This is a genomic window from Litoribrevibacter albus, assembly GCF_030159995.1.
In the GTDB taxonomy this organism is placed as follows: Bacteria; Pseudomonadota; Gammaproteobacteria; order Pseudomonadales; family Litoribrevibacteraceae; genus Litoribrevibacter; species Litoribrevibacter albus.
On sequence record NZ_BSNM01000015.1, the window covers coordinates 115,343 to 230,685 of the forward strand.

Here is a 115,343-nt window from a genome sequence, read left to right on the forward strand (position 1 = left end):
TCCGTATTCAAGGTTGTAGCTTTCTGAAATAACTGGTGGTGGCAGTTTGTCTTTCTTACGAACAAGGATCAGTGGTTTATTGAGGTTATAAGCCAGTACGGAACCGATTAGGAAACCACGACTGTCGATCGCTGCGATACGATCAATTTCATGATTAATGTAACGCTGAGTCAAAGCATCAATGACCATTCGAAATGGCTTAGGTTGCTGTAGTAATGGAGTGATATCTCGAAAGGTAACGCCTTCTTTCGGCCAGTTATGAACCGCTCGGATATTAGCTTTCAGGTAGATTTCGTCAAACGACATAGTGGAATCCTTGCTGAGAAATTGCGGCCAGTACGGTCAATTACCGCCCGACATCCTTACGTTAATTGAATACCAGAATTGTAAAGCTTGCCAGTGAAAAGTGAAGGGGATAGGTGCTACTTATTGTTTTGTATCAGGTTTTTGGATTCAGTTTGGTAAGAACGAAAGTCAGCGCGTATTTGATGAAAGAAAGTTTTTAAGAATACGTGCTTAGTGGTGTTGAGGGGGAGGGTCTCCCCGGAAAGCCACAGCGTTGGCGCATTTCCGGAGTATCCTTTTACATAGGGACTCTACGTCGCTTACTGTCCTTGTTTGGACTCAGGAGGCGGTGGCGGCGTTCTGATCACCTCCCGTTTGATGGTCAGTTCGTTGCCATCATTATCAATCGCATGAACGGTGATGTTGTTTTCTCCAAACTCCAAAGGCACCACAATCGCGAAGGCTGAATGATAAAAGAATTTACCATCGTAGCTGCCGGAAACGCGATCGCTGGTGGCGTAGACTTTGTCGATACCGACACCAATGTCATAGGCTTGCCCGCGTAGTCTGATCTCGGTCACGTCGGTGGCGACTTCTTCGCCGTCACTGCCGGACAATTCCAGCGCCGGTTTCAGATCATCCGGGAAGCTGTTCGGATCGTTCGGGTCGGAATCGAACATTTCTTCCACATCGTTAGCGAATAGATCTCCGTCGCGGTCGATGTCTTTGTTATCGCCAATGCCATCGGTATCGATGTCCGACCATTCCGTCGGATCATTCGGGAAGAGGTCTGTACCATTGTCATAGCCATCGCCATCACGGTCAGGATCGAGGCTGTCAGGAATGCCATCGTCGTCCATATCCGGTGGCACACTGTTCGGATCATTCGGATCGGTGCCTACTTGAACTTCATAGTGGTTGTCGATTTTATCGCCGTCACGATCGGCGTCAGAATTATCGCCAATACCATCCGCATCAAGATCTGACCATTCTTTGGGATCTCGTGGGAACACGTCGATTTCATTGTTGTAACCGTCGCCATCCATGTCCGGGTCTAGGCTGTCGGGAATACCATCGCCATCAATGTCTGATGGAACGGATTTAGGATCATTAGGGTCGGTTCCAACCAGTTCTTCGTAGTGGTTAGAAATACCATCGCCATCACGATCTTTGTCCGAGTTATCCCCAATCCCGTCGTTATCCAAATCCGACCACTCTTTGGCATTACGCGGGAAGGCGTCTTTCTCGTTCAGATAGCCATCGTTATCCATGTCTGGATCAAGGGCGTCGGGAATGCCATCAAAGTCAAAATCCGGTGGCACACTTTCAGGGTTATTAGGATCGGTGCCTAACTGCAATTCGTATGCATTGCTGATGTTGTCACCGTCACGCTCAAGGTCAGCGTTGTCACCAATGCCATCTTTATCGATGTCTGACCATTCTTTCGGATCAAACGGGAAGGCATCATTAGCATTTAAGTAGCCGTCGTTGTCGATGTCCGGGTCCGAGTTGTCGCCAATGCCATCACCGTCGGTGTCTTTCCATTCTTTCGGATCGAGTGGAAACGCATCGACATCATTGTTGTAGCCATCGCCGTCCTGATCTTTATCGTTTTGATCGGGGATGCCATCGCCATCGGCGTCTTTGCAATATTTAGGATCATCAGGGAAGGCATCTTCGGTATTCAGGCAGCCGTCACCGTCCCGGTCATCATCGATGGCGTCCGGGATACCGTCGCCATCACTGTCTAGAGGGACACTGCTTGCGTCGTTTGGATCAGTCCCGACCTGTTCTTCGTAGTCGTTACGAATGCCATCGTTGTCGCGATCAGGGTCGGAATTATCACCGATGCCATCGCCGTCCAGGTCAGCCCATTCTTTGGGATCGGTTGGGAAGACATCCTTATCGTTGGCGTAGCCGTCGTTATCGATGTCATCATCCAGTACATCGGGAATGCCATCGCCATCCGTGTCTTTGGGATAATCGTTTGGATCGTAGGGGTTTGTCCCCAGTTGTATTTCAACCTTGTCGGAAAAGCCGTCGCCGTCCTTTTCTGTGTCTGCGTTATCCCCGATACCATCGCCGTCGAGGTCACCCCACTCACGGTTATTGTCGGGAAACTTATCCAGCAGGTTATTAACCCGATCGCCGTCTCTGTCTACATCAATTTCATCGGGCAGGCCGTCTTTATCCAAGTCGGGAGGTGTACTGTTAGCACGTCGAGGATCATAGCCCGTTTGCAATTCGTAATGATTGTCGATGCCATCACCATCCATATCGATGTCTCGGTGATCCGGAATACCGTCGTTATCCATATCCGGCCCAACGTTGGCGGCTAACTGAAGGTGGCTTCCTTCCGTAAGCTTACGGAACAGCTCAGATTTCATTACCGCAGGTGCCGCCAGGACGATACTCACCGAGGAAACCGCAACAATGGCAATCTGTTTAAAATGACGTTTCTTTAATGTGAATGGCAAGTTAGGCATACGTTCATTATTTATTGTTGTTATCAACCACGATCCAGTTTGTGATTGAGCATGAGTAATTCTGTGATTCTAACTGATGACAGTCCCGGAAAGAAACGTACGGTGTATCAGTTTGTGTAAAACGTCTCTAAATCAATTTATGGAGCTTAAACCTATGGTTTATTTAACAAAGGTTTCATGAACATTTAATCTATGGGGAACTAAAAGCAATTGTTAAATCTCTAAGGGCGGTTTACGATGGTTTGCTTTATACATTCATTTGATGACTCACATTGAGAATTAATATGTTCAAAAAGAATAAAATTGCGGCAGTACTAGGAAGTGCTGCATTGGTTTCAACGGTTATTTTGAGCGGTTGTGGCGAAAAAGAAGTCGAGTTAAAGACCAACAGCGACAAAGTTAGTTATGGCATTGGCTACAACGTTGGCTCTGGCATGCGTCAAGAAGGGCTGGAAGAAATGAATGTAGCGGCCATTGCAATGGGTTTACAAGATGCGTTGGCTGATAAAGAGCGTCGATTGTCGATGGAAGAGCTAACAGCTGCATTCAATGAAGTACGTGCTATCCAAGACGACAAAATGAAAGCCTTGAACGATGAGAACCTTCGTTTGGGTCAAGAATTCCTGAAGAAAAACGGTGAGCGTGAAGGCGTTACGGTTCTTGAAAGTGGTCTTCAGTACGAAGTGCTTAAGAGCGGTGAAGAAGGCGCAGCTCAGCCAGAAGTTTCTGACATGGTAACTACTCATTATCATGGTACTTTGGTTGATGGCACTGTATTCGATAGCTCGGTAGATCGTGGTCAGCCAGCTACTTTCCCTGTAGGCGGCGTGATCAAAGGTTGGATCGAAGCGCTACAAATGATGAAAGTAGGTGATAAGTGGAAACTGTACGTTCCTGCGAATCTGGCGTATGGCACTCAAAGCCCAAGCCCTAAAATTCCTGCTAACTCAGCATTGATCTTTGAAGTTGAGTTGTTGAGTATTAAAGGCAAAGAATCTTAATCGGTTTGATTTAAGATCGAAAAACCTCCTTCGGGAGGTTTTTTTATGTGTAAAAAAAATCCCCGGTCGAAAGAAGTAGACGTTTGACCGGGGGGAGGAAGACTTCGTTTAAGCAGTGATGGGCTAAACGAAGTATGTTGGAAGAGGTTTAGCTGCAGGAGTAATTTTTACTCGGAGGCAGCAATCAAACTCGCATTTCCACCCGCAGCCGTGGTGTCGATGCAAAGGTGGCGTTCAATAACAAAACGCTCAGGTTGATCAAGTTCGGTGATGATAGGCAATAACGCGCCCTCACGTTGCGCCAGTGCCTGACGTAGATTACGCAGATCTGTTGTCGATGAATTACAGCTGATGGCCGCAAACCCGTCAGCACTCGATACGGCATCTAACGACAGTTGTCCAACCATACCTTGTACTGGTAGCCCGAGCTTGTGACATTGTTTCAGCATATCGTCAATGCCTTGAGCTACTACCACGACGGCGTTACCTTGGAGCAGGGCAACTGCGGCTTGTTGGCGTGCGCTATTGGCATCCGGCCCTAAGCAGAGAACCACCCCTCGTCCCAGCTGGGAGAGTAAATTCAATTCACCAGTGGGGCCTGGCATCTCTTCGGCTTCGTGTGAAACCTCCTGCAATGAGGCGAGTTGCTCAGAGAATACCGGCAGTAGTTGTTGGAATCGGTTTGTTTCATTCCTCCAGGCTGCTACATCCAGCTGCGAAATCATCTTATGGAGTTTGTCACCATCGATAATCTGACCAGAAAAGCCTTCTTGATGAGGTTCTGTACGGCTACGGGTAAAGCGCTTCACATAATGCGGTCCACCTGCTTTAGGTCCTGTTCCAGACAAGCCTTCTCCGCCAAAGGGCTGGGAGCCAACAATTGCCCCGATCTGGTTGCGGTTAACATAGATATTGCCGACAGCAACCTGGTTAACGATACGATCAACACGGCTGTTGACGCGGGTGTGCAGACCAAAAGTGAGACCGTAGCCTTTACGGTTGATGGATGCGACTACGTTATCCAGGTTTTTGGCTGAGAAAGTTGCCACATGCAGTACTGGGCCAAATATCTCTTCTTCAAGCTCTTCAATGCCAGAAACTTTCAACACCGTTGGCGCAACAAACGTGCCTCCTTCAGGCGTAGGCAGCTGCTTCAGTAGCTTACCTTCAGCTTCAAGGGCCGCACAGTGCTGTTGAATGCGTGCCTGTGCCGTAGAGTCAATTACCGGGCCAACGTCGGTACTCAGCAACCAGGGATTACCGATGCTGAGTTCATCCATTGCGCCATACAGCATCTGTAATAGATGCTCGGCGATATCTTCTTGCAGATAGAGCATTCGTAATGCGGAACAACGTTGCCCGGCACTCTGAAACGCTGACATAATGACATCTCTGACCACTTGCTCGGGGAGTGCCGTTGAGTCAACGATCATCGCATTCATACCGCCAGTTTCTGCGACCAGAGGGGCATTCGGTGCCATCGTATTCGCCATATTGCGGTTGATGTTCTGAGCTGTCAGGGTCGAGCCGGTAAAGCAAACGGCTGCGATACGTGCATCTGATGTTAATGGTGCACCTACAGCGATACCGGAACCGGGCAATAGTTGCAGCGCTTCTTCAGGAATGCCTGCTTCATGCATCAGTTCTACCGCACGGCAGGCGATCAGCGGTGTCTGATCGGCCGGCTTTGCCAACACGGCGTTACCTGATGCCAGTGCAGCCAATACTTGCCCTGAGAAAATCGCCAATGGGAAGTTCCAGGGGGAAATACAGGTGACAATGCCACGTGCTTCGGTAGCCTCTAATTGCTCCGCCTGATTGGCGTAGTAGCGGGCAAAATCCACAGCTTCTCGTACTTCGCCTACCGCATCCAGCAGGCTTTTACCCGCTTCACGGCAAGCTAAAGCAAAGAATTCAGCTGCATTTGCTTCAAACAGATCCGCCACACGTCGTAAACAGGCGGCGCGTTCCAACGCAGGTACTTTGGACCAGCGCTGGAAACCCGCTTCTGCGGACTGAATTGCGGTTTCTATGTCTTGTGGGTTCGACTCCGTTACTGTACCTACCAGATCAGTAGGATCGGCGGGGTTACGAATCTCGACTCTGGCGCTATTACTGACGCTATCAGAGGCGCTATTAGAGGCGGCACTACCTGCGATGATCGGTTGAGCCTGCCATCTAACATGTTGAAATACTTTACGTTGCGGTTCCAATTCGGCCAACGTTTGCTTATCTGTAATATCCCAGCCTTTGGCATTTAACCGTCGCGCGCCAAAGATTGAGGCGGGTTTTGCAATCACTTTATTTGACAGATCCCCCTCGGTTTCAAGAATCTGTGAGAAGGGATCTCTAGCAATTTCTTCCGGGGTAATGCGGGTATCTACAATCTGATTTACAAAGGAACTGTTGGCGCCATTTTCAAGCAGGCGGCGCACAAGGTAGGCCAGCAGATCGCGGTGAGCTCCGACCGGCGCATAGATACGACAACGTGTATTGTTGAGTTTCAGCACCGTATCGTGCAGGGCTTCACCCATGCCATGAAGTCGCTGGAACTCAAAATTATCAACCCCGGCTTTCTGCGCCATAGTCAGAATCGCCGCTGCGGAATGGGCATTGTGGGTTGCAAACTGCGGGTAAATGCGATCGGTCATTGTCAGTAGCTTTTCAGCACAACACATATAGGACAGATCAGAGTGTATTTTACGGGTAAACACCGGAAAACCGTTCAGTCCGAGTACCTGTGCACGCTTGATTTCAGCATCCCAGTAGGCCCCTTTAACCAGACGTACCATAATACGTCGATCTAACCGTTGTGCCGTTGCGTAGAGCCAATCCAATACATAGCTGGCACGAGGACCAAAGGCCTGAACAACAATGCCAAAGCCATCCCATCCCGAGAGACCTTTATCTTCCAGTACGGCTTCGATCACATCCAAAGAGAGATCCAGTCTGTCCGCTTCCTCCGCATCAATGTTGAACCCCATATTGGCCTTTCGTGCTTGCGTAGCCAGGGATAACACCCGTGGTACAAGCTCTGTCATGACCCGGTCTTTCTGACCTACTTCATAACGAGCGTGTAATGCGGACAGTTTGACAGAGATTCCCGGATTCGTTCGAATATCATCGCTATGGCAGCTCGCAGCCAGTTCTGAGATCGCTTTGGCATAGGCTTCGTAGTAACGCACTGCATCATGATCCGTACGCGCGGCCTCACCCAACATGTCATAGGAGTAGCTGTAACCTTTCTGCTCAAGCTTGGCTGCACGTTTGGTCGCCTCGCCAATGGTGCGTCCTAAAACAAACTGACGCCCCAGTTCTTTCATCGCTTGACCTACAGCGGCTCTAACCACCGGTTCACCCAGGCGTTTGATGATGCCCTTTACCGTTGAGCCAATGCTCTTATCTTCATCTTCTTTGAGTAGCTTTCCGGTAATTAGAAGCCCCCAGGTTGCACTGTTCACTAAAGATGAGGCCGATTGACCGAGATGACTTTCCCAATTACCGGTTGCCACTTTGTCTTCAATGAGTGCATCAATCGTAATGCTGTCGGGTACACGCAACAACGCTTCAGCCAGACACATCAGGGCAACCCCTTCCTTCGTGGTCAGACCGTATTGAGCTAAAAACTTTTCCATAATTGAGGGCGCGCTTTCTGCACGTACCTTGCGTACTAACTCCGCAGCATTGGAGGATATGGTGTGACGATCCTGCTCACTCAAGCCTGAATCATTGATTAAATGATTGATTACTTCTGTCTCATCTGCCAAATAGTGGCTACAGATCGCTTGGCGGTAATGTTCGATTGTTAAGCTCATTCTTTCTCACCTCATATTATGTTTGGTATTCTAAATGTGGTAAAAAAGAGAATTCGACTGTATTTGTTTATTTTGTAGGTTTAATGACTTTAATGCTTGAATAAATTAAATAAATATCTTGTTTTTAAGTTATTTTTTAGTCTTTATTGGTTGTGTGTTGTTGGCATAAAAAAGCCCTGGCTAGCTACATTAACCAGGGCTTTTAGGTTTAAGCGATTGACGTTTGGTTTTAACTCTTAATCTCAGCCTCTACCTCTTCAAAGCGAGCCTGGATAGTCGCGGATGGTGCAGCAGTGAGTTTGGACGCGACAATAATTGCTATAAATGCAAACACAATACCCGGAATAATCTCGTACAGATCAAACCATCCACCGGTTAGTTGCTTCCACAACACCACCGTTACGCCACCAGTAATAATACCGGCCAAAGCGCCAACCTTAGTCATATCTTTCCAATACAAAGACATGATCAAAGCCGGGCCAAACGCAGCACCGAAGCCTGCCCAGGCATAGGACACCAGTTCCAGTACCTTGGAATCTTTATCCATTGCGAGGAAGGTCGCAATAACGGCAATGACAATCACAGCTATGCGGCCTACGTTGACCAACTGCTCTTGCGTTGCATTCTTATTAAACAGTGCTTTATAGAAGTCTTCTGCCAAAGCTGATGACGATACCAGCAGTTGAGAGTCGGCGGTACTCATCACCGCTGCAAGAATGGCTGCTAACAGTACCCCGGCAATAGCAGGGTGGAAGAGGGCATCAACCATTACCATGAATACTGTTTCATTATCTCCCAGTCCCTCAGGTAAATACCCAATTGCCGCCAGACCGATCAAGCAGGCACCGGCCATTGATGCGGCACTCCACAACACCGCAATACGACGTGCAGCAGGAACATGATCTTTACTTTTAATGCCTTTGAAACGCGCAAGAATATGCGGCTGTCCGAAATAGCCCAAGCCCCAGCCGAGCAAAGACAAGGTGCCGATCAGCGTTATTGTTTCCCCTTTTGCATCGGTAAACATATTCAAGAGCTCAGGGTTTTTCGCTTCAACCGCTGCCAGCGTACCGCTCAGACCACCAATTTCACCTATGGCAAATAGCGGCACCAGCATTAAGGCTCCAACCATCAACAAGCCTTGCACAACGTCGGTCCAGGACACCGCCAGAAAACCACCAAACAGGGTATAGGAAATCACAGCTGCCGCACCTACGAGTACAGCGACGGTGTAGTCAAAACCAAATACGGTTTCAAACAGTTTACCTCCAGCAACTAGGCCGGAGCTGGTGTAAAACAAGAAGAAAACCAGTACAAAAACAGCTGAGATGATACGCAGACTGTGACTTTTATCTTCAAAGCGTTTTTCAAAGAATGCGGGCAAAGTTAGTGCATCATCGGCTTTTTGCGAGTAAACCCGCAACCGTTGTGCCACCAGTAACCAGTTCAGCCAAGTGCCAATCAGAAGCCCACCTGCGAGCCAGAAGGAACCGAAACCGGCTGCCATCGCGTAGCCAGGTAGGCCCATCAGAAGCCAACCACTCATATCTGATGCGCCAGCGCTTAATGCGCTTGGAATTGGCCCTAAGTTACGTCCCCCCAGAACGTAGTCGGACAGATCCTGAGTGCGACGATAAGCAATAATGCCGATTGCCAGCATCAGAGCCAAGTAAATAACAAAGGTCAGGGTTATCATATGAAACCTCTTTGTAATGCTCTATGTTTATTATTGTATTCGGAGGCCGCTTTTCACTTCACAGCTTCCTTGATCATACCTATTACAACTCGTTCACTTCAGTGACTGGAGCTCGCTCAAACAAGTCAGAACGCCTTCGTTGTTTTTCGCTAGTACAATTATTTAAAAGCTTACCCTCAAGCCTCTAGTCAATTACCCTGTATTTGTTTATTTCCCAGGTAATTATTTTTTTTTATTTAAAACTAGCAGTTCTTTTTCCTTTTCGACGTTGACTTGGCTTCAGGAATCAATGCCTTTCTCACTAACAAAAAGTACAGAACGTACACTTTTCTTGTTTGTTGTAGACGTATTCACTATCTTAATAATGAAACTTAGCCTTTTAGTGTATTAAACAGATATGAGACGTTACTGGCTGAGCTAGAGCGGACTTGTTCAGATGTACCCTAGGAAGCGTTACAGCGGAGTGAAAATATGGAAAACCTGGATAAGCTGGATATGTCTATCCTGCGTGAGTTGCAAAAAAACGGTCGTATTACCGTTACCGAATTAGCATCTCGGGTTGGTTTATCAAAAACGCCTTGCCAGGTTCGGGTAAAGCGGCTGGAGGAACTGGGTTATATCCTTGGTTATACCGCCATCATTGATCAGAAAAAATTAGGCTCCAGGCACGTAGCTTTTGTACAGGTCACCATGATCGATACCAAAACAAACGCGCTTCAGGCGTTTAATGATGCGGTACGTGAGATTCCTGAAATTGAGCAATGCCACATGATAGCCGGTAACTTTGATTACCTGTTGAAAGTGCGGACTTCTGACATTGAAAACTACCGGCTGGTGCTAGGCGAGAAAATATCTAACCTGCCTTTTGTGAAACAGACCAGTACCTTTGTTGTGATGGAAGACGTTAAGGATGTCGCATCGAAGGTTATTTAATTGCTGGTTAAACAAGAGGGAAGGAAACACTAGCGAATGGCACTGCCATGATGCGTTATTAAATTAAATTTTGGGAGATGACATCCCGGGCGGAGTTTGATGATCCACCCGGTTTTGGTTTTACTGAAGAATATAATGCCTTAACTTACGCAAACAACGCCTGGGGTTTGAATTTAAACATCCAGGTGAAAAGAATATCCGGGAAGGTTTCTAACCGTTCGTTGTAGAGGGTAACCGAATCGTTGTAGCCGTTTTTCAGCAGTGCCAGTTCGGTATCCAGCCGAGTCAGTTCATCCATCAATTTAGAGACCAACTCCTGGCTCTTTAAATCAGGGTAATTTTCTACCACAGCATTTACGGATCGTCTCATCTGGTGAGTGGCTTCCATGCATTCTTCGAGTGACGCCTTATCATCGTGCACATCTTTAACGGCCGATCGAAATGACGCCATGTCTGTCATGATTTTCTTTTCATGGGCCATGAATTCTTTAACCACGGTTTCTAACGAAGGAATGAGATTTTTCCGTTTGCGAATGGTGACGCCCATGTTGACCCAGTTTCGCTCCGCACGTTGTCGCAGGAAGATGAGATCGTTGTAATGCAGCATCATGGTAAATAAAAACATGTATACCGGGCCGATCAATGCGGCTAATAGGAAATCGCTGGGTGAGAAACTGCCACTCTGAGCAAACCACAATAAGCCGCTGCTAAACACACCAGTGAATGCCAGGTTGAGCAGCAGTAAACCAATCCAGGCTTTGCGGAACATGACTTTCGATTCAGACAGGTTACTCAGAATAAACGGCATCTTCGAACCGGCTTCTGTCAGATGAAGTTTGTCTTGTTGAGCCGGGTCTGGCTTTGCTTCACCAATGGCGTACAGTGGATCATCCAGTTTCAGCACGTATTCGGTATAAGTACGATTACCCGAGCTACGAGAGGTGGAGTGGCTGGTGATGAACTCTGCACCGGTTGGGTCAATCTTAATCGTACCTTCATCGTCTTCGCAGAGAAAATCTATGCTTTTCTGATCATCAACAATGGTTACCCAGTTGGCGTCTTTACCTGTGCCTCGTTTTTCTTTGACCAGATAGTGATACCAGCAACATTGGCTGTAGGTCATCGGGCTTTCAAGGGCGTTGATTTTCTCTGGCAGTTTTATCTGTCCAGTGACTTCAGACATACCGGGCACAATGCCCAGCGTCTTTTGAGTCGGGATGTTTTCAATCAGCCGCTTGAACTTAATTCGTCTGAAGCCTAAGTAGCTGAACAACACCATCATGCTGAGGCCAAAGAAAAAGAAGAAATAGTGCCAACCGCTGGTGAGCTTGGAGTCTGCCAGGTTGTTCAGACGCTGATTTAGGTGACTTTGAAGAATGCCATTCAGGTGAACTTGTTCGGCTCCGTCGAGTGTATAGCCCCAAATCGGTGCAAACAGCCATTCAGGAAAACGATGTAGCTGCTGATCAACCAAATATTGCGAGAGGGCGAGATTGATTTTGTATTCGGCTAGTTGATTGTTTAAGTATTCGTCTTCAAAACTGGCGTTGGCTTGTGATAGTAACTGTTTGGAGATTTCTCGGTCTCCACGGTTGATTTTACTGAGTTGATCGAGAGTGTATTGCCATTGTTGTTGATAGCGTTCTATGGCCTGTTTTAAGTCGTTGTTCATCATCAACAAACTGAAGTGCACTAAGACAATACTGACACAAGTGATGAGCAGGGTTTGGTACTTCCAGACTTTATGAACACGAATGAGTACCGCTAGGGCATAGATAGACATCGCGATTAATGCCAAACCGCCCCAGAGGTAAAATACCCCTGCGCTGCCCATACGCTGTTGTTCATAGCTTTTATCGTAGGTTGAAATGATCGGGGTGTAGGTATCCGAGGGTGGGAACTCAAGTTGCATCGATTCTTCTTCGAACTCTCTCGTTCCTTCTTCAACCGCACTTGGTCGTGCCTGACCAAAAATGAACAGCTTATCATCGACTTCGATACGGTATTCCGTGTATCTGTGGTCTCCGGTGACGGTACGAAAACTTTGTTCCACTGACCAGTCTATCCAGTTGCTGTAGGTTCTGTTATCAACAAGCACGGACTTGCTGTGATCCTTGATAAGAAAGTTAATACCTTCGGTTTTTGAATCTACTAAGCTCCAACTGGTGTTGCCATCCGAATCGCGCTTTTCTATCTCATGTGTGTAGTGGTAATACACTGAAGGGGTACCGGTGTGATAGCTTTTAACGAGCTTTGTGTTCGTAGCCTGTTCGACAAATCCACTTACCGCGTTGGGGCCTGGAACTAAGCTATTTAAAGAGACAATGGGGGTTCGTTCTAATTGTCTGAGAGATTGTATTTCATCAAAGCCGAAGTGCATCAGGTGCCAGCCACCCCAAAACGCCAGACTACCTAGAATCAGAGGAAGCAGTTGAGTGAGTAGTCTTTCCTTGAAGGTCACTTTAAAATCCTTTTGAAGTCTGATGATCTGAGATTCGCTGTTGATGCTGTACCAGAGATCTGTTCCCTAGAGTCTATGCAGTTTAGAAGTTTTTAAAAATTATGTCGAAGCACGATCCCGCCTTTGAGGCATCCATCAAACAACAACGCATAGTCCTGACGGACTTACTATCTGAAGTCAGGGCTTGTCGCATCTGTCAGGCCGTGCTGGAACCCAACCCAGTAGTCAGAGCCAGTGTCGATGCCGAGTTATTGATCATTGGTCAGGCGCCGGGAACCCGTGTTCATGCCACCGGCATACCCTGGAATGATCCCAGTGGCGATCGTTTGAGATCCTGGCTGTCGATGGATAAATCGGATTTTTATGACGAAGCCAAAGTGGCCATTATTCCGATGGGCTTCTGTTACCCTGGCAAGGGCAAGAGTGGTGATTTACCGCCCAGACCTGAATGTGCAGAAGCGTGGCACGCGCGTTTGTTGGCCTTATTGCCTAAGGTTCGACTGACACTCTTGGTTGGAAGTTATGCTCAGAATTACTATCTGGGGAGGAGTAAAAAGAAAACGCTGACTGAGACAGTTAAAAATTATCGAGAGTATTTGGAAAAAGGATTCCTTCCGATTCCTCATCCTTCACCAAGAAATACCTTGTGGTTAAAGAAAAATCCCTGGTTTGAGGATGAGGTGGTAACGGAGATGAGGCGTCATCTCAGAGGAATAGGGTATTAAGCGGTTTTGATGGCACCGATGTCTTTCTTCTGAACGTAAACATCATCCACCCAACAGCGAATAGCAGGTGCGATCCCTAAACATTGGATTTTCAGGCTTTCCAAATCGCCTTGAATATCCAGAACTGCATTGCCAGATAGCATCACTGACTTAGTGCCACGGGCGTCTGTTTTATCGACCACGACATGTTGCTCGCCGTACGCATCTTCGAATGTAAGCAGTAAACTGATACTGCCGGATACTTCTACATCAAAGCTTAACCATGCGGCAGCACTGAAGCTTTTTTGAGAGCTTACGGCTGCGGTTGCCGTCGGTGCGTGGTTTTTACGGCGTAGCATTTTAAAGAAGCTTTTGCGACTCTTCTCATTCAATGGATCCTTGCAGACCGGCGCATCCATGTACTGGCTACGTGGGATTTGTTTTAAGGTCATTGGCTGATCAATGGCTTCAGAAAAAACAACGAATTTCATATTCAGGTGCTGGCTTATTGTTATTTAAGTTGGAGGACAGAGGGGGATAGAGCACAAGAGTGTGATTAAGTTCCCTAGGTGTGTCCTGTTTTCACATAAATTGGTTGGCAGGCATTCTATCAGTCTTAATTATTAAAATGTGAACCTGCATCAATATTTGACCAATCATTCGATAATCTGATGGTTAACCTTCCTAAAAAGGTACTTGAACATACTTTTTGGCCTTTTAGGCCATGTAGTTTCCGGATGTAAGAATTTAAGGAACCAGCAAACGATTTGAGCGATTAGATATGGCAAATGTTCATGCGGCCCGATTACAATGTGCCCGCTTCGTAGCATTTAATAATATCAAGTACTCATGTATCAATTACCTACGATTACGATATAAAAGTACACTTCGAACATACTTAGTTTTAATTAATTGGCAGAAGGAATCAGCCCATGACTTCAATTGGTTTTGGTATTGCAGGCGTTGCCCTGATAATCGCCATTTTTCTTCAATTCGGTATCAGAGATAAAGAACGAATCCCTAAAGGTGCCATGCGTCTTATCCTGACCATTGCGGCCATCGGGTTTGGTTTAGGGTTTACCGGTTCCGGTATTTTCTATGCAGAGCCAGGGTATGTCTATCACGTGCGTACTGTGATGGGTGATGAAGAAGTGGTGTCTGAACCAGGCTACAAATTTTATCCGTTCGGTCGTTATAACGCCTGGAAGCGTGCAATGACGGTACAGGCCGCTGCAGGATCAACCGACTCTCTATATGCAGAGCGTGATACCTCCGAAGCCAGTGCTGGGTTACCTCCGCTTAATATTATGTTTTTGGATCAGGTAGATGCGGATGCCGAAGCAACCGTACGTTTCTCAATCCCGAGTGACGAAGAATCATTTTTACAACTAACACACGAATATCGTACGCCGGAAAACCTGTTGCGTACTGCACTGATTCCGGCATTCAAAGAAACGCTACAAGCGACGGCTTCTTTGTTCAGTGCTGAAAATTATTACTCTGGTGCTCGTTCCGAGTTCAACTCTGAGTTCGAACAGCAAATGACCAGTGGTATCTATATCGTTCGTCGTGAAGAAGTAACCAGACGATCAGAGCGCAAAATAAAAAGTACCGCCAATGCTGCACTGGGCCAGAATCAGGAATCCTACGGTGATGAAGCGAAAGTTGAATTCGTAGTTAACAAAGTTTTGGACGAAAATGGCCAGCCAAGGAAGAAGCTTCAGAAGTTTGTTAATTTTGGAATTTCAGTAGTGGATGCTCGTGTCACCAATATGCGTCCAAACAGTAAGTTTGTTGAGCGCATGCAGTTGAAGCAAAAAGCCTCTGCGGATCGCGCCATTGCCCGTGAACAACGTATTCAGGAAGAAGAACAACGCTTATTGGCTATCGCTAAAGGTGAGCGTGAAGTTGCACAGCGTCAAGCCAAGGCAAAAGTAGAGCAAATCCAGCGTACCACTGAAGCCGAGACGGAAAAGCAACTGGCATTGACCAAGGCCTTGAAGTTGAAAGAGCAGGCGACAATCGAAAAAGAAACCGCCGAAATTAATCTTGAAAAAGCCAAGGTAGAAGCGCAGACCGTTAAAACACTGGCAGATGCGGAAGCTTATAAGAAGCGAGAAATCCTAAGTGCGGATAACGCCTTGGCTCAGAAGCTGGAAGCCGAAGTTAAAATCCAACAGCTGTGGGCTGACGCATACTCTAAACGTGCTGTTCCTACCAATGTTTTTGGTTCGGGTGGTGATACTCCGGTGGGTGGTGACTCCGAAACCCGTGCCTTTATGCAAATGCTGACACTAGATGCGGCTCAGCGTCTTAGTTATGACCGTGACATCTCAAAAACAAAATCACGATAAGTGATGTGCTCTCAGCCAGACTTGTTCATTGTTGAATGAGTTTGGCTAGGGTGTTTTCTACGTTTTTCCCCATAGATAAAACTTCTCAAAGCTCAGATTTTTGAGTCACCTGTCAGTCTTTTTCGGCCATATCAGCGCCGATGATATTAGCCTAACTAGTGCTTGGTTATCGTCTATTTTGATTGACCTAAGCAAACTATTTTGTATGTCTTACATTACCCTTCTTTTTGTTGAGATTTAGCCGTTTTTGAATTGCTGTAAATGCGACATTTGGAAAATTCGTCATCTATATTTATCGGTATTCAGTGAGATAAACAGCCGTGTTGGTAAGGCTTGAACGTGTATTAGGTGAATTGCTTAGGATGAATGATTCCCTAAGGACCGAGAGTACTACTTTTTTAGTAATTCCTGTCTCTACTTTGTCTTTCAATACCCTACCTAAAATTATCGTCTATCGTTACAGCAAGTGCCCTTGTTAAAGAATTTCTGAGTGAATTACTCAGGGATGTAATCTCGTGTAATCGATAGTTTTAGGATTTAAGTCCAAGATTCTACTTGGTGTCTTGTGATTTCACTTGATTGCAAATGTAAAAACAATGGCAAAGCCCTCGTTTGTGGTTTGGTTGTTTTGTTCCGTTTTCGGCAAATGACTTTAACTATTGATAAATTACATGGATTGTATGCAGAAAGTTCATTTTATCTCAGGTTTACCCCGTTCCGGTTCTACCTTACTGGCAGGAATATTACGCCAGAATCCCAGTTTTCATGCGGCTATGTCGAGTCCAGTTGCTTCCTTGATGAATGGTTGCCTTGAGCAAATGGGAGCAGGTGGTGAGTTCTTCACTTTTTTCAATGAAAGAAAACGAAAAGACATCTGTCGCGCACTCTTCAATACCTACTATCAAGAACAAGCAGACAAGCAGATTATTTTTGATACCAATCGTATTTGGACCGCCCGTTTACATCAGCTGACTGAGCTTTATGACGATTTCAAAGTGATCTGTTGTGTTCGCAATCCAGCTTGGGTGATGGACAGTTTTGAAGTGATCTATCGCAAAAATCCTTTCGATTACAGCCGTATGTACAACCCTCAATCCCGGCAAACCGTTTACTCCCGTTGTGAGAGCATGATCAGTGCGTCCGGCACGGTGGGCAGTGCGTGGACTGCGCTAAAAGAGGCGTATTACGGTGAGTATTCTGATCGTTTATTACTGATTGATTATGACTTGTTAACGCAACATCCCGTGAAGACGCTTGAGTTGCTCTATCAGTTTATTGGTGAGCCGATGTACGACCACGATTTTAATAGTGTGGACTATGAGGCTAATGAGTTTGATCGAAACCTGGGGGCAAAAGGGCTGCATCAAGTGAAGAAAAAAGTCGAGTTTAAGACTCGTCGCAGCATTTTACCGCCGGAGTTATTTCAGAAGTACAGTGACATGGCGTTTTGGCAAGACACTGCTGGTACCTCAGCAAGCATCATTAGTTCTAAATAAGAGCGTCCAAATGAGTGCTTCCGCGAAAGGTGATTTAGGTAACAAGCGGTTAACTAATAAGCAGTGAAGTACCAAGCAGTGAACTAACAAGTAGCTAAGTATTAAAAAGCATACGCAACAAAAAATATTAACGAAGGTTGGATTATGAATAAGCATGTTTTAAAAGGCATTACATCGGCAATGATGTCTTTAGGGGTCTGCAATGTTGCGCCTGCACAAGCTTACAGTGCTTATACGCCAGGTGCTGTTCAAACGTATGCCAGGCAAAACAGAGTAGGTGCGGCTCCCATGCCTTTGGGACATCCTTCTCTGAATAATTCACCTTCGAGTCGAACTGAGAAACAGTTGCTTACACAGAGGCAGAGAAATCAGCCTGTCTCTTTAATTCAACAAGTGACCTCTGCCAATGAAGTGTATCTGAACTCGGCGGCTCATCGTGATCTCGACCTTCAAGATGCTACTTCTACAAAAACCACATCTACAAAAACCACATCTACTGAAACCCGTGTAAGTGAAATACCTACTGACTTAGTGATAGAGACTCGCCATGCTATTTCCGAGCTGATTATTATTGATCAGGCGGTTGCCGATAAGCATTTGATATACCGCCAGCTTAAACCCGGTATGGAAATCAGAGAAATCAATGCGTTTGACGATGGTTTGGTTCAGCTATCCACTATTTTGTCTGATTATCATGATCTTGATGCCTTACATATTTTTTCTCACGGCCGCGATGGGGCAATTCTTCTTGGTAATTCTCAGATTAATGAGGCCAAGTTAAACCACGAAATCAATGCACTTTCAGATATCGACGGGGCGTTGAAAGACGGTGCGGACTTACTGCTCTACGGATGTGAACTGGCTAAAACCGAACAGGGTGAGCAACTGTTGGAATTGATTGCCAGCCAGGCTAACGTGGATGTGGCGGCGTCCAATGACTTAACCGGGAACTCGCAGTTAGGCGGTGACTGGGATCTGGAAATCCAGACGGGCGATATTGAAACCGAGTTGCTGGCAAACTCTATTGCCATGCAAGACTTTTCGACGGTGTTATTGGATAGCACTCTTTCAGGCAGTGAGTTCTCTAGTTCTGGTTATACTGATCCTAAAACGACTACTGTTGGGTCTTATACGGCTCGATTGTCTTCAAACAGCTCAGGCATGGGTGATTATTCATTTAAATGTGCTAACGTTGCCAATTATTGTATTGAGGACTACGGCAGCAACGGCAACGGGGTAGGTACAAAGATTTACCTGGATTTCACGGGTGGGCAGGAATTTGATATTACCAGTCTGTATATTTATAGCACTACAGCACAAGATTTTACTTTTGAGTCGAATAATGGTGACAGCAGCACCTTAAGTTTAGGCGCTGGTGGCAGTAGCTCTCCAACTCTTAACTGGACCGGTATTACCAAACTGACCATTCGCCGAACCGATAATGGCACGTTTGGACGATTAAAAATCGGTACGTTTGTTTTAACTAATATCCAGAACCCGACAACCCCAACCATCAGTGGTGTAACCTATGATTCCAGCTCAGGTAATCTAGTCGTCACAGGGACCAACTTCGAAGCCAAAACCGGCGCTGCCAATGATATTACCGTTAATAAACTGACCATCACTGGTGAAGGTGGCGGTGGATCGGCTTACACGCTCACTTCAAGTACAAATGTTGAAATAGATTCCGCCACTCAGTTTACTGTACCCATCAGTGGTACCGATAAATTACGGGTTGATGCCTTACTTAACAAAAACAGCACATCGGCAGACGATGGCACCAGCTACAATCTAGCTGCAGCGGATGACTATGTTGCTAATGTTACTACTGGCGATACCTCCAGCTCGACCAATGGCATTACTGTTAGTAATTATGCGAATCCAAACATTACGTCTTCAACCTACGATGCCAGTACCGGGGCATTGGTTGTTACTGGTAGTGGCTTTTCCAGCGTCAGTGGTGCCAATAATGACGTCATTGCTAATACATTCACATTCACCGGAGACGGTGGCGATACCTATACATTGACCGACAGCAGTAATGTCGATGTCACTTCTGCCACCTCGTTTACCATTACGCTCAGTGCCACGGATAAGCAGCATGTGAATGGTATTCTGAACAAGAATTTAACCAGTGCCGAAAGCGGCCAGACATATAACCTGGAAGCTGCTGATAATTGGATGGCGGGCGGTGCATCGAATTCCAATATTGCTGATAGCACAGCAACTATCAATGTCAGTAACGTGACGGCGCCTGCCGTCACGTCTGCTACTTACAACCAAGGAACGGGTGTATTGACCGTCACCGGCACCAACTTTGTCAATAAAGTGGGGGCCACCAATGACGTTGATGTGAGTAAACTGACCCTGACGGGTGAGGGTGGAAATACCTATACCTTAACCACCAGTAACGTGGAAATTACCAGTGCGACTTCCTTTTCAGTTACGCTCAATGCCACTGATAAATTGGTGGTTAACGGGCTTCTTAATAAAAACGGCACTCAGGCCGATGATGGTGCGACGAACTACAACTTGAATTTGGCCGATGATTATATGCCGGCGGTGGCAACATCGACCAATATCGCAGATGCAACGAACGCCGTAACCGTCAGTAATGTGCAAGTTCCGACGATTACCAGCGCAACCTATGATGCAAACAGTAAAGCGTTGGTGGTGACCGGTACCGGGTTTGCCAGAAAATATGGCGCCGCAAATGACATTGATACCACCAAACTGTCACTGACCGGTGAGAGTGGTAATAGTTATACGCTCACGGGCAGCGCAGTTGAAATCAGTTCGGAAACCGCATTTACCGTGACACTCAGTGATACCGATAAACTTAATGTCAACGGTTTACTGAACAAAGACGGCACCACATCTGACGGCGGCACTACCTATAATCTGGTTGGAGCGGAAGATTGGCAACAAGGTGCAGCCGCGAGTGCGACAATTGCGGATACAACAGGAAACAGCATTACGGTCAGTAGCTCGGCTGACCCAACCATTACCTCTGCAACTTACGACTATTCCAGTGGTGTGTTGGCTGTTACCGGCACCCGGTTTGTTAAAAAGCCAGGGTTAACGAATGATGTGGATTTGACCAAGCTGGCGCTTCTTGGTGAAGCCAGTGGCACCCGAACGTTAACCACCACTAACGTCGAAATTACCGATGAAACCGGTTTTAGTGTCTCATTAAACAGTGCCGATAAAACAGCCGTGAATGCATTACTTAATACCAATGGCACTCAATCGGCAGATTCAACCACTTACAACCTGAATGCGTCCGATAATTGGATGGCGGGTGCTGCAACTAATAATGATATTTCGGATGCGAGCGGAAACGGAATTACGGTCAGTAACGTTCCTGTACCGGCCATTACTTCTGCGACGTACAACTATGGCACGGGTGTCCTGGTGGTGACCGGGACGGACTTTGTCAGTAAATCCGGTGCTTTAAACGACATTGATGTGACCAAACTGACGATCAATGGTGAAGGCAATAATACTTATACGTTAACGAGTAGCAACGTCGAGATTTCCAGTGCGACGTCCTTCAGCGTAACTTTGAATGCGACAGATCAAATCAACATCAATGTCCTACTTAATAAAAATGGTACGACGGCTGATGGCGGCGCGACCTACAACTTAGCGGCTGCGGAAGATTGGATGGCAGGCACGGCGGCCAGTACCATAATTGCAGATTTAACTTTAAACGGCATTACAGTAAGCGGTGTAACTACACCAACTATTACGTCTGCTACCTATGATGCAACCAGTGGTGCTTTGGTTGTGACGGGCACCAATCTTGTCGGTTACCCGGGTGCAACAAACGATGTGGATGTATCTTTACTGACCTTGACCGGTGATAACGGTAATTTTTATACACTTACCAGTGCCAGTGATGTTGAAATTACTTCATCTACTAGCTTTACCATCACGTTGACAGGTGCAGATAAAACGAACGTTGATGGCTTGTTGAATAAAAACGGCACCACTTCGGACGTCAGCGGCACAACATACAATATTGCCGGAGCAGATAACTGGATGCCGGGCGCTCCTCCATCCGTCGATATTTCCGACACAACCGGTAACGGCATTACGGTAAGTAATGTGACCGTTCCGACCATCACTTCTGCCACTTACGATGCAACGTCTGGCGTAGTCGTTGTCACCGGTACCAACCTGCGTAACTACAGTGGCGCAAGTAATGATGTGGATGTTTCTCTATTGACGTTCACTGGTGATTCCGGTGCAACCTATACCTTAACCAGCGCAACGGATGTTGAGATTACGTCAGCAACACAATTTACGCTCACTTTGTCCGGGGCTGATAAAACGAATGTTGATGGTTTGCTGAATAAAAACGGTACCACCTCAGACAGCGGTACTACCTATAACCTGGCGGTGGCGGATAACTGGATGCCGTCGACACTTAACTCGGCAAGTTCCGGTGATCTGACTGGCAACGGGATTACTGTCAGTAATGTTACGACGCCAACCATCACGTCATCTACGTATGACTTTACATCCGGTGTGTTATCCGTTACGGGTACTAACTTCCGTAATTTGTCCGGTTCAAGCAATGATGTGGATACCACCAAGTTATCGCTCAAAGGGGAAGGAACCAACAGCTACACATTAACCGGCGCGAGTGTCGAAATTACCTCTGCAACTGCTTTTAGTCTGACGTTAAGTGACACCGATAAAATCAATGTAAATGGCTTGCTGAATAAAGACGGTACGTCCGCTGATGACGCCACAACTTATAACTTGGCAGCTGCAGATGACTGGCTGCCTTCGGCATTGAGTGCTACTGACATCAGTGATGCAACCAACTCCGTAACCGTCAGTAATGTGGTTACGCCAACCATCACCTCCATAACGTATGACTATGCCACAGGTGTGGTAACTGTAACCGGTACTAACTTTGTGAAGACGGTCGGTGCAGCCAATGATGTTGATATCTCACTATTTACTTTCACCGGTGAAAATGGCGCATCCTATACTCTCGCAAGCTCCACTGATATTGAAATTACTTCTTCGACCAGCTTTACCTTTACGCTGACCGGAGCGGATCTGACAGGAGTGAACGCTCTGATGACCGCCAATGGAACGACAGCGGGAAGTGGTACAACCTACAATGTTTCTGCTGCGGATAATTGGATGAGAGGTGCGGCTGGTAGCGCCAATATCGCAGATACCACGGGTAACAGCATCACGGTAAGCAATGCACCTACACCAGCGATAACCTCTGCAACGTATGATGCAACTACCGGTATTTTGGTAGTGACAGGCAGTAATTTTGCGGCCAAGTCCGGTGCTCTGAATGACGTGTCTGTGTCTAAGTTGACGTTGACTGGTGAAGCATCAGCTACGTATACCTTGACCAGCAGTGACGTTGAAATTGACTCTGCAACGCAGTTTACAGTGACCTTGAATGCCACAGATAAGCTCACTGTGAATGGGTTACTTAACACCAACGGTACTCAGTCTGATGACAGTACCGCCTATAATCTGGCTGCTGCCGATGACTTTATTGCGGAAACAACGGCGGGGAACAGCAGTGATACCACGGGCAATGCCATCACCGTAAGCAATGTGGTTAGTCCTCAGATCACCAGTGCAACTTATGATGCGTCTGCGGGATCACTGGTGGTTACTGGTACTAACTTTGTCCATGCTTCAGGCAGCTCTAACGATGTGGATATCTCACTGTTAACCTTCACGGGTGAGGGTGGAAGTACTTATACCATTGCCAGCGCTTCAGACGTTGAGGTTACCTCTGCAACCCAATTCACCGTTACTTTGACAGGGCAGGATCAAACCAACATCAATGGTCTGCTAAATAAAAACGGTACCGTTTCAGACGATGCGACTACGTTTAATTTAGCTGCGGCTGATAATTGGATGACAGGGGCTGCGGCGGCAGATAATGTGGCCGATGGCACTAATGGCGTTACCGTTAGCAATGTTGCCGCCCCAACCATAACATCAGCCACTTACGATGCAACAAGCGGGATCTTGGTCATTACTGGTACTAACTTCAGCAGTGTTCCAGGAGCAGCAAACGATGCTGATATCTCCGCGCTGACTTTGGTGGGTGAAGCGAGCAATAGTTACACCATTAGCAGCTCCACGGATGTGGAGGTCAGTTCAACCACTGAACTCTCTGTAACCTTGACGGGTACCGATAAAACCAGTGTGGATGGGCTGTTGAATAAGAACGGCACCAGTTCTGATGATGTTACTACCTACAACCTAGCGGCGGCAGATGATTGGCTAGCGGGCGCAGCGTCCAGCACGGACATTGCTGATGCGACCAATGGGGTCACTGTATCCAACGTAACCGTACCTACCATCACTTCAGCAACTTACGACGGTACTTCTGGCACCTTGGTGGTGACGGGTACTAACTTGCGTAGCCTGAGCGGTGCGGCCAACGATGCAGACTTCTCTAAATTGACTTTGTCCGGTCAAGGTGGAAGTAGCTATACATTAACGACTAGCTCCGTCGATATCACAAGCGCAACCACATTCAGTGCTGTTTTAAATTCTACGGACCAATCGAACCTAGCCGTATTGCTGAATAAAAATGGAACGAGTGCGGTAGACGCTACGGTCTACAACCTAAGCGCCGCCGACAACTGGATGCCAGGAGCGGCAGCCACCACAGATCTCTCTGACACCACCGGAAACGGCATTACGGTGTCGAATGTGGCAAATCCAACGGTGACATTGAGCGCGAACAGCAATACGGTGGCAGAGGCATCTGGTTCCTCGGTAATCACGGCGACTCTCTCAGCGGCAACCAGCGTCGATGTGACGGTCAATCTGGCTTATACCGGAACGGCAACCAGCGTCGCGGATTACTCAACGACTGGTAGCAGCATTACTATCTCCTCTGGTTCATTGACTGGCAGCGTGACGCTGCAAGCGGTTCAGGATGCATCAGTAGAAAGCAATGAAACCATTGTTGTAGATATCGATTCCATTACTGGTAATACCGCCACCGAAGCAACCACTCAGCAGCAAACTGTGACCATCGCTGATGATGACACTACGACTGTGACTTTAACGGCGAGTGCAAGCTCCATTGCAGAAGCAGCGGGCACCAGTACGATCACGGCGACATTGGGCAGTGCTTCATTTGAAGATGTAACGGTCAGTCTGGGGTATTCCGGTACGGCCACAAGTGGCACTGATTACGTGACGCCAGCCAGCAGCATCACCATTACTGCAGGTCAAACGACTGGCTCCACTACCTTGACTGCAACGGCAGACAGTACCGTGGAAACAGGTGAAACCATCATTGTGGATATCACAGGTGTCAGTGGCGGCAGTGCCAGTGAGAGTGGTGCTCAGCAACAAACCGTGACCATTACCGATGATGACAGTGCTACCGTTACCTTATCTGCAAGTACCAGCACTATTGCAGAAGCGGCGGGCAGCAGCACGATTACAGCTACTCTGGATCAGGCCACGTATGAAAACGTGACAGTGAACCTTGGCTATTCTGGTACGGCGAGCAGTGGTATTGACTACGCCACGCCTGCCGGCAGTATCACCATTACTGCAGGTCAAACTACAGGTAGCACTACGCTGACGGCAACAGCGGACAGCAGCGTGGAAGCAAGTGAAACCATCATTGTTGATGTGACAGCAGTGAGTGGCGGCAGCGCCAGCGAAAACGGTACCCAACAACAAACCGTGACCATCACCGATGATGACACTACTTCTGTCACCTTAGCGGCGAGTTCCAGTAGCATCGTGGAAGCCGCAGGTACCAGCACAATCACCGCTTCATTGAGCAGTGCGACATATGAAGATGTGACCATCAGTCTGGGTTACTCCGGTACTGCAACCAGTGGTACTGACTATGCTACGCCAGCCAGCAGTATCACTATTACCGCAGGCCAGACTTCAGGCAGTACAACCCTGACAGCAACACAGGACTCTAGTGAAGAAAGCGATGAAACCATCATCGTGGATATCACTGGCGTTAGTGGCGGCAGTGCCAGTGAAAGTGGTACTCAACAACAAACGGTAACCATCACCAACGATGACAATGAAACCACCGCAGATACCGCCACCGTTGATGAAGACAGCAGTGTTCAGGTGGACGTGCTCAGTAATGATGTGGGTGCTGGTTCGGCATTGAATCCGGCAAGTGTTGCAATCGTTACTTCTGCAACAAGCGGTTCGACCAGCATTAATACGGCAAATGGTGTGATCACTTATACACCGACCGCAGACTTTAACGGCTCTGATTCGTTTGCCTATACCGTGGCGGACACTCAAGGCAATACATCCGCCAGTACGACTGTTTCTATTACGGTTACAGCTGTGAATGATGCACCGGTAGCGGTTGCGGATACGGCAACTGTGACCGAAGACAGCTCTGTCGTCATTGATGTTCTGTCGAATGATACCGATGTGGATGGTGCCAATGAGATTAACAGCGCTAGCTTGGCTGTTTCTTCTCAACCTTCCAACGGCAGTGTTGTGGTTGCAAATAATAAAGTGACTTATACACCGGCTTCGGATTACTACGGCAGTGATACCTTCGAATATACCGTCAATGACAACACGGGTGCCGTATCCTCGACAGGGACGGTGACTATCAACGTATCTGGCATTAACGATGCACCAACGGTAGTAGCCGATACTGTTCAAACGGATGAAGATACCGCCGTGTCTATTGCTGTGTTGGACAACGATTCAGACAGCGATGGCACGATTGATGTCTCCACGATTGCTGTGGTAGTTGATCCATCTAACGGCACAGTAACCGCTCTAAGCGATGGTTCGTTTACTTACATGCCGAATGCAGATTATAACGGTTCGGATTCCTTCACTTATACCGTGAAAGATGATCAGGATGCTGTCTCTTCGCAAGCAACGGTGTCAATTACGGTGAACGCGGTGAATGATGCTCCGGTCGCTGGCAACGATGTTGCGGTTCTTCAGGAAGACTCCAATATCGACATCAATGTGGCGGGTAACGACTCCGACGTGGATAGCACGCTGGATCTGTCTTCGCTAACTGTTTCGGTTCAACCGACTCAAGGTACCGTGACCTTAGTTAATAACATGTTCCGGTATACCCCGAATCAGAACTTTGATGGTTCAGACAGCTTTAGTTACACCATTGATGATGCGGAAGGTAATACCTCCAATGTAGCGTCGGTCGCCATAACGGTTCAGTCTGTGAATGACGAGCCATTGGCGAATAATGATGATGTAACAACGGATGAAGATACACCGGTGGACATTAGCATTCTTGCCAATGACCAGGACATTGACGGTACCCTGGATGCCACCAGTGTTGTCACTGCTCAACCTTCGAATGGCAGCATTCAGGTAAATAATGGTGTTGTGACCTATACACCAGCTGAGAACTTCAGCGGTACTGATCAGTTCACCTATACCGTAAATGATGATTCAGGGGCATCGTCCAACAGCGCGACAGTCTCCATCACGATAACCAGTGTTAATGACCTGCCTGTTATCTCTGGTACACCTGACGCTAACGTCCTGGAAGGTGCGGCTTATTCCTTCACACCTACGTTATCTGATGTTGAAGGTGATTCATTAACGGTAACGGCTACCAATCTACCTGCTTGGTTGACCCTGAACTCATCGACCGGTGCACTTTCTGGATCACCAGTTGTTGGTGAGGCGGGTGTTTATGCTGACATCGTGCTACAGGTTTCTGATGGCCAAGGCAGCACTGACCTAACTGCGTTCACCATTGAAGTGATCGGTGATAACGACACCGATGGTTTGGCAAACTCGGAAGACTTGGACGATGACAACGATGGCATGTCCGATGAGTTCGAAATTGCCAACGGTTTCGATGCCTTTAACCCAGCAGATGCTTCGCAGGATGCCGATAATGACGGCCTATCCAACCTGGATGAACAAAACGCGGGCAGCAATCCATTAGCGGATGATCAGGCACCGGAAATTGCAGCTGCTCAAGCCTTGAACTTGAATGCAACCGGGCTATTGACGTCTGTCACCGGTTTGGTGGCTCCTACTTCCGTCGATGCGTTGGATGGCGAAGTGACAGTGGCCCTAGTGGGCGGTACTCCGGATAACCTGGCGCCGGGCGCTCATACATACACTTGGTTCTCTGTGGACGCAGCCGGTAATAGGGCCGAGTCAGCGCAGCAAATCAATGTTTATCCTTTGATCTCCCTAAGCAAGGATCAGATGGTTGGTGAAGGTGTGAATGGCCAAATTCGAGTCTTACTGAATGGTTCTGCACCAAGTTATCCGTTGACCGTATCCTATGAGGTTGATGGTACTGCGGATGGCGCTGACCATAACCTGGTGTCTGGCGATGTGGTGTTTGAAGAAGGCGAAGTCACTAAGCTGATTCCGTTTACGATCAACGACGATCAAACCGTAGAAGGAACGGAGCAAGTGGTTGTTTCTCTGGTGGGCGACAACAACTTTGGTATCAAGAAAACACACACCATCACCATTGTGGAAGAGAACGTAGCACCACAAGTGGAGCTAACCATTACTCAAGGCGGTGAGGCGCAACTCATAGTTGAGCAAACCTCTGGGGTCGTGAATTTCTCTGCTCTAATTACTGATCCAAATCCGAATGATCAACATACGGTGGAATGGCAGTTTACAGGCAATGTGGTTACCGAGGTCGTGAGTGATACTCAGCGTCAGTTGAATCCTGCGAATCTGGAACCTGGCGTGTATCAAGCGAAAGTAACTGTCTTTGATGATGGCTTACCGCCTACCAGCAATGAAGTCTCTATATCCTATCGCGTGGTGCAGAGCCTGGCGCCATTAAGCTCCAGCCTGGATTCTGATGGCGATGGGATCAGTGATAGTGATGAAGGTTGGGGGGATGATGATCAGGATGGTCAGCCAAACTATCTGGACTCCTCAAGTCTGTCGAATGTACTGAATGAAGTGGCAGAAGATGGCTTTAAATTCCTTATCGAGACTGAACCTGGGCTTCAGTTGGTGTTGGGTGAGCGTGCGCTGTCGAATGATGGCCGTGGTGCAAAAGTAGAAGAGGACTCTTTGCCTGCATCGCTCCAGATTCCATCAGATGAGATTCAGAACTTCAGTGGTTACTTTGACTTTGTAGTGAATGACCTTCCGGTCATCGGTCAAAGCGTCAATATTGTAATTCCTCAACGTATGGAGATCCCTGAAAACGTGCTTTACCGGAAGTTCGATGGCGTGTGGTACACGTTTGTGGAAGACGCAAATAATACGTTGATGTCAGCACCGGGTGAGCAGGGCGCATGTCCACCACCTGAGTCGGATGAGTATCGTCCTGGGCTTAATGCGGGTGACTGGTGTGTTCAACTAACGATTGAAGACGGTGGTCCGAATGACGCGGATGGTATGGCTAATGGCACAGTCATTGATCCGGGTGGTGTGGGCACTTTAACCAATGCATCAGTAAAAAGCTCCGGCAGTGGCGGAGGAAGTTTTGGATGGGGATGGATAATTATGATGATAGGTATGGTGATGATGAAACTTGCAGGTCAATTTAAGTCGGCGGGGCGCTTGACCGCAATGAGTTTACCGACTGTGTTAGGGATGGGGCTGTTAGTTCCGCCGTTGCTACTGACACCATTAAAGAGTCAGGCACAGGACTGGACGTCTACCTTAAAAGAGCGCAGCTACCTTGAAGTAAACTTGTTTCGGGTGACAACGTCCCAGACCCAACGAGACTTCCGTAATGGTTTGGCCTCAGATGGTTTCACCGTTGATATCGATGAATACGACACTGATCGAACCGGACATCAGTTTGTATGGGGTTATCGTTACCTGGACTGGTCGTTTGCGGAAGTTGGGTATTTGGATTTAGGTAATGTCGATGTCAACTTCTCGACGTTGACAGCGAATACTTCTGATCTTGAGAAGTCCTTCAATAAACATTACCCGGTCACGGGGCAAGGGCTGACGCTCGGGAACCGTTTTCAGGCAGAACCCCTACCTGATGTGACGGTATTTGGTGAAGCCGGACTCTTTTTCTGGAAGCAGGATATTGATGTCAGCGGAACCAATATAGAAGGCGACGATGCCAATGAGACGGATGTCTACATCGGTTTTGGCGCGGGTTACCGACTGGATCAACATATGAGTCTCAACGTAAAACTGCGTCGGATTCTGGTTGATGATCAAGACGTGGACTTATTCGGTATCGGTTTGGGAGTTAGTTTTTAATGGAATGGGCAAAAAAAACGATTTTATCGGCGGCGATGCTTGGCTGTTTAGGTGTTAATCCCGGTTTATATGCTCAACAATCCGGTTCACTGGGGTTGCATTCGAGCAACAGCAATTCAATGAAAGCCATTCTGGCTGAAATTGAAACGCTTGAAAATAAAAGTGATCCTAAGTGCTATGCCACCGCTTCTCGCTTAGAAGATTTTATCTATGGTACGCCACTCTCGGATAAGGCCCGTTTTGCTAAAAATATCCTTCAAAAACAATGGGCGATGAAGGTTTGGTCAAAAGCATCGGCATTGGCAGCACAGAACGGCGAGAATCAGGTTGCGGCCAATTACGTAAACGATGTTGTCTCGTCCATGTTCAGCTATAAAGTGAACGATGAAGGTCTGTGGACGATTTCGTTTGTGAAGGATATAGCATCCGCCAAAGACAATACGGTTAAGAATGACAAGATAACCCTAGGTAAGAACGATAAGCGTCATTATGGCAGTATTGCTTATTCATTGCGTGCGATTTTGGCTGTACAACAAGAAAGTCTGATGGATGCAGAGCTTTCTTTGTTACCTTTAACTCAGCCAGCAATTAACGCGTTGGATGAGTCGCTTGATTTCTTCACTCTGGCTGTGTTGAACAAGGCAGATAAAGAAGCCCGAATCCAGAGTCAGCATGAGCTTACTGAAGTCTTACTGGTAGATACCTGGAATGCTTTGGATTCTGGAGTTATGCCAGAACAAAAACTTGCAGAGACAGCGCCTAAGTCTCCGGCATCGCTTGCATTGCTGCGAGATATCATCGACCAAAAAGTAAGATCGTTTGCGAAATATAATGATGTAAACAATCAGCTTTTTGTTCGGAACTTACAAGTCTACTTTGCCCGTAACAGTTGGCCAAAAGACGAAAATGAAGCGAAGTTATTTAAGCAGCAATTTACAGAAACCTTAATCTTGTTTACTGCTGATTTGTATAAAGGCGCAGAACAAATTGCGCTGGCGAACGCTCATCACACAATCAAAGAGTCCGATGTAAAACAATTCCTGAATTCATTTATTCCTCATAAAATTAATGAATACGAAGATGCGTTGTTTTTTCCGAAGTTGCCCCAGAAGGATCAGGTCTTTATCGAATCCTATGATTTCGATTCCTTCCGTGACAGTGGTGTTCACTGGAACTACCTGAAATACGCATTGTTTTCGCCTAATTTTAAAGCGAATCTAGAGCCAGACCCGTTTGCTGTGGAATTACTTGCCGAGAATGTCGCGCAATTTGGCGTGTTATTACTGCGGGTTACAGGGCAAGTCGGAAAAGAAGCCGGGGATAATAGAATTAAAACAGCGCACTTTTTACAAGCTGCGCGTTCCATCCAGCAAAGAATCAATCAACATGCGTTAGTCAAAGATGACAAGAAAGATGAGTTGCTGGGCTTAGCATCTGCGAAAAGCTCGACTCAATTGGATGCGTCTTCATCCGCTACGTTATTTACTGATGCAACGTCTAAGCTGAACCTCAATATGCAACACCATTCCTCGGACTGGTTGAATCGTTTATTGAGAAGCTACCTTAAAAAAGATGAGCAGACCGGCATTATTACGATTCCGCCTGCGTTTGGTGGTTCTGGTATTGCGTCTGATGATATCAACAATGATGGGCTTGCAGATTTACTTATTCTCAGTGGTTCAGGCAATCGTCTTTATTTAAACAGAAAAGATCACTTTGAGGACGTTACCGAAAAGTCAGGTCTGAACTGGTTACGCGAACAGGATAATCGTCCGGGAGAACCTCGTCAGCCTTTGATTGCAGATATCAATAACGACGGCCTACAAGACATAATTATTACCTACGTTGACGATTCTCATCGAGTCTATAAAAACCTTGGTAATGAGACCTTTGAGGATGTCACCAAGCAGAGTGGTCTTGGGGGCGTTAATCTGGTTGCCGGACCAGCCACTGTATTCGATTATGACAACGACGGCCTGTTAGATATTTATATCACCTACTTTGGTGATTACATCCACGGTGTGTTACCCACATTAAAACGCCGAAACGATAACGGCTTACCCAACAAGTTATTCCGAAATGTCGGGGATTTTAAATTCGAAGATGTAACAGAGGGCAGTGGTTTAGCCGATACCGGCTGGGGCCAGGCAGTTGCTCATACAGACTTTGATTCGGACGGCAGACAAGACCTGATTGTCGGTAATGATTTTGGTGTGAATGGCTATTACCGAAACTTGGGTGGCGGCAAGTTTAAAAATGTCAGCCGTGAAATCGGAACCGATAAACCCTCTTATACGATGGGTATTGGCATCACCGATCTAAATAATGACCTAGTGCCCGATATCTACATTTCGAACATCGTCACGATGAATAAAGATCAGAAATACGTGTTGCCAAGTGAAGAAACGACGATGGTCTTTAATCCTCAAAAACTTGCCAATATGCGGGTGATTGAGGCCAACGATTTGTTTGTTTCGAAGCAAGATGATCAAGGGAACCGAAGCTACTATTCCAGTAAAGCGGTGACTCGTGGCCTGTCTTCAACCGGATGGGCGTGGGATGCGGATTTCTTTGATTTTGATAATGACGGGGATGACGATCTGTATGTGTTGAACGGGATGAACGAATACAACCTATACAGCAATGAAAACCCCTATTATCGGGACCCGATACACAACAAAAAAATGAATTCCTATATGCCCGTGGCAGAGAAAGAAAGTAATGTCTTTTTCATCAATGAAGACGGGAAACTGCAGAACCGATCAGAAGGCAGTGGTGCAAATCTACTGTCTAATTCAAGAAGTGCGACTTACCTCGATTATGATCAGGATGGCGACTTGGACATGATTCTGAATAACTATCATGGGCCTGTCGTTGCTTACCAAAACAACAGCGAACAATTCAACAATAACTGGTTGAACGTCAAGTTAACCGGCTCTCCTAAAGATGGTATTAACCGCGATGCGATTGGGGCATTGGTGATTGCTGAACTGGACAACGGCGAGCGTGTTTGGCGAGAAGTTCATGGTTCTGAAGGGTACATGTCTGTTCACCCCAAAGTTCAACACCTTGGGTTAGGTAAGGCTGATCGTGCCAAGTTAACCGTTGTTTGGCCGAATGGTGAGCGTTCTGATATCGGCCAGGTCGATGCAAAACAGTCGATCTCGATTGATTACCGTGCGTTGAAAAACAGTTCGTTGAAATACAGCACGTTGGAAAATAGCACGTTGAAGAAAGGCGCCTCTGAACGCATTCGTACTAGCTCTTCGGATGCAGGCAGTGTTTCGGACAGAACCCTTTAGAACAAGGTTATTTTCACGCTTCACACTCGACAGCATGTTATTGGCTGGTTGAGTGTGGTTTCTAATAACAATGATGACGAGACAAGCTTGTGTTGGAGCGATTTACTAGGTTTACCGCGATCAAGTTATCTCAGGTGCCTGTTTATACCATGGCTCTGTGCCTGTTTATGGGCGGTCATTGTTATGCGTTATCTGCTTTATCGCTTCAGGCGCCACCTTCCTCGGATATTGCGAAAGACTCTCTGCAAGTGTGGCGTCATGAGTTCGAATCCAAACAGACGTTGATGACCGGCTTGCTAGAGGATCACATGTCCCCGCAATCGATTCATTACATCAACGGCTTGATTCTGGAGAATTCCCCTTATCTGTTAAAGCATGCAGTTAATCCCATTAACTGGCAACCCTGGTCTGAAAACGTATTTCTTCAAGCTAAAGAACAAAAGAAGCTGGTATTCCTATCCATCGGCTATTCCAGTTGCCACTGGTGCAATGTTATGGAGAAGGAGAGTTTCAATGACCTTGGTATCGCTGGGTTGCTGGCTGATGATTACATTGCAGTGAAAGTCGATAGAGAAGAAAGACCAGATGTTGATAGCTACTATACCTCGGTGTTACAGGAGGTATTAGGAACCTCCGGCTGGCCCATTTCGGTCATTCTGAACGCCGCTGGTGATCCTCTTTTTGCGGCCTCGTATCTGCCAAAGCATAAGTTGTCGACCTTGTTGCCCCGTCTATCTCGCCTAATGAAAACTAATGCTGATCTGATGAATACGAATGCAAAACAGATTACCGCGTTGGTGAAGGAACGGTATACCAGGGTTCAATCTGCCACATGGGACCCCAAGGTATTAGAGACCACGACAAATGCCTTAAAAAAACGTTTAGATCCTGTGACAGGGGGGTACAAGGGTGCGCCTAAATTTCCTAACGAAGCCATGCTTTTGTTCGCGTTGGAGCGTTTATCACACGAATACGATGATCAGTTAGCAGAGTTAGTAAAGCTGCAACTTGCCAATATGATGTCTAAAGCCATGTATGACCATGTTAATGGTGGCTTCCATCGTTATGTGACTGACGATCAGTGGTTATTACCCCATTTCGAAAAGATGCTTTATAACCAGGCACAATTGTTAATGGTGTATAGCAAGGCTTATCAGTTATTTGCTGACCCTTTGTATCTGGCGGTGATCAATGATTTGTTCAGATTTAGCAGTGAACATTTATACGGTCAAGGCGAAGGCTTCTACACATCAATCAACGCAGTTTATCAAAAACAGGACGGTGGTTTTTACACATGGAAACCCGCTGAATTGGATTCCTTATTACGCAATTTTGAAAGCCGAACTCTTGTTCAAAGGTATGCTTTGCCTGGCACCAATTTACAGGGGGTTTACTTTTCAGCGCCGTTTGATCCAAAAAATTCTGACCTAAAACACTTGTTAAAAGAACGTCGAGAGGGCTCACCAGAGGTAGATAAAAAAGTCATTACGGCCTGGAATGGCCTTATGATCAATGGGTTAGCGAATGCTTATTCGGTGACGGGCAACGAGAAAATGAAAGCTCTGGCCATTTCTACCGCACACACCATTTGGCGTAATCATTTTGACGCAGCACAAAACCGGTTAATCCGGTCTTCGTTTCAAGGGAAGACAAATCACCGCGGGCAATTATCCGATTATTCCTATTTGGCGAATGCATTTTTGAAGATTCATGAACTCACCGAAGATGATGTTTGGTTAAAAAGAACACAAAAACTTGTTGATATTGTGAGTACGTACTTTACTGCAGGGAATGGTTCATTTTACTCAAGTGATGAGCGGAAAACTGACACTTGGAATGCAGAAAATCAAAACGTAAATGACCCTCAATCAGTTTCTGAAAACTTAACTACTTTTCAACGGCACCAGTACTTCAGAGACGGTGAATTATTTGCGGGTAATTCAGTCATGCTTGAGGTCATGCATAACCTTTGGTTGCGGACAGGAAATGGAGAGATAGGGACTATGTTATTGAGCATGAAGGAAACTATCAAAAGCTATTTTGATCTTCAGCCGTTTGATAATTTATATGCCGGCAAAGTGCTTACAGAGATAAGCCAAGGAGCGACTGAACATCAGCAATATTTTGCGATGGGGAAAGGATACGTTGAGTTTAACTATCAACGTGCAAGTTGTGACCTTCCAGCCAATCTGGAATTTTCTATTAAGTTGAAAGACGGCTGGCATATGAACTCCTCCAGCCCTAATAATCAGTACCTGATACCCACCCGGTTAACAGTTGACTCAGGACTAATCAAAGTGGATTACCCTAAAGACAGTATCAGAAAGCTGACTTTTTCTGAACAAGCTCTGCGAGTGTATCAGGGGCAGTTTCGAATTCTGGCTCAAGCGCAGACCAATTCTTTAAGTAAATTAAAACTGGATTTACAAGTCTGTGGAGACAGGCAATGCCTGGCTCCACAAAGCATTAATTTTATGTTGGCTCAGTGTCAGTCATAGACATGCAATGACTGTTGTTAGCATGTTTGGACTGAGATGTTTGGACTGAGACATTTGAAGAAAGGTGTTTAAGGCAACGGCTTTGGAAACCACGGTTTTAAAAAGCAGTTTGGAAACAGCAGTTTGGAAATACTCATGGTTGTGCGTAATTCCGTGTAATTGAAGGTAATTGTAGTAAGTCGCAATACGCCTAACACTGGACAGATTTACGCTACGAATTTGATACATAGCTTGAAGAGAGTCGTCATTATGATCACCACATTTCGTTCACTTATTGTCTCGTTGATGAGAGGTTCTATTGGAACTTTTCTAACGGTAAGTGTTGTGTTTTCTCCAGCTGGCATTGCTGCAACGGTTCAAGGTGGTTCAGACGGAATCATGCTTTTAGAGTTGCCTGTGGAGTACACAATAGTGCAATTGGATGGTGATGATGGCACTCAACTCAGCAGCAAAAATGGCATGTTTGAAACGGAAGACGGTTTTTCTGATGGCTTTTATACCTACAAAATTTTAACAGAAGTGGCTGTTGAGCCTTCTGCGCGAAGGAATGAACCCATGCTGGATAACGGGCGTGATCCGAATGTTAAGCCCGCTTCCTTCTATTTAAAAACCATTGAATCTAAACGCTTTTTAATCATGGATGGCCTAGTTGTCAACCCTGACCTAGCAGAGGAATAGTTGGTATGAATATGATGCTGAAGAAGTTAATTTTTGTTTCTGGTTTAGGTTTAGGCTTTGGTTTGGGAGTGGAGGCGACTGCAGATCAATTGATTCAGGATGATTTGGCAGTGAAAGGCAGTATTTGCGTCGGGGTAGACTGTGCAGTCGGTGAAGTTTTTTCTTTTGATACCATTCGAATGAAAGAAAATAACCTGCGAATCCGATTTGTTGATACCAGTAGCGCTGGTGGCTTTCCGAGCAATGATTGGGAAATTACTATTAACGATTCTGCGAACGGTGGGGTAAACAGATTCAGTATCTTTGATGTAACACAGGACAAAACGCCCTTTACGATTCTTGCTGGTGCACCGAACAATAGTATTTATGTTCAGAGTACAGGTAATGTTGGTTTTAACACCACTGCTCCACAAGTAGAGCTACACGTACTTGATGGTAACTCTCCAACACTGAGATTGGATCAGGATGCTTCATCGGGATTTACCGCTCAGGCCTGGGATGTCGGAGGAAACGAAACTAATTTCTTTGTCCGGGATGTTTCAAATAATGGATCGCTTCCTCTTAGAATCCAGGCAGGTGCCACTACTGCCAGTCTTTTTATTGCAGCTGATGGCGACGTAGGATTTGAAACCACGTCTCCTGATGGCATGTTCGATATTGCCCACCCTGCAGACGTTAACAATCATGCTGTGTTAGTCAGCCCTGTCGGGTATTTCGGGGTTAATATTGATAATGGACAAGTACCGAGAGGTCTTTTGGATATCCAAACGACGGGCGGCGTTTCCAAGTTACTTGTTAAGAACGATGGTATTGTCGGTATTAATGCCGGGGTCAGTGGTGTGCCGACAGGCCTGTTTGATATTCAAGATGGCAGTGGTAATTCTTTATTTAACGTGACCTCTGCAGGAGCCGTCACCTCTGCGGGAGCGATAACCGCAACAGGCGATGTGTGTACCAATTCAACCACCCCTGCAACCTGTTTAAGTGCAGCAGGCGGGCCAGCAGGGCTTGATTTGGGTTCTTGGACGATTCAGGAAAACAGTACAACGAATAACTTGGAATTTGCCTATAACAGTACGGTCCAATTTATGGTACGAACGGATGGCAGCATCAGGGCTACAGAAAAACTGTGTGGAAGTCTTGGTGGTTCGGAAAGCTGTCACTTTTCTTCTTCAAGAGCTTTGAAAGATATTCTGGCGACTGTTGATAGTCTGGCTGTATTAGAAAAGCTGAGTTCTCTTGAAATGAATCGTTGGAGTTATAAGTCAGACAACGATTCTTCAATCATACATATGGGCGTAATGTCCGAAGATTTTCATCAGGCCTTTGGGTTAAACGGTAATACCACCGACAGTATTGCGATGGTGGATGCCGTTGGGGTGTCTATGGCGTCGATCCAGGCGCTGAATAAGCAACTGAAGGATAAAGATAGGGAAATTGAAAAGATTCACGGTGAATTAGATTCTCTGCGACGAGAATTAGAAGAGATTAAAGCGCTGGTACAACTGAAATAGTGGTTGGTCATTCATTGCTCTTTTTCTAGAAGGACTCGTTACCTATGTTGTCGGCTATTTCTGAATCTTTTGCTTTTGCTGCGTTTGAAAGAATCGCGATCAGTTTACGCGAGCAATACTTGATTCGTCTGTGGCGAATCTGGGGTGTGCTTGTGCTTGGTTTTGCTTTACAAGGCTTTGCACAGCCAGGTTTTGCACAACCAATGATTAACTCAGTCACTGCGCCAGTTGCGGGTAGTTACGACAATACTGACGATCTCGAATTTGTTGTTTCGTTTTCAGAAGACATTCAAGTTACACCAACGGACGAAGGAGAATTCGGCTTTTTGGTATTAGCTTTGGATTCAGGCAATGCGTATGCGGCCTATCAAAGTCACAACAGTTCCTCCATTACGTTCTCTTATACGCCGTCTAATCAGGATTTTGATTTTAATGGCATTAATCTACTTGGCTTTCAGGGGCTTCAGGTAACAAACGCCGCAGGTTTTTTTGCCAATCTAAATCTGGGTGGAGTGGATGAATTACCCAAAATTGAGATTGTTCATGGTAATACCGCCAGTTTACCTACCTTGGATAATTACCAGTCAGGGGACGAACTGGTTTATACCCTCCGTTGGGGGCGGGTTACTCAGATTGAAATGTCAGAGGGAATTCCTCAACTGTCTATCTTGGTAGGAAATAATCAATACACATTGAACGGTGAAGCGACCAGTCAAGGGGAGATAGTCTTTCGTCATGTCGTTACTGAATCCGATATGGACGTAGATGGCATTATCACCGGAGAGTTGGATTTAAATGACACGATCATCATGGGAACCTTGGATGGCAGGAACGACACCAGCTTTGGTCGTCATGAATTGACCGTCACTAACCGAACCTTTATCAATAATGGCTTAGTTTCGGTTACACAGTTGGGAGAGACCCCTTCAGAGGTGTTGGTAGCAGGAGCATCGATCCCACGCATTGAAAGCATCAGCGTACCTGGAAGTGGTGACTATCTAATCGGAGATACGCTTTCGTTTACGGTGCAGTTTAACCAGCAAGTTTTGAGTACGGATACCGGCAGTACTGTATTACGAATTTCTTTGGGTCAAGGTCGTGAGGTTGAAGCCAGTTATGTGTCTGACTCAGCTGCTCAAAACACCTGGCAATTTGACTATGTGGTGACTTCGGCTGATAAGGCGGCCAATGGCATTCGTTTATTAGCACTAAACTCGGGAGGGCAGTATTACGATGAAGGGCCAATGTATGCCTTTTCTAATTGGCGTGATTTGGTGTTAAACAATGTGGCTAACAGCAGTGGCATTTCTGTGAATGTGGCTAACACAGCGCAAATAGTGAGTGTTAACGTTCCCGATCTAACAACTTACGTTACTGGTGATACCTTAAGTATTACTTTGAATTACAGTCAGAGTGTCTTTGTAGAAGGAACGCCTTTACTTTACCTGACTATTGGAGACACTCAGGTTATTGCCCAATATGTCAGTGGCAGTGGTACGTCTTCGTTAACCTTTAGCTACGTATTAGCGCCGGGGTTAGAGGGGGCTAATGAAATCTCGATAGATAAAATCGTCCTTGATGGCGCAAGCGTACTTTCGGTCGCCGGTGTTTCTGCCGATGTGCAATTAATAAATCTGGATGATCAGCCGCCTGTTATTGCTCAACCTCAAGACCTGGACATCAACGCCACCGGTTTATTGACCTCAATTTCAGAGCTTGTTCCCCCAACGGCATATGATGAGCAGGATGGCGATGTTGAGGTTCACTTAGATAGCCCTGATTCATCCTACTTAATGCCTGGCCTTCATGAGTTGGTTTGGTATGCCGTGGATGCAGCGGGTAACCGAAGTGAAGTTCGTCAGTCATTGGCGATTCATCCGTTAATCTCTCTCAGTAACGACCAGATTCAGGCCGAAGGCGCTGAAAGCCGGGTTCAGGTCATTCTGAATGGTGAACCGCCAGAGTATCCATTTACTGTGTTCTTTGATGTTTCGGGCAGTGCAACGGGGCCGAATGGTGAGGGCCAAGATCACAATCTAAGCTCGGGTAGCATTGTTTTTGTAGAGAGTGATTTTGTAGAGAGTGAGTTTGTAGAGAGTGATGACGAGCAGAGCGATGATGAACAAAGTAATGTTCTGCAGAATGGTTCTGAAACTAACATGTTCTCCAAAGACATTACCTTCTCAATTCTTGAAGATAATCAAATCGAAGGCAATGAAACCATCGAAGTTACCCTGACCGGTTCCGGCAACTTCGGTAATAAGACCCGCCATATCACCACAATCTCTGAGAGTAATGTTGCACCGAACGTCACGTTACAGGTGAGTCAGAACGAATCCAACGTACTCATCATTGATCAAGCTTCCGGCTTGGTGGACTTGATAGCAGAGGTCAGTGATTCCAATTCGAACGATTTGCATACAGTAGCCTGGGATTTCTCTGATGATGTTTCACCGATTGTGGTGAGTGAATTACAGCGTCAAATCGAGCCGTCCAACCTGTTACCAGGGACATATTCTGTCACGGTTTCTGTCAGTGACAATGGTTCTCCTTCGCTCAGTAAACAAGTCAGCCTGACTTATCGAATCGTTGATGAACTGGCAACACTGACCTCTCAGGACAGTGATGGTGATGGGGTTTCTGATGTTGAAGAGGGTTGGGCTGATGATGATCTGGACGGTCAGCCAAATTATCTTGATCCAATCGCGATGGATAATGTGATCAGTGAAACCTCCGACGATGGATTGGCGTTCCTGATTGAATCCGATCCTGGTCTCAAGTTGACGCTAGGTGAGCGGGCATTAGCCAATGGCGGACAGGGGGCTCAATTAAACATAGAGCTGTTGCCGGAAGAATTGCAGATGCCAGCAGACAGCATCTCGAATGTAAGTGGCTACTTTGATTTTGTCATAAATGGTCTGTCCGAGTCCGGTCAGAGTGTCAATGTCGTGCTTCCTCAACGGGCGGTTATCCCGGCTGATGCGGTTTACCGGAAGTTTGATGACGGGGTGTGGTTTGACTTTGTGGAAGACGCAAGCAATGGCGTGATGTCTGCGCCAGGTAGTGAAGGCAGTTGTCCTTCCCCTCAGAGCAGTGAATATCAAACCGGACTGAATCAAGGCGATTGGTGTGTTCAGTTGACCATTGAAGACGGTGGTCCTAACGATGCGGATGGTCTGGCAAATGGCAGTATCCATGATCCCGGTGGGGTAGGCCGTTCTGCAAGCTCTAATGTGGACAGCTCAAATGCAGACAGTAGTGATTTAGATACAAATAGTGGCAGTGGAAAAAGCGGTGGGGGAGCTATTCGATACTTACTGATGTTGTTGTTCAGTTTAATAAGTTGTCGATGGGTTGCGTCTAAGTGCTCTGTTTCGTCGGTATCCCGGCGTGATTAAAGTATTCCTGACTGTAGATAGAACTTAACTTTTAAATGGAATTGCAGCGTGAATGTTTGTATGAAGAGAGTACTTGAACGTTTTTTGCTCCCACTATTATCGCTTGCGATGTGTTTGAGCAGTGTCAGTGCCTTTGCCGGAACACCAACGTTTAGCGTGGCGTTCTCTCCCACCACTGTCGCCCCTGGTACGGTCAGTACCATGACGTACACCATCGACAATTCTGCGAACAACGTGGGAGTGAGTAGTCTTACGTTCAGTAATACCTTACCCACAGGAATGACGATTGCCGATCCTTCTGATATTTCAAATACATGTATTAATGGCAGTTACACTGCGGCTTCAGGCAGTGATTCCATTACCTTCAGTGATTATCGATTAGGGCTGGGTGAAAGCTGTACGCTCAGTATGAAGGTTGTTAGCAGTACCGCTGGCTCGCATGTAAATACCACGAGTACTTTGTCCACCAGTCAAGGTAGTGTCGCAGCGGCGAGTGCTACACTGACGGTTGATTCCTCCCGCCCCGGTTTTTCAATGGCATTTTCTCCATCGACGATAGTGCCTGGTAGCACCAGTACTTTAACCTATACCATTGATAACACTTTGAATGGCGCTAATGTTAATTTTTTAACATTTACTCATACCTTACCCACTAACCTGTTGGTTTCGGCTGATCCCTCAGTAAACAACACGTGTACAGGCGGAGTTCTGCCCGCTCAGTTAACCGCGACTCCAAATTCTGGCTCGATCTCATTGCTGTATGGTTATGTAGCGGCAGGCTCTACCTGTTCCATCAGTGTTAATGTAAGTACCAGTAACGCTGGTGTATACATTACTGAAACGGGCGATCTAACTCAGAACAATTCAAACCCGAGTGGCTCGGCAAGCAGTCAGTTAGATGTCGAACCGTCGTTTCTGTTTGCGAACTTTCCTGCATCTGCTTCCCCTGGCAGTTCGGTTACCCTGGAATTTACGATCAATAACCTTGATCGTACCTATGATGCAACTGGCATTACCTTCACGAACGATTTAAATGCGACACTTAGCGGGTTAACGGCGACCGCGTTACCTGCCACTGGTTTTTGTGGTAGTGGGTCAACCCTGACAGGGTCTTCTACGATTACGGTTGCAGGCGCAAACCTGGCTGCGGAGGCGTCGTGTTCCTTTGAGGTGACGGTACTGGTTCCGGCCAATGCCGCTGCCGGGACTTACACCAATACCACCAGCACCGTAAATCTAACGTTAGGTTCTGCAACGACCAAACCCGCCGTCAGTAATAATCTGGTGGTTAAAAAAGCCCCTACCATTACTAGCCAGTTTATTGATGACCCCGTCAGTGCTTCTGGTGATTTCACTCAGCGGTTTGTGATTACCAATACCGATACGGCAAACACAGCAAGTAGCATTTCATTTACTCAGCTCATTGATGATCAATTGGCTGGAACGGTTGTTAAAACGCTACCTGCGGCTAACTCTTGTGGTTCCGGTTCAACGTTTACAGCTGCAAGTAACGGTACGAATATGGTTTTGACTGTCAGTGGGGGTAATCTTGCTGCCGGTGCTAGTTGTACATTTGATGTGATTATGACCGCTCAGGCTGGTGTCACACCTGGCAGCTACGCCTTTACCACAAGCAGTCCTTCTGCTTTTGTCTCTGGTTCGACTGTGTATGGTGTTCCGGCGTCTGACACCCTTGTTGTGGTAGCGGCTCCGGCCTTGCAAGTGTCAATCAACGAAGACTCGACTACACCAGATTCAACTGTTACAACAGATTTCACTTTGAATTACAGCGCCAATGCTACCGCAGATGCCACAGGAGTAGGCTTTACAGTTGATCTGCCTGCGGCCTTGACGGGGATGACCGCAACGCCAACATCCCAAAGTGATATTTGCGGCAGTGGTTCAAGTTTTACCGACAATGGCTCTTCTATATTTACTTTGAGCGGCGCGACGTTATCGCCGGGAGACAGCTGTACTTTTTCCATTACCATGCAAGTGCCGGCGGGTGCAGCACCGGGTACGGTCACTTTGAGCAGCTCCAGTGTGACAGCAACAACGTCTGGCAAGTCTGTCTCTTCTGAAGCTGCCAGCGATACGCTGATCATTACCGGACTGACCCTGAGTAAAACATTTGTAACCGATTCCGTGTTTGCCGGCGACTCTACTGTACTCAGATACACCATCACTAACGCCGCAACCGCCCTGGCTGCAACAAGTATGCAATTCAGCGATGATCTAACGTCTGTCATTTCAACAATGGCAGCGACTTCGTTGCCATCTACGCCTTGTGGTGCCAGCTCCAGTATAACTGGCACAACCACTTTGGCTTTCTCCGGCGGGGAATTGCAGCCAGGCGAAAGCTGTACCTTTGATGTAACAGTGACACTACCTGTAACGGCAACGGAAGGGAGCTATGTCAGTGTAAGTAGTGTAATGACCGCAACCGTTAATAGTGTTAATACCTCGACTAATGGTGCGAGTGCAAATCTTGAGGTTGTTACGTTAAGTGTGCTGTTATCCTCTACGGAGTCATCACCCACGAGTCTCAACCCTATACCTGTCACTGTTTACTTTAGTCGGCCAGTCGTTAATTTTGTGATAAGTGATTTGACGGTGGGTAATGGTTCGGCCACGAACTTTAGCGGTAGTGGCGACACCTACACGGTGGATATCGTTCCCACTGCGGATGGAACGGTCACTGTGGATGTCGCGGCCAATGTTGCGGATGATTCAGTGAATGGGTTGGTGAAAAATACCGCTGCGGCGCAATTATCACGGGAATATACAGCTACACCTGCTACGGTCACTCCAAGCCTGGTGATTTCTTCCCCAAGTGTCAGTGCAACTACGACAGGCCCTGTCACTTACACTGTGACTTATTCGGATGCTGAGACCGTCAATCTTACTGACTCTGCCATAACGCTCAATAATACGGGTACCAATGCTACGGTTACCGTGACCAATGGAGACACCAGTACAGCAACGGTAACGCTCAGTAATATTAGTGGTGATGGTACTCTAGGCATTAGCATTGCGGCTAATTCAGCAAGAAACGGTTCAGAGTTAGCGCCAGCAGCAGGGCCATCCACTACCTTTGTGGTGGATAACACCCAGCCATCAGTAACCATTACCGATGCGTTTGGCGGTTCGGTGAATGCTCCTTTTGAAGCAACGCTGACGTTCAATGAAGATGTGACCGGTTTTGCGATAGGTGACCTGTCGGCCTCTAACGCGTCACTTTCCGGTTTCAATGCTGTCAGTGCATCGGTTTATAAGGTCACTGTAACACCATCCAGTCAAGGCTCAGTGACGCTGGATGTCGCTTCATCCGCAGCGATAGATGCGTTAGGCAACAGCAGTACAGCAGCTCAACATATTGTGACTTATGATACAACGTCCCCCTCATTGTCGATTACGGGCGCTTCGACGCCATATAACGCGCCGTTCACTGCAACCATGACATTTAATGAAGATGTGACCGGCTTTAATGTCTCAGACATCAGTGTATCCAACGCCGCTTTAAGTAACTTTAGCGCTACCAGTGCAGCCGTTTATACCGTGTTAGTGACGCCATCGGCAGAGGGGGTGGTGTCGTTAGATGTCGCGGCAAATGCCGCGCTTGATGCAGCGGGTAATGGCAATACTGTGGCTTCTCAATACAGCGTTACTTATGACAGCACCGCGCCAACGGTCGTGATCACAGGGGGCGCGGCCAATGCCAATGGCGTCTTCACCGCGACCTTTACCTTTAGTGAGGCCGTAGAAAATTTTGTTATCTCTGATATTACGCTTGGCAATAGCACGGTTGATAACTTTGTAACCACCAGCAGCAGTGTATACATGGTAGATGTGACACCAGCAAAAGAGGGTGTGGTTACTTTAGATCTAGCCAATGGCGTTGCCACAGATACGGCTGGAAACGGTAACATCGCCGCAACTCAGTTCAGTACAACCTTTGATCCTGTTATTAGTCTGACAGCCAGTACCAATTCGGTGTCAGAGACCAACGGCAGTGTGACATTAACGGCTTCTTCCAACGTGGCTGCGGGCGCAGACATCACGGTCAATCTGGTGTTGAGCGGTACGGCCTCTAACGGTACCGATTATGCCGTGGGCGCCACCAGTCTGCTTATTCCTGCAAACCAGAGCCAAGCGACAACGACGGTGACGATAACATCGGATACTGTGGTGGAAGGCAATGAAACTTTGATCGTTGATATTGCCAGTGTTTCAGGCGGGGCGACTAACAGTGCAACGGAAAATGGCACTCAGCAGCAAACGGTAACCATCGTTGATGACGACAGTGTTGCCGTTACTTTAACCGCCAGTACCAGTTCTGTTGCTGAAGCGGCAGGCTCCAGTACGTTAACCGTGACTTTGGATAAGACGACCTTTGAAGACGTCGTTGTAAATTTGGGTTATAGCGGCACGGCCACCAGTGGTGGTGATTACACTACGTCGGCAAGCTCTCTAACCATTGCTTCCGGTCAGACAACCGGTACGGTCAGCTTGACGGCCACGTCGGATTCCACCGTAGAAGTAGCTGAAACCATCGTGGTTGATATCACCGGAGTGAGTGGCGGTCTTGCCAGTGAAAGTGGTAATCAACAGCAAACAGTGACCATTATTGACGATGACAGTGTTGCTGTTACCTTAACTGCAAGTGCCAGTACCATTGCAGAAGCAACAGGTACCAGTACCTTAACTGCGACCTTGGACAAAGCGACGTTCGAAGATGTGACGGTGAGCCTGGGTTATACCGGTACTGCGACCAGTGGCAGTGATTACACAACGTCTGCTTCAATAACTATTTCTGCCGGACAAACCACAGGCTCGACTACTCTGACGGCAGTCTCGGATACGATGGTTGAACCGGATGAAAATATCGTGGTGGATATCACTGGCGTGAATGGCGGTTCAGCCAGTGAAAGTGGAAGCCAGCAACAAACGATCATCATTACCGATGATGATGACAGTGCCACCGTTTCTTTATCCGTGAGTAACAATACGATTGCAGAAGCGGCTGGTACCAGTACGTTAACCGCGACCTTGGATAAGGCAACCTTCGAAGATGTGACGGTCAGCCTTGGGTATACCGGCACCGCTAGCAATGGCAGTGATTACACAACCTCAGCAAGCTTTATTACTATCGTTGCCGGTCAAACTACAGGTTCGATCATTCTGACAGCGGCATCGGATACCTCAGTCGAAACAAATGAAACCATCATTGTGGACATTGCAGGGGTGAGTGGCGGTTCGGCCAGTGAGAGTGGTACTCAACAGCAAACGGTCACCATCACTGATGACGACAGTGCGTTGGTTACCCTAACCGTCAGCGACAGTTCGATTGCTGAAGCGGCAGGTACCAGTACAGTGACTGCCGTTTTGGATAAGGCAACCTTCGAAGATGTAACGGTCAGTCTGGGATATACCGGCACTGCAAGCAGCGGCAGTGATTACGAAGTACCGGCTGGCGCTATTACCATCTCTGCCGGTCAAATCTCTGGCTCGACCCTCTTGACCTCGATGGCGGATTCTTTAATAGAAACGGATGAAACCATCATTGTTGATGTTACTGGCGTAAGCGGTGGCTCAGCCAGTGAAAGTGGTGCTCAACAGCAAACAGTGACCATCACAGATGATGATTCTGTAGCTGTTACATTAGCGGTAAGTTCGAATTCCATTGCTGAGGCGGCAGGCATCAGCACCTTAACTGTCACCTTGGGCAGTTCTACGTTTGAAGATGTTGTTGTCAGCTTAGGGTACACAGGTACGGCAAGCAGTGGCAGTGATTACTTAACACCATCAAGTACGATCACCATTCCTGCAGGTCAGACTGAAGGTACAGTTTCGTTGACCTCGATTTCTGATACGTCTGTTGAAGCCGATGAAACCATCATTGCTGATATCACCGGTGTCAGTGGTGGTTCGGCCATTGAACGCAGTCCTCAGCAACAAACGGTCACCATTGTCGATGACGACAGCTCGGTGGTCGTGTTAACGGTAGACAATAGTTCTATTGCAGAGACTGGCGGTTCCAGCACGTTAACAGCAACCTTGGATAAAGCAACCTATGAAGCTGTGGTAGTGAGTCTGGGCTATACCGGCACTGCAACTAGCGGCAGTGATTACGTGGCGTCGACTAACTCCATTACCATCGCGGCAGGTCAAACCACGGGTACTGCGACACTGACAGCTACTTTCGATACTCTGGTTGAAGCGAATGAAACCATCATTGTGGACATTACCGGGGTGAGTGGTGGTTTCGCCAGCGAAAGTAATACACAACAGCAAACAGTCACCATTAATGATGATGACAGTGCGACCGTCAGGTTATTGGTCAGTAACACTTCTATCGTGGAAGCGGCGGGCGCCAGTACCATAACCGCGATTCTGGATAAATCGACCTTTGAAGATGTCGTGGTTAGCCTGGGGTATAGCGGCACCGCCAGTAGCAACGATTATGTGATGTCGGAAGAAACGATTACTGTCTCAGCAGGCCAAACGATTGGTACGGTTACGTTAACCGCAGTTCAAGACACTACTGAAGAAACCGATGAGAGTGTCATCATAGACATCACCGGAGTCAGTGGCGGTTCTGTCAGTGAAGATGGGACTCAGCAACAAACCGTGACCATCAGTAATGACGATAATGAAACCGGCAGCGATGTAGCGACGGTCGATGAAGGCAATAGCATTCAGATCGATGTGTTAGCCAATGATCAGGGGCCGGGCAGTACCTTAAACCCTGCAAGTGTCAATATTTATACAGCGGCTTCAAACGGTTCAACCAGTATCAATACGGCCAACGGTTTCATCACCTATACACCAAAAGCGGACTTTAGTGGGGTCGATACCTTTGCTTATGTGGTCAATGATTTACAAGGGAATACGTCTGCACCTACGACGGTGACCGTTACTGTTAATAATATTAACGATGCGCCTGTGGCGGTGAACGACACTGCCATTATTCAGGAAGATAACTCGTTAACCTTGGATGTTTTAGCGAATGATGTTGATGTGGACGGTGCGGATGATATCAACCGTCTGACCCTGGCTGTGGTGACACAAGCAACGCATGGGCAGGCCAGTGTGGTTGATGGAAGTATTCTCTATGTACCAGAAACGAACTACAACGGCAGCGACTTATTTAGCTATAGGGTTGAGGACAATGCCGGGGTAGAGTCGAACATTGCTACGGTCAGTATTAATGTCACTGGCTCGAACGATGCACCTGCTACTCAAAGTGATTCGGCGGTTACCGATGAAGACACAGCCGTCACAATTGCTGTGTTGGATAATGATACGGACGTTGATGGTCAATTGGAGGTGAATAGTGTTGCTATGGTCGCTCAAGCGGCTAATGGTATAGCTGAAGCTCAAACGGACGGCACCATCATTTACACACCTAATGACGACTTCTATGGGGTGGATACCTTCACCTACACAGTGAAAGATGTTGAAGGTGCGGTATCCGCTGCAACGGAGGTTGCAGTCACCGTTCAAGGGATCAATGATGCCCCTGTCGCCGTTGATGACGTTGCGATCATACTTGAGGATAACAGTTTTGACATCAACGTAGTGGGTAACGATATTGATGTGGATGACAACCTGGATGTGTCCAGTTTGGTGGTGGTCAGTTTGCCAACCAATGGGACCGTTACTTTCAACAACGGCATGTTGAATTACACTCCAGCGGCTGAATTCGGTGGTAACGACGCCTTCAGTTATACCGTCAGTGACCTCGATGGAGTTACGTCGAATGTTGCAACGGTGACCATCACGGTTAATCCAGTGAATGACATGCCATTAGCCAATGATGATGTTGCCAACACCGAAGAAGATACGGTGATAAGCATCGACCTGTTGGCTAACGATCAGGACATCGATGGTACTTTAGATCCGGCCAATATCACTCTGGTTCAAGTAAACAACGGCCAGGTTGTTATAGACACTACGACAGGGGTTGCGACTTATACTCCAAATGCCGACTTTAACGGTGTAGATACATTCCTTTATCGTGTAAACGACAATGAAGGCGGGGAGTCGAACACGGCAACGGTAACGATACAAATATCGAGCGTAAATGATGCACCGATCATTTCAGGTACGCCTTTAACGACGGTTCTGGAAGGTGGGGAATATCGTTTCGTTCCGGATATAACAAATGTGGATGATGACTCGCTGACCATTACGGCAACGAATGTGCCTGGTTGGTTAACCTTTGATTCAATCACTGGTGAACTGATCGGAACGCCGAATGTGGGGGACGCAGGCAGCTACTCTGACATTGAATTGCAGGTTACTGATGGCGAGTTTACCTCTGCATTGGCTGCCTTCTCGATAGTCGTGGTTGGTGATAATGATACCGATGGCATCGCGAACACCGAAGATACGGACGATGACAATGATGGCATGAGTGATGAGTTCGAGCTTGCTAATGGCTTCAATCCATTCGATCCGGCCGATGCCGAAGAAGACGCTGATAACGATGGTTTGAGTAACCGTGAGGAAGCGCTTCAGTCGAGTAATCCTTTACTGGATGATCAGGCGCCGATCTTTACTTTGCCTGTCCCTCTGGAATTCAATGCCACTGGTTTACTTACACAGTTATCCGATCTTGAGCCGCCGACGGCCATTGATGGTCTGGATGGTGAAGTCGCTGTAAACCTCCTTGGCACGTCACCTCCTGCTTTGGCTCCTGGCCGAAATCAAGTGACCTGGTATGCAACCGACGCAGCCGGTAATCGTGCTGAGGTTCAGCAACAAGTGGACATTCATCCGTTAGTTTCGCTCAGTAGCGGGCAGGTAGTGGGTGAAGGGGCCAGTGGTCAAATCCGAGTCTTCCTGAACGGTGAGGCACCTGACTATCCGATTACCATCTCTTATATTCTGGAAGGCAGTGCCGATTCAAACGATCATAATTTGAGTGCAGGTAGCATAACGCTTGATGAAGGCGAGCTTACTAAAGGCATTCCGTTTGAAATTACTCTGGATAATGTAATCGAAGGAACCGAAACCTTAGACGTTGTTCTGACGGGTGAAGGTAATATTGATGCTCATAATCGTCATACCCTGACTATTGTGGAAAACAATGTCGCGCCGCGTGTCGAGTTGGCAGTCACTCAAAGTGGTGTGAATCGTTTGATCTTCGAACAAGGTGGTGGGGTCGTCGACTTTACGGCAACGGTGAATGATCCAAATCCAGCCGATCAGCATACGGTTGAATGGGTGTTCTCCGACGATGTTTCCGATGATGCCGTCAGTGATTTACAACACCAGATAGATCCGGCTGAGTTATTACCTGGTCTTTATAACCTGGTGTTGCGTGTCACAGATAACGGTTTGCCGGCGTTGACCAACGAGGTGAGTTTCTCTTATCGGGTGGTCGAAACACTGGCGGTGTTGAGTGAAACCCAAGACAGTGATGGTGATGGCATTGTTGATGCTGATGAAGGTTGGGCGGATGACGACCAGGACGGTCAGCCGAATTATCTTGATGCAATTGATCTACCAAATGTGCTCAACAGCTCTGCGGACGATGGCTTTACCTTCTTACTGGAAGCGGACCCAGATGTGACGTTGGTATTGGGGGATCGAGCGCTATCAAACGATGGACGTGGTGCGAAGTTAGTAACAGACGAACTCTCTGAAGAGATGGCTTTACCTGATGACGGGTTTGATAATCTCAGCGGTTACTTTGATTTTATTGTGAATGACTTACCTGAAATTGGCCAAAGTGTGAATATTGTGATCGCGCAACAGTCGTCAATTCCTGCCAATGCGGTGTATCGTAAGTACGATGACGTTTGGTTTACCTTTGTGGAAGACGCCGACAACAGCCTTATGTCTGCTCCGGGCGAGGAAGGTTTCTGTCCGCCGCCAGGTGATGGAAGTTATCGAGCTGGTTTGAACGAAGGCGACTGGTGTGTTCAGCTGACCATTGAAGACGGCGGCCCGAACGATGCGGATGGCGTTTCAAATGGCAGTATTCATGACCCAGGTGGTGTTGGGGTTGCAGGTAAAAAAGTCATACGAAGCAGTGGAAGTGGCGGTGGTAGTATCGATATTCCTTGGATGTTGTTATTACTCGGTTTATTTGGGCTGTATGGTGTAAGGCGAACAAGAAAGCCATAACGTGCAGTTTTTGAGATTATTCGCTATTTCAACTGTGTAGGATATAGATTGTGTAGGGTAAAGATGGTGTCTTGGGATTGACAGACATCAAGAGTCTCCAATAACTAAAGGCACGTTTGTGAGGCTCGTCTTTAACTTATCAAAAGGATGTGTAGATGAAAGTATGCCGCGATCGGATGTTATCGCCGGGTTGGATTTTATTAATTGCCCGGAGAGTAGTGCAGTACCGGAGTGATAAGGATGTCTGACTTCATGAATAAGGATATCGTTTGGCACAGCCATACTGTTAGCAAAGCTGAACGAGCAGAGCAAAAACATCAAAAGCCTTGTTTGCTTTGGTTTACCGGCTTGAGTTGTGCGGGCAAGTCCACCCTTGCTAATGCGTTAGATCATGCCTTGCATCAACTTGGTTATCATACCTTTTTGTTGGATGGTGATAATGTTCGCCTTGGTCTCAATAAAGATCTGGGGTTTAGCGATCAAGACCGGGTTGAAAATATTCGAAGAATCGGTGAAACCTCTAAGTTATTCACAGATGCCGGTCTGATTGTGATGTCTGCCTTCATCTCTCCCTTCAAAAGTGATCGCCAGCTTGTACGAGCCTTATTCCCGGAAAACGAATTTATTGAAGTCTATATCAGCACGCCTTTAGCTGTGTGTGAACGTCGCGATGTGAAAGGCTTGTACAAGAAAGCGAGGGCGGGTGAAATTCAAAACTTCACGGGCATTGACTCTAAATACGAAGCACCTGATTCGCCTGAAATAACACTGAATACGACTGATTACTCCGTTGAGCAGTGTGTGGATTATTTGCTTTCATACCTGTCAAAACAAGGTGTTATTGCCTCTGCTTGCAGCCCTGCTTATCTCACAGAGGTTTTGGATCTTGAACTTTAACGTGACTCTTTCCTTTCTCGAAAAACCATAATTGCCAAGCTCGGCTCGTTTTCTACACTAAAACTGTGTGGTGATTTTTTAGCTCTGCTTGTTGTCGCGAATTCATCGAACTGCAAGCGTGGCTTCTTATGACCTTTCACACATACCAATGAGATTTTGAATCGAAGTGGGGGTGAAGGTGGTTCGGTTATTCTTATTTCTTGTGCTGTTCAGCTTTGGTTTACAAGCCGCTCCGGTTACGGTAATTCGCCATGTTCCGCCCGAAGAAGGCGTGGATATTCGTAAGCTGTATTTCAAGGATTTATTGGTTTTAGCGTTAGAGAAAAGCAAAAAGAAATACGGTGAGTATCTGCTTGATCAAGTATCTACCCCAATGTATCAGGCCCGGGCTTTTAAGAGTCTGGAACAAAATCAAATCGATGTGGTGTGGTCGATGACCTCAAACCAGCGAGAAGAACAGGCTCAGGCTGTTTACATACCGTTAATGAAAGGTTTGTTGGGGTATCGGGTGTTTATCATTCATCGGGATAAACGCGACTTGTTCAACAACGTTGGCTCTCTTCAGGATTTAGCGGATTTATCTGCCATTCAAGGCCACGACTGGCCCGATACCAAGATTCTTCGTCACAATGGCTTGAAGGTCATTACGGATTTTAAATACCTGGCTATTTTTGATCATATTGATCGTGGTCGTTATGACTATTTCCCAAGAGGTGTACTGGAAGCCTGGGAAGAACTTGCCAGCACCAAGCACAATCACCTGATGGTCGACCCAAATATTCTGTTGGTGTATCCGGCGCCTGTGTACTTTTTTGTGAGGAAGGGTGATGACGCGTTGGCGGAGCGATTGGCGTTTGGATTGAAGCAAGCGCACGAAGACGGTTCTTTCGATCACTTGTTGTTTTCTCATCCGGTTCATAAAGAGGCATTTAAGAAACTCGCAGTCTCTCACCGACAGGTCTTCTATCTTTCTAATCCTTTATTATCAGATAAAACTCCGTTGAATGAAGCGTCGTATTGGCTGTCGGTAGAGCAGTTAACAGGCATGAAATAGAGGCGGATTTGTAAAATAATCGACTGATTAAATTTTGTGCTTATGTCTCCCGACGAACGGTCGTTATCGTAGAAAATACAGGTGCTGGGGGCATGCTCTTGAGCCCGTATTTTCTGTTGATGCAAGCCTTAAATTTTCTGTTTTCTGTTGTTGCCGTCTGTGTTTATGAGTGGTGTTAAGTAGTGAAGTGTAAAAATCTGGGCCATTCAAAAATCATTTTGTGGGGATCTCACCAAATTTAACATTTTTGATGAAATTGTAATCAAAATGGCTTTTTTTTCTGAAAAAAACAGGCTAGTGTTATTAGCGGGCAAGGATATTTGTTTTTGTGCGTATGCATGCTGACGGATTGAACGGAAGGATTTCTGTAGTGCATATTCATTCTGACGAGTGTTTGCCTTGGTGCGGGGTGAATAAGGTTGAACTTTGAAACACTCGTAGTACAGAAATACAGAAATTTTTAGGATAGCAATATGTCTACACAAACTGGCCAGGTTAAATGGTTTAACGAACAAAAAGGCTTCGGTTTCATCCAACAGGAAAGTGGACCTGACGTTTTTGTTCATTTCAGTGCAATTAAAGGCGATGGTTTCAAAACTCTGGCCGAGGGACAAAAAGTTCAATTCACGATCAGCCAAGGTCAAAAAGGCCCGCAAGCAGAAGATGTAACTGCGATATAGAATTTATTCTATAGGGTTTCAAAAAGCGTCATTTTAAATGGCGCTTTTTTTATGCCTGCGATTCAGAGTCTGGTAAGCTCGGTGGTCTCTGTGCGCTTTTGTATGGATTGAGCCTTTTTTGCAAGGGCGTTTTCTCAAGGACATTCGTGTACTAGGGAATGAGAGTTCAATCGAGAGTTCAATCCGGTACGTCAGAGCCAAAAGAGACTTATTCAAAGGCTAGTCACGTATTTATTGATACAAATTAATAAGTTATAAAGAAGCTGAGAGTATTCTCAATAGAGCTATAAATTCTTGGGGAAGATAATGAAATTAGAAACCATCGCGTTACACGCAGGGTATGATGGCGACCCGACCACCAATGCTGCCACCACTCCAATCTATCAAACCACCTCTTACACCTTTGATGACACGCAGCATGGCGCCGATCTGTTTGATCTGAAAGTGCCTGGTAACATCTACACGCGTATCATGAACCCGACCACAGGGGTTCTGGAGCAGCGTGTGACTGCGTTGGAAGGCGGTATCGGTTCATTGTGTGTTGCTTCCGGTATGGCGGCGATCACTTATGCCATTCAGGCGATTACTTCCGTTGGCAGTAACATTGTGAGTACCAGCCAGTTATACGGCGGCACTTATAATCTGTTTGCTCATACGCTACCTCGTCAGGGCATTGATGTTCGTTTTGCCGCGCATGATGATTATGAGGCGTTGGAAGCCGCCATTGATGAAAACACCAAACTGATGTTCTGCGAATCCATCGGTAACCCGGCAGGAAATGTCGTGGATATTGAACGTCTGGCAGAGATTGCACATCGTCACGGTATTCCATTGATGGTGGATAACACGGTAGCAACGCCTGTGTTGTGCCGTCCGTTTGAATACGGAGCGGACATCGTTGTTCATTCCCTAACAAAATACATCGGTGGTCATGGTACGACCATTGGTGGTGCGATTGTTGATTCAGGCAAGTTTGATTGGGTTGCTAACAAAGAACGCTTCCCGATGTTGAATGAGCCAGATCCATCGTATCACGGTGTGGTGTATACCGAAGCGTTAGGCGAGGCGGCATTTATTGGTCGTTGTCGTGTGGTGCCACTTCGTAATACTGGTGCTGCTATGGCACCGCACAGTGCCTTCCTGTTGATGCAAGGTCTGGAAACCTTATCGCTTCGTATGGAAAGACATTGTGAGAATGCCCAGAAAGTCGCTGAATATCTGGAGCAACATGAAGCGGTGTCCTGGGTAAATTATGCCGGTTTGGAAAACAGCCCGTATCGCCCTGTGGCAGAGAAAATCACTGCCGGTAAAGCTTCCGGTATCTTGAGTTTTGGTATCAAGGGCGGCATTGCTGGTGGCTCCAAATTCATCGACTCTTTGCAGATGATTCTTCGCTTGGTAAACATTGGGGACGCCAAATCATTAGCGTGTCACCCGGCATCGACCACTCACCGTCAATTGTCACCGGAAGAATTGAAGTCTGCGGGTGTGAGTGAGGATATGGTTCGTCTGTCGATTGGTATCGAGCACATTGATGACATCATCGCTGATATTGATCAGGCGCTAAAGGCTGCTATGTCTTAATCCAAGGTGCGATGTCTTAGCTCAAGGCGTTTTGTCTTAGCTCAAGGCTGTTTGTCTTAACTCAAGGCGACCATACAAGTATGCTCAAGCGGTGTTATACCGCCTGAGCTGCTTGTTCTTCTGCGTTGTTGCTCGTCTGAGCTTTGTTTAAGTATTGATTGGTGAGATGCTTATTCCACGTTTCATCCGACAATCGATTAACGAAGCGTGTCAGCAGAGCAATGACCCCGATTGAGAATATCAATCTGGCCCATAAGACCCCCGATAAATCCGCTCCCAACACCATCACCAGTAAGGTGTCTTCAATGATGCTGTGGCAAAGTGCCAGAAACGACATGGCGGCAAAGACGTCTTTCTTCGAAATGTGCCCGGCTCGGCTTTCATAGATCAGTAGTCCTCCACCAAAATTGATCCCCAGTGTGACTCCTATAATGGTTAGAGAGCTTGCTTGATGACCAATTCCAAGCAGCTTCAGTACCGGCGAGAGCAGCCATTTCATTAATCGTTCAATACCCAACACTTTCATGACTTTTAAGCTAGTTAATAGGGCGATGATAATCAGCTGAATCATAAGCAAACTTTCGGCTTGGCTTTTAACCCAGGCCCACAAACTGGTATCAGGCAGTTCCGGTTGCCAGATTAATTCACTGGGTTGTTGAAGGTAATCAAATGCCAGATACAGTTGGTTCAATATCGCTGCCAGAATCAGTCCACCGCCGAGTCGGAGTAATAAAGTGAATCGAATTCGAATACCCGCCTGACGGGCGATTCGGGCTTCAATGGGCAGTGCATGCGCAATTAGCATCAGTAACGAGATAATGGTTACTTGAGCCACAGTGAGGGGTTCTGCTTGTTGAGCATAAAAGAACACCAGCATCCCGGTGTAGATATTGGTGAACAGTGTTGTAACCCAAACTATTCCCATGGATTCCGGCAGACCGACCAGTGACATCAACGGACCACTGGCAATAGCGAGGTAGTCCAGTAGCCCCATCATTTCCAGAGCTTTCACAACCAGTAAGGTTGGAATCATGATTTTAAACAGGGTGGTGGAAACACCCCATATTTCATTTCTAAGTTCCGTGAAGAAACGATTCATATAGATACCTCAGATAAGAAGGATCATCTTAATCCAAGCCAAACTTTTTTGGTTTCTTATTGCTGTGCTTGAGATTAATATTATTTTTAAATCTATCAATAAAACTAATTTTATTAATGTATGGCTGATATCTCCGAAATTGATCGAAAAATTCTGCGCGTTTTACAGCGGGACAACAAAATCACTAATGCAGCCTTAGCTGAACTGGTCGGCTTATCGCCTCCAGCCTGTTTGAAACGGGTTAAACGGTTGCAGGAAGAGGGCGTGATTGAAAAGAATGTCGCCATTCTTAATCCTAAACAGGCAGGCATTGGTATTACCATGATCGTGGAAGTGGAGATGGAAAGTGATCGTGCTGACATGAACGATGAGTTCATTCGGCGTGTGAATACATGCCCGCAAGTCTCACAGTGCTATCAAGTGACTGGCGAAGTGGATTTCGTGTTGATTGTGAATGTACCGGATATGGAAGCTTTCCAGACATTTACCGAACAAGTTCTGTATTCCTACTCCAATATGAGAAAATTCCGAACGCTTATCTCAATGCGCCGGAATAAGTTTTCCACCGAAGTGCCTCTCTGATCCGGTTGGCTCGTTATCTGTCTAGTTGTTATCTATCTAATAGTTTTCTATTTACTCTTTCAACGGTGAGCGAAAGATGTCTCTTTCCATTAAGAAATCTATCAAACATCGGACTCTTAATGGCACTTGTTTTCGGGAAGGATAGACTAACGAAAACACCAGTGGTGTTGATTGAATGTCTGGAAACAGTTGGATCAGCGATTGCTGTTCGATCGCCTCTCTAACCGTTGTCGGTAGTAATAATCCCACGCCTTGACCTGCTTTAATCATATGCTGCATAGCCATTGGAGAATTGCATTTATCGTAGGTTTTCGGTCGGATAATGACTTTTTGTTGATCTTGCATTAATTCGATCAGGCCATTCGAGGACGACTGATCGAGAATAACCCATCGCAGCTGTTCGAGTTCTTCTATTGATTGTGGTGTTCCGAACTTATCAATGTGCTTGGCGTTACCTTTTATGTTCTTTTTCAAAAAATCTGGAGAACAAAAGATGCCGAAGCTTTCCTGGAACATTGGGCGTGCAATCAAAGAGTCGTCTTTGGGAAAGCCAATTCGGATCGCCAAATCAATGGTTTCTTCAATTAAGTCCAGTGGATAATCATCGGCAATCAAATCGATTTCAACGTCAGGAAAGGCTTTATGAAAGTCGTCTAATGCCGGAATAAAGTGTGTCACGGCAATGTCTGTATTCATGGTAATTCGAACCCGGCCTTTCGGGGTTTGAGGCGAGGCAATAGCATCTACCTTATTGAGTAGTTGAGGTAATTGTTGGGCTTCGTCATAGATTTCCTGTCCTTCTGGTGTTATGGACAGTTTTCGGGTTGAACGTTGGATCAGCCGGATACCGAGATGTTGTTCCAGTTGAGCCACTTGTTCGCTGATCCTCGAACGGCTGGAGTGCAGGCGTCTGGCCGCTTCGGCAAAGCTGCCTGATTCGATAACGGTGACAAAAATCGCCAGTAATTTAAGCGTGGTAAAGTCATTTGTTCTCATAATTCGATCAATCTATTCGTAATTGACTGTCTAGTGGTAACAATTGATGGTGCCCATAATGGCTCCTGTATTCAAGATCGAATGACAACTTTCAATCATTCAAAAAGAAATTCAGGAGAAGATGATGATCGCAGTAACCGGTGCAAATGGTCAGCTTGGCCGCTTAGTAATTGAATCTTTAATTGGGAAAGTGCCTGCTTCTGACGTAGTGGCATTAGTCCGAAACGTTGATAAAGCGCAGGAACTAGCTGCGTTAGGTGTGGAGTTACGTGAAGCAGATTATGACAAGCCGGAAACCTTAACTAACGCATTGCAAGGCATTGATAAATTGTTACTTATCTCCAGCAATGCCGTGGGTCAACGCATACCACAGCACCAGGCTGTAGTGGATGCGGCTAAAGCACAAGGCGTGTCTTTGTTGGTGTACACCAGCATTTTAAAAGCACAACAGTCGCCAATGAAAATGGCTGAAGAGCATGTAGCTACTGAGAACTACATTCAGCAGTCTGGTATTCCTGCCGTGATTCTGAGGAATGGTTGGTACTCCGAAAACTATATGGGATCAATTAAAGAGGTTGTTCAGTTTGGTGTCGTAGCAGGGGCTTCCGGTGATGGGCAAATTTCATCAGCGGCTCGTAAAGATTATGCAGAAGCCGCTGCCACGGTGTTGACTTCCGAAGATGATCTTGCCGGTAATGTGTATGAGTTGGCAGGGGATGAGTCATTTTCTCTTTCTGAATATGCGCAAGAGCTTACTCGTCAGTCCGGTAAGTCAGTGGCATTCAATTCATTGAGTGATGCGGAATATAAAGATTTCCTTGTCAGTGTAGGATTACCGGACGGTTTTGCTGCGTTATTAGCGGATTCGGATCTCAATGCACGGGATGGGTGGCTGTTTGATGACAGTGCCACTTTATCTAAGCTTATTGGTCGACCAACGACACCTATGCATCAAACGATTACTGAAAATATATATTAGTTAGAACAGTACGTGTGTCTCTAAGTGCTTTCCAGAAGAAGTCTACGTTCCGTAGGCTTCTTCTTTTTATACGTCCTCTTTTTTATGCTCATTTTTAGCGATTGTTTTCATTGGCCTCAGCGGGTGCGATGCCTTTCTTACGGTTGCTTAAATAATTGAGATACGACGGGATATAGGTGTTGCCCATCCAACCGTCTAGGTAGGATAAGAAACCGGAGAAATTTCCCTTAAACTTGGCGTGATGGAAATCGTGATAAATCGCACCGTGATAACACGGGATGAGTTTCACCGGGTTATACGGGATATCATAGCCACTGTGTCCATCGGCGGCTTCAAACTGGCGAATGATAATCCAAATGTAGAGCACGTATAAATGAGCACCAACCAGAAGTGGCGGCAATAACGCCAACAGGCCAGTAGCCACAAATTCCACCCAATGAAAGTAATTTCCGTCTAAGGCACAGGTGTTTTTGATGCGGTGATGAACGCCGTGAATGTGCTTCAAAATCCACCGTTGATGCATGCTTCTGTGCATCCAGTAATACAGAAAATCATCGAGTATCACGAAGAAAGTCAGCTGCCCAATAACGATATACCAAGCCGGCACTTCACCTAGGTGAATGCTGTTAATGTGTCGGAAGAGCGGCCATAGTAGCGTCATTAATGCGATCAAAATCGTGGTGTTAATAGTGATTCGCGCAATGTTCGGGAGGAAGTATTTTCTGACCTGAAACGGTTTTTGCTGAATCTTAAAGCGTTGTAAGGGTTTAGGATCGAAAAAAGCCAGTAACGTCCAGGGAAGGGCGAAGATTAGAAACGCAGCGATGCTTAGAAGTGGGGTTACCACAACTAAATCAAAATAGAGGGTGTCTTGATAGTTATTCAGCAAAGCTACAGGGAACACCTCTTCCAACATACCAGCCGGATCGAACGAACTCATTGTCTTTACCTTTCGTTTTACATTTGATTTTTACGTTGAGACTTCAAGCGAGTCATAAAAATAAATATAGCAAGAATGGCAAAGTTGCTGAGGCCACGAGATTAAGGAATATCCCAGCTCGCATCATTTGGGATTGAGGCACTAAACCACTGCCATAAACCACCGCGTTTGGTGGTGTTGCGACTGGTAGCATGAAAGCGCAGGATGCCGCTAAGCCAATGCCCATAGCAATGAACTCAGACGGTAAGCCCAGTTGATCTGAGATGCTGATGAATAATGGAACAAGTAATGCTGCTGTGGCTGTGTTACTGGTTAGTTCGGTGAGGAAGATTACGAACAGAATCACCATCACGAGAAACAGCATAAACGGCATACCCTGCATGTAGCTGGCGAAGCTTTCCGCAATAAAGGCACTGGTGCCAGTGGTTTTTAGGACGCCACTCAATGCTAAACCACCACCAAACAGTAATAACACGCCCCAATCTGCGCTTTTTTCAATGTCCTTCCATACAAGGCTTTGCGAAACGATGAGTGCTACTACCGCAGTGATGGCTACCCAGGCATCAAAGTACTTGGTTACCCCAAGCATATCTCCCAAGGGTTTTCCTAATAACCAGGCCAGTACCGTAAAGATAAAAATTAAGATGACCTTTTTACTGTCTGTACTGGCTTCAGGGGCTTCCATTGAAAGCTCGACTTTGCCAGAAAGATCCGGTTTCACCACAAGTTTCAGGGTAAATATGAGCGTAGGTAAGAGTATGATCACCAGCGGTAGACCGACTTTCATCCAGTCCAGAAACGTCAGGTTTAGAGCTGCACCAACAATGGCATTAGGAGGGCTGCCAACCAGAGAACCCATGCCGCCAATACTGGCTGAATAAGCGATGCCGAGTAATACAAAGATTGATGTTGGGCCTTGTGATAACTTCAAAGAAGCAATAATACCTAAGGCAAGTGGTAGCATGACGGCGGTAATCGCGGTGTTGCTGACCCACATAGATAATACAGCAGTCAGAGCAAAGAGCAGATAAACCGCAAGACTTGTGTGCCCCTTGGAGTAAGACAGAATCTTATGGGCAATCACTTCATCGAGACGTTGTTTCCTTAGCGCGGTTGCTAATGAAAAGCCACCAAGGAAAATAAAGACAATGGGGTGGGAAAACGAATCGAGTGCCTGATTTACAGGAAATACACCGAGTGCCACTGACATAACCGGAATTAAAAGTGCAGTTGCGGTCAGGTGTAGGGATTCGGTCATCCAAAGGATGGCTGCGACGCTAAAGATGAACAAGCCTTTCTTAATGCTTGGGTCGAGATCCGACAGATAAATCAGGGCACTAACAATAAGGATAACGGATAAGCTGATCAGTTGTTTAAGCGTCATTCTTACTCTCTTTCATTGATGAAAAGGAAATAGGTAAGAATTAATTAAAGAAGCTCTTCAGAATTATTTCGAGAAAATTTACTAAGGGGTATTTGATAGGAATCAAGGGATAAGTAGAAAGTGGTCGGAGTGGAGGGATTCGAACCCCCGACCCACTGGTCCCAAACCAGTTGCGCTACCAAGCTGCGCTACACTCCGATTTTTAACAGCAAAATGCTGTGATCTGCTAATTGCAGAGCTTTCTTTTAAAGAAAGTGTGATTCCTTCACAGGCGCTCTTCAAGGAAGAGGAGATGATGAGTAGTAAGATGGTCGGAGTGGAGGGATTCGAACCCCCGACCCACTGGTCCCAAACCAGTTGCGCTACCAAGCTGCGCTACACTCCGAAATGGCTCCTCGAGCTGGACTCGAACCAGCGACCAATAGATTAACAGTCTACTGCTCTACCAACTGAGCTATCGAGGAACAACTCATCAAGTGGCGCGTATATTAATGATGAGCCGTTTTACTGTCAACAGTTTTTCCAGGTAATTTTCTTAAAAAATGCATTTTTTAACGTCGTGATTTAAAAGGTGTTTAAACTTTAAACGAATCAAGGGGGTGTTGATGAAATGCGCTTAATTTTTAGTCAGATTTGAGCGTCACTGGGATAAATTGTCACTTGATTAAATTGGCGCTATTGATTGTCTCGTTGTTGTAGCCAATCACTGACCACTGGCCAGACTTTTTCTGGCGCGTCTTGTCCACAGATAATATCCATGTGACCAAAATGGCGATGATCTTCCGGTTTTCCAAATTCTCGCCACTGTCGATCGACGCTGCCAATTTTATCGTAGGCACCTGCAATGGACTCAGGAGGCACCACTCGATCTTTATCCGCAGAAAGAAACAGTACTGGTGTGGTAATTTGGCGAATCGACTGTTCGTAATCGTGTTGACGATTGGTACTGAGGAAACGACCTTCGGAAGCCCAGCTGAGCAGCGTCGAAAATACGGGCATTCCGGTTCGATCAAAGGCTTTTAACAGTAAATTCGTTAGGAAGGGCTGTTCTATGGTCTGCGGCACCCACAAAGGTGCGAACCAGCGGTTCTTTTCATTATCGAGAAAACGCAGTGCTCGATTGGATAATGCGCCAACGACATCAATATTCAAATGGTGTGGAAAGAATCGGTGAAGATTGATGTGATGATTCAAAAAGGTATAGGTTTTCGCAAGAGGACGAATAACGCGCGTACCTTTACCAAAGTTGAAGGGACCGCAGATGGATACGAACCCTTTCAGTTGCCGTTGCATCTCTGAACTGGCGCCATAGCAAATGGCTCCGCCCAGTGAATGTCCGATCAAATAGATTTTCTTGTGTTCTGTTCTGCGGCAAATGAAATCGATCAGAGCAGGAACGTCGTAATCCACATATTCTTCAAAGCTTTTGGGGTAGGGCGCACCGTTAGCACGACTCAGCCCGTGACCTCGTAACTCGGCAATAAAGACATCGTAGCCTTGCATCACCAGAAAGTCGGCAAAGGAGCGACCGGCTAAGTCCCAGAAGTGGCGGTTTTGTCCTAATCCGTGAATCAGTAATACCGGAGTCAGCGACCGCTTTTGGAGCAGGGGAAGTTTACGGGTCACAATCAGTGGTACACCATCATCGGTGATCACTTCAAAGAGTTCCTTGTAACCTATCTGGGTTTGTGTTCCTGTATTGATCGAACTGAATCGTTGTCGCACGCCAGCCCCCTTACGTGATCATTCACTTTCCATGTTGTCTGAACCTAGTATAGAAGGAGTTTCAAGGAACCTCTTATGTTCCTTGCCGACAAATGTTTGAAGGCTTGGCACTTCCTTGGTGTGATGTCAGTTTCCTATGCTCTTTATCTAGGTTTAAGGGTATAGGTTTGAAGGCAGGTGAGGCTATACTGGATTTCAAATGAATAAGAAATATAACGTATGAAATCGTTTCTCGTTTTGTTGTTCTCTCTATTGAGCTGTCAGATCTATGCGGATACCTTTCGTTGGTGTGCGTATTTTGATTGGCCACCCTGGATTTATAAGAATCAACAGGCCACCTACAGCGGAATTTTGATTGAGCAGTTAGAGCTCTTTAAGGTACGTAATCCTGATATGTCTTTTGTGATGAAGGACATTGATAGTTGGAAACGTTGCCAGGAGAGTGTGGCAAATGGATCAACGGATTTCATTCTAGGCGCCAATAAAACACCTGAACGTTCGGTGAAGTTCCACTATTTACAGCAACCATTGTTTATCAACAAAACAGTGATTAATGCTTATTCCTCTTTTACTTCGGGGATTCCTAACGTGTCAGCGTTAGAAGATTTGAGATTCTATACCCTGGCTTTGGTGCGTGGGAACAGTTATGGCTCGCCCATTGATGGGTTTGTGCAGTCTTTGAAAGTTGGTAAAAATAAAGTCGAGTTATCGACGTTAAGTCAGGTTATGAAGTTTGTTGCATTGCAAAGAGCCGATTACTTTTTTTTGCCGCAGTCCAGTTATCAAAAACAATTAGAAGATTTGAACCACAGCAATGATGGTAATCATTCCGAGTTTCGTTTTAAAACGGTATTAGAGATAGAACGTACCACACCAGTGTATTTGGCCTTTTCAAAGAAAACCCAAGCTTATTCTGTCTTAGGTGAACGTTGGTTGAAGAGCATCGAAGAGTATTACCAGACCGTCGATTGCTCTGCCCGAGTGGCACACCACCAAGCGCAATTGAAACATGATTAACTAATCACTAATCACTAATCACTAATCACTAATCACTAATCACTAATCACTAATCACTAATCACTGGTTAGAAATTCAAAACTGCTTTGGCACAGATGGGTTGCTGTGTGACCGGATGCTTAACCGTTAATTGCTCTGCATGAAGCAGTAATCGATCCGACTTATTCAGTGCTTCCTCACAGGCGTAGAGATTATCTCCAATAATCGGATGGCCCAATGCCAGCATATGTACTCTGAGCTGGTGGCTTCGTCCTGTAATCGGCGTCAACTTTACCCGAGTTCTATCACTCGAATTTTCTAAAACCTCCCAGAGGGTTTGAGAGGGTTTTCCGGATTCAAAACAGATTTTCTGTTTAGGACGATTCGGCCAGTCGGTTATTAATGGCAGATCCACTTCACCGGAGGTTGTGCCCTGGGATGCAACCAAATCACCATTGATGACGGCAATGTAATGCTTCTGTGTTTCCCTGTCTTGAAACTGACGACTCAATTCACGGTGAGCCGTGGGTGTGTAGGCAATGACCAGAATTCCCGAGGTAGCCATGTCCAAGCGGTGAACGATACGGGCATACGGTGATTGTTCCTGCAACCGGCTGATCAAACAATCTGCTTTGTCCGGCCCTCTACCGGGAACCGTGAGTAAGTCGGCCGGTTTGGAGACCATTGCCATGTGTTCATCACGGTAATAGAAGTCAATTTCTTGATAATGATCTATGACGGTATCAAAAAGTGTCTCTGGGGCGAGTTCAAGCATGTAATGTCAGTAGAGTTGTGAGAATGAGTTAAAAGGTTTGTTGCGATTCCGATGGTCGGTGATTATCCGTAAACCGTGCATGAGTGCAAGAATTAATCATGTTGGTTATCGCTTATTTGCTACCGGCTACTTACAAAAAATTGCACAAAATATGATCTCTCTGGCTACACTCAATGTAAAACCCCTAATAGATTTAGGCGGTTAGCCTCTTAAGTTGGAGTCATCTATGTTCGAGCTCATGAGAGAGCACCAACTTCCTGAGCTGCATTTCTTTCAGCAAGATCGGCTGAATGCAATTGTGGCTATTCACAGCACTGAGCTGGGGCCAGCTTTGGGTGGCTGTCGTTTTGTGCCGTATTCGGATACCGCAAGTGCTGCTTTGGATGCGGCAAGATTAGCCCAAGGCATGAGTTATAAAGCGGCGTTAGCCGGGGTGCCCTTTGGTGGCGGTAAGTCGGTTATCTTGTACCCGGAAGGTGAGTTTGATCGAGAGGCATTGTTTGAAGCCTTTGGTTCAGTGGTTGAGCAGTTAAATGGTCGTTATATAACGGCAATGGACTCGGGTACTCATGTCGAAGATATGGATATTATTCGTCGAACAACGTCTCACGTAGCGAGCCATTCAGAGATCGGTGATCCTTCACCCCATACTGCTCGTGGGGTTTTTCATGGTATCAAGATGATTCTCGAAGAAGAGTTGAATATTCCGCTTGATAAGGCAACGGTTGCTATTCAAGGCTTAGGAAACGTTGGTTATGCCTTGATGGAAAAGTTGATTGAGCATGACGTGACTATGATTGTCTCGGACATAAATCAGGAACGAACACGTCGTGCGATGAAAGAATATGGTGTCTTTGTGGCACCGGTTTCTGAGCTATTAACGGAACCCTGTGATGTTTTGGCGCCTTGTGGGTTAGGAGGCGTGATAACCCCGGAGTTGGTTCCCCGGTTAAATTGTAAAGCCATTGCAGGCTCGGCCAATAATCAGTTGCTGAACCTTGAATCCGGTGAATTGTTACATCGAAGAGAAATTTTATACGCTCCTGATTTTGTGATTAATTCAGGGGGGCTTATTTATGCATCCGGCAGTTATAACCAATTACCAAAGAATCAAATCGAGAATAATTTGGAGAATTTAACCTCGACATTAACCAAGGTATTCTCAGAGTCTCATAAGCAAAACAAACCGTCCGATCAAGTTGCAGTCACGATGGCAAAGGAGATTATTGCAAACCATTCTAAGTAGATCCGGTCGTTGAGTATTTATATAAGACCAACATTCAGTTCCCAGTTCAAAGGAATAACTTTGGGGATAGGGGGGAATTTATGCAGCCGCATATCGAAGTGCCTTATCAACAATGTCTGTCCATCAAAGGACAAGCACTTACAGGCTTGTCTGAGAATCAAAACTTGATTCTTCAAAATGAAGAATTGCTTAAAGATGCCTATCGTTGGATGACGCTGACGCGTGTCTATGATCAGAAAGCCGTTGCTCTACAACGAACCGGCCAAATGGGGACGTACCCCGCTTCACTCGGACAAGAAGCCATAGGTGTTGCTGTTGGTATGGCGATGGCTGAGCAAGATACGCTGGTGCCCTATTATCGTGATCATGCGACCTTCTTATTAAGGGGTTGGCCGATCCGGGATTTACTCTTGTATTGGGGAGGCGACGAGCGTGGAAGTGCAGGGGGGCCGGTTCAGGATTTTCCGATCAGCGTTCCTATCGCGACTCAATCGTCTCATGCCGTAGGTGTCGCTGCGGCGATGAAAATTAAGGGGGAAGCCAATGCGGTGGTTACGACCATTGGTGATGGTGGTACCTCCAAAGGGGATTTTCTCGAAGCCATTAATGTAGCCGGCGCGTGGCAACTGCCGGTGGTGTTTGTGATATCCAATAATCAATACGCGATTTCAGTGCCCAGAACCATTCAATGTGGGGCCAAAACCTTAGCTCAAAAAGCGGTTGGCGCAGGTATCCCGTTTCTGCAAGTCGATGGGAATGATTTTGTGGCGTGTTATGACGCCATGCAGGAAGCGTTAGAACGTGCCCGATCCGGCAAAGGTGCTTATCTTATCGAAGCGGTGACCTATCGTTTAGGCGATCACACCACGGCGGATGACGCCACCCGATATCGTTCACCGGAAGAAGTTAAAGAGGCGTGGTCTAAAGAACCCATTAAACGACTTCAAACCTATTTGGCTGAACAAGGCTGGTGGGATGAATCCCAGGAAAAAGCTTGGCAAAAAAGCTGTGATCAGCGAGTTGAGGAAGGGATCGCAGCTTATAAAACTATGCCGCCGGAGCCAGCAGAGGCGATGTTTGATTATCTTTATGAAGAGTTTCCGGAGGTCATGTCGGCTCAGCTGGATCTGTTGTATCGGAAGGTTGAGCGAATGAGAGCGCCTGATTCGGTAGTCGATGAACTGGAGCTTGATGGTTTAGAACGTGATGATTCAGCAAACGATGAATCGTTAGATGAAGAATAGGGTGGGGGTAGCTATGACCAATCAAAAGAATCTGGAGACCACCACAACACATATGGATACCAATAAATCCTCGGCTCAAGTACATGAGATTACCATGGTAGAAGCCGTAACCTTGGCGCTGGCGCATGAAATGCGAGTCGATGAAAGCGTGGTGTTGTTAGGGGAAGATATTGGGCCGAATGGCGGTGTGTTTCGGGCCACGCTTGGGTTAAGAGAAGAGTTTGGCTTTAAGCGTGTGATGGATACGCCCTTGGCTGAAACACTGATTGCCGGCATGGCCATTGGTATGGCTGGTCATGGTTTGCGCCCGGTGGCAGAGATACAGTTCATGGGCTTCATTTATGCGTGTATGGAGCATCTTGTCTCTCACGCCAGTCGTATTCGAAACCGGACGCGTGGTCGGGTGACCTGCCCGATAGTGTTGAGAGCACCGTTTGGCGGTGGGATTCATGCGCCGGAACATCATTCTGAAAGCACCGAAGCACTCTTTGCACATGTGCCTGGTTTGAGGGTGGTGATTCCTTCATCACCCGTTCGGGCCTATGGATTACTGCTTGCTGCGATTCGTTGTAATGATCCGGTGTTGTTCTTGGAGCCGAAACGTATTTATCGGATTGAACGGCAAATGGTTCAGGATCATGGGGAGGCGTTACCCCTGGATACCTGCTTTACCTTGCGCCAGGGCGACGATATTACCTTGGTCAGTTGGGGCGCTTCGATCATGGAAACCCTGATGGCAGCGGAACAGCTCAGTGAGCAGGGCATCGAGTGCGAAGTATTGGATCTGGCTACAATCAAGCCGATGGATTTCAACACCATTCTTAAGTCCGTTAAACACACCGGCCGCTGCTGTATTGTCCATGAAGCCTGTCGCTCTTTTGGTGTGGGTGCGGAGATCGCTGCGGGGCTGGCAGAGCATGCATTATTGGAACTTAAAGCACCGGTGAAACGTGTGACGGGCTTCGATACCATCATGCCCTACTTTAAAAATGAACAGTACTACTTGCCGTCTGAACAAGACATTGTGGCGGAATGTCTTGAGTTGATGACGTTCTGACTTTTTATGCAAGGCTCTGACTTTATGCACGGTTCTGACTTTATGTAATGTTCTGATTTTACGGCGACCTTCTGATGTATGAATGCGTTGCCTAGACGTAACGAATGGAGTGCTTATGAAATACTTTAAATTACCTGATCTGGGTGAAGGGTTATCAGAAGCGGAGATCGTTGAATGGCATATAAAGGAAGGGGATGAGGTTAAGGAAGACCAGTTGCTGGTGTCTGTGGAGACGGCCAAAGCCATTGTTGATCTTCCATCTCCTGTGTCTGGGAAAGTAGTGGCCTGTTTTGGTCAGCCTGGAGACGTACTTCATATTGGTGATCCGTTGGTGGAATACGACAGCCTGGCCGAAGACACCGGCACCGTAGTGGGAAAAATTCCTGAGGCAAAGAAAACCAAAGCGAAGAAAAGTACTCAGGCGGCGACGGATCAGTTCATCATCGGGTCGCCGCATTCCGCTGGATCTGCACACCATTCATTATCTCAAGCCAAAGCAACACCGAGTGTCAGAGCGTTAGCCCGACGGTTAGGGGTGGATATTGATGCGGTCAAAGGGTCCGGTCCTGAAGGTCGAATTCTTGCTCAAGACGTAGAATCATCAGCCCGAATTGATCAGGAAAAAGGGCAGGGTGAACCGTTGCGAGGGGTACGTAGAACGATGGCGAAGACGATGTCTCTTTCCCATCAGCATGTAGTGCCGGTCAGCATCTTTGATGTAGCGGATGTGGATAAATGGCCGGAGGGAGAAGACACCACAATTCGATTGGCTAAGGCGATTGCTGCAGCTTGTGCGGAAGAACCTGCGATGAATGTCTGGTTTGATGGCGAGCACATGTCTCGTCGACTCTGTTCTCAAGTAGATTTGGCCATTGCGGTAGACACCGATCAGGGATTATTCGTTCCTGTTTTACGCGATATCAACAATCGCTCTCTCAGTAACTTGCGTGAAGGGTTGAATCGGCTTCGGGCCGATGTTAAAGCCCGGACGATTCCACCGTCTGAAATGTTAGGCGCCACCATAACCCTGAGTAACTTCGGCACTATGGCTGGTCGATTTGCGACCCCTGTGGTGGTTCCTCCTACGGTAGCAATTGTTGGTGCCGGTAAGATTTATCAGGATGTTGTGGTCTATAAAGGCAAAGCGGAAATACGGTCGGTAATGCCTATCTCTGTGACCTTTGACCATAGAGCAGTTACCGGAGGTGAGGCTGCACGATTTTTGGAAGTTGTCCTCAAAAGTTTATCTAAAAAACGAGTGAAGTAGGGTAACTCATTGAAAACAAACTAATTGTTTATTTTTACTTAAAAGTTGATTTTTTACGACACTGATTTTAATTGAACGACAATTCAATAAAGCCTGGTAATTAGTGACTGTTATGTGGTCATATATGACCTCTTAAGGGGTGTTCGTACGATGTTACTGTGGACGAAATGCCTCAGGAAAGGGGCTGAAAAATATTAAAGGACAGCAATTTCATACGGGAAATCTTGAAAATCTGCTCGATATGATTTTCGAGAGGGAAGATTAAAAACACGATAATTATAAAAAAGGTACATGAACGGGATGCCTTGGTTTAGGTATCTTCAGGGATGTTCAGGCGTACCAATTATCAAATATTGATAGGCTAGCCATGAACGACAAAGTACTCGATAAAGAACAAATACCGTCGATATATGCCGCAGTATTAAGCCAGGTGGTGGATAAACTTGGGGGAAGCCAGTTTAATCTGGGTGAGCAAGTGGGCATCTCTTCGGATAAGTTATTTTCCAACGAAGGACGCATTAGTCGTCGTCAGTTTGGCCGGATGATTGATCTCGGTTATAAGCTGACCGAGTGTCCCTCGTTAGGTCTTGAATTTGGGAAACAGATTACTGTACACACAGATGGCCTAATGTCTCAGGTTGTGGTCACCGCCAATACGCTTGGCGAAGCGGTGGATCGCATGATGAAATATTACCCGGTGTGTGGCTTCTCAATGCAGCAGTCCGTGACTGTGATGGATGACAGCACCATCATTCGTGTGACTTACCCATACTACAACCGGATTAAACCTCAGCATAAAGTGTTTACCGCTGAGGCTGTCTTTGCCAGTCACTGGATTAAACTCCAAAGTATGTTGGGTGATTACATGATGTTGAGCCAACTGAATCTGGCTTACGGTCGTCGTAAGTATGCTAAGGAATACGAAGAACTGTTTGGATGCGATGTGTCCTTTGATCAGCAGTTCAATGAGATGGTGTTTCCGACGGCATTATTAAATCAACCGTTAAAAACGGCGAATCCGTTCTTGTCGGATCTGGCCAAGAAATTGTGTGACCAACGAATTCGCGAACTGTCGGAGCAAGACACCTTGCCAAATCAGGTCAGGTTAATTCTTCAGCGAAATACCGGAGAAATTCCAAGCTTAAATGATTTGGCCAGTGTTTTTGAGTTATCACCAAAAGCGTTGCGTCAGCGTTTGGCTCGTCACGATACTAGTTACCAAAACATTGTAAATGCTGTGTTAAAAGAGAAAGCCTGTCACTTTCTGGGCGATCACAGACTTTCAGTGGATGACGTTGCCAGCCGGTTAGGCTATAGCGACAGTGCTAATTTCCGACGTGCTTTTAAGCGTTGGACTGGAAAAGCACCAAGCGAATACCGCCGTTGCTAATTCGAGTTAGATCGGCTGATTTTTCTCTAAGGAGCGCAGCGTGCTGCGCTCTTTTCAATCAGTTTAACGATGTTAGATTGTCGAGCTATGAACTGATGTCCGAGATATAAACCGAGTGGTTTTGATTTGGCGACAAGAACGTTAAATTGAGTATCTTCGCTCTCTTGGGTGCTGTTTAAATACTCGTTGTACATAGCGCCAGTGGCGAGCACATAATCCAGGCGTCCTGCCTTTAATAACTCAAAAAGTGGTGTGCTGTGGGTGTTGGTTATCACTTTATAGCCAGGCTTTTGAGAAATCCATTGGTGCATGTTTGTCCCCAGAACAACCCCTATGGTTTGGTCATGTTCTGCAGGTGTTCCGTCTTCATTTAAGTTCATTTCTACATCTTGTGGCACATACCAATGCCAAAAGCTGTGTAATAGTGGCCCGATATATGTGGCGAATTGATCCCGTTTCTCATTTTGAGAACCGACAAAGAAGCCATCATATTCACCCGTCGAAACCAGATCCTGAGCGCGTTTCCAGGGTAAAACATCAATGCTGAATCGTAACCCGGATTCATGCTCAATACATCGAATGGCATTCATGCCTGATCCGATAAGGTTTCCTGCTTCATCATAGCTTTGATAGGGCTCAATAAGGGCCGTTGCGAGCTTTATTTCTAAGGTTGTGGGAGACGGCTCAATGGCGTGAACTGCGTTCATACATATCAGTAGGCTCAGCACTGTAAGAATTCTGCGACGCTTCATAAAGACCGAATGCCCTATGCAATATAATCAATAGGTTAAAAAATGTTCTTTAAGCAGTATGGCAGGCTTTTTTGAAATTCAAAAGAGATAATGCGGAGGAGGAAATGGATAGGCGCTCAAGGGAGCGCCTGGTGGGATTATTCTTCTCTAATTTGTGGTTTTTCCATGTGAATGAAGAAAGCCAACAATGCAGGAATCACAAACAAGGTCAGAAGGGTGGAGAGTGCTAATCCACCCAGAATGACACTTCCCAACCCTCGATAAATTTCACTGCCCGCTCCGGTAGCAATCACCAGAGGGAAGAGACCAAACAAGCTGGTGGTGGTACTCATGAAAATTGGTCGAATTCGTGTTCTGACAGACCACAAAATTGCTGTGATGTTGTCCATTCCGTTGAAACGCACATTATTTAAGGACTGATGCACAATCAGAATGGCGTTGTTCACAACGGTACCGACCAGAATGACGAAGCCAAGCATCACTAATATGTCGAACGGTTGTGGTGCCACAAACTGATTAACCAGCGACAAACCAATAAAACCACCCGCCGCTGCCAATGGCACAGATACCAGAATGATCAGAGGGTACAGGTAATTGGAAAACAGGGCTGACATCAACAGATAAGTAATCAAAATAGCCAGAATGAAATTCCACTGAAGGGATTCTTTGGTTTCCGTCAGTTTATCTGCGTTACCGCCAACGGTGATTTCAACGGCGTCCAGTAGCCCTTTGTCCTGTACTGATGGCACTAACTTCTGGCTGATCAGTTCCAGTGCGGTTTGCAGTGGCATTTCCGGTGGCGGCGTTACTTGCAACGTCACAGTTCGCTTACGCTCCCGGTGATTAATTTGTGGCACCCCGGTGGTGTAACTCAACTCGGCCACATCACCAATTCGAACCAATTGGCCGTAGTTGTTGACGATGTGTTTGTCGAGAATGTCTTCTGGTGACGTCACTTTCGCTTCGTCAGAGCGGAGAACCAGATCAATTTCCTTTTTGCCATCCGGTTTGTATTCACTGATTTTTCGGCCATCCATAATGATGTCGATGTACGTACCAAGACTGGTTTCATCCAGACCATTGGCGAGCAGCTTATTGCGATCCGGCAGAATACGAGCTTCCGGGTAGGAAATTTCCAACGATGGCATCGGGCGGATTTGTGCGCCCTGAATGGCACCGGCCAGAGTGCCATAAAGCACACGCGCGGCATTGACGATTTCTTCGTTGTCTTCACCTGAGACATTCACGTCGATGCTTCGCCCTTTACCAATACCATTTTCGAAAATACCGGCTTGCAAGCTAACGCCAAACATATCCGGGATGGATTGCATCACCCGGTTAAACAAAGGCATCAGTTCTTTAGCACGGGTTTCGTGAGCGCTTAACCCACCGAACAAGGTTAAGCTGTCATGGCTGACGAAGAACAGTTGCTTGATTTGTGGAAAGCCTTCGACGTTGTCTTCTTCAATGTAAGGCTTTAGTTCGTCATAGACGTACTCTGAAATCTGCTCTCGTTTTTCAACGGAATACCCTGGTGGCGGCACCAGAATATTCAGAATCAAGTTTCGGTTTCCTTGCGGTAAGTATTCGGCTTTTGGTAGTAGCCACATAGTGACTAAATAGGAACCGGCAACAAACACTAATACGGTAGCAAGACGTGACACCGGAGATTTAAGTGTCAGTTCTGACAAAATCATGATGGTGCGAACAAATCTGTTACCTTGGTGCAGCTTTACCGGACGCTCGTGTTCATCGGCTCGATGGGATTTATGATCAGAACGGGCATAGAAACGACGAATAATCGTTGGGATCACAGAGATCGACACCACCAGACTGAATATGATCGAGGCGGTAATGGCGATAGCGATGTCTCTGAACAATTGTCCTGCTTCTTCTTCGATAAAAAGTACCGGTAAGAACACCGCAACCGTGGTGACCGTCGAGGCAAGCACTGCGCCCCAGACTTCATTGGTACCATCAAAGGCGGCTTTAAAGGCACTTTTTCCCATGCGACGATGACGATCAATGTTTTCCAGAACCACGATGGAGTTGTCCACCAGCATTCCGACTGCAAATGAAATACCTGCCAGACTCACTACGTTGATTGAGCGTTCACCGAGGTAGAGGAAGATGAAGGTGCCCATCGCAGACACCGGGATGGCGATGGCGACCGTAATGGTGGATGAAATCGAACGTAGGAACAGTAATAACACGGCAATGGCCAGTAATGCACCGATCACCAAGTTGATCTGAACCATCTCAATGGCGGTGTTGATGTATGGCGTTTGATCGTAGACCCAATCGAAGTAGAGTCCGTGTTGTGCCAGTACGGTGTCGTTGATTTCATTGACCACTTTTCTTACGCGACGTGTTAGGTCTAATACGTTGGCGCCAGACTCTTTGCGAACCCCGACAATGATCATTGGCATGCCGTTGTGCAACACGGCATCGGTTTTAGGTTCATAACCAATGCGAGCTTCGGCCACATCGGCGACCGTGATTCGGTAGAAGCCATCGTCTCGAATAGGGAGTGATTCCACATCTTCAGGCGATTGGAATTCAGAAAGTGTTCGGATTCGGTAATTACGTCGGCTAATCCCCTGAACACCCGCTGAAGTGGTTTTATTACCGCGCTGAATACGTTGAGATAATTCATCAATGGTCAGTTGGTTGTTCGCCAGTGCCGTGGTGTCGACAACCACTTCCAATTGCTCTTCGGTGCCGCCCAGAACGAAGAGCGAGCCAACACCATCGACCCGCTCTAAACGTGCGCGCACTTCATTTTCGAAGAAGGTACGTTCCTTACGAATGTCGCGGTAGGGCTCTTCCTTTTTCTTAAACATCATCCAGATAATCGGAGAGCTGTCTGCGCCGGAAGTATTAATCACGGGCTTGAGGGCGTTTTCAGGGTAGCTGGACACCTCATTGAGCTTGTTAGAAACCAGCATGTTGGCCGTGTTCAGCGAGGTGCCAACCTTAAAGGTCATGGTGACTTCACCATAGTCGTTATAGCTGGCACTCTCTAACAGGAGCAGACCTTGAACACTTTTAAGAACTTCTTCCTGTGGTTCAATGATTTCTTTTTCGATTTCGTAGGGGCTGGCGCCGGCCCAGGTGGTACGTACAGTGATTTGCGGTTGTTCCACATCGGGCGTGAGCTGAATCGGTAACTGAAGCAAGCTCACGATGCCGAACATCACCACCAGAATGACCGAGGATATAGTGGCAACGGGATGTTTAATGGATTGACTGATGAGTGACATATAAATTCCTTTATCCAATCGTCAAACGAGGGTGATTACTTTTGAATTACGATTGGTTGATCCGGTCTAAGCCGATCGTTGCCTTTGATCACCACACGGCTACCGGCTTTTAACAGACCTGGTCGGATGGCGACGATTTCTCCATATCGGCCCGAGATATCCACAGGAACAATTTGCGCTTGCTGAGAGCCGTCGTCATTGGTTTTGACCGTATACACAAACTCTTTGCCCTGATGTTGGACTAAGGCGTCTCTGGGAAGCGTCAGGGCTTTGCGTTTGTCGGAAGTCGCCACAGATACTTTTACCGACATGTTGCGAATGAAAGAAGGTTGGTAATCAATCTTAACTTTCAAAGGAACGCTTTTGGTACGAAGGTCGGCGACTGGTACTGTGCTGTCGAGAACACCTTCTACTTCCATATCCAAAGCAGGAATCATCACGCTGGTATTGCTGCCTAAATGAACATAGCGAAGATAGCGTTCTGGAACGCTGACCAAGGCAATGGTGTCGCTTAACTTGGCTAGAGTCACTATCGGATCTGCCTGGCCTAGCCATTCACCAGGGTGTTTGTGTTTAGCAAGAATTAACCCGTCGAATTGAGCTTTGATTTCGCTCTTACGAATTAAGATGTTCAGGCGTTCTACCTGATGCAATAAACGCTGACGGTTAGCTAGGTTAGCTTTTAAACTGAATTCCAGGTTTTCTAACGCCCGCTTACTTTCAAAGCTGGTTTTAAGTAATTTGTTAGAGCGCTCAATGTCTTTTTCAATACGAGCCTGTTCTGCTTTTAGAGCATCAATCTCAGAACCTTTTACCTTAATGTCTTGTTGTAATAAATCGGTGTTCAACCGCGCAATGATCTGACCCTTTTTGACCTTATCGCCTTCATTAAAATAGATCTCGGAAATAATGCCGGTCTGCTCACTGGTAATCAGACTGCTGGTATTGAAATCAATGATGCCTGGGATACTGGTGGTATCCGCTAGTTCTTGAGAACTCACCACGGTCACGACCACTTTTGCAGGCGGTGGCGTATTTGCCTGAAGTAGCGTAGCCATCAGAAGAAGAGCAAAGCCAATACACCATTTCGCTGAACGAACTTGTGACTGGAATAGTCGGTAGCTGTAGAAGGTTAGGGAAGTGCTGGCAGTCATTTTTTATCTCTTTTTTATAGGCATTATTTTGAGGCGCTTGGCCTATTAAACATACGTTTAATTTTGGTTGATGGCATAGTCTAAGGGCTTTGATAACTTGCCACAATTGAGAAAATTGATCATCTAGATGAATTTCAGTCATGTATAGAGATTATGGGCGATTGTGTGGCCTGTACAGTGTGGTTTTTGACTTTCAGAGACTGTTTTTAGATGAACGGGAATGATCTGGTATGAGGGGGAAATCAGTGCAAATGAAATTGATGACAGAACAGGGATATTTATTCGGACAAGAAAAAAGCCCAGCTCCTTACGAAGCTGGGCTTTAAATCTGGTGCCGGCACCAAGAGTCGAACTCGGGACCTACTGATTACAAGTCAGTTGCTCTACCAACTGAGCTATGCCGGCGAATGTGCTGAGCATTATATGTATAAAAATTGGGTTGTCTACATTTTTTTATTACTTTTTTCTTTTTTTCTTAATCGATTGATTAATCTACTCGGCTTGGCGAAAATCTAGGCTGTTGATAAGGGAGATCTCCCTTATCAACTGTGGCAATAAAGTGAAACGTCTCAGTAAGGCATCGCCTTCACTCAGCAAAATCGCTAAAATTGCCAGCTCTGAGGTCCCCTATAACTATAAGCTCGATAATAAAGGCCGACGTCCTCTGGTGTAGTGGGTGACATTACGGTCTGACTGGCAGCCAAGCTCGCTGAAAAATCCGACCTCGTATTGGATGGAAAGAATTTTAGATTCAGTATCCATTTTAATTTGGAAGCTTCATGGCCAAAAAAACAAAAAAGCACGTAGAAAAGATTCGAACAGGAAGTTTTGAGCGTAAGTTCTTAATGGCAAAGGCCGGGCTGGTTGCGGGTACTCGCTATGCCTCTAAAAGCGCCGGAGCGATGTTAAAACGGCAAGATCAACGTCGTAAGGCCCACAAGCGCGCTTTATCTCAAGAAGCTCATTATCTGGTTGAAGAATTAGGAAAGCTTAAAGGCAGTGTCGTTAAGATCGGTCAAATGATGGCGCTTTATGGTGAGCTATTTTTGCCTGAAGAAATAACAGACGCATTGCATACGTTAGAAGAAGACACTACACCGGTTGCCTGGACAACCATTCATCATGCGCTGATTACTGAATTAGGCTCGGAACGTTTGATGGAACTGGAGATTGATCCTGTTCCATTAGGTGCTGCTTCTCTGGGGCAAGTTCATAAAGCCGTTAGAAAATCTGATGGCAAAGTGGTGTGTTTGAAAGTCCAATACCCTGGCGTTGCTGAAGCCATTGATAGTGATTTAAGTTCCGTTGCATCTTTATTAAAGTTGACTCGATCCATTCAAATGGGGAAGGATTTTGACCAGTGGTTCAATGAAATTCGTTTCATGATGCACCGGGAAGTGGATTACTACGAAGAAGCACATACCACCAAAAAGTTTCGTCAGCTGTTGGCTAATGACCCTCGTTATGTCGTTCCAGAGGTCATTGATCGATATTCTACAGGATCAGTTTTGTGTACCAGTTTTGAAGAAGGTCTGACGGTGAATTCGGATTCGGTGTTAGGGCTGACTTTGGAGCGCAGAAATCACATTGCAAAATCGGCACTGGATCTGTTGTTTAAGGAACTCTTTGTTTGGAAAGAGATGCAGACTGATCCGAACTTTGGTAACTATCGAATTCGTTTGTCTGAGGATGGAAAGTCCGACCAATTGGTCTTACTGGATTTTGGCGCAGTGCGTTCGTTTGATGATTCGGTGATGAAGCCGGTTCAGTTGATGATCAAAGGCGGTTATTTACGGGATAAGAAACGAGTATTGGAAGGGGCCATTGCTGTTAATTTCATGCAGGATTATTTCCCGCCGAAAGTTCTTAATGCCTTTACTGAGATTGTCTATGATCTGGTTGAACCATTTGCAAACGGTCAACATCCACCACCTGCGTTTGCGCTCAACCAGTACGGTGAATATTGTTGGTCTTTGAGTGATCTTCCGGCCCGGGTTGCCCGCAAAGCAACTATTTCAGCGGTGTCTAAGCATTTCAATATGCCGCCAAAAGAGTTTCTGTTTTTACAGAGGAAATTGGTGGGCGTCTACACCATGATCTCTGTGCTGAATGCCGAATTTAACGGGCAAGATGTGTTCGATCCGTATTTCGAATTACTGGCTGATCATGTTTCACAGGAAGAGTTTCAAGAAGCGTAATTTTTGATTGTGGAACAGTGGGAAACAATCTTTTGGTGTTCGTTACATAAAATCACCACAAAGGTTGTTTCTCCTCTCGTAACCAACTCAATGCTTCATCCATCGACTCGAAAAAGCGCGCCTCGCCTGAAATAAACCAGGTGCCTATTTTGGCGGCATACTCCTGCCATTTTTTATTTCCATAGATCGCAATCTTGGCGAATTCATTACCGTGACTGAGGCCCAGTTTCAGATCGTCCCAGGCGGCTCTTAATTCCCAGCCTTCAAGCTCTGTGGCGTCGACATAAAAATTAATGTGCGGGTGATCAATGCCTTTAATGGCAGACTCCAACATAGGAACGATGTGTTGGTAATCTTGATGGGTGAGTTTTCCCTGTACTTTGAGGGTAAACAGAATCTCGTCTTCGATGCGTTCAACGCCAATTGACATGCCGTGTCGGATAGTGTTCATGATGGTTCCAACGTACGCTTTCAGTGAATTCTCAGTAAAAATTATGACTCTGTTTTAACTATAGAAGGTTCCGGTTAAATTGATAGGTTTCATCTAAAAACTTGTTATCTTGATCAGCATTTTATGTTCTACAATAGCAGGCTTTATTACACCTCCTTATTGATAGGCTCCTCCCCATGCTTCGTCGTTTCGAAAAAATCATTGATCCGTTTCCTGTAGAGGAACCGGAACAGCCGCCTGCCTCCTTGTATCAATTTTGTCGTCACCACATTAAAGGCATGGAAATACCGCTGATTGCGATGGCTGTGTTGTCGGCCATTTTGGCCATTTTGGAAGTTTATCTGTTTGGTTTCATGGGCGATTTGATTGATTGGCTGTCTACCGAAACGCCGGCCACCTTGTTTGAGAACCACGGGGATGAATTACTTGGCGTTGGCCTGTTATTGATGGTGGGGTTACCCATTCTGGTTTTCTTGCATGCGGCGATTTTGCATCTCGCTTTGTTGGGGAATTTCCCAATGCAGATTCGTTGGATGTCGCATCGTTATCTACTCAAGCAAAGCATGTCGTTTTATCAGAATGACTTTGCAGGCCGAATCGCAACCAAGGTAATGCAGACCTCGTTAGCCGTGCGGGAAACCGTGATGAAATTGTTGGATGTGATGGTGTACGTTGGTGTGTACGCTGTGGCGATTTTGGTTCTGGTGGCGCAAGCGGATTACCGAATGATGCTCCCTTTACTGACCTGGGTGATTTGCTACTCGCTGATACTCTATTTTTTCATCCCGCGTTTGAAACGTATTTCCACCAAACAAGCAGATGCCAGAGCGGAAATGACAGGACGTGTTGTGGACAGCTACACCAACATTGCAACCGTTAAATTGTTTTCGCACAGTCAACGAGAAGCGTCTTACGCCAAAGAGGGTATGGCCGCCTTTTTGCAGACCGTCTATACCCAAATGCGTTATGCCACTGGGCTGAGCTTTAGTGTCGATGTGATCAACTATATTCTGATCTTTGCGATGGCTTTTATTGGTATTTGGCTGTGGTCGGGTGAACTGATTACGGCAGGTGCCATTGCTGTGGCGGTGAGTTTGGCATTGCGATTGAACGGTATGTCTCAATGGATTATGTGGGAAATCTCGGCCTTGTTTGAAAACATTGGTACAGTGGCCGATGGTATGAATACCTTATCGCAACCTCAGGAAGTTTTGGATGTACCTGAGGCTAAACCTCTGCAAGTCACACACGGTGAAATCCAGTTTGACCACATTGAGTTCCACTACGGCAAGAAATCCGGGGTTATTGATGATTTGACGTTGAACATCAAACCGGGTGAAAAAGTCGGATTGGTTGGGCGATCGGGAGCCGGTAAATCTACCTTGGTTAACAGCTTGCTACGGTTTCATGACTTGGCCTCTGGCCGCATCTTGATTGATGGTCAGGACATCAGCGAAGTGCAACAAGAATCGCTTCGTGCCCAGATCGGTATGGTGACTCAGGATACCTCTCTGTTACACCGATCTGTTCGGGAGAATATCTTGTACGGCCATCCAACCGCGACCGAACAAGAAATGATTCAAGCCACACTCCAGGCCGAGGCCGATGAATTTATTCAAACCTTAAGCGATTTGGAAGGACGAGTAGGCTATGACGCCAAAGTCGGTGAGCGAGGCGTTAAGTTGTCTGGTGGACAACGCCAGCGCATTGCCATTGCTCGTGTGCTGTTGAAGGATGCACCGATTCTTGTCTTGGATGAGGCTACCTCGGCTCTAGACTCTGAAGTCGAAGCCTCCATCCAGAAAAGCTTAATTAAGCTTATGGAAAATAAAACGGTCATCGCCATTGCTCATCGTCTTTCTACCATCGCTGCAATGGATCGCTTAATCGTCATGGACAAAGGCGCCATCGTTGAACAAGGCACCCATCAGGAACTGGTTGAGAAGGGCGGTATTTACGCCCAGCTCTGGGCTCATCAAACAGGTGGGTTTATTGGGGAAGCTTAAATACGGTTGCTAAATTTGGTAAGAATAAGAAAGGAGGCGATGAGCCTCCTTTTTGGTGATTGGAGAAAAAATCAGACCTTAAACATACTTAGGCTGTCTTCTTGTTGACCGGCTTTTTCCACCATGTCCTGACAGTGTCTGGTTTGCTCTTCTGCGCCATCGGCCACGCTTTGGCTGATGTCGCGGATATTGGTGGTGTTTCGGTTAATTTCTTCGGTCGTTGCGCTTTGTTCTTCGGCGGCGGCTGCAATCTGAATGGTCATGTCTGAGATTTCAGAAATGGCATGACTGATGGCTTCGAGTGCATCATTGGCTTTAGCTGAAACTTCTTGCGTTTCATTGGCCATTTGCTGACTGTGGTTGATGGTTTGTTCGGCTTGTTTCACGCCCGTTTGCAGTTGATTGATCATGTTTTGAATTTCTTCGGTGGATTCTTGCGTACGAGAAGCAAGCGCACGTACTTCATCGGCAACCACGGCAAAACCTCGTCCTTGTTCACCGGCACGAGCCGCTTCAATTGCTGCGTTTAAGGCAAGTAAGTTGGTTTGTTCGGCAATGCCGGTAATGACCGAAAGAATGGATTCAATGTTATTGCTGTATTGAGCAAGGTTGGTAATGGTTTTAACGGCATCATTCATATCGCTGGAAAGCTGATTGATTGAGGTCGTCGTTTTCTGAACAATGCCTGCGCCGGTTTGAGCTGCTTCCAGAGCTGTTTGTGCGCTGTCTGCACCTCGTTGTGCGTTGTCAGCTACATCGTGAGCGGTAGAAGACATTTCTGCCATTGCTGTGGCTAGTTGATCCAATTCGGAGAGTTGTCTTTGTAGGCATTCTGAGGCTTGTACTGCAGCTTCTGCCGTTAGATTTGTGCTGCCACGAACACCGGTGGAGAGGTCTTTAATTTTAAGAATCAGCGACTGAAGGTGGCCAATGAACTGATTAAATTGTGTCGAGACTTCTCCAAACTCGTCGTTACTGACAATCGGTAAACGTTTAGTGAGATCGCCTTCGCCTCGGTTAATGTCGAGCAGGGATTGGTAGAGCAGTTGTAGTGGTTTTAGCACTTTGGTCATAACCAGGAAGAGAATCAGGGTGCTGGCAACAACGCCGATGATCGCAGCAAAAAATGCACGCCAACCGACGGCAGATGCTTCTGCCATGATAATGTCTTCTTCCACCACCACGCCAATCATCCAGTCACTTCCTTTAAGATTTGAAAGTGAATGATAGGAAGTGAATACGGATGTACCATCGATTTCCAAGGATTGAAGTTTGGATGTTAACTCAGGTGTTTTGCCTGTGAACAATTTAGAAATGGATTTACCGTTCAGTTCTGCATTGGGGTGACTGATGATGGTTCCTTTGTTTGTAAGCAGAAAAGCATAGCCGGAATTATTGAAATTAACGGTATTGACGGAATCTGAAACGGTTTTGAGACTCAAGTCGCCACCAAAGGCGCCTTTGAATTGACCTTTATCTGAAAAGTTGGCTACTACTGAAATTAATATTTCTTGGGTGCTGGCATCTGCATAGGGCTCGGTTAATGCAGCTTTCCCGTTGGCATCTTTGGCGACTTGATACCAAGGGCGTTTTCGAGCATCCCAGTTAGTTGGATTCCAGGATGTATCATTAGTAATGGCTTTGCCGTCTGTATCCAGGCCACCGAAAATCAGTAAGAATTCTTCTTTCAAAATAGGACGTTCGAAGACTTCTTGAATTCGTGCACCACTAAAACCGGCATCGATATCCTGTGCCATGAGGTTAATCAAATTGAGCTTTCCATTCAGCCAGTTAGCAATTTGATGCGCCAAGGCAGAACTGACTTCATTAATGGAGTTCTCGGTTTTTTGGTAGAGACTGTTTTTCACGGTAAGGTACTGAGACCAGGACAGAATGGTAATTACCGTGAGAAGAATCGTGGCACTGATACCGGCCACTTTATGGGAAACTTTCACAACAGCCTCCAAAAGGACTATAAAATCTAATGTAATAAAAATTCATCTTTTAGTGCTAATATGCACATAAATTTGAGATTAGTCCGAATCAGTCCATTATCAAGTTTTCACTGATGTGTCGTAGGAATGCTCTTACAGGGAGAGTCAGGTGAATCTTCTAAAAAATACCAGACATTACGTCTTTTTTAATAAGCTAGGTGTTAAAGGTGTCGTTCTTTCATTCGCCTTGGTTTGTCAATTTGTGAGCGCAGCCTCAGCCGAACCTCCCTTAGAGGAGTTATCTAATGACGAGCGATACAACCAGTGTGTTTTGAAGAGTGTTGAGATTGCTGGTGATGATGTAACGGCCAAAGATATTAAGAGCAACTGTATGCGTTTGGAGTTCGCCAATGAGGTAGAAGTACCTAAACGCATTTTGGTTGAGAAAGCGACGGAAAATAATCGATTCATTATTACCGCGCATCGACAAAACTACATTTTGCCATTCAGCTATATGCTTGACCCTAACCAGGAGCCGTATGAAAACATCGATTTTTATCCTGGCATCGAAGAACCTGTGGAAAACGAAGAGGTAAAGCTTCAGCTGAGCATTAAAGTGCCACTTACTTATTCCAGTATTTTTGTACCCAATGACACCATCTACTTTGGGTTTACCTTGAAGTCATTCTGGCAGTTTTACGCATCAGAAATTTCTTCTCCCTTCCGGGAAACCAACTACCGACCAGAAATTTATTATGAAGCGCCTATCCCAACCACGGTATGGGGCGGTACTTTGTTGACTCGACTGGGGATTGAGCATGAATCCAATGGAATGGGCGGTAACTTAAGCCGTAGCTGGAATCGTATTTTTGCAGGATTGGGGTTTGCTAAAAATAATTGGGGTGTTTATGTCCAGCCTTGGTATCGCTTACCTGAAGATGCCAAAGATTTTGATGGTGATCCGAAAGGAGACGATAACCCGGACATTAACAAATACATGGGCTATTACAGTGTGAATGGTGTCTATCGATTTAATGATGAGTATGAGCTGACGGGTGGATTCCGCTATAACTGGGCTACGGGTTATGGTTCGGTGGAGTCGGGAATCAGTTTTCCATTGTGGGGACGATTACGAGGTTTCGCACAGTATTTTCATGGTTACGGTGAAAGCCTGATTGACTATAACCACAATAATCAACGATTTGGCTTGGGCGTCATTCTAACGGACATTCTTTAAGCTCAGATCGTTTTTTACATTATTCATTTTTAATTTAATCAATTTCGCAAAAAGGAGCTGTTTGGCTCTTTTTTTGTATTTCTAACTTTACATTGTAAACTTTACTTTGTAAGGTTTGTTTTGTGTTTAGAAAATAACAAAAAAATTGAGGACATATCGATGACCGACTTTGATGTGATCGTGATAGGTGCGGGGAATGCTGGCTTAACGGCAGCGGTGGCTGCTCAACGAGGCGGCGCACGCACACTTCTTTTAGAACGACACAATATTCCTGGGGGATGCGCGACCTCGTTTGTTCGAGGTGACTATGAATTTGAAGTTGCTCTTCACCAATTGAGTGGTATGGGGACGGACGACAAACCGTTTATTCTTCGACAGATTTTCCAAAAGCTTGGGATTATGGATCGCTTAGAAGTGGTTCAAGAGCATTCCTTGTATCGCATTGTGATGCCGGGTGAATTTGATGTGACCTTGCCTGCCAGTGTGAAGGGGTTAATAGAGGTTCTGAGTAACGAGTTCCCCGAAGAAGCTGATGGCATTGCCAAATATATGAAGCTCTGCGAAACCCTCTGCCTAGAAGCTTTTATGATGATGCCTCGCGCAATGAGAGCGAATGACGAGAACATGCTCAAAGCGTCTTGTCCGAACTATGTGAAGTACGGTTTGAAATCCACTAAAGATGTGTTGGATGAGTTCTTCCAAAGTGAAAAGTTGAAGGCCATTATCGCTGCATACTGGTGTTACATCGGTATGCCGACTAAAGACATTCCGTTCATGGACATGGCGGTGATGATCTATTCCTACGCTGCCTACAAACCGTGTCATATCAAAGGCGGCTCCCAGGCGATTTCCAGTGCCTTGTTGGAATCCTTTATGGAAGCGGGCGGTGAAGTGCGTTTTAACTGCGGTGCGAAGAAAATCCTTACGGAAAATGATGCGGTTACTGCTGTTGTTACAGAGAATGGCGAAACCTTCAGTTGTTCTTCCGTGATTTCGAATTCCAGCCCGATTCATACCTTTAACGAGTTATTGGATACCGATCATCCGCCAATCCAAGCGGCTCAAGATATGAAGTCACGTCGTTTAGGCACCTCTGCCTTCGTGCTTTATATTGGTTTGGATTGCTCACCTCAAGACATCGGTGTGAATGCAGCGTCGAGCTTTATTATCGACAGTTGTGACGAGGAAGTTGCGCACAAGAATATGCAGAGCATGACGCCTCCAATCCACACCATGTTGACCTGCTACAACTTTGAAGACCCAAGCTTTGCGCCCGAAGGCAAGACAACACTGTCTTTGCTTTGCTTGCAATACGGAGAACCGTGGGAGTCCATTCCTCCGGAAGACTATGCCAAGACCAAATACGAATTCGCAGATCATTTAATTGATCACGCAGAACGTGTGTTCCCTGGTATTCGCGACAACATTGAAGAACTCGAAGTGGGAACGCCTCTGACGATGATGCGTTATCTCAATACCCCAGGCGGCGCTATTTATGGCTTCCAGCAGAATACACAGGATGGGCAGCTATTCCGTGAACGTATGAATGCTATTGATGGCTTAATGCTAGCGGGTTGTTGGAATGGTATGGGTGGTTTCCAACCGACATACATGATCGGTGAGAGTACGGGTCGCGCGGCAGTTAAGAAAATTAAGAAAAAACAAGCTCAACAACAGGCATCAGAAGCCGTGTTGAACACAGAAGCGGAGGGCGCTTAATCATGTCGAACTCTTCACCAGAAATGAATGTATTACATGCGGTCGATGGTTATCAAAAGGCCTTAGACCATAAAGCAGAGTTGGAAAAAAACGGCACGGATTACACCGAGCAAAAAGGCAAAGTCGAGAATACGATTGCTAAGCTACATCCTAAGCGATTGACCTTGGAAGTGGCTGAGATTATCAAGGATACGCCAACGACCAAAACCTTCCGTTTGGTTTCCACCGGATTGGCGCTGCCTCCGTTTCAGGCGGGCCAATATATCAATCTCTTCGTCAATATTGATGGGGTGGAAACAGCGCGTCCCTATGCCATTTCGTCTGCGCCGCTTTCTTCGCAAAAAGGGGCCCGAGGTCATTATGACCTGACGGTTAAACGTGTGGAACATGGCTATGTAACTCACTTCCTTTTGGATCGCGTAAAGGTGGGTGATCAGTTTGAAAGTACCGGGCCAATGGGCACTTTCTATCACAACCCTGTTTTCCACGGGAATGATTTAGTATTTCTTGCTGGTGGCTCCGGTATTGCGCCTGCGCGTAGCATGATCAAAGACATTGCTGATCGTGGACTTACTTATAATTTCCACCTGATCTACGGGTCCAGTTATGTGGACGATGTGATCTTTGATGATGAACTGAAAGCCTTGGACGAGGCTTATGAGTTCCTAACGGTGACTAAGTTGATCTCACGTCCGCCGGAAGGCTATCAAGGTCGCACTGGCCACCTAAAAGCAGATGTCATTGAAGACTTGGTTGGCGATGTTCAGGGTAAAATGTTCTATGTATGTGGGCCGACCAGCTTTCATGAGTTCTGCGAAGCGCAGCTTGAGCAGCTGAATGTTAAAGCCCGTCGTGTACGTGTGGAATGTAATGGGCCGCCAAAGAACCCTGAAACGTTAGCAGGCTGGCCAGAAGGATTAGCCCCTGAGCACGAAGTAAATGTCACCATCAAAGGAAAAGGAACATTTAAAGCACGAGTGGATGAGCCTTTGCTGAACAGCATGGAACGGAATGGCTTTACTACCGAGAATGCGTGTCGCTCTGGTGAATGCAGTCTTTGCCGAGTGAAAGTTACTAAGGGGCAGGTGTTTAATCCGCCGGAAGCGCATTTGCGTTCGACGGATGCCCAATACGGTTGGTGTCATTCGTGTGTGGCGTTTCCTACCGAAGACATTGAGATCGTCGTTTAACCCAGTTGTTTCCTCGATTCTATTTATATAAAGCCAGCAACCATTGCTGGCTTTTCTTTAAAAACAGGCATTTCTCGCTGTCGGACAATGTCATTTCACTTTAGTCATCACTAATATACAATGCTGCCTCCTTGTATGTCGGTCTGGAGTAATTGAAATGATGAATGCACTTGTGATTGTAATCACTGTGTTCCTTGTATTTATGTTCACTCGACGGTTCCAGAATGCTAAAAAGCAGGCCGTTGTGAATAAGCAAAAAGGTCAGGAATACATCGACATGCATAAGAACGAGTCGGGTGTCGAAGTGACTGAGTCAGGAATGTTGTATCAAGTGCTTCGCGAAGGTACGGGGGATGTTCACCCAACAGTCACTGACAAAGTGACCGTTCATTATCACGGCACCTTGATTGATGGCACGGTTTTCGATAGCTCTGTCGATCGAGGTCAGACCATTGATTTCTATCTTAATCAGGTCATTCTGGGTTGGACGGAAGGGCTACAAAAAATGGTGGTGGGAGAAAAAGCTCGCTTGAGTATTCCTAGTCACTTGGCTTATGGGGATCGTCCGGTTGGGGCTATCCCGGGTGGCTCATTACTGATTTTCGATGTGGAATTGATTGCGATTAATTAACGCTTTTTAATCAGCACTGCTAGTAACCTAAGTTTTCAAAAAATCTCTCTTCAAAAAGGAAGGTAGTATCATTTACCTTCCTGCAATTGCTATTTCTAATCAATACAATTATTGAACGTCTTCAGACAGGATAAGTATTCAAAGATTACCAATGTTCGGGCTGGCTTTAAGCGTGGCTTTGGCTAGGAACTGTTTTAAGCTGGTGCCTTTGGGAACTTCAATATGACCTTCAATGATCAATGCCGCCATACCATGTACGATAGACCAGGCACCAATCGCTTGTGCTTGAACTATTGCATCATCGTTATAGACACGGGCAAAGGCTTGTTTCAACAGATCGTAAGGGCCTTCGGTGAAACCGTCCTGTTCTATTGAAATTGTGGGCTCTAACGGTTTACTCGGTGTTTCTTTTCGGTTTCTTCTTCCTTGAGAATCTACCTGCCCAAGCATGATTCGATACAACTGCGGGTTTTGCACGGCAAACTCTAAATACGACGTGCCATAGGCCAGAATCAATTCTTCCGGTTTGGTGAGCCCCTTACTGTCGTTTTCCATCGCTATGGCTAAGGATTTAAAACCATCTGTGGTGATTGCCTGAATTAATTCTTTTTTATTCTTGAAGTGAGAATAAGGTGCCATGTGGGAGACACCCACTTCGGCAGCAATCGAGCGTAAAGAAAGCGCATCGGCTCCGTCTCGTTGAAGAATGGTGTTGGCGGCTGTAATCAGTGAGGTTTTAAGGTCGCCATGATGATAGGTATTACCTTTCGATTTGACGGCGTTTGAATCCAAATCTGAGGCTTCTGAGTTATGGGGCATGCGTTCGTATACTTAGAGTCAGGAATAGTTGTTATTGAATGAATTATACAAAGAATGGCAGTACATCCCTAATTTACTGTTACTTTTTATTAGAGGGGCTACCTATAAACCATGAGGGATGAGCGGCTTTGGATTGAAATGTCCAGGCTATAAACCGGCTGATTTTATTCCCTTGGGCCATTTTTACTTCTTTGAAATAACCAACTTTATACTTCTTCAAGGTTCGATGAATGGCGGGTAAGTGTTCTTTCTTGGCAACCAGGGTAGTGAACCATAGACATTGGTTTTGAAATTGAACACTCTCTCTGATCATTTGCTTAATAAAGCCAACTTCACCACCTTCACACCATAGCTCATTGTGTTGACCACCGAAGTTCAAACGCTGTGATCCTTGTTTTGTTTTCTGTCGTGATGAGCCTTTGTTGAGGTTTCGTAATTTTCGATCAGAACCTTCAGAAGCTTCTTGCGCGGACGAATGAAAGGGAGGGTTACACAGCGTAAAGTGATATCGATCTCCCTCAGAAATGATGCCATCAAAAATATGTGACTTATTGGTTTGCTGTATAAGCCGGATTGATTTTCCAAGCCGGTTTGCTTTCAGAATGGATTCGGCCGAAGCTAATGATGTCTTTTCGATGTCACTGGCGGTCATCTTCCAGCCATAACTTTTGAGGGCCAACAGTGGGTAGATCAGGTTCGCCCCTGTGCCAATGTCCAAACCTTGTACCTGCTTTCCTTTTGGAATGCTCCCTGAATTTGATGTCGCTAAAAGATCTGCCAAATGATGAATGTAATCGGCACGTCCAGGGATTGGTGGACAGAGGAAACCTTTGGGTATATCCCAAAACTCAATCTGATAATGATGTTTCAACAGCGCAGCATTCAGTAACTTCACTGCTTTATCGTCAGAAAAATCGATGGTCTTATCACCACGAGGGTTGAGTGTAATGAAGCTTTTCAACTCAGGTGTAGCGAGGCATAAAGCGTCCAGATCGTATCGTCCAGAATGTGGATTTCTGGGGTGAAGGGAAGGGGGCTTTGATGCTGGACGACTGTTTGAAGACACAAGATGCTTCCGTAATAAGAAAATCGCAATCATAAAGGATCTTTGGCTAAGCGTAACTAGCTGCTATCTATATTTTAAGATGAACAGCCTTTGCATAGCGGGAGAGAGCTCCTATCCTGAGGGTATGATGTTCGGATGTAGCGGGAGACGTAGGTATGTTCTTCCAACATTTTTCTTATTTGATTGCCTGGGTTGTACTGCAGTTTATGTCAACCTTAGCCTGTGCCCAGTTACTGTTCTTTTCTGAAAATTACCCACCCTATAATTTTGAAGACAATCAAGAGATCAAAGGCATTGCCGTAGATCTGTTGAAAGAGATGCATCACCAGATGGGTTTGCCTGATCCTAAGATTCGGATTGAGCCTTGGGCAAGATCCTATTACAACGCTCAGAACATTGAAAACGCGGTCGTGTTTTCAACCACCAGAACGGATGAGAGGGAGCAATTATTTAAATGGGTTGGCCCTATCATAGACAATGAAATTGTGTTCTTAGCGCGTAAAGATCGAAATATTGTTGTGCCTGATCGCTACAGCTTACGGAATTTTAGAATTGCAGCCGTGCGTTTAGACATTGGTGAAGACGTAATTAATCGTTTCCAGATTCATCAACACCAAACAGAGATTGTGACCTTTCCTGAGCAGGCCGCGAGGATGCTAGCGTTTAATCGAGTCGATCTCTGGGTGTATAGCCTGCCTCCGGCTCGGTACATTCAAAAGGTGTACGGGCTCAATGCAGAGGACTTTGAAGTGGTGTTTAGTTACGGAAGTGCCGGCTTTTTGTACTATGCCTTCAATCTAAACGTGAATGATGATGTGATCATCGAATATCAGCAAACACTAGATAGTCTTGTCTCCGATGTAGGATCTGAAGGGGAAACCAAATACCAGCAGATCCTGAAAAGATATGGGGCAGAGATTGAGGATTATTAACCGAGCCCTTGGCTTGTATCTTTCTTGTTAATAAGCTCGATGCTGTATCCATCAGGGTCTTTTACAAATGCAATGATGGTTGTTCCACCTTTTACCGGTCCAGGCTCTCGGGTTACTAATCCGCCTTTTTCTTTAATTGCATCGCAGGTCGCATAAATATCATCCGTTTCAAGTGCGATGTGGCCAAACGCCTCTCCGTGATCGTACTCTGTAACACCCCAGTTATAGGTCAGTTCAATCACGGCTCCTTCTTTCTCATCACCGTAACCAACGAACGCTAACGTGTACTTGTATTGTTCATTCTCGGAACGACGAATTAGATTCATACCCAGAACATCCGTGTAGAACTCAATGGAGCGATCTAGATCGCCAACGCGCAGCATGGTGTGAAGGATTCGCATTTTAACTCTCGATATGAATGGATTTCTGAATGATTATAGGAGAATTAGTATAGGGATCGGTGATTAATTTCAGTGGTGAACTAATCACTCGTCTTTTCTTTAAACTCACACAAGTCTTCAATGATGCAAGCGGTACACTTTGGTTTACGTGCGGTGCATACATAGCGACCGTGAAGGATCAGCCAGTGGTGAGCATCCATTAGGAACTCTTTCGGCACTAGACGAAGCAGTTTGTCTTCCACTTCCCGAACATTCTTACCCGGCGCAATTTTTGTACGGTTGGATACTCGATCGATGTGGGTATCGACAGCCATGGCAATCTGACGGAAAGCGGTATTTAGAACGACGTTGGCAGTCTTTCGGCCCACGCCGGGTAATTCTTCCAGTGCTTCGCGAGTTTGAGGAACTTCGCTGTTGTGCTTCTCTATGAGAATCTTGCACATAGCGATGGCGTTCTTGGCTTTTGAGTTATACAGACCGATGGTCTTGATGTATTCACTCAGCCCTTCAACACCCAGTTCATAAACTGCTTCTGGCGTGTTAGCTACAGGGAACAGTTTACGGGTGGCTTTGTTAACGCTGACATCTGTGGCTTGAGCGGAAAGGGCAACGGCGAGTAAAAGCTCAAACGGAGTAGAGTATTCCAGCTCCGTTTTGGGCTCAGGGTTTTGATCTCTCAGTCGGGTAAAGATTTCGGTACGTTTTTCTTTATTCATCTACAACTCTCAAATATTAAGAACCTGAAATATCAAGAACCTGAATTATCAAGAAATTGTACCGGTTACGCGTGCACGTTTAGAACCTGCTACAACGTGTTCTTTGTTGGCATCTTCACGTTCTTTAACCTTGGCATCAATGATGTTTTTGACCGCAATAATGATACCTAGCCCAATGAAAGCACCCGGTGGCAAAATGGCAAACAACATGCCTTTGTAGTCTTCGAATACAATGATTGTCCAGTTCTCTGCCAGGCTGCCAAACAGTAAGGTCATATTAGAGAATAGGGTTCCAAGACCGATAATTTCACGCATGGCACCGAGTAACACTAAAACTGCGGTAAAGCCCAAGCCCATCATTAAACCGTCGATAACCGAAGGTAAAACAGGGTTCTTACAGGCAAATGCATCGGCGCGGCCCAGAATAGAACAGTTGGTTACGATCAAAGGAATAAAGATCCCGAGAATCTGATACAGCTCGTAAGTGAACGCTTGCATTAACAGTTCAACAGAGGTGGTGAATGACGCAATGATCATCACAAAGGCAGGAAGACGAACGGCTTCTGAGACATAGTTTCGAATCAGTGAAACCGATAAGTTTGAGCCAACAAGCACAAGAATGGTTGCAAGGCCCAAGCCTAATGCGTTAACGACCGAGCCGGTGACGGCCAGAAGTGGACAAAGACCCAATAACTGAACCGTAGCCGGATTGTTCTTCCAAAGGCCGTCGACGACAATTTTCTTCATATCTGTCATGCTTACTCTCCCTTGGAGTGTTGGTTGGCGCTATCGAGGTCAGGATTGTAAGTCAGCTCAAACACTTGGTTTGGCTCAGAACCTTCGATGCTTTGATGAGTCTCTAGCGTTATAAGTGTGTGCTTATTTTGTTTGAACGCTCTTAAGGCTTTATGCACGGCTTTTACAATAGCGCGAGGTGTAATGGTTGCCCCAGTAAACTGATCAAAGTGGCCGCCGTCTTTTTTTACTTTCCAGCGATCTTCCATCGGATTATTCAGCGATACACCGTTAAATGATAACACCCAATTCGATTTCTTGAGTTCGATTTGATCACCCAGTCCCGGTGTTTCCTGGTGCTGAAGAACACGAATGCCTGCCAGTTCGCCGGATGCTTTAATTCCGACCACTAAACTGATAGGGCCGGTATAACCTTCCAGTGCTTTGACGGGAAAGAAAAAGGCGATTGGATTCCCGTTTTTCTTAGCTACAAAGGCTTCTTCAGGTTGAGTAAGTCCTAACTCTTTGCCTGAAATCCAAAGTGCGTCGTTCAATAAATCATTGTCGTGCTGGTCACGCGGTAACATTTCATGAAGTGCTTTAACGCGTGCTTGCTGGATATTGTGACTGATGGTTTCTTTGGTCGTTACTTGAATAACGGCAATCAAACCGGCAGTAACCGCCGCGAATATAGCAAGACCGATGGCGTTTTTACGAATGGCTGTTAGCAACGAATCCATGGATTAATCCTTCTTCTTCGGCAGGCCAGAACGCGCTTTGCGATGCCCATAGGTTCGTGGTTGTGTGTATTGATCCAGGAACGGCGATGCAAAATTCATCAATAACACGGCAAATGCCACGGCATCAGGGTAGTTACCAAAGGCACGAATTAGATACACCAAAACACCCACACCAATACCGAAGATCAAGCGGCCTTTGGTACTGGTCGCACTGGTTACTGGATCGGTAACAATGAAGAAGGCACCTAACATGGTTGCACCGGTTAACAGGTGGAAGCTAGCAGGTGCATAGCTGTCAGGATCAACAATCTGGAAAATCGTCGCAATGACTGCCATACCGGCCAACATTCCCACAGGCGCATGCCAGGTATAGATTTTACGAGCCAGTAAGTAAATGCCTCCTAACAGGAAGGCCACTGAAATCACTTGATAAGCTTCAAAGGTATCTGGTCGTAGAGCTGCTTTCGATGCGAACAGCTCATTTAGAGTCTGACCTGCGCTGTGCTTCATCGCATCTAATGGCGTGGCACTGGTAAGACCATCGTGAGCTACAGATAGACCAAAGATATGACTAAAGGTATCGGAGAAGCTCAATACAAAGCTGTGATTTGGAAATGACCATTGGGTCATGTCTACAGGGAAAGACACCAAGAGCAGGGCATAGGCAACCATCGCCGGGTTGAACGGGTTGTAGCCCATGCCACCATACATGTGTTTCGCTACGATGATGGCGAAAGCCACACCCACTGTTGTTAACCACCAAGGAGCAAATGCGGGAAGAGCCAGGGCCAGCAATAAAGCGGTGACAATGGCTGATCCATCTTTTAGGTAGAAACCAACAGGACGCTTACGAAGTTTAAGAACCAACGACTCGGAAAGAAGCGCAACGGAAACCGCAAGTACGATATTAATCAGTGTTCCCCAGCCGAAGAACCAAGTCATCGCAAGGATGGCCGGGAAGGTCGCAATGATTACCTGGGTCATCACCCATCCAACGCTACGCACGTTGGACTTGTTCATATGAGGGGATGTAATGCTCAAAAATGACATGGGTAATTATCCTTTCAGGGCGTCCATTGCAGCCGTTTTAGCTTCATTGGCCTGGTCGTATTTTGCTTTAGCTTCAGCTACTTGTGTTTCTAGCGCCGAGGTCTCATCACCGGCTTCTTGTGCAGCGGTCAGTTCTCTTTCCAGCTTGCGCCATGCGGCTTTGGTTTGAGAGGCGGCCACTTTCAGCTCTTTTGCTTTCTGAGCCGGATCGATATCGTCTGCATTTACGACTTCTTCCGGTGACTTATTGTCAGATGCTGTCTGAATGTTTGGCTCTGATGCTTGGCTTAGCTCTGGTGTTTTGGTCGCCGGCGCTTCCTTCTGAAGCTTTACTTTTTCCTGAAGTACTAACTTCTTGGCATTCAGCTTTTCGTAGCTTTGAACGGCTTCGGCCAAAGTGTCTTCCAATGCCTTGATCTCTTCAGCAGCTTGACCGGCTTCTTTCGCTTCATCAACGGCTTTCTGCGCTTGTTTAGCAGCAGCTCGAGCTTGAGATGCCTGTACTTTCATCTCTTTGTATTTCTGGTCGAGCGTCTTGGTTGCAGGCGCCTCTGAGGTTGTTTCAGTTACTTGAGTAGGTTGAGACGGCTGTGTAGCAACGCCATTCTTTGCGTCGTCTAGCGCTTTCTTAGCCGTTTCGTAAGCCGTTTGTAATTTAGCTACGTCGGCTTCCTGTGCTGTGATTTCTTCATCGGAAAGTTCACCGGCTTCTTTGGCTGTATCCAAGGCGCGTTGTGCTTTCAAATACGCTGCGCGAGCTTGTGACGAAGCGACTTTTAATGCTTTAACATCAACGGTTGGTTGTGCTTCTGAAATGTTTTCAGACGTCGATGTTGAAGGGGTATCTCCAGGTCTTTCAGAATTTCCTGATTTAGCGTCGTCCAGTGCTTTCTTGGCGTCTTCATAAGCGGTGAGTAATTTCGCTACTTCCGCTTCTTGTGCTTTAGTCTCGTCGTCAGAGAGTTCGCCGGCTTCTTTCGCGGACTCTAGGGCACGTTGTGCTTTTAAATGTGCAGCTCGTGCTTGCGAGGAAGCGACCTTCAGTGCTTTTAGATCAGGGCCTGGCGCAGAGGAGGTTGCAGGTGCTGTTGGACTTGTTCCGCCACTTCGAGCCGCATCCATTTTCGCTTTGGATTCTTCATAGGCGGTTTTCAGTTTAGCAATTTCTGTCTCTTGCTCACTGATCTGCTCAGGTGTTAATTCACCGGCTTCTTTAGCTGCATCCAGAGTACGTTGAGCTTTTAAGTAAGCCGCGCGTGCTTGAGAAGACTCTACTTTCAATGCTTTTAGATCAACGCTTGGTGCTGACGCATCGGCGCCTTTCTTGGTTTTAGCTCGGGCGACTGCGGCTGCAATCGCAGCTTTTTTATCGTCGTCAGCATTTTCTGAAGCTGTCGTTTCTGTTTGAGCCGTTGTTTGTTCTTTTTCAGCTTTTGCCTTAGCCGCTGCATCTGCGCGGGCTTTACGGCGCGCTTCTTTTTCAGCCTCTTCTTTGGCAAGGCGTTCTTGGCGTGCTTCAAAACGAAGTTTTGCACGATCCGACTTGATGTGTGCTTGCTCTTCCGCACGAATCCCGCCTTTGGCAAAGCGGAAATACTGCACCAATGGAATATGACTTGGGCAGACAAATGAACAGGCGCCGCATTCAATGCAGTCAAATAAGTTAAAGTGTTTTGCTTTATCGAACTCTTTAGCGCGCGAGAACCAATACAACTGTTGTGGCAGCAGCTCAGCAGGGCAGGCTTCTGCACACATTCCACAACGGATGCAGTCCTGAGCTTGGGCCGGATTTGGGAACTCGGCTTCAGTAGCTGCAAGAATGCAGTTAGTGGTTTTGATAACTGGTAGGTCGGTAGACTGAAGCGAGAAGCCCATCATCGGGCCACCCATGATTAAACGGTGTAAATCATCTTCATCCAACGCGCATTGGTAAAGCAAATCTGAAAGTGGAGTACCAATTAAGGTTTCAAAGTTGCCTCGATCCGCCACAGCATTACCTGTGACTGTAGTGATACGGCTGATTAACGGCTCACCGTGTAGAACGGCCTTACTAACGGCCGCAACGGTCCCGACGTTTTGACAAACAATGCCAAGATCAGCAGGAATACCACCGTGAGGAACTTCTTTTCCTGTCAAAATTTGAATTAGCTGCTTCTCACCACCCGATGGGTATTTTGTCGGAATCGCAGCAACTATGACTTCAAATGGCAGCGTGTTCGGATGAGATTCAATAGAGGCTTTCAACGCTTCTACGGCATCCATTTTGTTATCTTCAACGCCAATAATGCAACGGCGAGGCTTCAGTATATGTCCAAGGATGCCAATGCCTACAATAATTTGATCGGCACGTTCACGCATCAACAAATGGTCTGCCGTGATGTAAGGCTCACATTCAGCGCCATTGATAATCAGGGTGTGAATATGATCGTCATCTTTAGAGGTAAGTTTTACTGACGTTGGGAAGCCTGCACCACCCATACCGGTAATACCATGATTACGGATATGGTTTAGCAATACTTTAGGATCGGTATGACGATAATCTTCAATGATTTCTCGTTCGCACCAGGTTTCTTCACCGTCAGTTTCGAGAATCAGAGTCTCGGCAGTTAAACCAGACGGGTGTGGAATGGCACGATTCTCAATGGCGATAACCGTACCTGATGTCGGTGCATGCAAAGAGGCACTGATGAAACCATTCGCTTCAGCAATACGCTGACCTTTTAATACCTTATCACCGACCTTTACTGATAGCTCCGACGGACTGCCAATATGTTGCTGCAAAGGAAGATACAGCTTTTTAGGTAGCACTGCCTGACGAATAGGTTTTTGAGAGGACTGTTCTTTGTTCTCAGCCGGATGAATGCCGCCGTGAATGTCCCAGAGTTTTATTGCTTGACTCATTAGGCAGCAGCTCCTCGACCTTTATCAGTGATGATGAGATTATCGTTTTGTGCCGACACTGCGTTTGCAGTGGAAACCGGCTGTTCCCAACTCCAGGTTTGAAGCGTAGGCGCAACCGGCACCATATCAATACAATCAACCGGGCAAGGTTCAACACAAAGATCACACCCAGTACATTCACTGGCGATGACAGTATGCATTTGTTTGGCTGCACCCAGAATCGCGTCAACCGGACATGCCTGAATGCACTTTGTGCATCCGATGCATTCGTCTTCTCGGATAACCGCAACTTTAGTTACGGATTCTTCACCGTGCTCGGCATCCAGTGGCTCAGGTTCTACGCCTAATAAATCGGCCAAGGCGTTAATGGTGCTTTCGCCACCAGGAGGGCATTTATTAATCTTTTCACCATTGGCAATGGCTTCAGCGTAAGGCTTACAGCCAGGGTAACTGCACTGACCGCATTGTGTTTGGGGGAGTAGAGCATCAATCTGATCGACGATCGGGTTACCTTCCACTTTATATCGAATGGAGGCAAACCCCAGGATGGCTCCGAAAAGTAGTGAAAGGCCAACCAGTGCAAGGATAGCGGTTAATAACGTCATATCGCCTCCTTACAGCGTAACCAAACCAGTAAAGCCCATGAAGGCTAACGACATTAAGCCGGCTGTAATCATACCAATCGCGGCACCCTGGAATGGTACTGGTACATCGGATACCGTAATACGTTCACGCATGGCGGCAAACAGTACCAAGACCAATGAGAAGCCAACAGCGGCACCGAACCCGTAAAAGACGGATTCAATGAAATCGTTTTCTTTTTTGATGTTCAGAAGAGCCACACCCAATACCGCACAGTTGGTGGTAATCAGTGGCAGGAACACACCTAACACCTTATATAAAACCGGGCTGGCTTTACGGATGAACATTTCGGTGAATTGAACCACAACCGCGATGACCAGAATGAACGAAATCGTTTTCAGGTAGGTGATGTTAAGTGGCTCAAGAATGAATTCGTAGGTGAGGTAACTACAAACGGACGATAACGTAAGTACGAAGGTGGTTGCCAGCGACATACCCATGGCGGTTTCGAGTTTATTTGATACCCCCATAAAAGGGCATAAACCTAGAAACTGAACCAGAACGAAGTTGTTCACCAGAATGGTACTGACCAGAATCAGTAGATAATCAACCATCAGCTATATCACTTTATCCGCTTAATCAAAAATGCCAAAGAGCTAGTGCTTATAGCCGTTTTATGACAGAGGCACGCAGATCTCAGTCAACAAAACGTAAATAATCAGAAGAAAGTTATAATAATTCTAGAATCTCAGGCGCGCGTATTATCTGGCAGCGAGCATTTCCAATCAAGGTGTAATGGCTTTGTCATTAAGAGAATTGTCTATAACTCTTATCGGTTTAATGGATAATATCTTGTTAGGAATTCGGATTTTTGGATAAAGGTTGTTCGTGGATGATGTGGTCGATGCTCATGTGATCCTCGAACCTGGGAGTATTTTGGTGGGGTGAGCTAAGGTGGGGTGAGCTAAGGCTGGGTGAGCTTAAGTTGCTGAGGCCGTTAGCAAGCGGGTGATGGGATCTTCTTTCTTCAAGGGCTCTTAATGCATCTCGTAGCACTTCAGATACAGATACGTATCGTCCACTTTTAATTTCTTGCTGAATGAAGTGCTCCCAATGTACTCCTAAGCTAAGACGGTTGGCCACGTTTTTTCCTTGTGTAGTGATTTTTCTTCAGGTGTGAATTGTCGTAGCTTCACCTTGCCGTGTGACTTTTGGAGCATCAATCGGAGGAATGTCTGAAATCGGCAGATATCAAGTGGGTGTTGTGATTGAAGCACAAAAAAGGCCGGAATTAATCCGGCCTTTTGGTGTGTGTCTAAGTAAAGGGTCTAAGAAAAACTTAGCAATATGTAAATACTTAGAATACACGCATACCAGGTTCTGCACCGTCATCTGGTGAGAATAGGTAAATTTCTTTACCGCCAGGGCCTGCTGCCATCACCATGCCTTCAGAGATGCCGAACTTCATCTTACGTGGCGCCAGGTTAGCAACCATGATGGTTTTACGACCGATCAGGTCTTCTGGATTGTAGGCTGATTTAATGCCAGCGAAGACATTGCGTTTCTCGCCGCCTAAATCCAACGTCAGTTGTAGCAGTTTACCTGCGCCTTCCACATGTTGTGCGTTTTCGATTAAGGCGACGCGCATGTCGACTTTTACAAAATCATCAAACGTGATTTGCTCAGCTAAAGGATTATCTTCCCAGTGTTTGCTACTGGTTTCTTCTGAAGCTGGTTTTGCGTCTGTTTTCGCCGCAAGTGCTTGTTCGGCTTCTAAATCTGCCACGGTTGCCTCTTTCATTTTCTCGATTTGTGCACCTTCAACACGTTGCATCAAAGGCTTGAACTTATTGATGCTGTGTCCTTTAAGAACTTCTTTACGGCTTTCCCAAGACAGCGTCTCCAGGTTCATAAAGGCTTGAACTTTCTCAGCCATTTCTGGAAGTACAGGTGCTAAATAAATAGTGATCTGGCGGAATAGGTTGATACCCATCGAGCAGATATCCAAAACTTCCTGTTCTGATCCTTCGTTCTTAGCAAGCGCCCAAGGTTCTTTAGTTTGAATGTACTCGTTTGCACGATCCGCCAATTCCATGATCAGTTTGGTCGCTTTACCAAACTCACGGGTTTCGTAGAACTCGGCAATTTGCTCACCCGCTTCGATGAAACTTGCCATCATTTCAGGTTCAGCAACATTCTCAGACAGTGCACCACCTGCTTTTTTAACAAAGCCGGCACAACGAGAAGCAATGTTGACGTACTTGTTTACCAAGTCTGCGTTTACACGCTGAACGAAGTCTTCGAAGTTCAAATCGAAATCGTCTACACCGCTGCCGAGTTTTGCTGCGAAGTAATAACGAAGGGCTTCTGGATTAACGTGATCAACGAAAGTGCGGGCTTTGATGAAGGTGCCGCGAGACTTCGACATCTTAGCGCCGTCTACCGTCACAAAACCGTGCGCGTTTACTGCAGTTGGTGTACGGAAACCTGAACAGCTCAACATCGCAGGCCAGAATAGGGCATGGAAGTTGATGATGTCTTTACCGATGAAGTGGTATAGCTCGGCTTCTGAGTCTTTCGCCCAGAATTCGTCAAAGTTAATGCCTTCACGATCACACAGGTTTTTGAAACTCGCCATGTAACCGATAGGGGCATCCAGCCAAACGTAGAAATATTTGCCAGGGGCATCTGGAATTTCGAAACCGAAATACGGTGCATCACGGCTGATGTCCCAATCTTGAAGACCACCTTCCAGCCACTCTTGAAGCTTGTTGGAAACAGACTCTTGTAGATGGCCTGCTTTGGTCCATTCTTTTAGGAAACCATCAAAATCTGTCAGCTTGAAGAAATAGTGCTCCGAATCTTTCTGAATCGGTGTTGCACCAGAAATAACAGATTTCGGATTTTTAAGATCAGCAGGTGAATAGGTTGCACCACAGGCTTCACAGTTGTCGCCATATTGGTCATCTGTGCCACATTTCGGACACTCACCTTTAATATAGCGATCTGCCAGGAACAGGTTTTGCTCCGGGTCGAAGGCTTGAGTGATCATTCGAGTCGCGATATGACCATTGTCGCGGCACTGCTTATAAATGTATGAAGACAACTCTCGGTTCTCATCGGAATGGGTCGAGTGGTAGTTGTCGAATTTGATTTTAAAGTCTGCAAAGTCTGCTTGATGCTCTTCTGAGATTCGAGCAATTAGTTGTTCCGGTGTAATACCTTCACGTTCTGCGCGTAGCATGATGGCGGTGCCGTGTGCGTCGTCGGCACAAACGTAGTAACACTCGTGTCCACGTGATTTCTGGAAACGGGACCAGATATCCGTCTGAATGTACTCAAGAAGGTGACCCAGGTGAATCGGGCCATTGGCATACGGCAAGGCGCTTGTTACAAGAATTTTACGCGGTTGAACGTCGGTCATTGTTGAAACTCAGCTCGTTAAAGGTTGATCAAACAGTGTGATTATCCGTGACATCGAATAGACCTATCACTATAGGCTAATTGCATAGGTCATAAACGTGGAGCGCAATATTACTTGGTTTGGTGAAGATTTTCACCTCTCACGTATCGTTTGCCCAATTCAATTTACAGAAAAATATGTGAATCCAAAGTGCCGATTATGGTTTAATACGCGCCATCTTGTTATACGTGCGGCAACTCCAGGCAGTGTTCAATCTCTGAACTGACTTTTCTCTGCCAGACGCGCAATTTTAAAGGGAGTAATCCAGATGATTGATCGTGCCCAGATCGAAGAAGTAATCTCCAGAATCACCGACCCTTACCTTGAGCAAAACTATGTAGAAGCTGGTGCGATCGACAGTGTCGACATTAGTGAGCAATCCATCGATGTGAAATTGACTTTGCCATATGCTGCCGGTTTTTTCGGTGGCGGCGTGAAGCAGCTTCTTGAGAGTGGATTGTCTGCTGAGTTTGATGAACATCGCGTTTCTGTGACTGTAGACTGGAACGTTGCAGCCCAAAAGGCGGCTAATAATCTTCCTGGTTTGAAAGGCGTTAAAAACATCATTGCGGTTGCCTCGGGTAAAGGCGGTGTGGGTAAATCCACAACGTCAGCGAACTTGGCGTTAGCGCTAAAGCATGAAGGTGCACGCGTTGGTTTGTTGGATGCGGATATCTACGGCCCAAGTCAGGGATTAATGCTGGGTGTGGCGGATGATGTTCGCCCTGAAGTAAAGGATGAAAAGTTCTTTCTTCCGGTGGAAGCCCATGGCTTACAGGTTATGTCGATGGCGTTTTTGGTGACCGAGAACACTCCGATGGTATGGCGTGGGCCGATGGTCAGTGGGGCGCTTCAGCAATTGCTGACTCAGACGCTGTGGGATGATCTGGATTATTTGGTGATAGACCTTCCGCCGGGAACGGGTGATATCCAGCTGACCTTGTCTCAGAAAGTACCTGTGACAGCGGCTGTGATTGTAACGACACCACAAGACCTTGCATTGCTGGATGCGAAAAAAGGCATTGAGATGTTCCGCAAAGTGAACGTGCCAGTGCTTGGTGTGATTGAAAACATGAGTACGCACATCTGTACTAAGTGTGGTCATGAAGAGCCGATCTTTGGTGAAGGTGGTGGTGATCGCATCGCGAAAGAGTTTGGTACCTCTTTGATCGGTGAGTTGCCATTGTCGCTTAGTATTCGGGAAAAAGCGGATGCCGGTAGCCCGCATGTGGCGGATGACCCGGAAAGCCCGATTGCGATGATGTATATCGAGATTGCTCGTCGAACGATGGCGCGTTTGGCTCAACAAAATCAGGCACAGGATGAGATGCCGATCATTCAGATGAGTGATGATTAATAAATTCGATGTATCTGTCTGCGTAGGCAATTAACTGGTACGCAGGTATGATGTACGCAACATATTTTAAGGGGCTGACTTCAGCCCGGAATAGGAGTGAATAAATGTCAATTAAGTCGGATAAGTGGATCCGTCGCATGGCGCAAGAACATGGCATGATTGAGCCGTTTGAGGCTGGCCAGGTGCGCTATGGTGCCAACAACGATCGTTTAATATCTTACGGTACGTCAAGTTACGGTTACGATGTTCGTTGTTCAAACGAGTTTAAAGTGTTTACAAACATTCATTCGGCAACGGTAGATCCGAAAAACTTCGATGAAAAAAGTTTTGTGGATATTGTTGATGACGTGTGTGTCATTCCACCTAACTCATTTGCACTGGCGAGAACGGTTGAATACTTCCGAATTCCACGCGATGTTTTGACCATCTGTTTGGGTAAATCCACCTATGCGCGCTGCGGCATTATTGTAAACGTAACGCCGTTGGAACCGGAATGGGAAGGGCATGTGACGTTGGAGTTTTCTAACACAACGAACCTTCCTGCGAAAATTTATGCCAATGAAGGTGTTGCTCAGATGCTGTTCTTACAGTCGGATGAGTCGTGTGATACTTCCTACAAGGATCGTGGTGGTAAATACCAAGGACAAACTGGCGTAACACTACCGAAGACCTAATGAAAGAATCTACTACCCCAAGAGTTACTCTTAGAAAGAAGCCCACTCAGGCGCGCTCTATTCAAAAGTACAATCGTATTTTGGATATGGTAGCTGAGTTGGTTGAATCAGGAGGGACAGATTGGATCACGACAAATCTGATTGCAGAAAAGGTGGGTGTACCTATTGGTACCATCTATCAGTTCTTCCCTAATAAAGAGTCGATCTTGTACGCGCTTTTTGAGCGTCAGTTGCATCAGTTGGATACGCACTTCGAGCCGTTTTTCTCGGAGGCGCTGGATGAACTGTCGATGGATCAGCTGATGGGGCAGGCGGTATTTTCCATGAGTACGGCCTATGAGAAAGTTCCGGGTATGGTGAACATCATGAACAGCATGCATGTGCACCCGGATTTTCGTGAGCTGGTGGATATTAATAACCGTCGGTTGGCTAAGTGGTTATCCGGCTTGTTAAAACGTCGTTTTCCGGATGAGTCTGACGATCAGTTGATGTTGGTTGCAGAAGCGGTTGTGGAATTGGGTGATTCAATTTTTAGAAAATTGCTTCAACTGCGCCCAAGGGATGAGCTGCGTGAAATGATGCTGATCGGCTTTAAACTGGCGGTGATTGCCTTAGTAGATCAGCGGTTAGGTTCTTGATTATGAGTGTCTCAGATCTTGGCTTTTGAGATCTGGTTTATCCTATGTATGAGACACTAAAAAGGGAGTTCATTTTGAACTCCCTTTTTAGTGTCTGTAAGTTTTGTATCTAAAGACCGGTTCTGACTGATCTTTTATCATCAATTGAGCGGCTAATTGAAGTTGTTGATACGCAGGCCATGATTAGGTAATTCCTTGCCATCCAGAATGGCGGATTCCTCTCCCATGGTTAGACGTCCTTCGGCGAACAACTTAACGGTCTCAGGGAAGATAATGTGTTCTTGGGTAAGGACACGAGCGGCCAGATCTTCTGGCGTGTCTGTTGTTTCGATTGGGACAACGGCTTGCATGGCAACTGGGCCACCATCCAATTCTTCTGTCACGAAGTGTACCGAACAGCCGTGTTCGCTGTCTCCTGCTTCAATGGCGCGCTTATGTGTGTGCAGACCCTGATATTTAGGAAGCAGTGACGGGTGGATGTTGATCATTCTGCCTAGATAATGACGTGTGAATTCCGGTGTCAGAATTCTCATAAAACCAGCAAGAATCACCAATTTTGGTTCGTATTGATCAATAATTTTTATCATGGCTTGATCAAACGCTTCACGGCTTTCAAATGCCTTGTGATCCAGTACGTCTGTATTAATGCCTGCCTGTTTTGCTCGCTCTAATCCATAAGCGTCGGCTTTATTGCTGATGACTGATTGAATGGTAATCGGTAGGGTCTGGTTTAGCTGACCGTCGATCAGGGCTTGTAAGTTGGTTCCGCCCCCAGAGATGAGTACAACGACATTCATGGTATTTGTAATTCAGCTGAGTTGAAAAGGTAGTTGAAAAAATAAAGGGTTAAAGCACGATATTTGATTTGCGCTTTAACCCATGATTACAACAATATTTGTTGTGAAGTACCGATTACAGGTTTTGAACCTCAACCTGTTCTTCGTCAGCACTTGCTGCTTCGATTGAGCCGATGATAACTGGTGATTCGCCTTCTGCTTTCAGAAGTTCAACCGCTTTATCCGCTTCATCCGCAGGTACTACGACCACCATGCCGATACCGCAGTTCAGAGTACGAAGCATTTCGCGATCTTCAACGTTGCCTTGTTCTTGAAGCCAGTCAAATACAGCAGGGCGATTCCAGCTTTTTGCATCAATCACGGCTTTTGCGTTTTCAGGTAATACGCGAGGTAGGTTTTCGTACAAACCACCACCAGTAATGTGAGATAAAGAGTTCACAGTGACCTCTTTAAGAAGTGCTAGTAATGGCTTCACGTAAATGCGTGTTGGTTCCAAAAGAACTTCACCCAAGGTTTTACCGTCGAACTCTTGATTGATGTCGATGTTTTTAACTTCAAGAATCTTACGGATCAAAGAGTAGCCGTTTGAGTGAGGTCCTGATGATGGTAATCCGATCAAGGTATCGCCAACGGCAACTTTAGAACCGTCGATGATTTTTGATTTTTCTACAACGCCAACGCAGAAACCTGCAAGGTCATAGTCTTCACCTTCGTACATGCCTGGCATTTCAGCGGTTTCACCACCAACCAATGCTGCACCCGCTTGTTCACAGCCAGTACCGATGCCTTCAACTACTGATGCGGCAACATCTACATTTAGTTTGCCGGTAGCGTAGTAATCAAGGAAGAACAAAGGTTCTGCACCTGCAACCACCAAATCATTAACACACATAGCAACAAGATCGATACCGATGGTGTTGTGAAGGTTAAGGTCCATTGCCAGACGAAGCTTTGTGCCTACGCCGTCAGTACCTGACACAAGAACAGGTTCCTCGTAGCCTTTAGGAATTTCGAATAAGGCGCCAAAACCTCCAAGGCCCGCCATTACGCCAGGACGGCTGGTACGTTTAGCAACACCTTTGATTCGCTCAACCAATGCGTTACCTGCATCAATGTCAACGCCAGCGTCTTTATAGCTAATGGATGTCTGATCTGTCATGTGTTCTCGCCCGATCATAGTAGTGTGTTTGAAAAAGAATCTTTTCCTAGTGTCTGATGTTGTAACTATTGAATGCTCAACAGGGAATTATAGAAGAGTCACTGATTTACTGTGCATATGTAATAGCATGAGACGCGTCCCATCTTATGTATTACAATTGCGTCGCATAAAAATTCAGTTCAATAGTCCAATTCGTTGATCCCATTTGATATGGTTTCAGCTCACTTGAATGGGGCGCTATTTTATCAGCACCCGTAAGGACGACCAAGATAAATATTGTAAGAGCATGGAAGCAGTGTCTATGTATCAGATTTTAAAAGGTTTTTTTGTTTTTCTTTGCGCTTTTTTTGCTTCCGTTTCGATAGCATTTGGGCAAGATGTTGGTTCTAACACCATAATTCGCAAAGTTGTAAGTCAACAACAGGATGAATTCAGAGCGTCGGTAAAGGACGCTTTTATAGAATACCTGACTATTATGTCAGGAAATTCAAGGGTTTCTGAGCTTCCTCAGGTGGCCCCTATGGTTGCTCAAGCCGATAAGTTTTTACTCGAATTCAGATATGAACCATTGGCTGATGCTGATCTGGAAATTGTCTCCGAATTTGAACAAAGCCAACAAGCCAAGTGGCGATTAAAACTTCAGTTCGATCATAAAGCTGTAGAAACTTCACTTTTCAAAGCAGGCGCACCCATCTGGCCTCTTCCAAGACCTGGTTTGATGGTTTGGGTCGCTCATGAATCTGAATTGGGACTTCGAGGTGTCATCACGCAAGAGGATGCAGAGCCTTTAAAATCTCAGCTTGAAGGGATAGCTTCAGGCAGAGGTATTCATTTAACATTTCCTGTTTTTGATGAAAAAGATCAGAACGTGCTGTCCGCTTCCGCACTTTGGGGGTTCTTTCAGGAAGATATTGAGCTGGCAACATCTCGATATCAGCTGAAAAATAGCGTTGCTGTTAGAATCTATCCTGAAACAGAGGGTGTTTGGCAGTACAGTGGCTTGATGATTAGCCCTAACGGCGCTTTGCCTTTTGCTGGTTCGGCGGAGTCTTTGGATATGGCTGCCAGTAATGCGGTGAGTGATGCCATTAATTTGATGTCTGAAACTTATTCTATTCAGGTTGATCCGAATGATCAGCGTGATGTTGTCTTAAATGTGGCTGCGGTCACAAACTACGATCAGTTGCATTATCTGATGGCAGACATTAACCAAATTTTAATGGTTCAGGATGTTAGACCTTTATCCCTGAGAAGGAATGATATTCAGTTGAAGTTGAAAATCTTAGGTGATGAACAACTCCTAAAATTAATGTTGGCAAATAAGCCATACTTGTTGGAAACCATTAAAGTGGATGATCAGCCTGTTGTGACGTCTGATCGCTTCACTAATGAACGCGAACAAATCTCACCGGTGACGACAGAGTCGGTGGGTGTGTCTACTGCTATGGTAGACGAGAATAGTACAGAAGAAAAAATTGAGGTGATGACTCAAGAGGGTGATCAAAACCAAGGGGCTGTACAAAACCAAGAGTCTGTACAAAACCTGGATTCGGTAAAAGACGATGTTGCAGTACAAAACGAAGATTCAGTACAAAGCGAAGGTTCCGTACAAAACAACGATGCTGGCACTGAGTCGGTTGCTCAGTCGAATGTTATCTCATTGTATTATCAGTATCAGAATATCCAGTTAACTCCTGATGTTTCGGCAGAAGAGTCATCAGAAGAGAATCAGTTGTTGATTGAAGAGTAATGATTCATTTGTTAGACAGTTTTAAATTAGTAGGATCGTTTTGCGTATGAGCATGGCTGGCTTTAGTTGGATTCCAAATGCATTAACCATTCTACGTTGCTTGTTGGTTGCGCCTGTTGCCTGGTTTATCTATCAGCAGCAATTTGTTGCGGCTCTGCTAACTTTTGGCTTTGCAGGCTTTACCGATGGTTTGGATGGCTTTTTAGCCAGACGTTATCAATGGCAGAGCTATTTGGGTTCTATTCTGGACCCAATTGCAGACAAACTGTTAATGACGGTCAGTTATATCGTGTTGACGGCGGTAGGCTTACTTCCACCTTGGCTAATGTTTGCTGTGGTATTGAGGGATGTTGTAATTATCCTGGGTGCTTCTGTGTTTCGTTGGCTTCATGGTCCGTACATGATGTCACCGAGTAAGGCAGGTAAGTTAAGTACCTTCTTGCAGATTCTATTAGTGCTTTGGCTCTTGATTGTTCAGGCGTTTTCTTTATCCGGACAAGCTATTTCAATGTGGCTGATTTGGATGACATTAGCTGTGACTGTGTACAGTGGTATGGAATACGTGGTTACTTGGTTTAAGAAATCAAAGGATTTGAAAAGCTCTTAATGCTTTCTAGGGAAAGAAAATGACAGTTTCGCAGCGTTGGTTTTTTTTAGTCATAGCATTAATTTGTGGCTTCTTTGTTTACTTATTACAGCCGATTTTAATGCCGTTTATTTTAGGGATTTTAATTGCGTATCTTGGCGACCCTATCGTTGATCGATTTGAAGCGTGGAAGTGCCCACGGACGTTGGGTGTAACCATTGTGTTTTTGGGATTTACACTAATCACGGTGCTTTCATTATTGTTGATTATTCCTAGTCTGATTCGGCAGATCGAGTTGTTACGTGGAGTGATTCCTGATGCGGTACTCTGGGTGGAGCATGTGTTGGCTCCCTGGTTGGCAGAGAACCTGGGATGGCAGTTAGATAAGTTATCCACTGATGGCATACGCCAAGCGGTACAAGAGAAACTGTCGGGACATGGCAGCTTACTTGCGGCAATTGCCAAAAAGGTAACTGTGTCCTCGATCTCTATGCTGGTTTGGGCGGCTAATTTAATGCTGGTGCCTGTGGTTTCATTTTATTTGATGCGTGACTGGGATTTGATCGTTGGGCGAATTCATTCCATGTTGCCGAGGAACCTAGAGGGAACAGTTACCCATCTGGCTAAAGAAAGTGACGAGGTTCTGGGCTCGTTTTTAAAGGGGCAGTTGCTGGTTATGTTGTCTCTTGGCGTGATTTACGCCATTGGTTTATGGATAGTAGGGCTTGATTTAGCGTTATTAATTGGTATGGTGGCGGGCCTTTCCAGCATTGTTCCGTACTTGGGCTTTATTGTCGGAATAGGATTTGCCATCATCGCGGCTATGTTCCAGTTTCATGACTGGTTGCCTCTGGTTTATGTGTGCATAGTGTTCGGTGTTGGTCAGGTGCTTGAAAGTGTGTTACTGACCCCCATATTAGTAGGCGATAAAATTGGATTGCATCCAGTGGCTGTCATTTTTGCCATTATGGCAGGAGGGCAATTGTTTGGTTTCACTGGTGTATTAATCGCGTTACCTGTGGCTGCGGTGGTTATGGTAATACTCCGGTTTGCATATTCGGGCTACAAAGGTAGTCACTTCTATCATGCAGGCCAATAAAGGTATTATTGACTGTTTAATTAACTAAAGATGATCTGAAGAGAATGGCAATTTCTCAGTTAGTACAGCTTCCTCTTGATGTTCAGCTCAAGCCTGAAGCGAACTTTGACAGCTTTTGGGCGGGAGAAAATTCCGCAGTTGTTGATGCGTTACTGCGCTTGTCAGAAAGCATTGTGCTGCAAAATCCGATAGAGACGAATTTCTATTTATGGGGTGCAGAAGGTGTTGGGAAAACACATCTTTTGCAAGCCTTATGTAATCAGGTTGGTTCCAAAGGGATTGATTGTGTGTATCTTCCTTTGCCTGAGTTACTTAAATACGGCCCTGAGGTTATGCAGGGTATTGAAAATATGAAGTTGGTCTGTCTTGACGATGTTCAGTGTTTGATCGGAAACAAACAGTGGCAAATTGGCATCTTCCATTTATTTAATCGATTACGTGATCGTGGACATTGCCTGGTTGTGTCGAGCGATGAGTCTGCACTGCAAATTCCTTTGGAATTGGCTGATCTGAAGTCCCGATTCAGTTGGGGGTTAACCTTTAAATTGGAAAGTCTGTCTGAATTAGATGCCAGAAACTTGCTAATCGATCATGCAAATAAACGTGGTTTGGAAATGTCGGAAGAAGTGGCGGATTACATCGTCACCCGCGCTCGTCGTTCTGCTCCGGAATTATTAACTACGTTGGAACAATTGGATCTGGCGAGTTTGTCTGCCAAGCGTAAATTGACTCGGCCGTTCGTTAAAGACGTACTGGATTGGTAATTTAGTCTGTGAATAAGGTGCGTCAATGACGTTTCATCGTATTCTGATTCTTGATTCCGGGGTTGGTGGACTAAGTGTATTTGATGAAATAGTCCAAAAGCTCCCTTCGCTTGATGTCGATTATCTCGCTGACCATTCTTTTTTTCCCTATGGTACAAAGGCTCCTGAGGCGATTATTTCGCGTGTGGCTCAATTGGTCAGACACTGTCTGGAGCAAGATACCTATTCCTTGATTGTTGTGGCCTGTAATACTGCGAGTACTGTCGTGTTGGACTCTTTACGCGCGGAATTTGACTTGCCTTTTGTTGGCGTGGTCCCAGCCATAAAACCAGCCTGTGCGATGTCTCAGTCCAAGCGGGTTGGGGTGTTGGCGACTGAAGGAACCGTGACCCGTGATTATACCCACGAATTGATTCGAAACTTTGGTCTCGATAATGACATAACACTGGTCGGTTCGGCGCGTCTTGTGGAAATTGCGGAGCAGAAGTTAGCGGGTGAAGAGGTTGATCGAGCAGAACTTAAAGCCATTCTTGCACCGCTGAAAGCGAAGCAAGTCGATCAAGTGGTGTTAGGGTGCACCCATTTTCCCTTATTGAAAGCTGAGTTAATAGAAGTTGCTGATTGGCCTGTGAATTGGGTCGACTCGGGACAAGCAATTGCACTGAGGGTAGAGTCATTGTTAAGTGGCCAGACTTCAGGCCTGAAGAAGAAAAGAAAAGACGAGTCTTCTCGTTGTTATCGATTCATATCAACTGATTTGGCTAGATTAAGCCTTCCTCGATCAATCTCTAATAGCTTCGATCAAATACTGTCATTATCTATCGCTGTTTCTTGATCGATGGCTTTTATTGAATCTTTAACCTAGCGTACTCAGTATCGGTTACAAGGTGTTTGAGAGAGGTTCTTGCTGGTGATTAAAATACTTACTTAACAGCTCCTCAAGAGCATTCATTGTGACGGGTTTTGGAATGAAGTCATCCATGCCAGCCTCAATACACTTCTTCTTGTCTCCCTCAATGGTGTTGGCGGTGAGCGCAATGATTAAGTTCTTACCACCTAGGTTTGCTTCTCTTGCCCGAATATTTCGGGTGGCTTCAAAGCCATCCATGACAGGCATTTGGCAGTCCATCAGAATGACATCGTAATTATGATGGAACATTTCAAGCGCTTTGGTTCCATCCTCAGCCAGATCTACAGTGCACCCTAGTTTCTCAAGAATGCGTGTTGCGACTCGCTGGTTGACCGGGTTGTCTTCCACCAACAGTACCGAGATTGCAAAGTTGGCTTCTTTGGTGCTTTGGTTTGAATCTAACAGAAGGTCCTTTTCTGTCAGGTCTGCCTTGGTCAGTAATTGTTTTTGAGTGTCCTGTTTGATTGTTAACCGCTGAAGCATTGCTTCCAGAATGCTGTATCGATAGATTTTGGAATAACAGCCATCAAAATAGTCAGTGATTAGTGGTTCTGGTAACAGGTCATTTTGAGCGCTGTTCGCAAACACAACCCACATGGACGGGTGCATAGGGGTTAACTTTTCCATCTCGCTGTTAATGCACTGGTAGTCAAAGTCATCTGATATATGGATTAATGAAATGGCCTTGGAGACTTCGTCTTCGCGAGCAAATAATTGATCCAACTGTTCATTGGTTTTAACTGGATGAACGCTGGCACCAAAGTGTCTGAAAATTTCTTTGAGGGAATCCAGTTCGTTGTCATCCTGACAAGCCAGGCAAATGTGTTGGCCTTGCATTAATCCTCGGGAAAATAGCTCAGGAGCTCCTTTGGGCGCGGCTAATGGTAGATGCAGGCTGAAGGTAGATCCGTGGCCCTTGATGCTTTCGACCGAGATTTTGCCACCCATCAGTTCTGCAAGCTGGCGAGAGATGGTTAATCCCAGACCCGTGCCTCCAAAGCGGCGGGTAGTGGAACTGTCTTCTTGTGTGAAGACTCTGAAAATGTCGTTCAGCTTTTGATTGTTAATGCCGTAGCCTGTATCAACGACTTCAATGACTAATGGTACTTTGTTGGATAACGGACGCACCTGAACTGATGGGTCACGCTTCACATGAATCATCACGTGGCCTTGTTCAGTAAATTTAATCGCATTGGAACATAAGTTAAGAATAATTTGTTTGATGCGAACGTAATCGCCAATCAGTTCTTCCGGAAGGTCAGGCTGAATACGGGTGTCGAGATTAATTCCTTTTTCGGCGGCTTTGATATTCAAAAGGGCGGAAACATCTTCAACCAGTCTCACCAGGTTAAAAGGAAGGATTTCGATTTGTAGTTTGCCGGCCTCAATTTTTGAGAAATCGAGAATGTCATTCAGAATATTCAGAAGGGTGGAGGCGGAATTATTAATGGTTGAAACGTATTCGTTTTGTTCTGAATTAAGTTCTGTTTTTTGAAGCAGTGACGCCATGCCCAGAATCCCGTTCATTGGGGTTCTTAGCTCATGGGACATGTTAGCCAGGAACATGCTCTTGGTCTTGTTAGCGGCTTCTGCTGCACGCTTCGATTCAATCAGTGCTTTTTCTGCACGTTTCTGAGCGGTAACGTCCTTACACACGCAGTAAATGATATTTTCACCCTGGAATACCATAGAAATCAGCGAAATATGGATGATGGAAATGTCATCTTGCTTAGGTGCCAGGAAGTTAAGTTCTTTATGAGAAGAACCATTACTTGATGCATCATCAATCAGTTGATTGATTTCTTTTATTCGCTCTGGCTCATTCATGTGTGGTGCTATCAGAAGTTGCCCCAGATTGGCACCATTGATTCGGTCTTCATCTGCCTTCAGTAAGTTGGCACCAGAATGGTTGTAATCAATGATCTCGTGGTTACGGATCAAGAAAATAGGTTCGCTGGAGGCGTGGCACACTTCCAGGAACTTGGTTTCACTGTGTTCCAGTGCAATATTCATGGATTCACGCTCATCAATCACCTGATTCAGGTGAAGAGCTACTTCACTGATCTCATCATTTCCATAGACAGAGACTTTATTTGAAAAGTGCCCGCTCTTGGCATAACTCGATAGTGTCTTGTTTATTGAGCCAAGCGTATTGGAAGCTCTGGATACCAGCAAATAACCCAACCAAAGAGAACCGATAATCGCAAGGAGGGTGACGATAATGTAGCGAACCAGCTGATGGCGAGCGCTGTCTGAGAGATCGATGATTTCACTCAATGCCTGTTGGCTGATGATTTGACGAATGTTATGAATGTGGGCGCTTTTCTGCTTGGATAGCTCATACCATTCGGTTAATTCAAAAATAAGAGCCGCTTCTTTTAGAGATTCAAGGCTGTGTTTCAGCTCATCAATCCACGATTTAGCATCATCAGTGCTTTCAATATTCTCACATCCGTTTAGTAGTGTGTTTAAAGCCCTTAATGGTGAGTGTTCGGCGGGTTTGGTTTTTGAAAGGAAGCGGTATTTGTCTAAAAGAATGAAGATACGACTGCTGCTTGAACGAATGAGTGGAGAGACTTCACTGCCTTCTTGCGCTAATTGACATAAGTTGTACCACGATCGTGTTTGGAAAATATGTTCTAACTGCTGAATGATTTCCAGTTTTGCAGGCAGGTTCAGCATTTGGTCTCTCAATTCATTGATTTTTTGAGAGGTGGTTTGGCTTTCACTGCCGTAAAGCATGTTCTTTTGCTTTTCAGTCGCTAACTCGAAATGAAAGTCATCGTACAATGCATTCTGAACCAGCATATTGGTTTGTAAGAACTTATTCTCATCGTTGTTTATGCCTGGTGAGCTCATGAAGGTTAATCCATGTGCCGTTTCAAGACTTACCTGTTCTTCAATACGTGCCAATAAGTTAGATACATTGGTTTTTTGAAGAACAGATAGGTCGTGGTTGGTGGCTGTAATGGCTTTTACCAAATATAACGCGGTCTGAATGATGTCAGAGAAGAAATAGAAATAGTCAGAGTTGGGGTTCTTGTTATCAAAACCTGCGCGCACATCGCGCATAGATTCCAGGTCAAAGATCAGTTGGTTAAGGTCATTGACTGGATCATTGATTCGTCGATCCGGATCAAGGCTTCTAGGGTCTTTGAATCGCTTGCTGATCTCGCTGCGTTTAACAAATTGTTCCAGTTGATGGATTGCGTTATCGACCACTTTTCTGTGTCTCAACAACGCTTCCTGGTAGGTTTGGTTTTCTGTAATTTGATAAACTCGGCTTAGGGTACGCTCTGTTTGTAAGCCGCTAACAATGGAATAAATGTAATCAATGGCGTGGAAGTCAGTGGCTGTGGTCGAAAAGTCCTGGTAAACATTGTACCTTTCTTCGATAGCCTTAATTGAAAAGGCCAAAAGCGTAATGCTGGGAAGCAATACGATAAGAGCGAGCTTGTAACGAATTTTTAGGTTGTTAAACCAATTCATCCTTGGTATCTCTTGGACTTAGTCTTCTAAGTTTAGCAAAGTCTACGCCTTTCAATCCTTGATGACATAATTCAAGTCAATTCTTTTGAATAATGCTTTAAGGCGACAATGATCGTACTTGTTGTCTTTGTTGTGCAGGGCGACTTAAGCCAATTAAATCCAAACATCTGCGTCATCACTGTGACAAACGAGTTACTCTCAAGTTTAGACGATGTTGTAACATTTTCGCTGATAAATGTCGCCCTTAATCTGTTTCTGTTGCCTGTCGTTAACCATTGAGTCAATCAGAAAGAAAAGGTAGAGTGCAGGGTTCCCTGTAACAAAGCGTAAATTGAAGGCTTAAGTCGAAGTGTATCTTCAATTTTAGCCGTTGATAGAAGAGACAAATGCATGGCATTTAATTTGAGAAATAGACACTTTTTAAAGCTTCTGGATTTTAATCAAGAAGAGATTGGTTTCTTGTTGTCCCTAGCTGCAAATTTAAAAGCAGCGAAATACGGAGGGTATGAACAACCTCGTTTAAAAGGGAAACAGATTGCGCTGATTTTTGAAAAGTCTTCTACCCGAACCCGCTGTGCATTTGAAGTAGCCGCTCAAGATCAGGGTGCCTACGTTACTTACCTTGGTCCGAGTGGTTCTCAAATCGGTCATAAAGAATCCATGAAAGATACCGCGCGAGTACTAGGGCGGATGTATGACGGCATTCAATACCGTGGTTATGGTCAATCAGTGGTTGAAGAATTGGCAGAGCACGCTGGCGTGCCGGTGTGGAATGGTTTGACGGATGAGTTTCATCCAACCCAAATTCTGGCCGATTTTCTGACAATGCAAGAACATTCTCACAAGTCGCTGCATGAAATGACGTTCTGTTATCTGGGTGATGGTCGCAATAATATGGCTAATTCCCTGATGGTCGGCGCGGCGATCATGGGGTTAGATTTCCGAATTGCAGCACCAAAGAGCTGCCAGCCAGAAGAAGAACTGGTTGCGACTTGTCAAAAAATCGCAGCAGCTTCAGGCGCGAAAATTGTCTTGACCGAAGATGTGGAAGAAGGCGTGAAAGGCGCTGATTTCCTATATACCGATGTTTGGGTTTCTATGGGTGAACCGGATTCAGTCTGGGAAGAGCGCGTCACTCTGCTGAAGCCGTACCAAATTAACCAACAGGTCATTGAAATGACCGGAAACCCTGAAGTGAAATTCATGCATTGCTTGCCTGCGTTCCACAACAGAGAAACCAAAGTGGGTGAAGAGATTTACCAGAAGTTTGGTTTGGATGGCATGGAAGTGACGGAAGATGTGTTTGAATCCAGACAT

General features: G+C 46.1%; 72 protein-coding genes and 4 tRNA genes (2 of these 76 running past the window's edge). 40 read left to right on the forward strand and 36 right to left on the reverse strand.

Translation table 11 applies throughout. The features are described from left to right. Both QQL66_RS13085 and QQL66_RS13090 read right to left on the reverse strand, forming a co-directional pair. Positions 1–306, reverse strand: partial view of an adenine phosphoribosyltransferase gene (locus tag QQL66_RS13085; RefSeq protein WP_284381969.1) — the 5' portion only. Its footprint begins 240 nt before the window's first position; the window shows 306 of its 546 coding nt (coding positions 1–306); the start codon lies at positions 304–306; its stop codon lies off the left edge, out of view. A 299-nt stretch (positions 307–605) separates the two neighbouring features. Beyond that, positions 606–2,798, reverse strand: coding sequence for a thrombospondin type 3 repeat-containing protein (locus QQL66_RS13090; protein WP_284381970.1), 2,193 nt, complete (start codon positions 2,796–2,798; stop codon positions 606–608). Between the two features lie 257 nt (positions 2,799–3,055). Between QQL66_RS13090 and bamJ (QQL66_RS13095) the strand changes: the two genes are divergently transcribed. Continuing rightward, on the forward strand, positions 3,056–3,772 hold the full coding sequence (gene bamJ, locus QQL66_RS13095; RefSeq protein ID WP_284381971.1) for a BamJ family beta-barrel-assembly machinery protein: 717 nt from the start codon (positions 3,056–3,058) through the stop codon (positions 3,770–3,772). Positions 3,773–3,939: 167 nt separating this feature from the next. Here the strand turns inward: bamJ (QQL66_RS13095) and putA are convergent, their stop codons facing one another. Together putA and putP are read right to left on the reverse strand one after the other, a co-directional pair. Further along, positions 3,940–7,587, reverse strand: coding sequence for a bifunctional proline dehydrogenase/L-glutamate gamma-semialdehyde dehydrogenase PutA (gene putA, locus QQL66_RS13100; RefSeq protein WP_284381972.1), 3,648 nt, complete (start codon positions 7,585–7,587; stop codon positions 3,940–3,942). Positions 7,588–7,816: 229 nt separating this feature from the next. Beyond that, on the reverse strand, positions 7,817–9,283 hold the full coding sequence (putP, locus tag QQL66_RS13105) for a sodium/proline symporter PutP (RefSeq protein ID WP_284381975.1): 1,467 nt from the start codon (positions 9,281–9,283) through the stop codon (positions 7,817–7,819). A gap of 471 nt (positions 9,284–9,754) precedes the next feature. On the opposite strand from putP, the gene QQL66_RS13110 reads away from it, so the two are divergent. Next, complete coding sequence (locus QQL66_RS13110; protein ID WP_284381984.1) at positions 9,755–10,216, forward strand: Lrp/AsnC family transcriptional regulator; 462 nt, start codon at positions 9,755–9,757, stop codon at positions 10,214–10,216. A 145-nt stretch (positions 10,217–10,361) separates the two neighbouring features. Here the strand turns inward: QQL66_RS13110 and QQL66_RS13115 are convergent, their stop codons facing one another. Further along, positions 10,362–12,677 (reverse strand): LemA family protein, encoded by a 2,316-nt coding sequence (locus QQL66_RS13115; protein ID WP_284381985.1) that lies wholly within the window; start codon positions 12,675–12,677, stop codon positions 10,362–10,364. Between the two features lie 101 nt (positions 12,678–12,778). Here QQL66_RS13115 and QQL66_RS13120 point away from each other — a divergent pair, with 101 nt between their 5' ends. Then, positions 12,779–13,402, forward strand: coding sequence for a uracil-DNA glycosylase family protein (locus QQL66_RS13120; protein WP_284381986.1), 624 nt, complete (start codon positions 12,779–12,781; stop codon positions 13,400–13,402). Here QQL66_RS13120 and QQL66_RS13125 read toward each other — a convergent pair. Beyond that, positions 13,399–13,872: a hypothetical protein gene (locus tag QQL66_RS13125; protein WP_284381987.1), complete on the reverse strand. Its 474-nt coding sequence runs from the start codon at positions 13,870–13,872 to the stop codon at positions 13,399–13,401. The two genes, QQL66_RS13120 and QQL66_RS13125, sit on opposite strands and share 4 nt — an antisense overlap. Before the next feature lie 441 nt (positions 13,873–14,313). Here QQL66_RS13125 and QQL66_RS13130 point away from each other — a divergent pair, with 441 nt between their 5' ends. From QQL66_RS13130 to QQL66_RS13190, 13 genes are all read left to right on the forward strand, one after another. Then, positions 14,314–15,735, forward strand: a complete 1,422-nt coding sequence (locus QQL66_RS13130) for an SPFH domain-containing protein (RefSeq protein WP_284381988.1) — start codon at positions 14,314–14,316, stop codon at positions 15,733–15,735. Positions 15,736–16,415: 680 nt separating this feature from the next. After that, positions 16,416–17,231, forward strand: coding sequence for a sulfotransferase family protein (locus QQL66_RS13135; protein ID WP_284381989.1), 816 nt, complete (start codon positions 16,416–16,418; stop codon positions 17,229–17,231). A gap of 144 nt (positions 17,232–17,375) precedes the next feature. Beyond that, positions 17,376–29,441, forward strand: coding sequence for a tandem-95 repeat protein (locus QQL66_RS13140; RefSeq protein ID WP_284381991.1), 12,066 nt, complete (start codon positions 17,376–17,378; stop codon positions 29,439–29,441). Beyond that, the gene (locus QQL66_RS13145; RefSeq protein ID WP_284381993.1) at positions 29,441–32,743 is read left to right on the forward strand and encodes a CRTAC1 family protein; all 3,303 of its coding nucleotides are present in this window, start codon (positions 29,441–29,443) and stop codon (positions 32,741–32,743) included. The genes QQL66_RS13140 and QQL66_RS13145 overlap by 1 nt, the downstream gene beginning before the upstream one ends. A gap of 89 nt (positions 32,744–32,832) precedes the next feature. Continuing rightward, entirely contained in the window at positions 32,833–35,241 is a 2,409-nt protein-coding gene (locus tag QQL66_RS13150; protein ID WP_284381994.1) for a thioredoxin domain-containing protein, read from the forward strand. A gap of 249 nt (positions 35,242–35,490) precedes the next feature. Continuing rightward, a complete protein-coding gene (locus tag QQL66_RS13155; RefSeq protein WP_284381995.1) occupies positions 35,491–35,919 on the forward strand; it encodes a hypothetical protein in 429 nt (142 codons plus the stop codon). Between the two features lie 5 nt (positions 35,920–35,924). After that, positions 35,925–37,433 (forward strand): tail fiber domain-containing protein, encoded by a 1,509-nt coding sequence (locus QQL66_RS13160; protein WP_284381996.1) that lies wholly within the window; start codon positions 35,925–35,927, stop codon positions 37,431–37,433. A gap of 44 nt (positions 37,434–37,477) precedes the next feature. Beyond that, a complete protein-coding gene (locus QQL66_RS13165; RefSeq protein ID WP_284381997.1) occupies positions 37,478–40,831 on the forward strand; it encodes a choice-of-anchor U domain-containing protein in 3,354 nt (1,117 codons plus the stop codon). A gap of 60 nt (positions 40,832–40,891) precedes the next feature. After that, on the forward strand, positions 40,892–50,968 hold the full coding sequence (locus tag QQL66_RS13170; RefSeq protein WP_284381999.1) for a tandem-95 repeat protein: 10,077 nt from the start codon (positions 40,892–40,894) through the stop codon (positions 50,966–50,968). Positions 50,969–51,220: 252 nt separating this feature from the next. Beyond that, positions 51,221–51,865, forward strand: coding sequence for an adenylyl-sulfate kinase (gene cysC / locus QQL66_RS13175; protein ID WP_284382001.1), 645 nt, complete (start codon positions 51,221–51,223; stop codon positions 51,863–51,865). Between the two features lie 178 nt (positions 51,866–52,043). Further along, positions 52,044–52,919: a substrate-binding periplasmic protein gene (locus QQL66_RS13180; RefSeq protein WP_284382003.1), complete on the forward strand. Its 876-nt coding sequence runs from the start codon at positions 52,044–52,046 to the stop codon at positions 52,917–52,919. A 473-nt stretch (positions 52,920–53,392) separates the two neighbouring features. Further along, positions 53,393–53,599 carry a cold-shock protein gene (locus QQL66_RS13185; RefSeq protein ID WP_284382005.1) on the forward strand — a complete coding sequence of 69 codons (207 nt, stop codon included), beginning with the start codon at positions 53,393–53,395 and terminating at the stop codon, positions 53,597–53,599. 306 nt (positions 53,600–53,905) lie between these two features. Further along, positions 53,906–55,183 carry an O-acetylhomoserine aminocarboxypropyltransferase/cysteine synthase family protein gene (locus QQL66_RS13190; protein WP_284382006.1) on the forward strand — a complete coding sequence of 426 codons (1,278 nt, stop codon included), beginning with the start codon at positions 53,906–53,908 and terminating at the stop codon, positions 55,181–55,183. A 94-nt stretch (positions 55,184–55,277) separates the two neighbouring features. Here the strand turns inward: QQL66_RS13190 and QQL66_RS13195 are convergent, their stop codons facing one another. Further along, complete coding sequence (locus QQL66_RS13195) at positions 55,278–56,282, reverse strand: hypothetical protein (RefSeq protein WP_284382007.1); 1,005 nt, start codon at positions 56,280–56,282, stop codon at positions 55,278–55,280. 120 nt (positions 56,283–56,402) lie between these two features. Here QQL66_RS13195 and QQL66_RS13200 point away from each other — a divergent pair, with 120 nt between their 5' ends. After that, positions 56,403–56,864 (forward strand): Lrp/AsnC family transcriptional regulator, encoded by a 462-nt coding sequence (locus tag QQL66_RS13200; RefSeq protein ID WP_284382008.1) that lies wholly within the window; start codon positions 56,403–56,405, stop codon positions 56,862–56,864. A gap of 51 nt (positions 56,865–56,915) precedes the next feature. Here QQL66_RS13200 and QQL66_RS13205 read toward each other — a convergent pair whose 3' ends face one another. Next, entirely contained in the window at positions 56,916–57,860 is a 945-nt protein-coding gene (locus tag QQL66_RS13205) for a LysR family transcriptional regulator (RefSeq protein WP_284382009.1), read from the reverse strand. Between the two features lie 124 nt (positions 57,861–57,984). On the opposite strand from QQL66_RS13205, the gene QQL66_RS13210 reads away from it, so the two are divergent. Next, positions 57,985–58,839, forward strand: a complete 855-nt coding sequence (locus tag QQL66_RS13210; RefSeq protein ID WP_284382010.1) for an SDR family oxidoreductase — start codon at positions 57,985–57,987, stop codon at positions 58,837–58,839. A gap of 94 nt (positions 58,840–58,933) precedes the next feature. On the opposite strand, the gene QQL66_RS13215 is transcribed toward QQL66_RS13210, so the two are convergent. The 6 genes from QQL66_RS13215 to QQL66_RS13240 all read right to left on the reverse strand — a co-directional run bounded on the left by QQL66_RS13215 (position 58,934) and on the right by QQL66_RS13240 (position 62,888). Next, complete coding sequence (locus QQL66_RS13215; RefSeq protein WP_284382011.1) at positions 58,934–59,779, reverse strand: sterol desaturase family protein; 846 nt, start codon at positions 59,777–59,779, stop codon at positions 58,934–58,936. Between the two features lie 52 nt (positions 59,780–59,831). Beyond that, a complete protein-coding gene (locus tag QQL66_RS13220; protein ID WP_284382012.1) occupies positions 59,832–61,163 on the reverse strand; it encodes an SLC13 family permease in 1,332 nt (443 codons plus the stop codon). A gap of 121 nt (positions 61,164–61,284) precedes the next feature. After that, positions 61,285–61,361, reverse strand: a tRNA-Pro gene (locus tag QQL66_RS13225). 110 nt (positions 61,362–61,471) lie between these two features. Then, positions 61,472–61,548 (reverse strand) — tRNA-Pro (locus QQL66_RS13230). A gap of 3 nt (positions 61,549–61,551) precedes the next feature. Continuing rightward, positions 61,552–61,627 (reverse strand) — tRNA-Asn (locus QQL66_RS13235). Between the two features lie 211 nt (positions 61,628–61,838). Next, positions 61,839–62,888 carry an alpha/beta fold hydrolase gene (locus QQL66_RS13240; RefSeq protein ID WP_284382013.1) on the reverse strand — a complete coding sequence of 350 codons (1,050 nt, stop codon included), beginning with the start codon at positions 62,886–62,888 and terminating at the stop codon, positions 61,839–61,841. A gap of 219 nt (positions 62,889–63,107) precedes the next feature. On the opposite strand from QQL66_RS13240, the gene QQL66_RS13245 reads away from it, so the two are divergent. Beyond that, a complete protein-coding gene (locus QQL66_RS13245; protein WP_284382014.1) occupies positions 63,108–63,905 on the forward strand; it encodes a substrate-binding periplasmic protein in 798 nt (265 codons plus the stop codon). Between the two features lie 67 nt (positions 63,906–63,972). Here the strand turns inward: QQL66_RS13245 and QQL66_RS13250 are convergent, their stop codons facing one another. Continuing rightward, positions 63,973–64,659, reverse strand: coding sequence for a pseudouridine synthase (locus QQL66_RS13250; RefSeq protein ID WP_348524845.1), 687 nt, complete (start codon positions 64,657–64,659; stop codon positions 63,973–63,975). A 226-nt stretch (positions 64,660–64,885) separates the two neighbouring features. On the opposite strand from QQL66_RS13250, the gene QQL66_RS13255 reads away from it, so the two are divergent. The 5 genes from QQL66_RS13255 (at position 64,886) to QQL66_RS13275 (ending at position 70,863) form a co-directional block, all read left to right on the forward strand. Beyond that, positions 64,886–65,905 (forward strand): Glu/Leu/Phe/Val family dehydrogenase, encoded by a 1,020-nt coding sequence (locus tag QQL66_RS13255; protein WP_284382015.1) that lies wholly within the window; start codon positions 64,886–64,888, stop codon positions 65,903–65,905. A gap of 80 nt (positions 65,906–65,985) precedes the next feature. Continuing rightward, on the forward strand, positions 65,986–67,149 hold the full coding sequence (pdhA, locus tag QQL66_RS13260; protein ID WP_284382017.1) for a pyruvate dehydrogenase (acetyl-transferring) E1 component subunit alpha: 1,164 nt from the start codon (positions 65,986–65,988) through the stop codon (positions 67,147–67,149). Positions 67,150–67,201: 52 nt separating this feature from the next. Beyond that, the gene (locus QQL66_RS13265; protein ID WP_284382426.1) at positions 67,202–68,206 is read left to right on the forward strand and encodes an alpha-ketoacid dehydrogenase subunit beta; all 1,005 of its coding nucleotides are present in this window, start codon (positions 67,202–67,204) and stop codon (positions 68,204–68,206) included. Between the two features lie 115 nt (positions 68,207–68,321). Beyond that, positions 68,322–69,473 carry a dihydrolipoamide acetyltransferase family protein gene (locus tag QQL66_RS13270; protein ID WP_284382019.1) on the forward strand — a complete coding sequence of 384 codons (1,152 nt, stop codon included), beginning with the start codon at positions 68,322–68,324 and terminating at the stop codon, positions 69,471–69,473. Positions 69,474–69,840: 367 nt separating this feature from the next. Next, entirely contained in the window at positions 69,841–70,863 is a 1,023-nt protein-coding gene (locus tag QQL66_RS13275; protein WP_284382021.1) for an AraC family transcriptional regulator, read from the forward strand. 26 nt (positions 70,864–70,889) lie between these two features. On the opposite strand, the gene QQL66_RS13280 is transcribed toward QQL66_RS13275, so the two are convergent. From QQL66_RS13280 to QQL66_RS13295, 4 genes are all read right to left on the reverse strand, one after another. After that, a complete protein-coding gene (locus QQL66_RS13280; RefSeq protein ID WP_284382022.1) occupies positions 70,890–71,615 on the reverse strand; it encodes a substrate-binding periplasmic protein in 726 nt (241 codons plus the stop codon). A gap of 137 nt (positions 71,616–71,752) precedes the next feature. Continuing rightward, the gene (locus QQL66_RS13285; protein ID WP_284382023.1) at positions 71,753–74,878 is read right to left on the reverse strand and encodes an efflux RND transporter permease subunit; all 3,126 of its coding nucleotides are present in this window, start codon (positions 74,876–74,878) and stop codon (positions 71,753–71,755) included. A 35-nt stretch (positions 74,879–74,913) separates the two neighbouring features. Then, positions 74,914–76,032 carry an efflux RND transporter periplasmic adaptor subunit gene (locus tag QQL66_RS13290; protein ID WP_284382024.1) on the reverse strand — a complete coding sequence of 373 codons (1,119 nt, stop codon included), beginning with the start codon at positions 76,030–76,032 and terminating at the stop codon, positions 74,914–74,916. 329 nt (positions 76,033–76,361) lie between these two features. Continuing rightward, positions 76,362–76,437, reverse strand: a tRNA-Thr gene (locus tag QQL66_RS13295). Between the two features lie 374 nt (positions 76,438–76,811). Between QQL66_RS13295 and QQL66_RS13300 the strand changes: the two genes are divergently transcribed. Beyond that, positions 76,812–78,230 (forward strand): ABC1 kinase family protein, encoded by a 1,419-nt coding sequence (locus tag QQL66_RS13300; RefSeq protein WP_284382025.1) that lies wholly within the window; start codon positions 76,812–76,814, stop codon positions 78,228–78,230. A gap of 52 nt (positions 78,231–78,282) precedes the next feature. Here QQL66_RS13300 and QQL66_RS13305 read toward each other — a convergent pair whose 3' ends face one another. Beyond that, positions 78,283–78,681: a SpoIIAA family protein gene (locus tag QQL66_RS13305; protein ID WP_284382026.1), complete on the reverse strand. Its 399-nt coding sequence runs from the start codon at positions 78,679–78,681 to the stop codon at positions 78,283–78,285. Positions 78,682–78,857: 176 nt separating this feature from the next. Here QQL66_RS13305 and QQL66_RS13310 point away from each other — a divergent pair, with 176 nt between their 5' ends. Next, positions 78,858–80,687 (forward strand): ABC transporter ATP-binding protein, encoded by a 1,830-nt coding sequence (locus tag QQL66_RS13310; RefSeq protein WP_284382028.1) that lies wholly within the window; start codon positions 78,858–78,860, stop codon positions 80,685–80,687. Between the two features lie 71 nt (positions 80,688–80,758). Here the strand turns inward: QQL66_RS13310 and QQL66_RS13315 are convergent, their stop codons facing one another. Continuing rightward, the gene (locus QQL66_RS13315; RefSeq protein ID WP_284382030.1) at positions 80,759–82,642 is read right to left on the reverse strand and encodes a methyl-accepting chemotaxis protein; all 1,884 of its coding nucleotides are present in this window, start codon (positions 82,640–82,642) and stop codon (positions 80,759–80,761) included. A gap of 241 nt (positions 82,643–82,883) precedes the next feature. Between QQL66_RS13315 and QQL66_RS13320 the strand changes: the two genes are divergently transcribed. The 4 genes from QQL66_RS13320 to bamJ (QQL66_RS13335) all read left to right on the forward strand — a co-directional run bounded on the left by QQL66_RS13320 (position 82,884) and on the right by bamJ (QQL66_RS13335) (position 87,398). Continuing rightward, positions 82,884–83,858, forward strand: coding sequence for a phospholipase A (locus QQL66_RS13320; protein WP_284382031.1), 975 nt, complete (start codon positions 82,884–82,886; stop codon positions 83,856–83,858). A gap of 159 nt (positions 83,859–84,017) precedes the next feature. After that, positions 84,018–85,577, forward strand: a complete 1,560-nt coding sequence (locus QQL66_RS13325) for a phytoene desaturase family protein (RefSeq protein WP_284382033.1) — start codon at positions 84,018–84,020, stop codon at positions 85,575–85,577. Positions 85,578–85,579: 2 nt separating this feature from the next. Next, on the forward strand, positions 85,580–86,767 hold the full coding sequence (locus tag QQL66_RS13330; protein ID WP_284382034.1) for an FAD-binding oxidoreductase: 1,188 nt from the start codon (positions 85,580–85,582) through the stop codon (positions 86,765–86,767). A gap of 157 nt (positions 86,768–86,924) precedes the next feature. Beyond that, positions 86,925–87,398 carry a BamJ family beta-barrel-assembly machinery protein gene (gene bamJ / locus QQL66_RS13335; protein WP_284382035.1) on the forward strand — a complete coding sequence of 158 codons (474 nt, stop codon included), beginning with the start codon at positions 86,925–86,927 and terminating at the stop codon, positions 87,396–87,398. Positions 87,399–87,536: 138 nt separating this feature from the next. On the opposite strand, the gene QQL66_RS13340 is transcribed toward bamJ (QQL66_RS13335), so the two are convergent. Both QQL66_RS13340 and rlmF read right to left on the reverse strand, forming a co-directional pair. Next, the gene (locus QQL66_RS13340) at positions 87,537–88,217 is read right to left on the reverse strand and encodes a TetR/AcrR family transcriptional regulator (protein WP_284382036.1); all 681 of its coding nucleotides are present in this window, start codon (positions 88,215–88,217) and stop codon (positions 87,537–87,539) included. Between the two features lie 79 nt (positions 88,218–88,296). Then, on the reverse strand, positions 88,297–89,316 hold the full coding sequence (gene rlmF, locus QQL66_RS13345; RefSeq protein WP_284382037.1) for a 23S rRNA (adenine(1618)-N(6))-methyltransferase RlmF: 1,020 nt from the start codon (positions 89,314–89,316) through the stop codon (positions 88,297–88,299). Positions 89,317–89,438: 122 nt separating this feature from the next. Between rlmF and QQL66_RS13350 the strand changes: the two genes are divergently transcribed. Then, on the forward strand, positions 89,439–90,215 hold the full coding sequence (locus tag QQL66_RS13350) for a substrate-binding periplasmic protein (protein WP_284382038.1): 777 nt from the start codon (positions 89,439–89,441) through the stop codon (positions 90,213–90,215). Here the strand turns inward: QQL66_RS13350 and gloA are convergent. The 10 genes from gloA to metG form a co-directional block, all read right to left on the reverse strand. Next, positions 90,212–90,616 carry a lactoylglutathione lyase gene (gloA, locus tag QQL66_RS13355; protein WP_284382039.1) on the reverse strand — a complete coding sequence of 135 codons (405 nt, stop codon included), beginning with the start codon at positions 90,614–90,616 and terminating at the stop codon, positions 90,212–90,214. The two genes, QQL66_RS13350 and gloA, sit on opposite strands and share 4 nt — an antisense overlap. 80 nt (positions 90,617–90,696) lie before the next feature. After that, positions 90,697–91,332 (reverse strand): endonuclease III, encoded by a 636-nt coding sequence (nth, locus tag QQL66_RS13360; RefSeq protein WP_284382041.1) that lies wholly within the window; start codon positions 91,330–91,332, stop codon positions 90,697–90,699. Between the two features lie 48 nt (positions 91,333–91,380). Beyond that, on the reverse strand, positions 91,381–92,088 hold the full coding sequence (locus tag QQL66_RS13365) for an electron transport complex subunit E (RefSeq protein WP_284382042.1): 708 nt from the start codon (positions 92,086–92,088) through the stop codon (positions 91,381–91,383). 2 nt (positions 92,089–92,090) lie between these two features. Further along, on the reverse strand, positions 92,091–92,807 hold the full coding sequence (rsxG, locus tag QQL66_RS13370) for an electron transport complex subunit RsxG (RefSeq protein ID WP_284382044.1): 717 nt from the start codon (positions 92,805–92,807) through the stop codon (positions 92,091–92,093). Between the two features lie 3 nt (positions 92,808–92,810). Further along, a complete protein-coding gene (gene rsxD / locus QQL66_RS13375) occupies positions 92,811–93,857 on the reverse strand; it encodes an electron transport complex subunit RsxD (RefSeq protein WP_284382046.1) in 1,047 nt (348 codons plus the stop codon). Positions 93,858–93,863: 6 nt separating this feature from the next. After that, positions 93,864–96,758, reverse strand: coding sequence for an electron transport complex subunit RsxC (gene rsxC / locus QQL66_RS13380; protein WP_284382048.1), 2,895 nt, complete (start codon positions 96,756–96,758; stop codon positions 93,864–93,866). Further along, positions 96,758–97,363 carry an electron transport complex subunit RsxB gene (gene rsxB, locus QQL66_RS13385; RefSeq protein ID WP_284382049.1) on the reverse strand — a complete coding sequence of 202 codons (606 nt, stop codon included), beginning with the start codon at positions 97,361–97,363 and terminating at the stop codon, positions 96,758–96,760. The genes rsxC and rsxB overlap by 1 nt, the downstream gene beginning before the upstream one ends. Before the next feature lie 9 nt (positions 97,364–97,372). Further along, positions 97,373–97,954 carry an electron transport complex subunit RsxA gene (rsxA, locus tag QQL66_RS13390; protein ID WP_284382050.1) on the reverse strand — a complete coding sequence of 194 codons (582 nt, stop codon included), beginning with the start codon at positions 97,952–97,954 and terminating at the stop codon, positions 97,373–97,375. Positions 97,955–98,195: 241 nt separating this feature from the next. Next, a complete protein-coding gene (locus QQL66_RS13395) occupies positions 98,196–98,483 on the reverse strand; it encodes a type II toxin-antitoxin system ParD family antitoxin (protein ID WP_284382052.1) in 288 nt (95 codons plus the stop codon). Between the two features lie 214 nt (positions 98,484–98,697). After that, positions 98,698–100,764 (reverse strand): methionine--tRNA ligase, encoded by a 2,067-nt coding sequence (gene metG, locus QQL66_RS13400; RefSeq protein ID WP_284382053.1) that lies wholly within the window; start codon positions 100,762–100,764, stop codon positions 98,698–98,700. Positions 100,765–101,071: 307 nt separating this feature from the next. Here metG and apbC point away from each other — a divergent pair, with 307 nt between their 5' ends. The 3 genes from apbC (at position 101,072) to QQL66_RS13415 (ending at position 103,472) form a co-directional block, all read left to right on the forward strand. Continuing rightward, positions 101,072–102,160, forward strand: coding sequence for an iron-sulfur cluster carrier protein ApbC (gene apbC / locus QQL66_RS13405; protein WP_284382055.1), 1,089 nt, complete (start codon positions 101,072–101,074; stop codon positions 102,158–102,160). 104 nt (positions 102,161–102,264) lie between these two features. After that, complete coding sequence (gene dcd, locus QQL66_RS13410; protein ID WP_284382056.1) at positions 102,265–102,834, forward strand: dCTP deaminase; 570 nt, start codon at positions 102,265–102,267, stop codon at positions 102,832–102,834. After that, a complete protein-coding gene (locus QQL66_RS13415) occupies positions 102,834–103,472 on the forward strand; it encodes a TetR/AcrR family transcriptional regulator (RefSeq protein ID WP_284382057.1) in 639 nt (212 codons plus the stop codon). Before dcd ends, QQL66_RS13415 begins: the two co-directional genes overlap by 1 nt. Positions 103,473–103,624: 152 nt before the next feature. On the opposite strand, the gene purN is transcribed toward QQL66_RS13415, so the two are convergent. Both purN and purM read right to left on the reverse strand, forming a co-directional pair. Continuing rightward, the gene (gene purN / locus QQL66_RS13420) at positions 103,625–104,269 is read right to left on the reverse strand and encodes a phosphoribosylglycinamide formyltransferase (protein WP_284382058.1); all 645 of its coding nucleotides are present in this window, start codon (positions 104,267–104,269) and stop codon (positions 103,625–103,627) included. 115 nt (positions 104,270–104,384) lie between these two features. Next, positions 104,385–105,428, reverse strand: coding sequence for a phosphoribosylformylglycinamidine cyclo-ligase (purM, locus tag QQL66_RS13425; protein ID WP_284382060.1), 1,044 nt, complete (start codon positions 105,426–105,428; stop codon positions 104,385–104,387). A gap of 301 nt (positions 105,429–105,729) precedes the next feature. Between purM and QQL66_RS13430 the strand changes: the two genes are divergently transcribed. Genes QQL66_RS13430 through murI form a run of 5 tightly spaced genes read left to right on the forward strand, consistent with a single transcriptional unit; the run spans position 105,730 to position 110,462 of the window. After that, positions 105,730–107,178, forward strand: coding sequence for a DUF2066 domain-containing protein (locus QQL66_RS13430; RefSeq protein WP_284382062.1), 1,449 nt, complete (start codon positions 105,730–105,732; stop codon positions 107,176–107,178). A gap of 46 nt (positions 107,179–107,224) precedes the next feature. After that, a complete protein-coding gene (locus QQL66_RS13435) occupies positions 107,225–107,785 on the forward strand; it encodes a CDP-alcohol phosphatidyltransferase family protein (RefSeq protein WP_284382063.1) in 561 nt (186 codons plus the stop codon). 19 nt (positions 107,786–107,804) lie between these two features. Beyond that, complete coding sequence (locus QQL66_RS13440; protein ID WP_284382065.1) at positions 107,805–108,863, forward strand: AI-2E family transporter; 1,059 nt, start codon at positions 107,805–107,807, stop codon at positions 108,861–108,863. Positions 108,864–108,907: 44 nt separating this feature from the next. Further along, positions 108,908–109,627 (forward strand): DnaA regulatory inactivator Hda, encoded by a 720-nt coding sequence (hda, locus tag QQL66_RS13445; RefSeq protein WP_284382066.1) that lies wholly within the window; start codon positions 108,908–108,910, stop codon positions 109,625–109,627. 25 nt (positions 109,628–109,652) lie between these two features. Beyond that, entirely contained in the window at positions 109,653–110,462 is an 810-nt protein-coding gene (gene murI, locus QQL66_RS13450) for a glutamate racemase (RefSeq protein WP_284382067.1), read from the forward strand. Between the two features lie 45 nt (positions 110,463–110,507). On the opposite strand, the gene QQL66_RS13455 is transcribed toward murI, so the two are convergent. Further along, positions 110,508–114,026, reverse strand: a complete 3,519-nt coding sequence (locus QQL66_RS13455; protein WP_284382069.1) for an ATP-binding protein — start codon at positions 114,024–114,026, stop codon at positions 110,508–110,510. 390 nt (positions 114,027–114,416) lie between these two features. On the opposite strand from QQL66_RS13455, the gene argF reads away from it, so the two are divergent. Next, positions 114,417–115,343 carry the 5' portion of an ornithine carbamoyltransferase gene (gene argF, locus QQL66_RS13460; RefSeq protein ID WP_284382070.1) on the forward strand. It continues 75 nt past the right edge of the window, so 927 of the gene's 1,002 nt are visible here — the first part of the coding sequence; the start codon lies at positions 114,417–114,419; the stop codon falls past the right edge of the window.

Bases quoted from the DNA above. Each gene is read 5' to 3' on its own strand.
- rlmF (WP_284382037.1), bottom strand. From the start codon at position 89,316: ATGATTGCGATTTTCTTATTACGGAAGCATCTTGTGTCTTCAAACAGT.
- QQL66_RS13205 (WP_284382009.1), bottom strand. From the start codon at position 57,860: ATGAGAACAAATGACTTTACCACGCTTAAATTACTGGCGATTTTTGTC.
- QQL66_RS13120 (WP_284381986.1), top strand. From the start codon at position 12,779: ATGTCGAAGCACGATCCCGCCTTTGAGGCATCCATCAAACAACAACGC.
- pdhA (WP_284382017.1), top strand. From the start codon at position 65,986: ATGCAGCCGCATATCGAAGTGCCTTATCAACAATGTCTGTCCATCAAA.
- rsxA (WP_284382050.1), bottom strand. From the start codon at position 97,954: ATGGTTGATTATCTACTGATTCTGGTCAGTACCATTCTGGTGAACAAC.
- QQL66_RS13415 (WP_284382057.1), top strand. From the start codon at position 102,834: ATGAAAGAATCTACTACCCCAAGAGTTACTCTTAGAAAGAAGCCCACT.
- QQL66_RS13245 (WP_284382014.1), top strand. From the start codon at position 63,108: ATGAAATCGTTTCTCGTTTTGTTGTTCTCTCTATTGAGCTGTCAGATC.
- rsxG (WP_284382044.1), bottom strand. From the start codon at position 92,807: ATGGATTCGTTGCTAACAGCCATTCGTAAAAACGCCATCGGTCTTGCT.
- bamJ (WP_284381971.1), top strand. From the start codon at position 3,056: ATGTTCAAAAAGAATAAAATTGCGGCAGTACTAGGAAGTGCTGCATTG.
- rsxB (WP_284382049.1), bottom strand. From the start codon at position 97,363: ATGACGTTATTAACCGCTATCCTTGCACTGGTTGGCCTTTCACTACTT.
- murI (WP_284382067.1), top strand. From the start codon at position 109,653: ATGACGTTTCATCGTATTCTGATTCTTGATTCCGGGGTTGGTGGACTA.
- QQL66_RS13145 (WP_284381993.1), top strand. From the start codon at position 29,441: ATGGAATGGGCAAAAAAAACGATTTTATCGGCGGCGATGCTTGGCTGT.
- QQL66_RS13265 (WP_284382426.1), top strand. From the start codon at position 67,202: ATGGATACCAATAAATCCTCGGCTCAAGTACATGAGATTACCATGGTA.
- dcd (WP_284382056.1), top strand. From the start codon at position 102,265: ATGTCAATTAAGTCGGATAAGTGGATCCGTCGCATGGCGCAAGAACAT.
- QQL66_RS13325 (WP_284382033.1), top strand. From the start codon at position 84,018: ATGACCGACTTTGATGTGATCGTGATAGGTGCGGGGAATGCTGGCTTA.
- rsxD (WP_284382046.1), bottom strand. From the start codon at position 93,857: ATGTCATTTTTGAGCATTACATCCCCTCATATGAACAAGTCCAACGTG.
- gloA (WP_284382039.1), bottom strand. From the start codon at position 90,616: ATGCGAATCCTTCACACCATGCTGCGCGTTGGCGATCTAGATCGCTCC.
- QQL66_RS13275 (WP_284382021.1), top strand. From the start codon at position 69,841: ATGAACGACAAAGTACTCGATAAAGAACAAATACCGTCGATATATGCC.
- QQL66_RS13350 (WP_284382038.1), top strand. From the start codon at position 89,439: ATGTTCTTCCAACATTTTTCTTATTTGATTGCCTGGGTTGTACTGCAG.
- QQL66_RS13250 (WP_348524845.1), bottom strand. From the start codon at position 64,659: ATGCTTGAACTCGCCCCAGAGACACTTTTTGATACCGTCATAGATCAT.
- purN (WP_284382058.1), bottom strand. From the start codon at position 104,269: ATGAATGTCGTTGTACTCATCTCTGGGGGCGGAACCAACTTACAAGCC.
- rsxC (WP_284382048.1), bottom strand. From the start codon at position 96,758: ATGAGTCAAGCAATAAAACTCTGGGACATTCACGGCGGCATTCATCCG.
- QQL66_RS13440 (WP_284382065.1), top strand. From the start codon at position 107,805: ATGACAGTTTCGCAGCGTTGGTTTTTTTTAGTCATAGCATTAATTTGT.
- QQL66_RS13365 (WP_284382042.1), bottom strand. From the start codon at position 92,088: ATGACAGATATGAAGAAAATTGTCGTCGACGGCCTTTGGAAGAACAAT.
- putP (WP_284381975.1), bottom strand. From the start codon at position 9,283: ATGATAACCCTGACCTTTGTTATTTACTTGGCTCTGATGCTGGCAATC.
- nth (WP_284382041.1), bottom strand. From the start codon at position 91,332: ATGAATAAAGAAAAACGTACCGAAATCTTTACCCGACTGAGAGATCAA.
- QQL66_RS13290 (WP_284382024.1), bottom strand. From the start codon at position 76,032: ATGACTGCCAGCACTTCCCTAACCTTCTACAGCTACCGACTATTCCAG.
- QQL66_RS13435 (WP_284382063.1), top strand. From the start codon at position 107,225: ATGAGCATGGCTGGCTTTAGTTGGATTCCAAATGCATTAACCATTCTA.
- QQL66_RS13165 (WP_284381997.1), top strand. From the start codon at position 37,478: ATGTTGTCGGCTATTTCTGAATCTTTTGCTTTTGCTGCGTTTGAAAGA.
- QQL66_RS13215 (WP_284382011.1), bottom strand. From the start codon at position 59,779: ATGAGTTCGTTCGATCCGGCTGGTATGTTGGAAGAGGTGTTCCCTGTA.
- purM (WP_284382060.1), bottom strand. From the start codon at position 105,428: ATGACAGATCAGACATCCATTAGCTATAAAGACGCTGGCGTTGACATT.
- QQL66_RS13220 (WP_284382012.1), bottom strand. From the start codon at position 61,163: ATGACGCTTAAACAACTGATCAGCTTATCCGTTATCCTTATTGTTAGT.
- QQL66_RS13140 (WP_284381991.1), top strand. From the start codon at position 17,376: ATGAATAAGCATGTTTTAAAAGGCATTACATCGGCAATGATGTCTTTA.
- QQL66_RS13130 (WP_284381988.1), top strand. From the start codon at position 14,314: ATGACTTCAATTGGTTTTGGTATTGCAGGCGTTGCCCTGATAATCGCC.
- QQL66_RS13430 (WP_284382062.1), top strand. From the start codon at position 105,730: ATGTATCAGATTTTAAAAGGTTTTTTTGTTTTTCTTTGCGCTTTTTTT.
- QQL66_RS13190 (WP_284382006.1), top strand. From the start codon at position 53,906: ATGAAATTAGAAACCATCGCGTTACACGCAGGGTATGATGGCGACCCG.
- QQL66_RS13210 (WP_284382010.1), top strand. From the start codon at position 57,985: ATGATCGCAGTAACCGGTGCAAATGGTCAGCTTGGCCGCTTAGTAATT.
- QQL66_RS13110 (WP_284381984.1), top strand. From the start codon at position 9,755: ATGGAAAACCTGGATAAGCTGGATATGTCTATCCTGCGTGAGTTGCAA.
- QQL66_RS13285 (WP_284382023.1), bottom strand. From the start codon at position 74,878: ATGTCACTCATCAGTCAATCCATTAAACATCCCGTTGCCACTATATCC.
- cysC (WP_284382001.1), top strand. From the start codon at position 51,221: ATGAATAAGGATATCGTTTGGCACAGCCATACTGTTAGCAAAGCTGAA.
- QQL66_RS13170 (WP_284381999.1), top strand. From the start codon at position 40,892: ATGAAGAGAGTACTTGAACGTTTTTTGCTCCCACTATTATCGCTTGCG.
- QQL66_RS13155 (WP_284381995.1), top strand. From the start codon at position 35,491: ATGATCACCACATTTCGTTCACTTATTGTCTCGTTGATGAGAGGTTCT.
- QQL66_RS13185 (WP_284382005.1), top strand. From the start codon at position 53,393: ATGTCTACACAAACTGGCCAGGTTAAATGGTTTAACGAACAAAAAGGC.
- QQL66_RS13135 (WP_284381989.1), top strand. From the start codon at position 16,416: ATGCAGAAAGTTCATTTTATCTCAGGTTTACCCCGTTCCGGTTCTACC.
- QQL66_RS13305 (WP_284382026.1), bottom strand. From the start codon at position 78,681: ATGAACACTATCCGACACGGCATGTCAATTGGCGTTGAACGCATCGAA.
- QQL66_RS13330 (WP_284382034.1), top strand. From the start codon at position 85,580: ATGTCGAACTCTTCACCAGAAATGAATGTATTACATGCGGTCGATGGT.
- QQL66_RS13195 (WP_284382007.1), bottom strand. From the start codon at position 56,282: ATGAATCGTTTCTTCACGGAACTTAGAAATGAAATATGGGGTGTTTCC.
- QQL66_RS13255 (WP_284382015.1), top strand. From the start codon at position 64,886: ATGTTCGAGCTCATGAGAGAGCACCAACTTCCTGAGCTGCATTTCTTT.
- apbC (WP_284382055.1), top strand. From the start codon at position 101,072: ATGATTGATCGTGCCCAGATCGAAGAAGTAATCTCCAGAATCACCGAC.
- hda (WP_284382066.1), top strand. From the start codon at position 108,908: ATGGCAATTTCTCAGTTAGTACAGCTTCCTCTTGATGTTCAGCTCAAG.
- QQL66_RS13280 (WP_284382022.1), bottom strand. From the start codon at position 71,615: ATGAAGCGTCGCAGAATTCTTACAGTGCTGAGCCTACTGATATGTATG.
- QQL66_RS13455 (WP_284382069.1), bottom strand. From the start codon at position 114,026: ATGAATTGGTTTAACAACCTAAAAATTCGTTACAAGCTCGCTCTTATC.
- QQL66_RS13340 (WP_284382036.1), bottom strand. From the start codon at position 88,217: ATGCCCCATAACTCAGAAGCCTCAGATTTGGATTCAAACGCCGTCAAA.
- QQL66_RS13310 (WP_284382028.1), top strand. From the start codon at position 78,858: ATGCTTCGTCGTTTCGAAAAAATCATTGATCCGTTTCCTGTAGAGGAA.
- QQL66_RS13200 (WP_284382008.1), top strand. From the start codon at position 56,403: ATGGCTGATATCTCCGAAATTGATCGAAAAATTCTGCGCGTTTTACAG.
- QQL66_RS13125 (WP_284381987.1), bottom strand. From the start codon at position 13,872: ATGAAATTCGTTGTTTTTTCTGAAGCCATTGATCAGCCAATGACCTTA.
- putA (WP_284381972.1), bottom strand. From the start codon at position 7,587: ATGAGCTTAACAATCGAACATTACCGCCAAGCGATCTGTAGCCACTAT.
- metG (WP_284382053.1), bottom strand. From the start codon at position 100,764: ATGACCGACGTTCAACCGCGTAAAATTCTTGTAACAAGCGCCTTGCCG.
- QQL66_RS13300 (WP_284382025.1), top strand. From the start codon at position 76,812: ATGGCCAAAAAAACAAAAAAGCACGTAGAAAAGATTCGAACAGGAAGT.
- QQL66_RS13270 (WP_284382019.1), top strand. From the start codon at position 68,322: ATGAAATACTTTAAATTACCTGATCTGGGTGAAGGGTTATCAGAAGCG.
- bamJ (WP_284382035.1), top strand. From the start codon at position 86,925: ATGATGAATGCACTTGTGATTGTAATCACTGTGTTCCTTGTATTTATG.
- QQL66_RS13160 (WP_284381996.1), top strand. From the start codon at position 35,925: ATGAATATGATGCTGAAGAAGTTAATTTTTGTTTCTGGTTTAGGTTTA.